Annotated in this window: 105 protein-coding genes (1 of these 105 cut by a window edge); 50 read left to right on the top strand and 55 right to left on the bottom strand. The window is 51.6% G+C overall.

What is annotated here, in order from left to right; all coding sequences use genetic code 11:
* Positions 1-111 carry the 3' portion of a hypothetical protein gene (locus VGN67_RS23150; RefSeq protein ID WP_327489674.1) on the top strand. Its footprint begins 669 nt before the window's first position, so only the last 111 of its 780 coding nucleotides appear in the window; the start codon falls outside the window, past its left edge; its stop codon occupies positions 109-111.
* Positions 112-261: 150 nt separating this feature from the next.
* On the opposite strand, the gene VGN67_RS23145 is transcribed toward VGN67_RS23150, so the two are convergent.
* The 6 genes from VGN67_RS23145 to VGN67_RS23120 all read right to left on the bottom strand — a co-directional run bounded on the left by VGN67_RS23145 (position 262) and on the right by VGN67_RS23120 (position 5189).
* Positions 262-621 carry a hypothetical protein gene (locus VGN67_RS23145; RefSeq protein WP_327489672.1) on the bottom strand — a complete coding sequence of 120 codons (360 nt, stop codon included), beginning with the start codon at positions 619-621 and terminating at the stop codon, positions 262-264.
* A gap of 80 nt (positions 622-701) precedes the next feature.
* Entirely contained in the window at positions 702-2234 is a 1533-nt protein-coding gene (locus VGN67_RS23140; protein ID WP_327489670.1) for a glycosyltransferase family 39 protein, read from the bottom strand.
* A 56-nt stretch (positions 2235-2290) separates the two neighbouring features.
* On the bottom strand, positions 2291-3049 hold the full coding sequence (locus tag VGN67_RS23135; RefSeq protein WP_327489668.1) for a glucose 1-dehydrogenase: 759 nt from the start codon (positions 3047-3049) through the stop codon (positions 2291-2293).
* Between the two features lie 98 nt (positions 3050-3147).
* Positions 3148-3798 carry a phosphatase PAP2 family protein gene (locus VGN67_RS23130; protein ID WP_327489666.1) on the bottom strand — a complete coding sequence of 217 codons (651 nt, stop codon included), beginning with the start codon at positions 3796-3798 and terminating at the stop codon, positions 3148-3150.
* A gap of 23 nt (positions 3799-3821) precedes the next feature.
* Positions 3822-4610, bottom strand: coding sequence for a nicotinamidase (locus VGN67_RS23125; protein ID WP_327489664.1), 789 nt, complete (start codon positions 4608-4610; stop codon positions 3822-3824).
* A 30-nt stretch (positions 4611-4640) separates the two neighbouring features.
* Complete coding sequence (locus VGN67_RS23120) at positions 4641-5189, bottom strand: hypothetical protein (protein WP_327489662.1); 549 nt, start codon at positions 5187-5189, stop codon at positions 4641-4643.
* Positions 5190-5401: 212 nt separating this feature from the next.
* On the opposite strand from VGN67_RS23120, the gene VGN67_RS23115 reads away from it, so the two are divergent.
* The 7 genes from VGN67_RS23115 (at position 5402) to VGN67_RS23085 (ending at position 16438) form a co-directional block, all read left to right on the top strand.
* Positions 5402-6379, top strand: a complete 978-nt coding sequence (locus VGN67_RS23115) for a glycosyltransferase family 2 protein (RefSeq protein WP_327489660.1) — start codon at positions 5402-5404, stop codon at positions 6377-6379.
* A gap of 47 nt (positions 6380-6426) precedes the next feature.
* The gene (locus tag VGN67_RS23110) at positions 6427-7182 is read left to right on the top strand and encodes a DUF5672 family protein (RefSeq protein WP_327489658.1); all 756 of its coding nucleotides are present in this window, start codon (positions 6427-6429) and stop codon (positions 7180-7182) included.
* A 107-nt stretch (positions 7183-7289) separates the two neighbouring features.
* Positions 7290-8498, top strand: coding sequence for an OmpA family protein (locus VGN67_RS23105; RefSeq protein WP_327489656.1), 1209 nt, complete (start codon positions 7290-7292; stop codon positions 8496-8498).
* Between the two features lie 140 nt (positions 8499-8638).
* On the top strand, positions 8639-9469 hold the full coding sequence (prmA, locus tag VGN67_RS23100; protein WP_327489654.1) for a 50S ribosomal protein L11 methyltransferase: 831 nt from the start codon (positions 8639-8641) through the stop codon (positions 9467-9469).
* A gap of 28 nt (positions 9470-9497) precedes the next feature.
* A complete protein-coding gene (locus tag VGN67_RS23095) occupies positions 9498-14159 on the top strand; it encodes a hypothetical protein (RefSeq protein WP_327489652.1) in 4662 nt (1553 codons plus the stop codon).
* Positions 14160-14311: 152 nt separating this feature from the next.
* Complete coding sequence (gene plsY / locus VGN67_RS23090) at positions 14312-14962, top strand: glycerol-3-phosphate 1-O-acyltransferase PlsY (protein WP_327489650.1); 651 nt, start codon at positions 14312-14314, stop codon at positions 14960-14962.
* Positions 14963-15076: 114 nt separating this feature from the next.
* A complete protein-coding gene (locus VGN67_RS23085; protein ID WP_327489648.1) occupies positions 15077-16438 on the top strand; it encodes a dipeptidase in 1362 nt (453 codons plus the stop codon).
* 141 nt (positions 16439-16579) lie between these two features.
* Here VGN67_RS23085 and VGN67_RS23080 read toward each other — a convergent pair whose 3' ends face one another.
* The 8 genes from VGN67_RS23080 to rsmH all read right to left on the bottom strand — a co-directional run bounded on the left by VGN67_RS23080 (position 16580) and on the right by rsmH (position 26062).
* On the bottom strand, positions 16580-17206 hold the full coding sequence (locus tag VGN67_RS23080; protein ID WP_327489646.1) for a hypothetical protein: 627 nt from the start codon (positions 17204-17206) through the stop codon (positions 16580-16582).
* A gap of 145 nt (positions 17207-17351) precedes the next feature.
* Entirely contained in the window at positions 17352-18320 is a 969-nt protein-coding gene (gene egtD / locus VGN67_RS23075; RefSeq protein WP_327489644.1) for an L-histidine N(alpha)-methyltransferase, read from the bottom strand.
* A 34-nt stretch (positions 18321-18354) separates the two neighbouring features.
* A complete protein-coding gene (gene egtB / locus VGN67_RS23070) occupies positions 18355-19572 on the bottom strand; it encodes an ergothioneine biosynthesis protein EgtB (protein WP_327489642.1) in 1218 nt (405 codons plus the stop codon).
* A 122-nt stretch (positions 19573-19694) separates the two neighbouring features.
* Positions 19695-20909: a phospho-N-acetylmuramoyl-pentapeptide-transferase gene (gene mraY / locus VGN67_RS23065; RefSeq protein WP_327489640.1), complete on the bottom strand. Its 1215-nt coding sequence runs from the start codon at positions 20907-20909 to the stop codon at positions 19695-19697.
* A 93-nt stretch (positions 20910-21002) separates the two neighbouring features.
* Positions 21003-22487, bottom strand: a complete 1485-nt coding sequence (locus VGN67_RS23060) for a UDP-N-acetylmuramoyl-L-alanyl-D-glutamate--2,6-diaminopimelate ligase (protein ID WP_327489638.1) — start codon at positions 22485-22487, stop codon at positions 21003-21005.
* Positions 22488-22493: 6 nt separating this feature from the next.
* The gene (locus VGN67_RS23055; protein WP_327489636.1) at positions 22494-24635 is read right to left on the bottom strand and encodes a penicillin-binding protein; all 2142 of its coding nucleotides are present in this window, start codon (positions 24633-24635) and stop codon (positions 22494-22496) included.
* 59 nt (positions 24636-24694) lie between these two features.
* Positions 24695-25105 carry an FtsL-like putative cell division protein gene (locus VGN67_RS23050; RefSeq protein WP_327489634.1) on the bottom strand — a complete coding sequence of 137 codons (411 nt, stop codon included), beginning with the start codon at positions 25103-25105 and terminating at the stop codon, positions 24695-24697.
* A gap of 27 nt (positions 25106-25132) precedes the next feature.
* The gene (rsmH, locus tag VGN67_RS23045; protein WP_327489631.1) at positions 25133-26062 is read right to left on the bottom strand and encodes a 16S rRNA (cytosine(1402)-N(4))-methyltransferase RsmH; all 930 of its coding nucleotides are present in this window, start codon (positions 26060-26062) and stop codon (positions 25133-25135) included.
* Positions 26063-26204: 142 nt separating this feature from the next.
* Here rsmH and VGN67_RS23040 point away from each other — a divergent pair, with 142 nt between their 5' ends.
* The 6 genes from VGN67_RS23040 (at position 26205) to VGN67_RS23015 (ending at position 34222) form a co-directional block, all read left to right on the top strand.
* Positions 26205-27452 carry a TlpA disulfide reductase family protein gene (locus VGN67_RS23040; protein WP_327489629.1) on the top strand — a complete coding sequence of 416 codons (1248 nt, stop codon included), beginning with the start codon at positions 26205-26207 and terminating at the stop codon, positions 27450-27452.
* A gap of 29 nt (positions 27453-27481) precedes the next feature.
* Positions 27482-28705 (top strand): MFS transporter, encoded by a 1224-nt coding sequence (locus VGN67_RS23035; protein ID WP_327489627.1) that lies wholly within the window; start codon positions 27482-27484, stop codon positions 28703-28705.
* 136 nt (positions 28706-28841) lie between these two features.
* The gene (locus tag VGN67_RS23030; RefSeq protein ID WP_327489625.1) at positions 28842-29306 is read left to right on the top strand and encodes a MarR family winged helix-turn-helix transcriptional regulator; all 465 of its coding nucleotides are present in this window, start codon (positions 28842-28844) and stop codon (positions 29304-29306) included.
* 52 nt (positions 29307-29358) lie between these two features.
* A complete protein-coding gene (locus VGN67_RS23025) occupies positions 29359-31764 on the top strand; it encodes a 3-hydroxyacyl-CoA dehydrogenase/enoyl-CoA hydratase family protein (protein ID WP_327489623.1) in 2406 nt (801 codons plus the stop codon).
* Between the two features lie 219 nt (positions 31765-31983).
* Positions 31984-33681 (top strand): response regulator, encoded by a 1698-nt coding sequence (locus VGN67_RS23020; protein WP_327489621.1) that lies wholly within the window; start codon positions 31984-31986, stop codon positions 33679-33681.
* A gap of 121 nt (positions 33682-33802) precedes the next feature.
* On the top strand, positions 33803-34222 hold the full coding sequence (locus VGN67_RS23015) for an Rrf2 family transcriptional regulator (RefSeq protein ID WP_327489619.1): 420 nt from the start codon (positions 33803-33805) through the stop codon (positions 34220-34222).
* Here the strand turns inward: VGN67_RS23015 and VGN67_RS23010 are convergent.
* The 8 genes from VGN67_RS23010 to VGN67_RS22975 form a co-directional block, all read right to left on the bottom strand.
* Entirely contained in the window at positions 34219-35853 is a 1635-nt protein-coding gene (locus VGN67_RS23010) for a hypothetical protein (RefSeq protein WP_327489617.1), read from the bottom strand. The two genes, VGN67_RS23015 and VGN67_RS23010, sit on opposite strands and share 4 nt — an antisense overlap.
* A gap of 5 nt (positions 35854-35858) precedes the next feature.
* On the bottom strand, positions 35859-36806 hold the full coding sequence (locus VGN67_RS23005) for a glycosyltransferase (protein ID WP_327489615.1): 948 nt from the start codon (positions 36804-36806) through the stop codon (positions 35859-35861).
* 15 nt (positions 36807-36821) lie between these two features.
* Positions 36822-37898: an NAD-dependent epimerase/dehydratase family protein gene (locus tag VGN67_RS23000; RefSeq protein WP_327489613.1), complete on the bottom strand. Its 1077-nt coding sequence runs from the start codon at positions 37896-37898 to the stop codon at positions 36822-36824.
* 224 nt (positions 37899-38122) lie between these two features.
* Complete coding sequence (locus tag VGN67_RS22995) at positions 38123-38425, bottom strand: hypothetical protein (RefSeq protein WP_327489611.1); 303 nt, start codon at positions 38423-38425, stop codon at positions 38123-38125.
* A gap of 77 nt (positions 38426-38502) precedes the next feature.
* Positions 38503-40236 carry a M3 family oligoendopeptidase gene (locus tag VGN67_RS22990; protein ID WP_327489609.1) on the bottom strand — a complete coding sequence of 578 codons (1734 nt, stop codon included), beginning with the start codon at positions 40234-40236 and terminating at the stop codon, positions 38503-38505.
* Positions 40237-40440: 204 nt separating this feature from the next.
* Complete coding sequence (locus tag VGN67_RS22985; protein ID WP_327489607.1) at positions 40441-40746, bottom strand: hypothetical protein; 306 nt, start codon at positions 40744-40746, stop codon at positions 40441-40443.
* A gap of 25 nt (positions 40747-40771) precedes the next feature.
* The gene (locus VGN67_RS22980; RefSeq protein WP_327489605.1) at positions 40772-41206 is read right to left on the bottom strand and encodes a hypothetical protein; all 435 of its coding nucleotides are present in this window, start codon (positions 41204-41206) and stop codon (positions 40772-40774) included.
* A 267-nt stretch (positions 41207-41473) separates the two neighbouring features.
* Entirely contained in the window at positions 41474-42499 is a 1026-nt protein-coding gene (locus VGN67_RS22975) for a sensor histidine kinase (RefSeq protein WP_327489603.1), read from the bottom strand.
* A 345-nt stretch (positions 42500-42844) separates the two neighbouring features.
* On the opposite strand from VGN67_RS22975, the gene VGN67_RS22970 reads away from it, so the two are divergent.
* Complete coding sequence (locus VGN67_RS22970) at positions 42845-44074, top strand: hypothetical protein (RefSeq protein WP_327489601.1); 1230 nt, start codon at positions 42845-42847, stop codon at positions 44072-44074.
* Positions 44075-44133: 59 nt separating this feature from the next.
* On the opposite strand, the gene VGN67_RS22965 is transcribed toward VGN67_RS22970, so the two are convergent.
* A complete protein-coding gene (locus VGN67_RS22965) occupies positions 44134-44373 on the bottom strand; it encodes a hypothetical protein (protein ID WP_327489599.1) in 240 nt (79 codons plus the stop codon).
* On the opposite strand from VGN67_RS22965, the gene VGN67_RS22960 reads away from it, so the two are divergent.
* The 5 genes from VGN67_RS22960 (at position 44372) to VGN67_RS22940 (ending at position 50581) form a co-directional block, all read left to right on the top strand.
* Positions 44372-45814: a right-handed parallel beta-helix repeat-containing protein gene (locus VGN67_RS22960; protein ID WP_327489597.1), complete on the top strand. Its 1443-nt coding sequence runs from the start codon at positions 44372-44374 to the stop codon at positions 45812-45814. The genes VGN67_RS22965 and VGN67_RS22960 overlap by 2 nt on opposite strands.
* Before the next feature lie 353 nt (positions 45815-46167).
* The gene (locus VGN67_RS22955) at positions 46168-47097 is read left to right on the top strand and encodes a hypothetical protein (RefSeq protein WP_327489594.1); all 930 of its coding nucleotides are present in this window, start codon (positions 46168-46170) and stop codon (positions 47095-47097) included.
* 223 nt (positions 47098-47320) lie between these two features.
* Positions 47321-48433 (top strand): sensor histidine kinase, encoded by a 1113-nt coding sequence (locus VGN67_RS22950; protein WP_327489592.1) that lies wholly within the window; start codon positions 47321-47323, stop codon positions 48431-48433.
* A gap of 49 nt (positions 48434-48482) precedes the next feature.
* Positions 48483-49532, top strand: coding sequence for a sensor histidine kinase (locus VGN67_RS22945; RefSeq protein WP_327489590.1), 1050 nt, complete (start codon positions 48483-48485; stop codon positions 49530-49532).
* Positions 49529-50581 carry a sensor histidine kinase gene (locus tag VGN67_RS22940; protein ID WP_327489588.1) on the top strand — a complete coding sequence of 351 codons (1053 nt, stop codon included), beginning with the start codon at positions 49529-49531 and terminating at the stop codon, positions 50579-50581. Before VGN67_RS22945 ends, VGN67_RS22940 begins: the two co-directional genes overlap by 4 nt.
* Here the strand turns inward: VGN67_RS22940 and VGN67_RS22935 are convergent, their stop codons facing one another.
* The 6 genes from VGN67_RS22935 to VGN67_RS22910 all read right to left on the bottom strand — a co-directional run bounded on the left by VGN67_RS22935 (position 50582) and on the right by VGN67_RS22910 (position 56768).
* Positions 50582-51367, bottom strand: a complete 786-nt coding sequence (locus VGN67_RS22935) for a LytTR family DNA-binding domain-containing protein (RefSeq protein WP_327489586.1) — start codon at positions 51365-51367, stop codon at positions 50582-50584.
* A gap of 212 nt (positions 51368-51579) precedes the next feature.
* The gene (locus tag VGN67_RS22930) at positions 51580-53172 is read right to left on the bottom strand and encodes an OmpA family protein (RefSeq protein WP_327489584.1); all 1593 of its coding nucleotides are present in this window, start codon (positions 53170-53172) and stop codon (positions 51580-51582) included.
* A gap of 22 nt (positions 53173-53194) precedes the next feature.
* Positions 53195-53797: a TIGR00730 family Rossman fold protein gene (locus tag VGN67_RS22925; RefSeq protein WP_327489582.1), complete on the bottom strand. Its 603-nt coding sequence runs from the start codon at positions 53795-53797 to the stop codon at positions 53195-53197.
* Positions 53798-53900: 103 nt separating this feature from the next.
* Positions 53901-54824 (bottom strand): IS3 family transposase, encoded by a 924-nt coding sequence (locus tag VGN67_RS22920; protein ID WP_327490214.1) that lies wholly within the window; start codon positions 54822-54824, stop codon positions 53901-53903.
* Positions 54825-54826: 2 nt separating this feature from the next.
* Positions 54827-55219 carry a transposase gene (locus tag VGN67_RS22915; RefSeq protein WP_327489580.1) on the bottom strand — a complete coding sequence of 131 codons (393 nt, stop codon included), beginning with the start codon at positions 55217-55219 and terminating at the stop codon, positions 54827-54829.
* A 166-nt stretch (positions 55220-55385) separates the two neighbouring features.
* Positions 55386-56768: a UDP-N-acetylmuramate--L-alanine ligase gene (locus VGN67_RS22910; RefSeq protein WP_327489578.1), complete on the bottom strand. Its 1383-nt coding sequence runs from the start codon at positions 56766-56768 to the stop codon at positions 55386-55388.
* Positions 56769-57002: 234 nt separating this feature from the next.
* Here VGN67_RS22910 and VGN67_RS22905 point away from each other — a divergent pair, with 234 nt between their 5' ends.
* From VGN67_RS22905 to VGN67_RS22855, 11 genes are all read left to right on the top strand, one after another.
* Positions 57003-58970 (top strand): sialate O-acetylesterase, encoded by a 1968-nt coding sequence (locus VGN67_RS22905; RefSeq protein ID WP_327489576.1) that lies wholly within the window; start codon positions 57003-57005, stop codon positions 58968-58970.
* Between the two features lie 181 nt (positions 58971-59151).
* Positions 59152-59619 (top strand): type II toxin-antitoxin system VapC family toxin, encoded by a 468-nt coding sequence (locus VGN67_RS22900; protein WP_327489574.1) that lies wholly within the window; start codon positions 59152-59154, stop codon positions 59617-59619.
* Positions 59603-59758, top strand: a complete 156-nt coding sequence (locus tag VGN67_RS22895) for a hypothetical protein (protein ID WP_327489572.1) — start codon at positions 59603-59605, stop codon at positions 59756-59758. The genes VGN67_RS22900 and VGN67_RS22895 overlap by 17 nt, the downstream gene beginning before the upstream one ends.
* Before the next feature lie 170 nt (positions 59759-59928).
* Positions 59929-60225 carry a nucleotidyltransferase family protein gene (locus tag VGN67_RS22890; protein WP_327489570.1) on the top strand — a complete coding sequence of 99 codons (297 nt, stop codon included), beginning with the start codon at positions 59929-59931 and terminating at the stop codon, positions 60223-60225.
* Positions 60218-60559 (top strand): DUF86 domain-containing protein, encoded by a 342-nt coding sequence (locus tag VGN67_RS22885; protein ID WP_327489568.1) that lies wholly within the window; start codon positions 60218-60220, stop codon positions 60557-60559. The genes VGN67_RS22890 and VGN67_RS22885 overlap by 8 nt, the downstream gene beginning before the upstream one ends.
* Before the next feature lie 379 nt (positions 60560-60938).
* On the top strand, positions 60939-62021 hold the full coding sequence (locus tag VGN67_RS22880; protein WP_327489566.1) for a hypothetical protein: 1083 nt from the start codon (positions 60939-60941) through the stop codon (positions 62019-62021).
* A gap of 226 nt (positions 62022-62247) precedes the next feature.
* The gene (locus VGN67_RS22875) at positions 62248-63153 is read left to right on the top strand and encodes an alpha/beta hydrolase (RefSeq protein WP_327489565.1); all 906 of its coding nucleotides are present in this window, start codon (positions 62248-62250) and stop codon (positions 63151-63153) included.
* Between the two features lie 5 nt (positions 63154-63158).
* Complete coding sequence (locus VGN67_RS22870; RefSeq protein ID WP_327489563.1) at positions 63159-64178, top strand: PDDEXK nuclease domain-containing protein; 1020 nt, start codon at positions 63159-63161, stop codon at positions 64176-64178.
* Positions 64179-64242: 64 nt separating this feature from the next.
* The gene (locus tag VGN67_RS22865) at positions 64243-64638 is read left to right on the top strand and encodes an iron chaperone (RefSeq protein ID WP_327489561.1); all 396 of its coding nucleotides are present in this window, start codon (positions 64243-64245) and stop codon (positions 64636-64638) included.
* Between the two features lie 2 nt (positions 64639-64640).
* On the top strand, positions 64641-65057 hold the full coding sequence (locus VGN67_RS22860; protein ID WP_327489559.1) for a DUF1801 domain-containing protein: 417 nt from the start codon (positions 64641-64643) through the stop codon (positions 65055-65057).
* Positions 65058-65189: 132 nt separating this feature from the next.
* Entirely contained in the window at positions 65190-65654 is a 465-nt protein-coding gene (locus tag VGN67_RS22855; protein WP_327489557.1) for a nuclear transport factor 2 family protein, read from the top strand.
* A 38-nt stretch (positions 65655-65692) separates the two neighbouring features.
* Here the strand turns inward: VGN67_RS22855 and VGN67_RS22850 are convergent, their stop codons facing one another.
* The 4 genes from VGN67_RS22850 to VGN67_RS22835 all read right to left on the bottom strand — a co-directional run bounded on the left by VGN67_RS22850 (position 65693) and on the right by VGN67_RS22835 (position 70598).
* On the bottom strand, positions 65693-66394 hold the full coding sequence (locus VGN67_RS22850; RefSeq protein WP_327489555.1) for a DUF1080 domain-containing protein: 702 nt from the start codon (positions 66392-66394) through the stop codon (positions 65693-65695).
* Between the two features lie 111 nt (positions 66395-66505).
* Positions 66506-68266: an SMP-30/gluconolactonase/LRE family protein gene (locus VGN67_RS22845; RefSeq protein WP_327489553.1), complete on the bottom strand. Its 1761-nt coding sequence runs from the start codon at positions 68264-68266 to the stop codon at positions 66506-66508.
* 182 nt (positions 68267-68448) lie between these two features.
* Positions 68449-69366, bottom strand: coding sequence for a PfkB family carbohydrate kinase (locus VGN67_RS22840; RefSeq protein WP_327489551.1), 918 nt, complete (start codon positions 69364-69366; stop codon positions 68449-68451).
* A gap of 47 nt (positions 69367-69413) precedes the next feature.
* Positions 69414-70598, bottom strand: coding sequence for a hypothetical protein (locus tag VGN67_RS22835; RefSeq protein ID WP_327489549.1), 1185 nt, complete (start codon positions 70596-70598; stop codon positions 69414-69416).
* A gap of 179 nt (positions 70599-70777) precedes the next feature.
* On the opposite strand from VGN67_RS22835, the gene cysS reads away from it, so the two are divergent.
* From cysS to VGN67_RS22815, 4 genes are read left to right on the top strand one after another with little or no spacing between them, the layout of a single operon-like run.
* Complete coding sequence (gene cysS / locus VGN67_RS22830; RefSeq protein ID WP_327489547.1) at positions 70778-72271, top strand: cysteine--tRNA ligase; 1494 nt, start codon at positions 70778-70780, stop codon at positions 72269-72271.
* A 6-nt stretch (positions 72272-72277) separates the two neighbouring features.
* Positions 72278-72811, top strand: coding sequence for a DUF192 domain-containing protein (locus tag VGN67_RS22825; protein ID WP_327489545.1), 534 nt, complete (start codon positions 72278-72280; stop codon positions 72809-72811).
* Positions 72812-72813: 2 nt separating this feature from the next.
* Positions 72814-73845, top strand: coding sequence for a M28 family peptidase (locus tag VGN67_RS22820; RefSeq protein WP_414717360.1), 1032 nt, complete (start codon positions 72814-72816; stop codon positions 73843-73845).
* Positions 73846-73849: 4 nt separating this feature from the next.
* Entirely contained in the window at positions 73850-74242 is a 393-nt protein-coding gene (locus VGN67_RS22815; protein WP_327489541.1) for a hypothetical protein, read from the top strand.
* Between the two features lie 2 nt (positions 74243-74244).
* Here the strand turns inward: VGN67_RS22815 and nadD are convergent, their stop codons facing one another.
* The 6 genes from nadD to VGN67_RS22785 form a co-directional block, all read right to left on the bottom strand.
* Positions 74245-74817, bottom strand: coding sequence for a nicotinate (nicotinamide) nucleotide adenylyltransferase (nadD, locus tag VGN67_RS22810; protein ID WP_327489539.1), 573 nt, complete (start codon positions 74815-74817; stop codon positions 74245-74247).
* Positions 74814-75401, bottom strand: a complete 588-nt coding sequence (gene gmk / locus VGN67_RS22805) for a guanylate kinase (RefSeq protein ID WP_327489537.1) — start codon at positions 75399-75401, stop codon at positions 74814-74816. The genes nadD and gmk overlap by 4 nt, the downstream gene beginning before the upstream one ends.
* A gap of 385 nt (positions 75402-75786) precedes the next feature.
* Positions 75787-76374, bottom strand: a complete 588-nt coding sequence (locus VGN67_RS22800; protein WP_327489535.1) for a sigma-70 family RNA polymerase sigma factor — start codon at positions 76372-76374, stop codon at positions 75787-75789.
* A 250-nt stretch (positions 76375-76624) separates the two neighbouring features.
* Complete coding sequence (locus VGN67_RS22795) at positions 76625-77125, bottom strand: hypothetical protein (RefSeq protein ID WP_327489533.1); 501 nt, start codon at positions 77123-77125, stop codon at positions 76625-76627.
* Positions 77122-77964, bottom strand: a complete 843-nt coding sequence (gene mreC / locus VGN67_RS22790; protein ID WP_327489531.1) for a rod shape-determining protein MreC — start codon at positions 77962-77964, stop codon at positions 77122-77124. The genes VGN67_RS22795 and mreC overlap by 4 nt, the downstream gene beginning before the upstream one ends.
* A 79-nt stretch (positions 77965-78043) precedes the next feature.
* A complete protein-coding gene (locus VGN67_RS22785) occupies positions 78044-79069 on the bottom strand; it encodes a rod shape-determining protein (protein ID WP_327489529.1) in 1026 nt (341 codons plus the stop codon).
* A gap of 207 nt (positions 79070-79276) precedes the next feature.
* On the opposite strand from VGN67_RS22785, the gene VGN67_RS22780 reads away from it, so the two are divergent.
* Genes VGN67_RS22780 through VGN67_RS22770 form a run of 3 tightly spaced genes read left to right on the top strand, consistent with a single transcriptional unit; the run spans position 79277 to position 82431 of the window.
* Positions 79277-80779, top strand: coding sequence for a GH3 auxin-responsive promoter family protein (locus VGN67_RS22780; RefSeq protein ID WP_327489527.1), 1503 nt, complete (start codon positions 79277-79279; stop codon positions 80777-80779).
* Between the two features lie 39 nt (positions 80780-80818).
* Positions 80819-81982: a 1-deoxy-D-xylulose-5-phosphate reductoisomerase gene (locus VGN67_RS22775; protein WP_327489525.1), complete on the top strand. Its 1164-nt coding sequence runs from the start codon at positions 80819-80821 to the stop codon at positions 81980-81982.
* Positions 81979-82431 (top strand): hypothetical protein, encoded by a 453-nt coding sequence (locus VGN67_RS22770; RefSeq protein WP_327489523.1) that lies wholly within the window; start codon positions 81979-81981, stop codon positions 82429-82431. Before VGN67_RS22775 ends, VGN67_RS22770 begins: the two co-directional genes overlap by 4 nt.
* A gap of 8 nt (positions 82432-82439) precedes the next feature.
* On the opposite strand, the gene VGN67_RS22765 is transcribed toward VGN67_RS22770, so the two are convergent.
* The 6 genes from VGN67_RS22765 to VGN67_RS22740 form a co-directional block, all read right to left on the bottom strand.
* The gene (locus tag VGN67_RS22765) at positions 82440-83204 is read right to left on the bottom strand and encodes a glycosyltransferase family 2 protein (RefSeq protein WP_327489521.1); all 765 of its coding nucleotides are present in this window, start codon (positions 83202-83204) and stop codon (positions 82440-82442) included.
* Positions 83205-83308: 104 nt separating this feature from the next.
* A complete protein-coding gene (locus tag VGN67_RS22760; RefSeq protein WP_327489519.1) occupies positions 83309-84124 on the bottom strand; it encodes a glycosyltransferase family 2 protein in 816 nt (271 codons plus the stop codon).
* Positions 84125-84193: 69 nt separating this feature from the next.
* The gene (locus VGN67_RS22755; protein WP_327489517.1) at positions 84194-85168 is read right to left on the bottom strand and encodes a glycosyltransferase family 2 protein; all 975 of its coding nucleotides are present in this window, start codon (positions 85166-85168) and stop codon (positions 84194-84196) included.
* Between the two features lie 68 nt (positions 85169-85236).
* On the bottom strand, positions 85237-86055 hold the full coding sequence (locus VGN67_RS22750; protein WP_327489515.1) for a phytanoyl-CoA dioxygenase family protein: 819 nt from the start codon (positions 86053-86055) through the stop codon (positions 85237-85239).
* Positions 86056-86169: 114 nt separating this feature from the next.
* Positions 86170-87108: a hypothetical protein gene (locus VGN67_RS22745; protein WP_327489513.1), complete on the bottom strand. Its 939-nt coding sequence runs from the start codon at positions 87106-87108 to the stop codon at positions 86170-86172.
* Positions 87109-87163: 55 nt separating this feature from the next.
* The gene (locus VGN67_RS22740) at positions 87164-88066 is read right to left on the bottom strand and encodes a class I SAM-dependent methyltransferase (protein ID WP_327489511.1); all 903 of its coding nucleotides are present in this window, start codon (positions 88064-88066) and stop codon (positions 87164-87166) included.
* Positions 88067-88230: 164 nt separating this feature from the next.
* On the opposite strand from VGN67_RS22740, the gene VGN67_RS22735 reads away from it, so the two are divergent.
* Positions 88231-88707 (top strand): flavin reductase family protein, encoded by a 477-nt coding sequence (locus VGN67_RS22735; RefSeq protein ID WP_327489509.1) that lies wholly within the window; start codon positions 88231-88233, stop codon positions 88705-88707.
* A gap of 14 nt (positions 88708-88721) precedes the next feature.
* Here the strand turns inward: VGN67_RS22735 and VGN67_RS22730 are convergent, their stop codons facing one another.
* From VGN67_RS22730 to VGN67_RS22715, 4 genes are all read right to left on the bottom strand, one after another.
* Entirely contained in the window at positions 88722-90239 is a 1518-nt protein-coding gene (locus VGN67_RS22730; RefSeq protein ID WP_327489507.1) for a GH3 auxin-responsive promoter family protein, read from the bottom strand.
* A 52-nt stretch (positions 90240-90291) separates the two neighbouring features.
* Positions 90292-91128, bottom strand: coding sequence for a glycerophosphodiester phosphodiesterase family protein (locus VGN67_RS22725; RefSeq protein ID WP_327489505.1), 837 nt, complete (start codon positions 91126-91128; stop codon positions 90292-90294).
* Positions 91129-91308: 180 nt separating this feature from the next.
* On the bottom strand, positions 91309-91566 hold the full coding sequence (locus VGN67_RS22720; protein ID WP_327489503.1) for a GlsB/YeaQ/YmgE family stress response membrane protein: 258 nt from the start codon (positions 91564-91566) through the stop codon (positions 91309-91311).
* Between the two features lie 123 nt (positions 91567-91689).
* Positions 91690-93105: a S41 family peptidase gene (locus VGN67_RS22715; protein WP_327489501.1), complete on the bottom strand. Its 1416-nt coding sequence runs from the start codon at positions 93103-93105 to the stop codon at positions 91690-91692.
* Positions 93106-93390: 285 nt separating this feature from the next.
* Here VGN67_RS22715 and VGN67_RS22710 point away from each other — a divergent pair, with 285 nt between their 5' ends.
* The gene (locus tag VGN67_RS22710; RefSeq protein ID WP_327489499.1) at positions 93391-94533 is read left to right on the top strand and encodes a hypothetical protein; all 1143 of its coding nucleotides are present in this window, start codon (positions 93391-93393) and stop codon (positions 94531-94533) included.
* 111 nt (positions 94534-94644) lie between these two features.
* On the opposite strand, the gene rocD is transcribed toward VGN67_RS22710, so the two are convergent.
* Entirely contained in the window at positions 94645-95922 is a 1278-nt protein-coding gene (rocD, locus tag VGN67_RS22705) for an ornithine--oxo-acid transaminase (protein ID WP_327489497.1), read from the bottom strand.
* Between the two features lie 99 nt (positions 95923-96021).
* Here rocD and VGN67_RS22700 point away from each other — a divergent pair, with 99 nt between their 5' ends.
* The 6 genes from VGN67_RS22700 (at position 96022) to VGN67_RS22675 (ending at position 102055) form a co-directional block, all read left to right on the top strand.
* Positions 96022-96237: a DUF5522 domain-containing protein gene (locus tag VGN67_RS22700; protein WP_327489495.1), complete on the top strand. Its 216-nt coding sequence runs from the start codon at positions 96022-96024 to the stop codon at positions 96235-96237.
* An 84-nt stretch (positions 96238-96321) separates the two neighbouring features.
* Complete coding sequence (gene rpmB, locus VGN67_RS22695) at positions 96322-96561, top strand: 50S ribosomal protein L28 (RefSeq protein WP_207503995.1); 240 nt, start codon at positions 96322-96324, stop codon at positions 96559-96561.
* Positions 96562-96780: 219 nt separating this feature from the next.
* Entirely contained in the window at positions 96781-99147 is a 2367-nt protein-coding gene (locus tag VGN67_RS22690) for a TonB-dependent receptor (RefSeq protein WP_327489489.1), read from the top strand.
* A gap of 3 nt (positions 99148-99150) precedes the next feature.
* The gene (locus VGN67_RS22685) at positions 99151-99819 is read left to right on the top strand and encodes an NAD(P)-dependent oxidoreductase (RefSeq protein WP_327489487.1); all 669 of its coding nucleotides are present in this window, start codon (positions 99151-99153) and stop codon (positions 99817-99819) included.
* Positions 99820-99913: 94 nt separating this feature from the next.
* A complete protein-coding gene (locus VGN67_RS22680; RefSeq protein ID WP_327489485.1) occupies positions 99914-100834 on the top strand; it encodes a DUF4249 domain-containing protein in 921 nt (306 codons plus the stop codon).
* A 150-nt stretch (positions 100835-100984) separates the two neighbouring features.
* Positions 100985-102055 carry a hypothetical protein gene (locus tag VGN67_RS22675; RefSeq protein WP_327489483.1) on the top strand — a complete coding sequence of 357 codons (1071 nt, stop codon included), beginning with the start codon at positions 100985-100987 and terminating at the stop codon, positions 102053-102055.
* Positions 102056-102147: 92 nt separating this feature from the next.
* On the opposite strand, the gene VGN67_RS22670 is transcribed toward VGN67_RS22675, so the two are convergent.
* Both VGN67_RS22670 and nadC read right to left on the bottom strand, forming a co-directional pair.
* Positions 102148-104256: a helix-hairpin-helix domain-containing protein gene (locus VGN67_RS22670; RefSeq protein WP_327489481.1), complete on the bottom strand. Its 2109-nt coding sequence runs from the start codon at positions 104254-104256 to the stop codon at positions 102148-102150.
* An 18-nt stretch (positions 104257-104274) separates the two neighbouring features.
* Complete coding sequence (nadC, locus tag VGN67_RS22665) at positions 104275-105123, bottom strand: carboxylating nicotinate-nucleotide diphosphorylase (protein ID WP_327489479.1); 849 nt, start codon at positions 105121-105123, stop codon at positions 104275-104277.
* Between the two features lie 283 nt (positions 105124-105406).
* Between nadC and VGN67_RS22660 the strand changes: the two genes are divergently transcribed.
* From VGN67_RS22660 to VGN67_RS22645, 4 genes are all read left to right on the top strand, one after another.
* Complete coding sequence (locus tag VGN67_RS22660) at positions 105407-105727, top strand: hypothetical protein (protein ID WP_327489477.1); 321 nt, start codon at positions 105407-105409, stop codon at positions 105725-105727.
* Positions 105728-105871: 144 nt separating this feature from the next.
* The gene (gene secDF / locus VGN67_RS22655; protein WP_327489475.1) at positions 105872-108856 is read left to right on the top strand and encodes a protein translocase subunit SecDF; all 2985 of its coding nucleotides are present in this window, start codon (positions 105872-105874) and stop codon (positions 108854-108856) included.
* A 129-nt stretch (positions 108857-108985) separates the two neighbouring features.
* On the top strand, positions 108986-110452 hold the full coding sequence (locus tag VGN67_RS22650) for an amino acid permease (protein ID WP_327489473.1): 1467 nt from the start codon (positions 108986-108988) through the stop codon (positions 110450-110452).
* A 155-nt stretch (positions 110453-110607) separates the two neighbouring features.
* Positions 110608-112125, top strand: a complete 1518-nt coding sequence (locus VGN67_RS22645; RefSeq protein WP_327489471.1) for an alanine/glycine:cation symporter family protein — start codon at positions 110608-110610, stop codon at positions 112123-112125.
* A 5-nt stretch (positions 112126-112130) separates the two neighbouring features.
* Here the strand turns inward: VGN67_RS22645 and VGN67_RS22640 are convergent, their stop codons facing one another.
* From VGN67_RS22640 to VGN67_RS22630, 3 genes are all read right to left on the bottom strand, one after another.
* Positions 112131-112466, bottom strand: coding sequence for a hypothetical protein (locus tag VGN67_RS22640; RefSeq protein ID WP_327489469.1), 336 nt, complete (start codon positions 112464-112466; stop codon positions 112131-112133).
* A 217-nt stretch (positions 112467-112683) separates the two neighbouring features.
* Positions 112684-114159, bottom strand: coding sequence for an ATP-binding cassette domain-containing protein (locus VGN67_RS22635; RefSeq protein WP_327489467.1), 1476 nt, complete (start codon positions 114157-114159; stop codon positions 112684-112686).
* 78 nt (positions 114160-114237) lie between these two features.
* Positions 114238-115218: a pyruvate dehydrogenase complex E1 component subunit beta gene (locus VGN67_RS22630; RefSeq protein WP_327489465.1), complete on the bottom strand. Its 981-nt coding sequence runs from the start codon at positions 115216-115218 to the stop codon at positions 114238-114240.
* Between the last annotated feature and the right edge of the window lie 125 nt (positions 115219-115343).

The raw sequence follows: 115343 nt of genomic DNA, 5'->3' as shown, positions 1-115343 counted from the left end.
AAAGAGAACATTCACCCGGAACTGAAACTGGTACTGGCGAGTGTATCGTCGGGCCTGATGCTCCGCCACAACGTAGAGGAAACCCACGAGCAGCTGACACTCAACCAATAATTCAGATAACATCCACACCTTCGGTAGGACCTATATACGCCAGCGGCCACTGCATGTGCAGTGGCCGCTGGCGTAAAGGATTACAGGTAGTTATAAAAGTAATGCTCCGCTCATGGCCATTAGCACATAGGTACATTGATCAGCCAGGCCTCAGTAAGTACCCTCAAGAAGTACCTTGAGCTTTTTAGCCTCATCATAGAAGTTGTTGTAATTAATGTTTCTCTGGGCGATGGAGGTACCTGAGCAGTCAAAAATATAGCTCATAGGCGAAGAAAGTATCGGGTTCACAAACGCCAGAAACTGTTCATTGCGGTAGGAGTAAACCACTACGCGCAAAGGTCCGCTTTTGGGTTGCTGGAAGCCAGCCAACTGGTCTTTAGCCCAGGGAATCGTTTCCAGGGGAGAACCGGCGAAGCAACCGTCACGCAGGCGATCGGGACCGATGCCACACTGCTGGGCCGTCGAAATCAGCGTAAGCAGGAACGCTGCCAAAAGTATCCGTTTTCTCATAGATTAATACATTTTTTCAGGTAAGACCTTACTGTGCTGTTATTGGTTGGAAATGGATAATTTATTTTTGCTTACACCCGTTAGGGTCCGGTGATTCTGGCCAATACGAGTCCGTGTTTTTCAAAAAGAATTTCCTTATTGGCTATACCATTGAGGCGGTACTTACGGGCCAGTACTACGTCGCCGGAGCGGGGTGTACGTTCTTCGGCAAAGAGGCCCGAGTAGAAATGAAAACTGGGGTAGTAATGGTCCAGTACTACCAGCGGCTGGTACTTCCGCTCCCTGGCCAGCCGGGCCGCTTCCTTAACGGGCTGCTGAAGCAGGGCACCCAGCCGGGGCATCCAAAGGCCATTAATGGTAATTAAAAGCACCAGTCCGACTACCACCAGCTGCAGGTCTTTCCCCCACCCTTTCCTGACTTCCACGACCAGCAGTACCAGCAACAGCCCGCCCATACTCAGGTAATATTCCTGGTCAAATTCAGCCGCCGCTCCGTTAGTGACGTCTACGGCGTAGGCGTCGTTGATCATCGGCAAAAACTGCGGAAGCATAAAAGGCGCCACCAGCAGGATAATCAGGAATACCAGCAGCGGCCAGATGAGCGGGACACTGTGGTTATTGGCCATGTACCAGGCACCCAGCACAAAAAGCGGTGTGTAGCCGTAGATAATATAGTGGTGCAGCTTGGTACCCGACAGCGAAAAGAACACAAAGACAAAAGCAAACCACAGCAGGTGAAAGGAAAAGTACTTGTCGTACCACAGGTACCTCAACCGGCCGAAGGCCGACAGTACTACGGCCGTATAGGGTACTATACCCAGCAGCAAAATGGGGACAAAGTACAGTATACTACCGTAGTGTCCTTCGAAGGCTGTCCGGAAACGGTTGACATTATGGTTAAAAAAGAAGCCGTCTATGAATGCCTGCCCCATTTGCTGGTACTGCAGCAGGTACCACGGCAGCGAAATTAGCAGGAACAGCAGAATACCCGACCCGCTCAATACCTTCCAGAGCGGCCGGATGCTTCGCCAGCGCAGCAGGTACAGCATGGTAACGGCCGCGGGAATAAGTACCGCTATGGGCCCTTTGGAAACAAAGCCCAGGGCCGAAAGGCCGTAAAAAAGAAAGGTGTACTTCCGGTGGCTTCCCTGTAGTACTTCGTACAGGCAAAACATAGCGCCGGCCATAGAGGCGTTGAGCAGGGCGTCGGCCAGGGCCGCTTTACCAATAATGGTGATCTGTAGGGAGCAGGTAGCCATAAAGGTGGCATAAAAGGCTTCCTTTTCGCTGAGCCTTTTGCGTACCAACAAGAAAATGGCCAGCATCCAGGCCAGGGCCGCCAGGGCGGAGGGCAACCGCATGGCCCACTCGTTCCAACCCAGTACCTGCGCCGCCCCGTACTGCAGCCAGTTGGTGAGGGGGGGCTTGTCGAAGCGTGGCTCCTGGTTTATATAGGTAGAGATAAAATCACCGCGCAGCGCCATTTCCCGCGTTCCTTCGGCAAAAAAGCCTTCGTCCTCATCAAAAAGAGGCGCATTGCCCAGGTTCCAGAAAAAACCAAAGGCTACCACCAGAAAAAGGAAAAAGTAACGGTACCGACCGGAAAAAATCATAACCATTGTATCTGTTTACGGCACAAAGAAACGGGCTCTCCATTCCTTTTGATTCCTCACACCGCCATCATCCCACCGTCAATAGGAAGCGCCATTCCTGTTACAAAGGTATTATGGGGATCACAAAGCCAGAGAATGGCCTGCGCTACATCGGCAGGCTGTCCGTAACGTCCCATGGGAATATTGCGCTTAAGTCTTTCTTCGTAGGAAGGGTCCAGCTCAAAAAGCTGATCAAAAAGAGGAGACCGGGTAAAAACCGGGCAAACGGCATTGATCCGAATATTTTTACGGGCGTATTCGACCGCGGAAGCTTTGGTAAGGCCTACCACGGCGTGCTTGGTAGCTGTATACACGGAGCTGTTGGGCAGACCGCGCAGCCCCGCCAGTGAGGCAACGTTCACAATGCGGCCCCCGCCCTGCCGAAGCATCTGACGAATCTGGTACTGCATTCCAAAAAATACCCCACTCATATTGATAGAAACCACGCGGTGGTACTCCTTGGCGGTCACATCGGCGGTTCGGGCGAATAGTCCACCCACGCCGGCATTATTAATGGCGACATCCAGTTTTCCGTATAGCTGTACCGTCTGGGTTACCAGCTGTTCCAGCTGTTCGGGTTGGGCAACGTCGCAGGCTATGAACATGGCTTCGCCGTTTTCCTGCCGGATGAGGGCCACCGTTTCCTGACCGCCTTCGGCGGCCACATCAGCCACTATTACCCGGGCGCCTTCGGCGGCAAAAGCCAGGGCCGTAGCCCGGCCGATTCCGGAGGCCGCGCCCGTAATGATTACTACCTGATCCTGGAATCGTGCCATGCGCTGGTGGGATAAATCGTGCAAACGCAGGATAGGCCTGCCTGCTGGCAAACTTATAAAAATCCTGCTGACAACTCAACGTTACACTAAAAAAGTACTCAGAAAATGAGCCCTTTCTGGTGCCAGGCCCTGGGATGCGACTCCCAGTAGCTCTGCAGGTAGTAGTACAGCAGCACACTGGTACCTACCCCCAGCAGGGAACCCGTGTGTACATCAATCAGAAAATGCTGCAGCAGGTACATCCGGGAGTAGGCTACCACCACCGCCGGAAGCAGCAGGAGTACCTTGGCCCAGGCCGGACGGCTAATAAAGGCCAGCATCGCAAACAGCGCAAAAGCCGAGGTAGTGTGTCCGGAAGGAAAACTGCTGTTATGGTATATCTGTACGCCTTCGACGGTATGCATAAGGGGGTAGGTGTCCGACAACGCGTACCAGGGCCGCATAATACCTACAAATACATACCGCTTAAGTACCTGTACAATAATGCCGGAAATGGCGTAGCTCAACACTACCAAAGCCGCCTTCCGGTACGAGTACAGCAGCAACAGCAAGGCAACTACTATTACAAACAGGTTGTCGCCCACAAAGGTAGCGTACCTGAAAGCCACGTCAGACCACGGGTTCCAGCGACCGTTAATGAAGAGAATGACCTCGCTTTGACCAATAAAAAGCTGGACAATGGCCACGATCAGCCAAAGGAGTACGTAAGGCCCCAGGAAAGGTACCTGCCGGATTAAAAACTGCTTCATGCCTGGTTCTGACTGGACCATTCCTAAAAATTAAGGGCGGTGGAGGTGGTAAAGGTAACGCCTTTCTCCTGGGCTTCGGCGTAAATAGGATCAGCCAGGTGCCCCAGCCCGGTCACGTCAGACATGCAGTCGGTCAGCACCACGACCTTAGGCACCAGGGCGGGCGCGTAGCGCAGGATTTGCTTCATACTGGTTGCCACACAGTGTGAGCGTGCCTCCCCTGCCACCAGTACCTGATCGTAGCGTTCCAGCAGGGTAATCAGGGAGGTATTCAGCTTGGTTTTGGGAGCCCCTGGCACGGGTACCTGCGCCCGGAATATGCCAAAATGCTCAGCAAACGGATGCACCCCTTTAATTACCGCCTCATAGTCGCGTCCGGTCTGGTGTACCCAATCCCTTACAGCCTCCACTATGGTGTCGTCGAGGGCCGCACCCCGCGTCCCGATCAGGCAGTGCTCCGGCCAGATAAAATGTTGGAACTCGCCCTGCGCTTCCAGAGTACGTACATATTCTTTAGCATAGTCAGCTTCGTAGCGGGGTACCCAGCGGCCGGCGTCTACATCGGCCGCTGTAATCAGGGTAAAGGGATCGGGCGAATGCCCCTCCCGATCTTCCCAAAAGCCCGGATGCGCGATATTCAGCACGTGGTGGGTATCGAGGGTTACGACTATCTGGTCTATTTGCCCGGTATGTCGCCGGATCAGGTCGGCAATACGTATTACATCCTGCTCAGCTCCCGGCACGTAGAGCGCCCCCTGGGGCTGGCAGAAGTCATACTGGGCATCAATTAGGAGTAAGGCGGTTGTTTTCATCGTGACAAATATAGGTTTTTTGCCGGGTCCCTACGGCCACTCTTTTGGCAGGCCCATTTGGCGGGCGTAGCTTTGGGTACAGAGGGAGTGCAGCCGCCGGAGTAGTTGGTTTACTTCCCGCTCAAAGTCCCCGTAGTAGTCGTCGTTTAGCTTGTTAAGACGGTTCATCAGGGTTTGGGCTTTCTTGGCCATGTACAGCGCGCACTTGTCGGTACGGGAGGTATGGTTACGCAGCACATCGGCCTGCTGCTCCAGAAAGGCGTTCAGCAGGTACAGGTTCAGGTCAATTTCCCCGTATTTATCTTTGGTAACCTTTACATGATAGGCAATATCACCACTCAGCGTACGCAGGTCCATTAAGATCCAGGCGGGGGTGTACTCCTGCATCCGGGCCATCTTCTGTATTTTATGCTTGATGGTTTCCCGCCTTTCTTCGGTCGTACTGCTGTCTTCAATCAACTCAAAGTACAACCGGTCCGCCAGGACTTTATCTTTACCAATAAGCCGCAGAAGCAGCTTGTCTTTTTCTTTGGGGGGCATTCCGGTAATAGCTTTTTTCAGGGAATCTGATAGGGCCATGGTTTATGCTGTTTTTTTGCAAAGTTACCAACTATCCGGAACGCAGGTAAAATTATACCCCGGCTATACAACCTGCATTAGCTGAACTTTCCTATATTTGATGCTCCGTACTAAAAACCCTCCACGCTATCTTCTGTTAAAACAGACACCATGTTTTCTTAGTTATTGTCTGTGTTTAGAAGCTTAATGTACCGAACCTAGCGTAAATTTTTATGATTTCAGTGGCTATGTGTACCTACAACGGGGCAACGTATTTGCCCGAACAGTTGGAAAGTATTGCCAGTCAGACTTTGCCCGTTGATGAACTAGTTGTATGTGACGACGGGTCCAGCGACGATACCTTAGCTATCCTGCAGGCCTTTGCCCAAAAGGTTTCATTCCCTGTTCAGGTGGTCCGGAATGAGACCAATCTGGGGTCAACCAAAAACTTTGAAAAGTGTATGCTGCTCTGCCGGGGTGATATTCTTGTTCTTTGTGACCAGGATGACATCTGGCGAAAAGACCGGGTTGAGAAACAGGTAGGGTACCTGCAGCAGCATCCTGACAAGGACGCGGTATTTTCGGATGGACTGATGATTGATGATAACTCCCAGCCAATAGGGACTACGCTGTGGAAGGAAATAGAATTTTTTGAAGAGCCACAACAGAGATGGCAGCAGGGCCTGGGCTATGAAATCCTGTTCAACGGCTACGTGGTTACCGGTGCTACCGTAGCGCTCCGCCGCTCCTGCCTGCCGCATTTGCTTCCATTTCCCACGCACATTCCTTTGCTAATCCACGATGGCTGGATCGCATTGGTATTATGCCTGCAGGATAAGATAGGCTTCATTAACGAGTGCCTGATCTCCTACCGGATGCACTCAAGCCAGCAGGTAGGTCTGGGCGGAAAACTGGAGCCGGTGAGTTTGCGCGACCGGCTAACCCGGGACCGGGAGATAAAACTGACCCCCCTTCGGGAAAAAGCCCAGGAACTGGAGATGATATACCTGCACCTGCACAATTATCCCAATATACCCGCCGAAAAACTTAATAAGCTCTATCTCCGCCAGCAACATTTTCAACGACGGTCCAGCCTGCCCCCCAATCGTTTACGGCGGATAAGGCCGGTATTGAGAGATGCGGCCTCAGGTCACTACCGTTTTAGCAGTAAGGACTGGTGGCTGCCGGCGCTGGGCGACTTGCTTGAATAAATCCGGAAGTTTATGTTAGTTTTCCCAAGTACGCATCTCCTTTACGAATGAAATCGTCAAGTACCCGGCCGGTTGCCGTTGTTATCCCCATTTACAAATCAGACCTATCCGCGGCCGAAAAGGCCTCCCTGCGTCAGTGCCTGCAGGTGCTGTCTGCTTATCCGCTTATTGTGGTTAAACCAGCTGGTCTGGTTCTGGATAGTTTACAGCAGGAGTACCCTGCTCTGCAGTTCCGGTCTTTTGAGGACCAGTTTTTCAGTAGTATTGTTGGTTATAATGAACTGCTGGTTTCCCTGACATTTTACAAAGCCTTTACTGATTTTGAGTATATACTTATCTACCAGCTGGACGCTTACGTATTCAGGGATGAGCTACCGCATTGGTGCGCCAAAGGATATGACAACATAGGTGCCCCTTCGCTGGAACCGGATGAGCTCAGTCAGCTACCCGCCGAAGCTCAGGAAACCTATGCGACAGTACTTACCGAAAGTCATCCTGTCCTGAACGGAGGTTTGTCGTTACGACGCATCCCGGCTATAATCCGTTACCTCCGGATTTATAACGCATTTTATACGCGGTGGCCGGGCAACGAGGACAAGCTTTTTTCGCTTGATGCCCGCCGCCTGGCCCCCATGAAGTTTTTTATAAAGCTCCCCTCCTGGCAGGAAGCCCTGGCGTTCTCTTTTGAGAAAAGTCCGGCGGCCAGCTATGCGCTGAACAACCGTCAGCTGCCCTTTGGCTGTCACGCCTGGGAACGCTACGACCCGGAGTTCTGGAAGCCGTTTATTCCGGTGGAGGAGTAGCTCCCGTCCCTAACTTTTAGCCTAATTTAACACACTAACTCTCTTATACTGGCGTTCTTGCAATGTTTCTTCTTTAGTTTTAAGTATACATAGCATCCACCATCGCCATGAATGTAAAAGTACTTTCTGTTCTGATTGGTATGGTCTGGCTGGGTTTAGGAACGGCCGCCGGACAAATTACCAACCGCCCCGTTGTTGAAGAGCAGTTTGCCCGCTACGTGCGCATAGTACGGGTAGAGCTGACCAGCCGCTACACGATCATTGACATGGAGTACAAAAGCACCATGCCCCAGGAGCTGTACCGGCTGTTTCCCAACCGTCGGCTGATAACCAATTACATCAGTATTGATCCGCAGAGCCGTTTGTACAAACCCGGTAATACTTCTAAAAAGTACAACTTTATCCGGGCCGAAGGGATTCCGGTTGAGCCTGAACACCTCAACGTATACCCGGGCGACGTCGTCAATTTCCGGCTTTACTACGAGCGACTGGACCCCGGTATTGAAATCTTTGATTTCTTTGAAGGCCGCAATCCCGGCCAGACTGAATACTGGAACTTCTACGGGGTACATATTAAGAACCCGCTGCGGCGCCCATCGGCCCCCAAAGAGCGCCCCACCGAAGTACCTCGGGAAGAACCACCACTGGCTAGCACGCCGCAGCCCCGCGAAACCGTACCGGATGCGGCCCCGCAGGCTGCCACTACCGCCCCGGTGGCTTTGAGGGGGACGGTGTACGATGCCAAGACCCGCCGCGCCATACCCGCCCAGATTTCCTACGCCGACGGCAGCGACACCCTGCAGATGGGTACTTCGTCGGGTAACTACCGCCTCAGCCTGCTGCCCGGCCAGCGCTACGCGCTCAGCGTAGCGGCCAAAGGGTACCTAAGTACCTCCGCGGCGGTGAGTCCGGCCGACTCGGTGGGCCGGGCCGCCCTCACCCGCGATTTCTATCTTACTCCGCTGGCCGCCGGTACCAGCTTTACCTTAGAGAATATTTACTTTGAAACCTCGAAGTTTGAACTGCTGCGGGAGTCGTACGAAGAGCTGGACCGGCTGGTGACTATGATTCAAGATAACCCCAGTCTGCAGGTACGGGTGGAGGGGCATACCGATAATCTGGGCGACTTCGACAAAAACCTTGAACTGTCGCGCCAGCGGGCCAGTGCCGTGCGCGACTACCTCATCAGCAAGGGTATTGCGGCCGACCGGATTGAAGCCAAAGGCTACGGCTCCACCCGGCCGGTGGCCAGGGGTACCTCCGAGCAGGAGCGCCAGCGAAACCGGCGGGTGGAGTTTGTAATCGTGAAGATGTAAGATAGTACTTAACCAGAGCCAGTAGCCAGGCTAAGCCCCGACGGGGAGTTCACGGTGGTGAGCTTCCCGTTTTTTATTTGGTTAACTTTGGAAAAAATCTCTGTTTTACTGTTTTACCACCGTTTGCTTCCTGCTTCTTTATGAATTACATAGAACTAACCCTTACCGTTTCCCCAGATTATGCTGATATACTAACCGCCGAGCTGGCCGAAATTGGCTTTGAGTCCTTTGTAGAAACCGACGAGGGGCTGAATGCGTATATTACCGAACCACTTTTTAATGAAGCCGCTCTTCAGGAAATTATAGCCAAATACCAGATCTTCACCGCAATAGCCTATTCGTGGAAAGCGTTAGAGAAAAAGAACTGGAACGAAGAATGGGAACGCAGCTATGAACCCATTGAAGTAGGTCGGGCGGTACGGGTACGGGCGCAGTTTCACGAGCCGGACGAGCGGTTTACGTACGACTTGCTGATAACCCCCAAAATGTCGTTCGGGACGGGGCACCACGCTACTACCTGGCTGGTCATGAATGAGCAGCTCAGCCTGCCCCACCAGGGCATCGACATCATGGATGTAGGCTGCGGTACGGGTATTCTGCCCATACTGGGCCGTAAGCTGGGTGCCAGGGGTATTGTGGCGTTTGATATTGATGAGTGGGCGGTTGAAAATACGCGCGAGAACTTTACGCTGAACGGGCTAGACGAAGCCGCGGAGGTGTTTCAGGGTACCATTGCGGATGTTCCGGCGGAGCGGCAGTTTGGTGGTATACTGGCCAACATTAACCGCAATATACTGCTGGCTGAGATACCGCGTTACGTACAACACCTGTTGCCCGGGGGATGGCTGGTGGTAAGTGGTTTTTACCAGATGGACGAGCCGGATATAGCCCAATGCGCGCTGGAAAACGGCCTGACTAAAGTACGTACCGATACCCGTAACGAGTGGGCAACGGTAGTTTTTGAAAAATGAGTTAAGAAAAAACTGTGTAACAAGCTATATGAAGTTATTTCGCCTTTGTCTCCTGGGATTGGTAGTACTGGCCGGTGAAGCCGCGTGGGCCCAGGGGGTGCGCCTGTCGGATGAGCCGGGACAGTTTATGGTGGATGCCAAAAAGCTGATGGAAAGCAGCCGGAATCCGGCTTATGCCAAAGCCGCTCAGGACCTGGAAAGTATCTGGATGAGCTCGCTCAATACGACGCAGCAGAAGGAGTTCGTGGGCCTGATGCGCAGCCTGGCCGCCAAAGGACAGAAGGCCGGTCCCATTTTTTATCTCCTGATGCGTAACCTGCATACCATCACCACGCAGCAGGGCGACATCAACGGCTTTATGATTATGGTGGATAAAGCCAGCGACACCTACGACGCCAAATCTCTCCAGAAGCTACTGGAAACGGCTCAGCTGGTTATTGAGAAAAAGCAACTCTATTCCTCCAATTACAGCAAGCTCTACCTGACCGAAGGCCAGTACCGCTTTCGGTTTGATGACACGGTACCTACCACCGACCCCAAAGCCACTATCCCCGCCAATGACGGCTGGGACCTTCCCGCCGACTCGGTACTTATTGACTCCAAGGCCAGGCCCGTACCTACACTTTCGGGGGCTTTGCTGGACCTGCAGGGCGCCACATTTGCGGTCGTAACCACCCACGACTCTATTAGCTTTGGCCCCAGTACCGGCAGTGTCTCCTTAAAGGAGGGTACCTTTGTGGGCAAGGGGGGCAAGTTTACCTGGGAAGGCGACCAGGGTATTTATGTTGATTTTGATGAGTACTTTTTTCAGCCGTCCAGTCCCGCGCTTACCATTGATAACGTCACGCTTCATTACGACAACAAACTAACCAGCCCCATTAAGGGTAAATTTGAGTTCAGGAGCGTGCGCCGACCGGCCGGCAAACCTTCCACCTACCCCCGCTTTGTGTCTTACCGCAACGACGCCGTCCTAAAGAATACCAGCAAAAGTATTCTTTATAAAGGTGGATTTTCACTGGCCGGTACTAACATATACAGTACTTCGCTGAGCAACGAGCCCTCAGCTATTTTGGTAACCTACAAAGACAAGCCGGTTTTTCGGGTCAGTAGCCAGCGCTTCGCCCTGAATGATTCCGTAGTTACGGCCCAACTGGCGGAGTTCTCCATGCCGCTGGGGGCAGACTCGCTCTACCACGCCGGGGTACGTTTTTATTACAGCGACGGTGCGGGTTTGCTTCGCCTCGAACGGGCCGACGGTACGCCTTACGAGGGAGTACCCTATGTGGACAGCTACCATAAAATGAATATCTGGGCCGAAGCCATGCGCTGGAACCTACCTAACGAGAAGGCGGAGTTTTATATGATAGCCGGCAAAAAGGTGGTACCCGTCCGGCTGGAATCTTTTGACTACTTCAGGCCGCAACGCTTTCAGGCCATGGCTGTCGATTTTGGCTTCCAGCCTCTGATTATGGCCGCTAACTACGTGCAAACGCAGAAGCGACAAACCTTTACCGCCTACGACCTCGCCAACCAGTACAAAAAGGACCCGGCTATTGTGCGGCAGGCCCTCGAACGGCTGACTTTACAGGATTACTTTCAAAGCAACCGGGCTACGGAAGAGTACAGCCTGAGTCGTAAGGGAATCATGTATATTATGGCCAATATGGACAAGAGTGATTACGACAATTTTCTGATCTCCTCCCAGTTTCAGGCCAACAGCGAGGTAGCCAACGCTACCATTTCCCTGACCGATACCCTGCTGACCGTACGCGGAGTGGAGCGGTTTGTGGTGAGTGATTCTCTCAAAATTGTCGCCACGCCCTCCGACAAGCAAGTAGTTATTGGGCGCAACCGGGACTTTACCGTGAATGGGCAGCTAAAATCTTCGAATTTTCGCTTTGCCGGTCAAAATCTTAAATTCAACTACGACCAGTTTTTTGTTACGCTCAATAAAGTTGACTCCATTACCTACACCCCCCAGGAACAGTACGCCAAAGGCCTGGCCAATGAGGTGGGAGGACACATTAAGTACGATAAGGACGGTACATTTTATCTGAACGACCCCAAGAACAAATCAGGACGGCAGAAAAACGCCAAATCACCGCGTATGGTGATACCCGAAGGTATTACGGTGTACTTTGACCAGACCACCCGGCTTGTTCCGTACCAGCGGGAGGTATTCTTCAAAATACCCAAACTGGATATTGACAGCCTCGACAAGCGCGACATTACTTTTGTGGGTACCTTTGAGTCGGACGGCATGCTCCCTCCCCTGAAGGCTACTCTCAAGACCATGCCCGACAACTCCATGGGCTTTGAATACAGGCCTCCCGCCGAACCCCTTAAGCTGTACGGAGGGAAGTCGACGGTAAAGCTGACCGATAAGCTGGTGATGAATAGCAAAGGACTGCGGGCGCCGGGGGTACTTACGCACCTGTCGGCCACTATCCCGACCGAAGAAATCCTCTTTACGACCGACTCGCTTCTGGCTTCCGGTGCCAGTGCCAGCATCAGGGAAGCTACCATTGGTAAAGCCTATTTCCCCAGTGTAGACCTGAAAAACTACTCGCTGCGCTGGCTCCCCAAAACCGACAGTATGTTTATAGTGACCAAGGGTAATTCCTTTAATTTCTATAAGGGAAGTACTCAGCTGGAAGGAGGTTTGCTACTACGCACGGCGGGCCTGTACGGCTACGGCAAGCTCAAACGCTCCGATGCTGAACTGACTTCTGATGACATAAAGTTTAATAAAGAAGGCTTTCTGGCCAATCAGGCGCAGTTTACTCTGAAAGAAGGCCAGCAGCAGTCATTCCGTCCCATTCTGGTGGGTAAGAATGTGGATGTTGATTTTAATGTAGCCAAAGGACAGGTAGAACTTACTACCAATGCCAATGGCTTCGAGGCGGACTCGTCCGGCCTGGTATTTCCCTACGCCGCCTACCGTACCTCTATCAACAAAGCCCGCTGGAACATCACCAACAAAACCGTAGCCATGAAGGGCGACGTTGATAACTCTACCTTCACGGCCATGGCACCCGAGCAGGAAGGCTTGTCGTTTAACGGGTCGGCGGCCCTGTACGAGGTAGAGAAAATGACCCTTAACATCAGCGGGGTACCTTATATCCAGACGGCTGACGTCAAGATTATTCCGGATAAAGGCCTGGTTGGCGTTCGCCGGAACGGCGAGATGCTTCCCTTCAAGAAAGCCCGCATTGAGATAGACACCCTCAATACCAATCACCGGCTGAAGGATGCCGATATACGTATTACCTCGCGCAATCATTTTGAAGGCTCCGCTACCTACCAGTACGTAACGACCCAGAAGGACACCTTCGCCATAAAAATGGAAAACTTTGAGCTGCGGGAAGTAAGCAACAGTCCGGAGCTGGCCAGCCGGAAAAGTCGCCCGGAAGCCAAAGCCCAGACATCGGAGAAGCTGTACTACACTACCGCCCGGGCCGAAGTAACCGAAAATCAGCGCCTGATGCTGTTCCCTAAGATACAGTTTAAGGGCGGTGTACGGCTTATTGCCTACGAATCTGCGCTGCAGCTCGATGGCTACATTCGTCCGTTCATAAAGCCCCGACCTGAACTCGCCAGTTCCTGGATTCCGCTCAAAGAAGCACCGGGTGAATCGCTTTCCATTAAGGTAGATAAAGACCTAAAAAACGAAGTAGAACAACCCCTGTTTGCCGGACTGCATTACCGCACCGGGGGAGGAATGTACATGACGTTCTTGTCTACTAAAGAATCCAGCCGCGACCAGGATATTTTCACGGCCAACGGTACCATGAGCTATGACCCCGAGAGCAAATCGTTCCTGATTATGCCTCCGGCTGGTGCCAATGACCTGGTCAACGAAGCTTTTGCCTATCGGTTCGATGACCAGAAAGGACTGGCTAACTTTGCGGGTCCGCTTAATCTGGTGGATGCTCCCTGGCTAAAAGCCGCCGGCACCGCCGAAGCCCAGGTTGACAGCCTCCGGTTCCAGTTCAATACTTTGCTGCTGCTGAATTTGCCGGTACTTAGCCCCGTGCTGCCTGCGCTGGCTACCAAAATTGTGCAGACTAACCTGGACGAGCAAAACAGCGACCCGGCCGAAGACGACCCTACCCGGTTGAATACCAAACTTTCTGCCCTGATCGGGCAGCCAGCGGCCGATGCCTATGCTACTAAAACAGCCGCCGAGTATAAGCCTCTTTTTGAAGCCTCGGCGGACCTGGATATACCGCTGGTACTGTCCAACGTTAACCTGCGGTGGTCGGAGAAACACGGTGCCTACTATTCGCTGGGGAAAATTGGGGTGTCGAATCTGGGCCGTAACGATGTCAACGCCCAGATGGAAGGCATGCTGGAAATAAGACGTACCGACCGGGGCGATGAATTCAGCCTGTACCTGGAAGCCTCCCCGGATGTGTGGTACTTCTTTGACTTTGCACAGCAGCAACTGGGGGTACTGTCGTCGGAGATAGAGTTTAACGACCAGGTACTGGCCAGGTCACGCAATTCCCGCACTAAAGATATGCAGCTGATTCCGCTGGGATTTGAAGACAAAGTCATGTTTACCGACCGCTTTTACGACTTTTACCAGCCTGCCCTCAAAAAAGCCAAAATGGCCAAGGCCGCCGAGAAAAAGGAGGTAAAGAAAAAAGAAGTTAAAAAGAAAGAAGAAGCCGCCGAAGGCTTCTGATGGTTAGTCACTTAGGGCCTTTAAGGAATTATTTGAAAAAAAATAATGTTTGCAATACTAAGCATGAGTACTTGTATTCTGTAACAATTACTGTTATTTTTGTTTACTTAGTGCAAAAAGAAGTACAATTTTTATTGACATAATCCAATTTGATGAGTATCTCCCTGCTAGTATTGACCATTTTGGGTGCCTATTTGTTGGGCTCTATTCCTACGTCGGTATGGTACGGCATTGGGTACTTTGGTATTGATGTCAGAAAGTACGGCAGCGGTAACGCAGGTGCTTCCAACACCTTTCGTACGCTTGGCAAACGGGCGGGTACCGTCGTAATGCTCATTGATGTACTGAAAGGCTGGACGGCCACTTCACTGGCTCCGTTGCTGTATTTCTTCGGTACTATAGGTGAGGGAGACATACTGGGTTACAAAATCCTTTTTGGAATTATTGCCATTGTAGGCCATATTTTCCCGGTTTTTGTTCGTTTTAAAGGAGGAAAAGGAGTGGCTACGTTGTTAGGAATGGTACTTGCCATTCATCCCGAGCTGGCACTGGTTTGCATTACCATCTTTATCCTGACGCTCATTGCCTCCCAATACATTTCGCTTAGCTCAATGCTGGCAACACTGGCCTTTCCGATACTATCGCTGATGGGCGTGTTCGGGCAAGCCGAAACCCTGCTGATTATTTTTGGATTTGCCATGTTTCTATTAGTAGTAGCCACACATCAAAAAAATATCGTACGTCTTTTAAATGGCAATGAAAGCCGCGTAAAGCTTTTCAAAAGCCAGAAAAATAATTCGTAAGCCTTACCATAAATCATCTGTGATCCCCTAAGACCGTATGGTCTTAGGGGTATTTTTTTTACCTTCGTGGCTCGCCCCAAGGGGTATTAGTACTTCATACCACTACTAAAAACTATGCAAAACTACATAGAGCAAAACCGCGATAAATTCCTCAACGAGCTCCTTGACCTGCTCCGCATCCCGTCGGTAAGCGCTGATTCCAAGTTTAAAGAAGATGTACGTAAGGCGGCGGAGTACGTCCGTGACCGCATCCGGGAAGCCGGTGCTGACCGGGCTGAAATTTACGAAACGCCCGGCCACCCGGTCGTATACGGAGAAAAACTGGTAGATCCTTCCGCCCCGACGGTACTTATTTACGGCCACTACGACGTACAGCCCGCCGATCCGTACGAGCTGTGGGATTCGCCGCCTTTTGAGCCGGTCATCAAAAACGACCGTATCTACGCCCGGGGCGCCTGCGACGACAAGGGGCAGTTTTATATGCACATAAAGGCGCTGGAAACCATGCTCGCTACCGGTACCCTGACCTGCAACGTAAAGATCATGATTGAGGGAGAGGAGGAAGTCGGCTCCGACCACCTGGGGCAGTTCGTGAAGGAGCACCGCGACATGCTCAAATGTGACACTATTCTGATTTCTGATACCAGTATCATTGCTAACGACGTACCTTCTATCGAGGTTGGTCTGCGTGGGCTCACCTACCTGGAAGTAGAAGTAACCGGAGCTAACCGTGACCTGCACTCGGGGGTATACGGTGGTGCCGTGGCTAACCCTATCAATGTACTGTGTGAGATGATTGCCTCCCTTAAAGATGAAAACGGCCACATTACCATTCCGGGCTTTTATGACAACGTGGAAGAGCTGACGGAAGAGGAGCGGAAGTCAATGAACGAAGCACCGTTCAGCCTGGAGGAGTACAAGAAAGACTTACATATTAACGACGTGGCCGGTGAAGCAGGCTATACCACCATTGAGCGTACTTCTATCCGTCCTACGCTGGATGTCAACGGCATCTGGGGCGGCTATACGGGCGAAGGCGCCAAGACGGTACTGCCTTCCAAAGCCCACGCCAAAATCTCCATGCGCCTGGTCCCCAACCAAACCGACAAGGAGATAGAGGCACTATTTACAAAACATTTTGAATCCATTGCGCCGGATTCGGTAAAGGTAAAAGTAAAGCCCCACCACGGCGGACTACCCTACGTCAACCCTACCGACTCGGTCGAATACGAAGCGGCTTCCATGGCTATGGAAGAGTCGTTTGGCAAGAAACCTATTCCTACGCGTGGCGGCGGGAGTATCCCTATAGTGGCACTGTTTGAGCAGGAACTGGGCGTGAAGAGCATCCTGATGGGCTTTGGCCTGGACATCGACGCCCTGCACTCACCCAACGAGAGCTACGGCCTGTTCAACTACTACAAAGGCATCGAAACCATCCCGCTGTTTTTTAAGCACTACGCTGAGTTGAAGAAGTAGTTTTTTCAGAGAGCTCAGGAGTAGACGATTCTATGGGTTCATAGGTACTGATGGCACGGACTGAAAGGTCCGTGCTTTTTTATAGGTACCTAAAAAAAGCGTAACCGATACGAAAAAAGGTAAAGTACTTCCCGGAACTCCTCAATAGTAGGCGGGCCTGCCAACCGGAATCATGCTGCTGATAGTGATGGAAGTTATATCAGGATTGAAAGGAGTAGTAACCAGATGCTCGACCTGAATTTTGAAATCCCGGAAAGCCACGCCCGCCCGGGGTACCAGCGTAAGGAACACGTCCCGTTCCTGGCGGCGCAGCAGGTACACCTGGTTGGTCTGGTTATGACGCGCTTCCAGTTCGCCAATATAGGTGGCGCCTACTCCCATTCCCAGAAAAAACTTTGCTGACTTGCTACCTGAACTACCCAGGTAGTAATCTGCAAAAGCTAATCCGTAAGGGGTAAATTTACCCTGCAGTACACTATTGGACTCAGGGTCGTCGAACTTTGGCCTGAATACGCCGCCCAGGCGCAGGCCCAGATTGATGCGGTCGGTTATCAGGTACTGGGGTGCCAGGTACACCTGCCAGCCCAGTCGCGTTTTGGGCAGGAACAAGGGATTTATGGAATAAGCCCGGCTGGCTTTTGAAAGTCCCGCTCCCACCCCCACCTCTACGTACAGACGTCGCTCGTCTTCGTAGGGCCTTTGGGACGACTGAGCGTAAACAGCAAAGGTACCTAGCAAGGCCGGAAGAAGCAGTAGTAGTCGGTGCATAGTGTGGAACGGTAGAAGAGGTGTTAATGGTTTGGATAAACAAATTTATAACTTTTCTCTGCCCGGGCAAGCCAGCCTGCTGATGGTACCGGTTGATAGCTACCGCTCAAAATTCACGCCAAATAAACTGTATGAGGGGGTCCAGTTATTCTTTTCGCCAGAGGCTGTCCGTAAAGTAGCGCTTTCCGTCAAAGAAATGCTGCTCTACTTTATAACCGCACACCTGCGCCAGATTCTCTATCTCGGAAAGAGTGTACTTCTTGGACAGCTCCGTCCGGATAAGCTCGTTGGCCTGAAAGCGAAATGTTTTCTGTAAAGCGCCTATGGTTACCTCCTGCCCGGTCAAGCTCACCAGCATACTCCGAACTTCGCCGTTGTAGGGGTTGTAGTAGGAATAAAAATCAAATTGGTCCTCCCGAAAATCAGCGTCCAGCTCGCGGTTCATCCGGCTGAGCAGGTTGAGATTAAAAGAGCGGGTTATACCGGAGGCATCATCGTAGGCGCTCTTGATAACGGCCGGATTCTTCTGCAGGTCAAACCCGATGAGGAGCTTGTCGCCCGGCTGCATGTAGCTATACAACATACCCAGAAGTACCTTGGCGTCGTCGGGTTCGTAGTTGCCAATGTTGCTGCCCAAAAACAAAAACAGGTTAGAGCGTCCGCTAAAATTGAGCTGTTTCAGGATGTCGAAATAGTCACCTACTTCGGGCTTTACCCGCAGGTCAGGGAGGCTGCTGCTCAGCTTGCTCTGCAGTTGCTGCATGGCCTCCTCCGAAATATCAATGGGAATATAGGTAAAATGGGTTCGCTGGGCATGCAGGTACTTGAGCAACTCCTGGGTCTTGAGAGCATCGCCCGCTCCCAGCTCCACAATATTAAAAGGCTCCTCAAACTGCAACGCACTAACAATACCGCCGGGTTGCCGCGACAGAATTTCCATTTCCGAGCGGGTCAGGTAGTACTCCGGCATCTGCATGATGTCCTGAAACAGACGACTGCCGGCATCGTCGTAGAAGTACTTGGAAGGGACAAATTTCTCCGGGGCCGAAAGGCCCTTGAGTACATCTTCGGCGAAGGGGCTAAGTTGAAGTGTTACGTTCGGGTGCGCTGGCATGGGTATTTTTTAGGATGTATGTGGATCTATTCTTTTATTGGACCAACCGGATACCGGTACACTGCCACTGCAGGGGCGGGTGGAAGAAATTACGGTAGGTAGCCCGGCTGTGGTTAGGCGAAGTAGCCGTGGAGGCCCCCCGCAGTACCATCTGATTACACATAAACTTGCCGTTGTACTCCCCGATGGCTCCGGGGGCTTTACTAAATCGCGGGTAGGGCAGGTAAGCACTGTTGGTCCACTCCCAGCGCTCTCCCCAGCGCAACCGGGACGACGCTACCTCCCACTCAAACTCCGTCGGCAACCGCATCTTTTTCCATTCGGCAAAGGCCGACGCTTCGTAAAAGTTAATATGGCACAGAATACTGTCGGGCGCTACTTTTTGTAAGCCACTCAAGGTATAGCAGTACCAGTCGTCCTCTATGTGGTGCCAGTACAAAGGCGCCCTGGCCTGGCTTTCGTTTACCCACTGCCAGCCTTCCTCCAGCCACAGCTCAAAGCGCCCGTAACCGCCATCATTCATAAACTCAAGGTACTCGCCGTTGGTGACCAGCGCTTTGCTGATGTCAAAGGCCTCCAGGTATACCTTGTGCCTCCCCAGTTCATTGTCATAGCAGAAGCCTTCGCCGGTAAAGCCAATATCGTACAAGCCTTCTTTTACCGATACAAAACCTGATTCCTGGTTAGCTACTTCCGTTAAAGAAAATCCCTCCCGGTACACCGGAAATACAGGATTGTGCCCCAGTATGTATTTCAGGTCGGTAATCAGGAGCTCCTGGTGCTGCTGCTCGTGGTTGAGTCCCAGTACTACTACCTCTTCCAGCTCAGCCGAAACCTCACGGCTAAGCAGCGCGTGCGCTGCCTCATCCACGTAGCGACGGTAGGCATAGATTTCCTCCACCCCGGGCCGGGTGATATTGCCCCGGTCCGTGCGCAGGACCCGGGTACCTACGTGGTTGTAATAACTGTTAAAAAGGTAGCTGAAATCGGCGTGGTACTTCTGGTAGCCAGGCTGGTATTTACAGAGGACAAACTCCTCAAAAAACCAGGTAGTATGCGCCAGGTGCCACTTGGGCGGACTGATAAATTCAACGGGCTGGGGAATATAGTCTTCGACCTGTAACGGCTTACAAAGGGCTTCGGTGTAGGCCCTGACGCTCTGGTACTGCCCCAGAAGGGAAGCGGGCGAAGTAAGATCAGGGGAGGGGTACGGCTCGGAGAGCGGATCGAGGATCGCTGTTTCTGCTTTCATACATGGAATGGATTGACAAAAAAATAGGTAGAAGCCATGCAAACGCATACAGCTTCTACCTACTACAACCCAATTATTAAAGCAGATGTTTCCTTAGTTTTATCCGGCTCCGGCTCAGCCCGTTAGCGCAGTTTAAGCGTTGCCAGCGTCATAATAGCCAGAATAATACCTACTACCCAGAAGCGGGTAACAATTTTAGATTCGTGGTATCCTTTCTTCTGGAAATGGTGGTGGAGCGGCGACATCAGGAAGATACGCCTACCCTCCCCGTATTTCTTTCGGGTGTACTTAAAATAGCTCACCTGCATAATTACCGACAGGTTTTCGGCCAGAAAAACCCCGCACAGCAGCGGAATCATCAGCTCCTTCCGCACCGCCAGCGACAGTACCGCTATCACTCCCCCCAGCATCAGACTACCCGTATCACCCATAAATACCTGCGCCGGGTAGGCATTGTACCACAGAAAACCCACGCAGGCCCCCACAAAAGCCGCACAAAATATTACCAGCTCACCGGAGTTGGGTATGTACATGATGTTGAGGTACTGCGAAAAGCGGGCGTTACCCGACAAATAAGCCAGCACGCCCAGCGTCAGGGCAATGATGATGGATATACCCGCCGCCAGGCCGTCAATGCCATCGGTGATATTGGCCCCGTTAGACACGGCGGTAATGATAAAAATCGCGAGGATGGTATAGACAATCCAGGTGTACTCGTCGGGCACCAGGCCAAAGAGCAGAGAGCTGTAGTCAAACTCGTTGTTCTTGATAAAAGGTACCGTGGTAATGGTAGGATTAATGATGTCGTGATAGCGCTGCACCTCCCCGATGGTAGAACTGACCACCGGCTTGTCGTACACCCTGATCTTGACGTTATCATTAAAGGACAGCGTCACGCCCACAATCAGGCCCAGCCCCACCTGGCCTACTACTTTGAATAGTCCATGGAGTCCTTCCTTATTATTCCTGAACTTCTTGATGTAGTCGTCAATGAAGCCGATAAAGCCCGTCCAGATGGCCGTAATTATCAGTAGTACTATATACACATTGGACAATTTGGCGAATAGCAGGACCGGTACCAGCAAGGCAGCCAGGATAATAAGCCCGCCCATGGTAGGGGTACCTGTTTTTTCCAGCTGCCCGGTCAGGCCCAAATCCCGGATGGTTTCGCCTACCTGCTGACGGCGGAGGTAGCTAATCAATCGCTGACCGAACACGGCGGCAATCAGCAGGGACAGCACCGTAGTACCCAGGGCACGAAAAGAAATATACTGAAACACGCCTGCGCCCGGAAAATTGTAATGGCGGTCGAGGTATTCAAACAGGTAGTAAAGCATGAATGGGAAATATATAACAAGTACTTACTATATGGTGCTGCTATTTAACTCTTTTAAAGTAAATCAGGGTGTTAATTTTTAACTTTTTCGGCTCTACTTTTCGGTCTGGAGGCTCGCGAAAGCCTCCCGCAGTACCTCCCGGTCATCAAAGTTATGCTTTACACCTTTTATTTCCTGATACGTTTCGTGGCCTTTCCCGGCTACCAGCACAATATCGTGCGGATTGGCCCCCGAGCAGGCCTTAAAGATAGCTTCGCGCCGGTTAGGAATGATAATTACCTTTTTAAAATCCAGCGGAGGTACCCCTTTCATCATTTGATCCAGGATAGCCTGGGGGTCTTCGTGGCGCGGATTGTCCGAAGTCAGAATAACCCGGTCGCTGAATTTACAGGCAATGGCCGCCATGTGGGGCCTTTTCTCAGCGTCCCTGTTGCCTCCACACCCAACTACGGTGTACACCTGTTCATTCCCCTGCCGTAGCTGTGAAATAGTCTCCAGCACGTTCTGGAGGGCATCCGGCGTATGGGCATAGTCTACAATGCCCACAATATCAGCCGACGAATGTATCTGTTCAAACCGCCCCGCCGGACTTTTCAGGCCGGATAGCTCTGTAAGTACCTCTTCGGGCGCTTCGCCCAGCAGCACCGCCGCCCCGTAGGCCGACAGCAGGTTGTAAGCATTGAAGCGTCCGATGATCTGGAACCAGATTTCCCGGGAGTTGATCTCCATGTGCATCCCCAGCAGCGTATCGGCCAGCATCTTGCCCCGGAAGGTCGCCATGGTCTGGAGGGAATAGGTCTCTACCCTGGCCCTGGTATTCTGCACCATAACCGCGCCCCGGCGGTCATCAATATTTACCAGCGCAAAGGCATCGGCGGGTAGCTGGTCAAAGAACCCTTTCTTGGCGGCAATGTAGTTGTCAAACGTTTTATGGAAATCGAGGTGGTCGTGGGTGATATTGGTAAAAATACCTCCGGCAAAGGTAAGCCCGGCAATGCGCTGCTGTACCACCGAGTGCGAACTTACCTCCATAAACACGTAGTTACAGCCTTTTCGGTGCATCTCTGTCAGCAGGCGGTTCAGATTTGGTGAGTCGGGGGTCGTGTGGGTGGATGGAATGACCTCATCCTCGATCTGGTTCTGTACCGTCGAAATCAGCCCGCAGCGGTAGCCCAACCCCCTGAACAACTGAAATAGAAAAGTAGCAACGGAGGTCTTGCCGTTGGTACCGGTTACGCCTATCAGTTTGAAACTACGGGACGGGTGGCCGTAAAACGCCGAGGCCATCAGCCCCATAGCCCGGGCCGAATCCAGAACCTGTACGTAGGTAACCTCCGCCCGGGTATCGGCGGGTAGCTCTTCGCAAAGTATGACCCGTGTACCCTGCTCAATGGCCTTTGCTATGTACTGGTGACCGTCCGCCTGGGTGCCCCGCACAGCCACGAACATACTATCCGGTCCGGCCCGGCGTGAATCCAGGGTAATATCGTTAACGGTCTGGTCGGTGCTTCCTACTATGGTAGCATCAGGTACTTCCCGCAATAATTCACTTAGTATTTTTTTATTTGAATGGTCCATTTGTGTTTACTGTAAAGTCAATAAAATGCTTTTCTGCCCCGATACCTTCGAGCCCGGCGGCAGTGACTGCTCCACTACTTTACCGGCTCCTTTGAAGGACACCCTGAATCCTTTGTTTTCCAGAATATACAAAGCGTCGCGCAGGGCCATACCGCGCAAATCCGGTACATCGGGCCGCTCTACCGGCCGGGCCTGCCAGGTTACTTTTCCGGCCGAAGCCACTGCGCCCTGTACCCATTCCTCCCCTTCGGGAAGCGGCGTTAGGTTCAGCGCTTTACTAATGGCCGACAGTTCATTGCTTTTCCCCACCCATTTTACGGTTTTAGCTATTTCGGCGGGCTTTTCCCGGGTAGGCTTATGCATGCTGATGTCGTAGGCGTAAATCCGGTCCGCTACTTCCTTGAATACCGGGGCGGCTACGCTGCCCGCATACAGCTGCTCTTTACTGAACCCGCGCGGACTGTCTATCACCACAATACAACTGTACTTGGGCTTGTCGGCCGGGAAGTACCCGGCAAAGGAGGTCGAGTACCTCCCGACCATGTAGCGACCATTTACCAGTTTCTGGGCGGTACCTGTTTTGCCGGCTATGCGGTAGTGACTGGCGCTGATGTTACGGGCGGTACCCCGCTCTACTACGCCTTCGAGCATTTGCTGTACCTTCCGGATGGTTTGGGGTGAACAAAGCGGGGTTTCCTCCACGTAGGGTTCCAGCTGGTCTACTACTTCTTCGGCATTCCGGATCTGGCGCACCATCATGGGACGTACCCAGTAGCCGCCGTTGGCCACGGCGTTGTAAAGGGTAAGGGTTTGCAGGGGGGTCATCTGCAGCTCGTAGCCGTACGACATAAAAGTGAGCGAGGTACGGCTCCACTGTTTTGAAGTCCGGTCGCGGATCAGGGGCGGTTTTTCGCCCTTCATATGAATGCCCGTAGGGGTAGTCAGGTGAAATTGCTTCAGGTACTGAAGGTACTTGTCGGGCTTGTGATAGAAGTACTTCTCCATCAGGAGGTGTACCCCCACGTTGGACGATTTTTCCATAACCTCCCGCGCGGTAATGTTGCCGTGGCCGCCCCGCTTGGTATCTTCAATCTTGACGGACCGGTAGTGAACCAGGCCGTCGCCCGTGTTGACCCATTCGCGGTTGGGGTCTAAGCCGGTTTCTTCCAGGATCGCCATCATGGTAGGCAACTTAAAGGTAGAGCCCGGATCGGTACTGCCCGCCAGGGCGTAGTTAAATACCTCGCGGTAGTCCTGGTCGCCCCGCCGGGTGAGGTTGGCCATTGCCCGTATTTCGCCCGTAGCTACTTCCATCACCACCACACAGCCGTAGTCGGCCTGGTACTGGCGCAGCGTACGCCGCAGGGCCGACTCGGCCATATCCTGGAAGTTCATGTCCAGCGTAGTATATACATCGAGGCCGGGCTCGGGCCGGATATTCAACGCGTCGCCCACGGGTATCCTCACGCCTCCCTCCACGCGCTCAACCAGTTCCACGCCGTTGCGGCCCGACAGCTTTTTGTCAAAACTGGCTTCAACACCCACCCATCCTTTACCGGTGCGCGGGTTCAGCCCCCCGATGGTACGGTCGGCCATGGGCATAAATGGTTCATACCGCCGGTACACGGTTTCGAACTTACCGCCCCCTCCTCCCTTTTCACGCCTGAAGAAAGGCCAGTCCAGTACTTTCTCCCGCTCCAGGTAGCTAATTTCCCGGCTCTTCAGGCGCAGGTAGCGGGAGCGCTTGCTCCGGCGTATAGCTACAATCCGCTGCTTATACCGCTCCGCCGAGTACTCCCCGAAGTGCCTCACCAGCTTGTTTACCAGGGCATCAATGTTTTTATCAAAATAAGCCTCCGAGGAAGCCTTTACGTCCAGACCTACGTAGTAGTAGGGCAAAGAAGTAGCCAGCAGGCTACCGTCGCTGGAGTAGATATTGCCCCGCATGGCCGGAATGGTATCCAGCTTGAGGTCGTTCTGCTCCGCGTAGGCCGACCATTTTTTGCCTTTGAACGTTTCGTAAAACTGCACCCGGATAAGCTTGACAAACACCACAACCGCCAGCAGCAGCAAGAAACCTGACACTGTGCGTGCCCGGTATATCAGCGCCTGCTTGTTGTTCTGGCCTCCCTCTCTACTGCTTCTCATGCTGTACTGGTTCTACTGCTGTTTTATCTTTATGTTCAATGGGGAAATAAGTCAGGGCGTTATCTCTTTTGGGCTGGTGGCCCGGCCACTATTTTATGCGGGGGAATCAGGTTTTCCTCCAGACCCGACGCTTTCATTTTCTCAATGATTTCGGACTGCTTTCCGCTTTTCATGTACTCGGCCTTAATGGAAGTATACTCCGCCCGCAGGTCTTCTACCTCGCTTTTCAGCTTCAGGCTGGTGCGCACGTACTGCTCCGACATGTACCCGATCCGCTCATAGATTACCAGCAGCAGTACCAGCCAGGCCAGGTAGTAGAAGTACTTGACCGGCACGCGCTCTTCCTTACCGGGTTCTTTTTCTCCGAATACCCGGTCCAGCGGAAGGAAACGGTTCAGCCAGTTGAATAGCTTGTACTGCCGCCGGGGGCGCGGCGGTTTGGGAAGTACTTTATGCTTGTTGATGGTCATCCGAATATTTTCGTTTTTAGCTGGTTATCAGGCTTTACTATCAATCTTTTCAGCAATACGCAGCTTAGCGCTGCGGGCGCGCGGGTTCCGGGCTACTTCTTCGGCCGTGGCCTCCAGGGGTTTACGGGTAACGCCGTGCAGGGGCTTGATCTCATTACCGAAAAAATCTTTCTCCACCTCTCCTTCAAACTTGCCTTTGTTGATAAAGTTCTTGACCAGGCGGTCTTCCAGCGAATGGTACGACATCACCACCAGCCGTCCGCCGGGCTTGAGTACCTCGGGTACCTGCTCAAGAAACTCTTCCAATACCGCCATTTCGTCATTTACCTCAATTCGCAGCGCCTGAAACACCTGCGCGAAGTACTTGTTTTCGCGGTGGCGCGGAGCGTAGCGTTGTAATATACCTTTCAGGTCGTTGACCGTTTCGATGGGGGTGTTGTGGCGGGCGGCAAAAATAGCCTCCGCGGCCGTGCGGGCATTCTGGACTTCACCGTATCGCCCCAGTACCCGCTGCAGGTCCGCCACCGTATAGTCATTCAGGATTTGCCGGGCGGTTTTGTCGCCCTGCTGGTTCATGCGCATATCCAGTTCGGCCTCAAAGCGGGTGGAAAAGCCCCGCTCCGGCGTATCGAACTGGTGCGACGAAACCCCCAGGTCGGCTAGGATACCGTCTACGGGCTCCGCTTTGTACAAACGCAGGTACCTACGCAGGTGCCGGAAGTTGGCCGGTATAAACATAAAGCGGGGGTTTTCGCGCAGAGCCGCCGCATTGGCCGCCGCATCGGCATCCTGGTCGAAGGCCAGCAGGCGCCCCGTGGTTAGTTGTTCGAGAATGGCTTTTGAATGACCTCCTCCCCCGAACGTCACGTCCATGTAAGTACCTTCGGGGGTAATATTCAGCCCCTTCAGGCATTCCTGAAGCATGACCGGATCGTGATAGCTATTCTCTGTTTCCATTCTCTTAAAAAGCAACGTAGTAAGGAACTTATTCTTGCCGGGGGGCCGTTACAAACTTAGCAATTTTCAATGGTACGCATGGCTGCTTGCTGCTGATTTAATTTTCCATAAAAATCCCCGCTGAATTGCCAATTAACTGATTATGATACGAATTCTGCTCTGGTTTGCCCTCTTTGGAGTCTTTATTTCAGCCGCCTGCACTTCTGCTTCCGGTCCTTCGGTTAAAAACGGCACCTGGCGCGCTACCCTCACCCGCGACGGACAGACACTCCCTTTTCTGCTGGACATTCAGGCCAATCCTGACCAGAAAACCTACACGGTTTACTCCATTAACGGTACTGAGCGACTCCGGCTGGATACGGCCTACGTCGAAAATGACTCGTTACATATTCCCATGCAGCTTTTTGAGTCGGACCTGGTAGCCAAAGTTGAAGGCGATCGCCTGTCGGGCGTGTGGAAGCGCAGCCGCTTGGGCCAGGTGGTAGGTACCCTCCCGTTTGCAGCCACCCACGGCGACACGTACCGCTTTTTTAAGGAGGAGAACCAAACATCTGATAAATCGGCCGGGGGAAAATGGGCTACGCTTTTCCGCAGTTCCGAAACCCAGGACTCTACGGTTGCCGTAGGCGTATTCGAACAAAAAGGCCCGGCTGTACAAGGTACCTTCCTGACCCCAACCGGCGACTACCGCTACCTGGCGGGTAGTGTCAGGGGCGACAGCCTGTACCTGTCGTGCTTTGACGGTAACCATGCCTTTCTGTTCAAAGCGGCTTTTCAGCCCGACGGCTCGCTGAAAGGCGGTTTCTGGTCGGGCGTGACGGACTACGAAAGCTGGACGGCCCGTCGGGATGCAAACGCCCAACTACCCGATGCTACCAAACTTACGTACCTGAAGCCCGGCTACGAAACCATATCTTTCAGCTTCCCCAACGCCGAAGGAGAAAAAGTATCGCTCAGCGATGCCCGCTTTAAAAACAAAGTCGTGATCCTGCAGATTATGGGCTCGTGGTGTCCCAATTGCATGGACGAAACCAATTTTCTGTCGCCCTGGTACAAGCAGAACCGCGACCGGGGCGTCGAAATTGCAGGTCTTTCTTTTGAGCGTTCGACCCGGCTGGAAGATTCCGCCCCCAAGCTCCGGCGCATGGTAGACCGCTACGATATTGAGTACCCGGTACTGCTGGCCGGACAGAGCGAAAAGGATTCGGCTGCTTTGGCGCTTCCCATGCTGAACCACATCATGTCGTTCCCGACCACGATTTTTATTGATAAAAAAGGAAAGGTCCGGGAAATACATACCGGCTTTTCCGGACCCGGCACCGGCCACTACTACGATGAATTTGTGGAGGATTTCAACCGGCTGGTAGATAAGCTGGTCAGTGAAAAATAAGACCTATGACTTTCAAACTTGAATAACGAATGACCCGAGGCGAACGACTGCTGCTGCTTGTACTGGCCTGTATCAACTTTACCCATATCGTTGATTTCATGATTATGATGCCGTTGGGTCCGCAGCTCATGCGGTACTTTGGCATTGGCCCGCAGGAGTTCGCCCTGATTGTGTCTTCGTACAGTCTCAGTGCCGGTATCTCCGGCTTTGTGGCCGCTTTCTTTGTTGACCGCTTTCCCCGTAAGTACGTGGTAATGCTGGCCTACAGTGGTTTTGTGGTGGGTACGCTGGCCTGTGCCATAGCGCCAACCTACTGGCTGCTCATTGCCGCCCGCGCCCTGGCGGGTATCTTTGGCGGGGTACTGGGGTCGCAGGTACTTTCCATTGTGGGCGACGTGTTTTCTTACGAACGCCGCGCCCAGGCCATGTCCATTGTCATGACGGCCTTTTCGGCGGCCTCGGTGGCGGGGGTACCTTTCGGGTTGTACATTGCCACGCGGTTCAGCTGGCACGCTCCGTTTGTGTTTGTGGGGGTGCTGGGAATAGGGGTACTTTTCCTGATCTGGCGCTTTGTTCCTATCATGAACGCCCACGTTCAAAGCCGGCAGCAGCGCACCAACCCGTTTGCGGTCCTGACCAACATTGCCAGCAACCCCAATCAGCTCCGCGCACTGTTTCTGACTACTACTATTATGCTGGGGCATTTCAGTATTATTCCTTTTATAACCCCCTACCTGGTTTCTAATGTCGGGTTTAGTGAATCCAATGTGTACCTGATTTACCTGGTGGGCGGGGCGCTTACTATATTCACGGCGCCGCTGGTAGGCAGAATTGCTGATCAGAAGGGCAAGTACCCCGTCTTTGTGGTATTTGCGCTGTTGTCCCTGCTGCCGATTTACCTCATTACCCACATGCCCCCTTCACCACTGGCGTATGTACTGTTCGTATCGGGCTTGTTCTTTATTTTCTCCAACGGCCGTCTGGTACCTACGCAGGCCATGGTTACTTCCGTGGTCAGTCCGGTTCAGCGCGGCGGTTTTATGGCGATCAATTCTTCCGTTCAGCTGCTGGCCCAGTCGTTGGCCGCTTACAGTGCCGGTCTTATTGTGGGCAAAACACCCGAAGGACAGGTAACCAACTACGGGCTGGTGGGCTTCTTTGCCATAACGGCCATCTTTCTCAGTATCTTCATAGCCCGGCAGGTAAAACCCATCGACGCGGCTCCCCAACCCCTTGAAGCTACCGCTCCGTAGCTTCGCCCTGCCTTATACCTACCTCTTTATTGAGATAAAGTAGCAGGTTTCTAAAAATAGTATGCTTGCATAATATCATCCTATTTTAGTACATTTGTAGAAGGACTATTCTGACGCCACATAAGAACTGACAGGTATGCGCAAGGAAAAAACAGTGGACTTTCATATAAAATGGGCCTGGCATTCGATATCCCGGATGTACAACGCCTACGCTGCCCGCTTCGACATGACCATGGCAACCGGCTATGTGTTGCTGAATATTGACAGCGAAAATGGTACTCCGGCCACCAAAATAGCCCCGTTGCTGGGTATGGAACCACGAAGTCTGGTCAGGATGCTCAAGAACCTCGAAGAAAGAGGCCTGATCCGGCGCGAAGTACACGAAACAGACAAACGTTTTGTCCATATCATGCTTACCGAAGAAGGCCGCCGCAAGCGCGAGATGGCGCGGGAGGGGGTACTTACCTTCAACAACATGATTCGTGAAAAGATACCGCTGGAAAAACTTGTCGTGTTTCTGGATGTGATTAAAGAAATAAACCACATGGTGGAAGAAGAAAATCAAAAACTTAAAGCGGGAGACGGGCCTGAAGATCTGTAGTCCCATGTTCTGCCTCCTGTAATACTAAAACCACTCTATAATTAGTCAACGTATGAATCGTTCAATTCGTAAAGTAGCCGTACTGGGTTCCGGAATCATGGGCTCGCGCATCGCGTGTCATTTTGCCAATATCGGTGTACAGGTACTGCTGCTGGACATAGTACCCCGTGAGCTTACCGAGGCCGAAACCGCCAAAGGACTCACGCTGGAACACCCGGCCGTACGCAATCGTATTGTCAATGAATCCTTCCAAAGTACTCTCAAAGGCTCCCCGGCGGCTCTGTACAGCCCTAAGTTTGCGGACCGGATTAAGCTGGGCAATTTTGACGATAATCTTAAAGATATAAAGGGCTACGACTGGATCATTGAGGTAGTAGTAGAGCGCCTGGACATTAAGAAAAGTCTCTTTGAAAAAGTAGACCAAGTACGCAAGCCGGGTACGCTCATTACCTCCAACACCTCGGGTATTCCTATCCATCTCATGTCGGAAGGCCGTAGTGACGACTTTCAGCAGCATTTTTGCGGTACACACTTCTTCAATCCGCCCCGCTACCTGCGCCTGCTGGAGATTATCCCCGGCCCCCAGACCGACCCGGCCATCGTTGACTTCCTGATGCACTACGGTGACCTCTTCCTGGGTAAGACTACGGTACTGGGTAAAGACACTCCCGGCTTTATTGCCAACCGGCTGGGTATCTTTGCCATGGTACAGACCATCCGTACCGCCGAAGAACTGGGGCTAACCGTCGAGGAGGTAGACAAGCTCACCGGACCGGTGGTCGGCCGCCCCAAGTCAGGTACCTTCCGCCTGTCGGACCTGGTGGGGCTGGATACTACCGTACACGTTGCCAATAACCTGTACACGTCGGGCGAAGGTACCGACGAGTCGCGGGAGGCTTTTATGCTGCCCCCCATTATGCAGCGACTATTTGAAGCCAAACGCCTGGGCGATAAATCGGGACAGGGCTTTTATAAAAAGACTAAAGATGAAAAAGGCAAGACGGTCATTATGGCGCTGGCCTTTGATACCATGGAGTACCGCCCCAGCGAAAAAGTGAAGTTCGCTACGCTGGAAGGTACCAAAGCCATCGATAACCTTTCAAAGCGTTTTGGGGTACTGCTGGATGGCAAGGACAAAGCCGGGGAGTTTTACCGCCGCACCTTCACCGATGCCTTCCGCTATGCTACCTACCGCATACCCGAAATCTCTGACGAACTCTACCGCATTGACCAGGCTATTACAGCCGGTTTTGGCTGGCAGATGGGCCTTTTCGAAACCTGGGATGCCATTGGGTTAAAGAAAATGCTGGGTATCATGGAAGGACTCGACAAAAAACCAGCCAACTGGGTGTATGAAATGGTTGAAGCCGGTCAGGAGTCGTTCTACAAAGTAGAAAAAGGCAAACGCCTGTACTATGATATTCCGACGAAGAGCTATCAGCCGGTACCGGGGCAGGAGAGCTTTGTCATCCTGAGCAACTACTCCGACAACATAGTCTGGAAAAACGCGGGCGCTACCCTCTACGACATTGGTGACGGCATCGTCAACCTGGAATTCCACTCCAAAATGAACACGTTCGGTGCTGAGGTAGTGGAAGGTGTACAGAAGGGTATCAGCCTGGCCGAAAAAGATTTCCGCGGGCTGGTCATTGGGAATGAGTCTACCGAGGCGTTTTCGGCGGGAGCCAACCTGGCTATGCTGTTCATGTTTGCCCTTGAGCAGGACTTTGATGAGATCAACCTCATGATCGCGCAGTTCCAGCAAACCATCATGCGCGCCCGCTACTCGTCCATCCCGGTCGTGACGGCGCCGCACACGCTGGCGCTGGGCGGCGGCTGCGAACTTAACCTGCACGCCGATAAAGTGGTAGCCCACGCCGAAACCTACATGGGGCTGGTAGAGTTGGGCGTAGGGCTCATACCCGCCGGAGGAGGTACCAAGGAAATGGCCGTTCGCTGCTCTGACCTCTATCGCACAGGCGACCCCGAACTGAACGTACTACAGAATGCCTTCATGAATATTGCGCAGGCCAAGGTATCTACCTCGGCGCAGGAAGCCTACGAAATGAACTACCTGCAGGATAAGGACCAGATAGTACTGAACCGCAGCCGCCTCCTCGCAGAAGCCAAACAGGCGGCTCTGGAGCTGGCCGACAACGGCTACACCCAGCCTACCCAGCGTACCGACATTAAAGTGCAGGGGAAAACGGGTATCGCGTTGTTTCAGGCGGGTATTGCTCAGATGCGCATGGCTAACTACATCAGCGACCACGACGTCAAAATTGCCAACAAGCTGGCCCATGTGATTTGCGGGGGCGATCTTAGTTACCCACAAAACGTAACGGAACAGTATTTGCTTGACCTGGAGCGGGAAGCCTTTCTGTCGCTCTGCGGGGAAAAGAAGACACTGGAACGCATGCAGGGATTACTGACTGGCGGCAAGCCATCTCGGAATTAAGACTATTCAGCTGTTTTATTTTCAAAAATTCCGTCAGAAAATCTATTTTGGCGGGATTTTTGCTTGTAAAGCTCCTTATTATTCTGTTATTAGAAAAACTGTATTTTTGTACATCCGCTACAAAATCCCACTATTTACTTGGACAAAGCTGACTATTCATATCAGTATAACAATCTCTGGAAGAGAGAGCTTGAAGTTCGATCGCGTTCGAGCCACCGGATGCTTACCCTATCTTTTATTCTTGGCTACCCGATCACAAGTCTCCTTTTTCTGATTAGTAACAGCCCCTACGTTTCAGAGGTACTTACCATCCAGTTATTGACCAGCGCTATCCTTACGGTGCTCCTGCTATTGAATTTCAAAAACAAGATCAGCAATGTCAATCTGGCGTTGTACTGCATTCTGGTCGCTTCTGTTTTTCATGCTTATTTGCTCTGGTCCATTCCCCACAAAACCTACGAACGCGAAACATTTAACATCATTCTGGTTCTGCTGTTCACGCTACTGATAGTCCGCTGGAATTTCAGATATGCCCTGATAGCGGCCATAGTACCTCTTATTTTATTTCCAACGGCAGTCTACCTACACAACCCCGCCTCCTTCCCCAAGTTTTTGGGTGAAGGAGGCCTTTTTATGCTGGGGGCTTATCTGGTCTATCCTTACCTGAGCCGGATGCGTTTTGAAAAAGACAAGAAAGAGTTTTACCTCCGGCACACGCTTCAAAAGCAAAACGAAGCCCTCGAAAAGCAGAAGACCATTGCCGAACAAGCTACCCGGGCCAAGTCGGAGTTTCTTTCCATGATGAGCCACGAAATCCGTACGCCGCTCAATGGCATAGTAGGCGTGGTGCATCTGATGCTGCAGGATGGTAAGAAAAATGATTTCCAGGCTGACCTGGTACAAACGCTTAAGTTCTCAGCGGATCACCTGATGGCCGTTGTAAATGATATCCTGGACTTTAATAAAATTAACTCCAACCACGTACAGCTTGACCCAATTCCCTTTGAAGTCAGGACTTTGCTAAAAAACCTGGAAAAAACCTTTATTCCCAAAGCCGCCGAGAAAAAGCTCGACTTGCTGTTCAAAATAGATACTGATATTCCGACTCAGATTGTGGGTGACAAGGTAAGGCTCAACCAGATTCTTAACAACCTGATTCACAACGCCATAAAGTTTACCGAAAAAGGGTCGGTGAAGCTGGTAGTAAAGGTAATAAACAAGGATGAACGTAAAGTGCGGCTGCATTTTATGATCATTGATACCGGTATTGGTATCCCGTATGAGCAACAACCTGCTATTTTTGAGAGCTTTACCCAGGCCAGCGTAGCTACGCACCGGCAGTACGGGGGCACGGGCCTGGGACTGGCTATTTCCAAGGAATTACTGCAACTGTTTGGTAGTGAAATACAGTTGTTCAGCGAAGTGGGAAGAGGTTCCAGCTTTACGTTTTCCATTGATTTTCCTTACCTCGAGGAGCAACCCGTTCAGGAAACACTCGCTCAGGTAGAGGCTACGGATACCTTTTCGCACGCCCGCGTGCTGGTCGTGGATGACAACCCTATTAACCTGCTGGTTGCTACGAACTTCCTTAAGCGCCGGGGAATCCAGTTTGAAACGGCGGTAAACGGTCTGGACGCTATCGAAAAATTCAAGGCTACCTCCTATGACTTAATTTTGATGGATTTACGGATGCCGGAAATGGATGGTTTTGACGCTACCCGGACTATCCGTACCCTGGATCGCAGCATTCCGGTTATTGCCCTTACCGCGTCGGCGTTTTCCAACGAAAAGGAGCGCGCCATGGCCAGCGGATTTACCGCCTACCTCACCAAGCCTTTCCTGCCCAAAGACTTCTACGATACCATTCTCCCCCGCCTTTCCAGGGAAACGTCCGATTCGTCCAGTCGTGTAGAGTAGCCGTTTGGTCCACTTCTGCTTTTCGTGGCTGGTAATGACCCGGGTACCGCAGCCGTCGTGCGTCTCATTTGAAAAGTTTTTCTATATTTGATATATAGATTTTATAAGTAGTTCCACTTCCATGATCTCCAGGAAAGCCAAATACGCCCTGAAAGCCTTAAAAGTACTGGCCCAGCAGTACGGAAAAGGCCCGGTGCTGATATCCCATATTGCCGAAAAAGAAAAAATACCCAAGAAGTTTCTGGAAGCTATCCTGCTTGACCTGCGCAACAACGGTATCCTGCAAAGTCAAAAAGGAAAAGGAGGCGGTTACCTGCTGCGTATGCCTCCCGAAGAGGTAAAGTTCTCGAAGGTACTTCGTATTATTGACGGTCCCATTGCCCCTACCCTGTGCGTATCATTATACTTTTATGGAAAGTGCGAAGACTGCGTTGACGAAGGAACGTGCAGCTTGCGGCTGGTGATGGAGAAATGGCGCGACGCCAACCTGGCGGTACTGGATCAGACCACCCTTACTGACTTACTAAATGCCCAGGATTAACGTCCGGCCGGGTACCTGTCCTTACGGATATAGAGTAAATTCTTTTCAAAGGTACCTACAAAGTGGTAGTTTTGTTTGACTAACCGGGCCAGTTCCGGAAAACTTTCGAAGCCTTCGGTGGCCCGGTCACCCAGCCAGAGGCTGTTATCCACGGCATCTACAAATACCACCGGCTGGTTTCTTCTCATGTCGCTGATGTAGCGGGCACGGTAGGTTTCACGCAAAGGATGCGCATAGATACTCCGCTCCGAGTGGTTTTCGGCCGTCCCGTGGGGTAGTTGTGCTTCTACATAGTACTTATTCTGCCACCCCCACACCACCATGTAGTCGTCCGGCTGTGTGTACTTGTTCAGCTCCTGCACCAGCGCGCTCACCGGTAGTGAAGTAGCCCCCACCGACATGTACTCGTTGACACGCCGGTGCCGCAGAAAAGACAGCGCATCGGTCCCCGCAAACCACCCTATCCACAGTCCCGCCAGTACCAAAGCTCCTACTGCTTTTTGCTTTCGTAGCCAGTGCAGCCCGCACACCGCCACCAGGGCCAGCGGCTGAATACAGAGGGTCAGGTAGTGTACGAAAGGATTGCCTGACTTGGTAGCGGCATAAAAGGCTGCCAACAGATATCCGATAAAAAGTACCGGCAGGAAAGCTTCCCGGGGTTTGCCCGGCCCTGCTCCGGAGCGAAGCCAGGTTAGTATACCCATACCAATAGGGGCCACAAGTACCAGGGTGTACGTCAGGAAGTCGGGGCTGAGCGTCAGTAGCCTGGCCAGGTAGGCCGGAATGTCCGTGAAGCTACTATTGCCCGCGTAAATAGCGTTTCCCAGCAGATAAAAGTCAATCATGTCGTCAAATACCTCATGGTAGAGGGCCCAGGCCGTAGTCAGTAACGGAAAAGAAAGACCACCCAACAAAATAGCGAGCAGGGGCCTGAACTGTCCGGCCGACCGGAAGTACCGGTACGTGATCCAGATGCCCGCTAAGGCCAGCACCACCGCCTGAGGCACGGCCTGAATCTTGGAAAAGGGTACCATGCCGGCTACAAACCCCAGCAGGTACGCCTGCCGGGCGGCCGGCACCGTGCCGCTTGACAATCCGGCTAATAACCAGAGGCAAAGACCCAATAACAAAACCGGTAGCTGCTCACTGGAATAATGGATATAGTCGGCCTCCTGGGTAAACGATAAAAAGAGCAGCGGAAACAGGAACGACAGCCGCGCGGTACTGGTCCCGAACCAGCGGCGAACAGCCCCAAAGAAGAAGAGCAAAGCCCCCACCGCGCAGAGCAGCCCCATGACACGAGCCGATGTATAGTCAATCTGAAAACCCAGCAGGCGCGGCAGTACCAGCCAGTAATTATCCAGCGGCCCAATGGTAGTACCATCCACCGATTGCCAGTAAACCGGGCTGAAATAAAGGGTAATGCCGTGGCTGATCATCTGGCTTTCATCGGGATTCAGTTCCCGGTTCATGACCACGGCAGGGAGCCGCATCATAACCAGCAACACCATGCTCAGGCAAAGAAAGAGCAGATTGGAAAACCGACGAAATACCCCCGCCCACACTACTGCTCCGGCTAGTGCGTAGCCTGCGGCCCAGTACACAACGGGAGAATAATCAAAGGTAAGCATCTATATCAGGCTACAGTTTCGACCCCTTCAATGAAGTCACGGTAGTGGATGGCAGGGATGAAGTGCTGCTGGGTACGGTACTGCAGTACCATAAATACCAGAAACAATGAGATCAGAAACGACTGCAGCATGACAATCAGGAGGGTAGTACCCAGCGTAGAGGCCCAGCCCGGCGTAGCGTTTCCAATAACTTTAAGAAAAATAATGATAAAGATAAAAGCCATGACCAGCCCCGACATCCAGAGGGAGAATATCAGAATACGGACCGCCGTAGTATCTATAAGTACCGAGATAGCACTCAGGCCGTGCAGGACCAGCGACACAAAATTCATTTTACTCTCACCGGCGAGTCTTTTGGCCCGCTCAATGGGTACATCATCGTATGGAATGCGCGACCGGATTACCCCCCCCGGGTAGTTGTTCCAAATCTCCGACACCCGCACCAGATTCTGCAGGCGCCGCCGGGGTACCAGGCTAAAATTACCGAAGGTAATAACCTTACCCGTCAGCAATTTAAAGATAGACTTATAGATAATATAGAAAACGCGGAACAGCGTATTTTCCTGTCTCTTGGTACGCCGGGCAAAGATGATTTTCCCCGGCTGCTCAAGGGACTTCCGAACCAGATGGTTGATGTCGCGTGGGGCGTCTTCTCCGTCGGCGTCCATTACAATGACCTTGTCGCAGTCCATTTCGCGGGCTACGTAGGATAACCCGATGGCAATGGCCCGCTGATGGCCCAGGTTTCTAAAGAGCCTCAGTACCTGAATACCCGTACCGTTAAACTTCACAAAGGGCTCCGTCCGGTCCCGGGAGGAGCAATCATCCACCACCAATAAAGACGTGTTAGCCAACGTAGTGGCCTCCACGTCTTCATTGAGCTTTTCAATCAGTAAATTCAGGGCTTCCCAGTCGTTAAACTGGGGAATGATAATAACGTACTTTTCGGGCATTTGCTACTTTATGAATTAAACAACCTGTCCGGCCAGTCGGGCGGCGATACCGTCGTGGATCTGGGAAAGGGTTTCTTCCAGGCCGTACTCCCAGTTCCAGCCCGGGTAGTGCGACTTGAACTTGGAGAGGTCACTGACGTACCAGATATGGTCGCCGATGCGGTTGGTATCCGAGTAGGAGTAGCTTATCTTCTTGCCCGATATCTGCTCACAAAGCGCAATGGCTTCTAGCATGGAGCAGTTGGCAAAACGTCCGCCGCCGGCATTGTACACCTCACCCGGACGGGGGTCCTGGTAGAAGTGCCAGAACATGTTCACCAGGTCGTGGCTGTGAATGTTGTCGCGCACCTGCTTGCCTTTATAGCCAAAAATGGTGTAGTGATTGCCGGTGATGGCGCACTTCATCAGGTAAGCCAGGAAGCCGTGCAGCTGAGCGCCCGAGTGGTTGGGGCCCGTCAGGCAGCCGCCCCGGAAGACGCCCGTCTTCATGCCGAAGTACCGACCATACTCCTGCACCATAATATCAGCCGCTACCTTGGAAGCGCCGAATATGGAGTGCTTGGTGTGGTCAATGCTGTGCTGCTCGTCAATGCCGTTTTTGTAGTAGGGGTGGCTTTCGTCAATCTCCCAGCGGGTTTCCAGCTCGACCAGCGGCAGGTAGTTGGGGTTATCGCCGTAGACTTTATTGGTAGAGGTAAAGATAAAGACCGCATCGGGGCAGTTCAGGCGGGTCATCTCCAGCATGTTCAGTGTACCGGTAGCATTCACGCTAAAGTCGGTAAAGGGCTCGCGGGCGGCCCAGTCATGACTAGGCTGGGCGGCGGTGTGAACAATGAGTTTGATATCGGCTCCATATTCTTTGAAGATCGGTTCCAGCTGGCTTACCTCCCGGATGTCGGCCGAATAGTGCTTGTAGTTAGAAAAAGCTTCGGAGATGCGGTTGCGGTTCCACTCGGTATTGCCGTCGGCGCCGAAGAAGTACTGCCGCAGGTTGTTGTCAACCCCTACTACCACATCAAATTTTTCGGCCAGAAAAGCCACCGATTCACTTCCTATCAAGCCGGCTGAACCGGTAACCAATGCTACGTTCATAGTAAATAGTACTTTATGTTTAGATGGATATGTTTTGTTCTAATGACGCCTCTTCAGAAAGTAGAGGGTAAAATAAAGCAAATTTTTTAAATGTAGGAGCATTACTCGTATACCCCTCCCGTTCAACTATTATTTCCGGATTTTGTTTTGAACACAACCCCAAATAAAAGAAGAAGGCAGTACTTTTTAGGAAGCACTGCCTTATTATATCCACTAGTTGTTGCTTACTGTGCCTGCTGATTAGCCTGTTGTCCTGCGGCGGAATCCAGCCGGGAAGTGGTAGCACTTGCTGCGCCGGGCGTTTCTGCAAACAGCTTTTCACGGATAGCAGTGGCACGCTTGTCCATATCCGGATTATCTTCGTATCGGCTAGTCAACTGACTGGCCGCCGAATCGGGGTGAGCACCGTATATATGATTGCTTCCCTCACGTACATCGTCCTGCTCAATCCGATTATATTTTTGGTAGTCGCAGGATGACAGTAAAGCTACACCTGCCACCAGGGCGGCTATCTTTCTGAGTTTCATTTGTGTACTTGTCTATAGATTTTGTGCAAAAGTAACGGCCTTTTCTAAAACCACCAAATGGCTCCGGCGCGTTTTTATTAAATTTTTAACTGTTCCAATTCCTTCTTCACAAAATCCATCAGCTCGGTAATGTGCTCTTTTGAGAAATCAAAGGGTACCCGGGCCGCCGCGTATATTTCACCAATCGGGGCGGTATAGCCCAGCTTGAGGGCGTCGAGGTAGCCCTGTAGTCCGGCCTGGGGGTCTTCGCGGTAGTTTTTCCAGACACCAATAGCTCCCAGCTGTGCAATACCGTATTCGATGTAGTAGAAAGGTACCTCGTAAATGTGCAACTGCCGCTGCCACAGGTACTCCCGGAACCGTTCTAACCCGGACCAGTCTGTGACATCATCGCTGAATTGCTGGTAAATCTGTACCCAGGCTTCGGTACGCTGCTGCGGCCTGTGTTCCGGATGCTCGTACATCCAGTGCTGAAACTTATCAACAGTAGCTACCCAGGGGAGGGTCTCGATGATAGACTCCAGGTGCTGGATCTTGGCCCGGCGCAGATCCTCTTCGTTGGTAAAAAACTCGTCCCAAAAGTCCATAGTCAGTAGCTCCATGGACATGGAAGCCAGCTCAGCCACCTCCGAAGGCGGATGCTTGAACGCATTGATCGTCAGGTCGCGGGTAAGCAGCGAGTGTACCGCGTGGCCACCTTCGTGCAGCAGCGTAATCATGTCGCGCAGGTTGGAGGTGGCATTCATAAATATGAACGGTACGCCGCTCTCGTCCAGCGGGTAGTTGTAGCCGCCCGGTGCCTTTCCCTTTCTTGACTCCAGATCCAGATGCCCCATGGCTTTCATGATACGCAGACAATTGGCCAGGAAAGGGTCCAGGCGCTGAAAACAGCGGATGGTTTTGTCCAGCAACTCCTGTCCGCTCCGGAAGGGCTTCAGCGGCGGACGGCCCTGTATATCTACTTTGGTATCCCACGGGCGGAGCGACTCCAGCTGCAGGGTTTCTTTACGCTCAAGAGCCGTGTCGTTCAGTAAAGGTACTACCGCTTCGGTAACGGCCTCATGAAAATCAAAGCAGTCCTGCGGACTGTAATCAAAACGCCCGAGGGCCGCAAACATATAGTCGCGGAAGTTGTCGAAACCGGCGTTGCGGGCTACCTGATGGCGCAGCTCCACCAGCTTATTCAGCAGCCCGTCCAGCTCGTCGTGCGCCTCGTACCGGCGCTCGCTGATGGCCCGCCAGGCTTCTTCCCGCACGGCCCGGTCGGTAGACTGCAGTCGATCGGCCGCTTTTTGCAGGGTCATCTCCTCCTCATCCAGCGTGACGGTCATAGCACCGGCTATAGCGCCGTATTTTCGTTCCTCGGTCTGCATCTGGGTCTGCAGCGGGATGTTCTCCTCCCGGAATATTTCAATGGCTTTTTTCATGCCCCGCACGGCCACCTCAAAGCCCTGGTCCCGGAGCTCGGGCAGGTAGGGGCTTTCGGTCGCTTTTTTATCCAGCTCGTTGCTGTAAGCCGCCAGGTGGGGTTGTATGTCGGTAATAAAGAACTGCAGAGCCTGTACCAGCTCGTTGTTGGCGGTATCGCAGGTTTGGCGGATGTAGCGCCAGGCAAAGTTTTCGGACAGGTACGAATCCAGCTCGCTGCGGTCACGGAACCACTGCCGCAGGTCATCAGTACTTTTCAGCTTCCGGTTTTTTAGATTCTCATAAAAAGGCCGGAGATCTTCCCAGCTTTTTAGCTCAAATTCCTCGCCAATAAAGGCCCGTGCGGGCCGCTGAGGTATATCTACGGTGTCTTCGGTTGTCATTGGTGGAAATTTACTGCAATTATGATGGTACTTTACATAACGCCTTTCGGAGGTCAAAGTTAGGCGAAGCCGTAAAATTTGCAAGCCTCTCCCATAAATGTGAACTACGGCGGTCATACAGGCCCCAGCATATACCCCTACAATAAAAAAAATCCGGCACAATATGCCGGATTTTTTTGACCAATCAACCTATACTAATGCGTGCTAATTTTTCCTTGCCTCGCTGGCGGCAGTCTCCGCTGTTTTTATCTGCTGGGCAGTAGTTGGGGCGGTCCGGGGCTTGTACATAGCTCCCGTAGCCAGATCCACGGGGATACTGATCAGCGGAAACAACAGGATATCAGCTACCAGAGCCCCGATCCTCATCTCACGGCGTGGCTCTCCCGGGGCAGGTCGGCGTTTTTGACTTTCGGTAACTTTTCCACCAAAAACGGTGGCACAGCTCGTCATAGACCCGGCCAGCATAAGCGCTACCATTGCCGGCAGGAATAATTTTTTGAATGATTTCATGGCTATAAAAGGTAAAAGCTATGGGTTATTTTGTAGCAGCGATTGAGAAGGACACTCCACCAGTATCCACTCCTTTAATGGTCAGCTTTTTATCCTTTATCTGCGCAAACTCCTGCCCTTCCAATCGCAGGCTGTACAGTCCGCTGCCCAGATCCACTACTTCGGTTTCATCCAGATTATCAACCAGGAACTCGCTGTTGTCGCTCTTCATCCGGATGTTAAGTACCATTGTTACACTGGTTGCTGTTTCGCGGGTCAGGCTTACGGTACCTTTCAGGTCGGTCTGGCTGGCGGGCAGTGTCTTTCCATTGAGGTTCAGTTCCGAGTAGGTGTACTGTCCGGCTACGGTAGTAGCGGCGTCAGGGGCAACGATTTCTTTGTTCTTTTCGCAGGCCGAAAGAGAGGCGACCAGCAGGAGCATCAACACGGGGATGCAACGGAAGTAATTAAAGTTTTTCATGGCTAATAGATTTAAAGTTTTTCAGAATACCCGGTGGTTTTGACGTCCGGTGATGCAAAGGTGCAGCCCGAAACCAAATTCAGAAATAGACCGCTGCCTCAACTGGAAAAATGGGCTCGTGAACTGTTGATTTGGGTACTTGAATGGACTCGAGGTTACCTGAAAAGAAAGCCGGGTTTTAACCGGATACTGCTGGGAAGCAATGAAAATAAGAAGGAGCAAAAAGAGTATTGGCAGAAAAATGACAGCAGGATAACGGACTAAATATCAGACCAAAGGAAGGGTCACCCGGAACTCCTGCCCATCTTCTTCAAAGGTCGGAACGGGCTGTCCCAATATCTGGTACTTACTCAGGATATTATTCAGTCCTACCCCGTTAGAAAGAACCTGACCGGACTTGCGCTGCAAATTATTACTCACCATCAGTTTTTGCTCATTGGCTGTCAGTACAATGGTGAGTGGCTGGTCGGGCAGGATGATATTGTGCTTTACTGCATTTTCAATTAATAACTGCAGCGTCAGAGGAGGAATCTGGCGGGCTTCCGCACTGGGCGGTATGAGCGTGACCAGCGTCAGAGAATCGCCGTGGCGGGTTTTCAGTAGGTTGTAGTACGACTGAACGAATTCAAGTTCGTTGGTTAAAGGTACCAAAGGATTTTCATTGCTCCGTAAAAGATATCTATATACGGTACTGAGTTCTTCAGCAAATACCCCGGCCTGACGGGGATCTTCGTCGATAAGAGATATGAGTGAATTGAGGCTGTTAAACAAAAAATGAGGATTGACCTGCTGGCGGAGCGAGTCAAGCTGAACCTGTAACTGGGCCTTGCTGAGTTGATCAGCCTTCCGACGCGAATGTCGCCAATATTCAAAGTTATGGATGCCTTCATATATAGCAGTAAGAATGGCCACGGCAATAATAGCGGACAGCAATGCCAGCCCCAATCGGAAGGGATCAGGTACAAAGCCAGGCAAATTGTTCCACTGATAAAGCAGAAACGGTATGCTGTAATGCAGGCACGAACTAACCGAAGCAATAATAAACCCCAGAACAGCCCGCTTCGTATAGTGCTGAAGATTAATGTACCGATTCCGGATCTGTATGTTGATGAAGCTATTGCAATACCAGTTGCTGATCGAAATCAGCAACGTAATACCCGTCGCTAGTCCAAATGTTGTCCAACTTTGCCAGTAATTATTTCCTATGAGCAGCCAGTTATATATAATGATATAAATAGGCAGCACAATAAGCTGTAGTAGCCAGTCATAGCGGGAAAAAGCGGGTAGTTTCATCTATGGATACCGTCGTTCTCAATCCGGGAATCAAAAATACACAATTGTAAAGACAAGACGCTCACTATTAAATAAAAAGGAACAGCCAAAGTTATTGAACAATAGGTACCCCACTTTATCAGCACATTCAAAGCTACCGGTTCACTTATACGGACTATGACATCAATAGCCCTTACGGTTAGTTTAAGACCCCCTGGCAATGTTGGCCTGGTACATGTCACTTCACTCTCAAACTTCTCTTTTGCGCATTTCAAACATGAAATATGCTGGTTCAAAGCATCTGCTGCTGGCTAACCGGTAACAGAATTAGAATTTTGTTTCGTCAAAATAAATACATAATTAGCCATGAAAAATTTGTTCTCACCGCTTCTGGGCATCATGCTCAGCCTATTGCTTTTCTCCTGCAACACCGATCCGGGAACTGTCGATCCTACTCCCAAGCCCCCCACCGGTGCCGTTACGCCTATCGGACAGCCCGAAGGAAACGCCCTCACCGCCACAATCGGTCCGGCCGGTGGTACCATCAAATCGGCCGACAACCGGATTCAGATCGCCATTCCGGCCGGAGCCTTATCTACTAACCAGACTATATCGGTGCAGCCCATTGGTAACAACTGTCCCGGTGGCAAGGGGCAGGCCTTCCGGCTGGAGCCCCACGGAATTACCTTTGCCAAGCCGGCCTTTATTACCTTTCAGTACAGCGAAGCTGATGCCAATGGCTCATCCCCTGCATTGCTGCGTGTAGCCTACCAGAACGATAAAGGTACCTGGCAAATGCCAGCTGTAAAAAGTATAGATACTACCGCACATACCGTAACTGTACAAACCTCACACTTCAGTGACTGGGGCTTGTTTCAGAAATTGTTCATCTATCCGGCTAACTCCTTCCTCAACCCCGGCGATAACCTTCACCTTAGAGTGTTCCAGACTGTGAAGTCCGAAGATGACGATTTGTTTGTACCACTCCCTACACTTGTCTCTACCAAGTACATTGAAAAATGGTCCTTAGCCGGGGAAGGTACCCTCGCGCATCAGCATAACCAAGGCGATTACTATGCCCCTGCACGCATTCCGGCCCTTAATCCCGCCGCTATTACTGTATTTCTGAATATATCTACTACCATTGAGGGAAAGGTATATAAAGACCTGCGGCTAGTGACCAATGTCTTTGTTGCCCCCGAGGGAATTTCAGTCCAGATTAACGGTGGAGAGTGGAAAACCTATCCGGGAGGTGCTAATATCAACACCACCCATAATGTGGTTCTTGGTCAAAACGGGACTGAATACGCCTCCGTAGGCTGGAAAGGTACCCCAACCGGTACTTTCCGCTGGACTAAAAGTGCCGACGTAGCTTTCAATATCGTAAAAGGCCCCCTAATATATCAGCATCTGTATGGATCAGAACCTTCGGTAAGTGGCGGCTTTCTAAAAGTTGATAATTCGGACGAAACCTGGGCGGTAGGTACCTTCACCGTAGAACCTGCCGGCTGGATCAACACAAGCCCACCGGCCAAAATGGGTACAGCATCCATAAAAGGGGTGTTCCGTATGAAGCGGGTCAGTCAGGTTCAATAACATCTTTCTTTGTAAACGATACAAGTTCCCGGCAGGTCAATCAAATCTGCAATCAAAACCTATATCGATGGTCTTTGAAGGCCACCGACATCTCCAGGCACAACCATTCCACTGATCATACAGCAGACTGCTCTGGCTGCCCCACCGGCCATACAGATACATAATGTCAATAAACCTTTAAAAATCATTTCTAAAACCATGAAAACTATTTCCAAAATTATGAAAACTGAAAAAATTATTTCCTCCAGAAAGTATCGTTTTTCTCTACTGGTATCTGCCGTTTCAGGAAGGTGGATCATGCTTATGCTCGCCGGCCTTTTTTTAATGACCAGCTGTGAGAAGCAACTCGAGCTAGACCTCAATAAGTCTATCACCGCCAATGCCGGTCCGGATCAGGCAGTCCAGGTCGGACAGGTAGTCACGCTCGACGGCTCGGGCTCGTCCGACAGCCAGGGCAAACCCCTAACCTACGGGTGGAGCTTAGTCCGCCAGCCAGCTACCAGCGCAGCGAAAATCACTGATGCATCAACTGCTAACCCAACCTTTAAGCCCGACGAAACAGGTGAGTACGAACTGGAGCTGACGGTAACCAGCTCCAATGGAAAAGCCACTGACAAGGTTCTGATCAAGGCCTCTATGTCAGAACCACTGGTCATTAGTGAAAACATTACTGAAAAAACTACCCTGGTGGATCGCCTGGCTAACCCTGACCTGCCAGACTACATTGTGACAAAATCCATTGATGTTAACTCTGAACTCACTATCAAACCGGGGGTGGTAATTGCCTTTGAGCGCGATGTATATATGAATATACAAGATAGTGGGTACCTGATTGCCAAAGGGCAGTCCGACAAAAAGATAAAGTTTGTGGGTGTACAGAAAACCAAAGGCTACTGGGCGGGTATCGCCCTCTATTCGGGCAGCAACCTCAATATAATGGAACATGTGGAAATCATGCACACCGGCAGCCGCCCCGTGCACAGTGATATCAAAGCGGCGTTGCTCGTATATGGGGGTAGTGAGTCCCAGATTACCATTAAAAACAGCCAGTTTTCTCAAAACGACGGCTACGGAATGTATGTATATGAGGGAGCCATCCTTCTGGAATTCTCTCAAAACTCTTTCACTAATAACACCGAGGCAGGTATCATGGTGGACGCCATGAACGTTTCCCGGCTTGACGCTGCTTCCAAATTTACCGGGGGTAACGGGCGCAATGTGGTGGAGATCCTGGAATCGAGCCTTGAAGGCAATAAGGAAATAGAGTGGAAGGCCTTCGCCGATAAAACTCCCTACCGGCTCAACGGTGAACTTACAGTCAACTCGGGCTGGAAGCTAAACCCTGGTGTAACACTGGAAATGAACCGTGATGCATTAATTGAGATAAGCAATGACGGCTATATGTCGGCCCAGGGTACGGCCACAGAAAAGGTAGTATTTACCAGTGCCAATCGCACGGCAGCCTACTGGCGGGGTATTGCCTGCTACTCACAGGTAAACAAGAATATCCTGCAACACGCAGAAGTAAAAAATGCCGGTAGCAAAACACTCGTATCTGACAAAAAATCCAACATTGCTATCTATGGAGACGGAACCTCTATGACCATCAAGAATACCCTCATCAGCGGCAGCGGTGGCTACGGTGTGTTTGTGGGCTTAGGTGCCTCCGCCAATACTGACCTTTCATCTGCCAATACCTTTGAGGCCAACGCCCAGACCAACGTATTGATCGAAGAGTAGTTTGCCAGGCGATACGGGATAGTATTCGATTCCTACCATCAAGACCTGCGGAGGTTGAGCCGGTCGCTAGAGGCCCTCAACGCCAATGAACAGGCAATGTACTACATCGAGTCGCTGGTAGACGAAGAACTCCTCATCGCTTAATCCGAAATTAACTTATGGATAAGTACCTCCCCCGACAGCAATAAAAAAGGCTCGTTGGCGGAGGTACTTACCTATTCTCCATTAAACCACCTAACCGGCTGATTCACTACGCATTTTTACCGTTTCGTACGCTTTCAGGTTGGATACCCCTCCGACTTTCCGCAAGTTTGCCTCCGAAATTCGTAAATACACAGCAACTAACAAAAGCCATGAAAAAAACATCCTTAAAAATTCTTCTGATAGCCATTGTTGCCAGTGCAATAGCTACCCGTCCGGCTGATGTACTCACGGATCTGAAACTTTCCTCTGAGCAGGTAAGTAATCAGGTATTTGAGCACCTAACCGACGACTACCCGTCTCTATACCTGTCTTACGAAAGTCGCCAGGCCGCCCGGCAACTATCAGCCCAGGCGCGGGCAACGGCCGTACGAGCCTTGTTTCCGATAGTACGGGCCTATGTACAATCTGATGATTTCAAGAGTCGTCACGACAGCTGGCTGCGGGGCAAGTATCACATCATCGATTCGCCCAATCCAGCAGAAAATATGACCTCCGCCGACCTGAAAGCAGTAATGGATGAGCAGTTGAACCAAACCATGGAGGCATTTAACACAATGCCCCCCCAATTCCTTGCCCTCATGCTGCCTGATCAGCTAGCCCAGATCCAGGAGCAACTAAGCCATGCCGATGCAGCCAGTAAGGCCGCTCTGAATCGTGAAATGACGGAACTGAGGCAGATACAGCCACTTGCGACTACAAAACCTGAGGAGTTTAAGACCCGGTACCTGGCCTTCATGAAAGGGTCAATGGCCCGTCAGTTGGCACATGGTATGGAAGACGAGGAAGAACGACTAGCTAAGGCCAAAGCACAAGCCGAGGAACAGCGGGCTAATAAGGCCAAATACCAGGCCGAGAAGAATCCGAATGCTGTACTTCGTAAAAAGCTTCGCGAATTTATCGCACTAGCCGAATCAGTTGATTTTGACGCTAAAACTGAGAAACAAGGCTACCGGGTTGAATTTGACAGGGACGACTACCGCGCTAAGCCCCGGGAATGGAAACAGCTATACCGCATTGGGCGCGAGCCCGTAATGGCAGCCCGTGACCTGGCTAGTACGTGGTTGAAGGAGCTGAAATAAATTACAGGATAAGAATAATGCTCTGGCCCGGACCAAAACCACGGGAGGCTTACAATTAGACCGGGAGGCTTACAATTAGACCGGGAGGTAACTAAAAAATGACGGATCATAGGAGGAAAAAGCCGCTTCATCAGCGGCTTTTTCCGTTTCATAGCAGGGCAGGGGTTAAAAAATGAAAATTTGTGTTAATCTTTATATAGATTTCCCATACTTTATTGATTTAATGACTCCTCATACGTTAAATAAACTGGACGACAAGTGGTTACGCATTACAGGAATAAGCCTGCTGACGGTAATAGGCTACTTCGCTAACTACTATAACCAGCAACCACTGACGGGGAAACTAGTGGCTAGCTTCTTAGTCTCCTTTTTGTCCATCGTTTTAATATGGCATGTTAACCGGTTTCTGATCCTCCACTTCCGAAACAGATATCCGCAAAAACAACTCCTCCCGAAACGGCTGTTCCTGACATTCCTGACCGGCAGTATTGCTTCTAACATCATTATCCGGTTTATGGGGGCGATACGTTTCTGGATACTTTTTGGAGATTTTACCAGCTATGAGACCTCCCATCAAACGGCCAGAATTACGCTCAACAAGATGACCATATCGCTGAGCTTGTTCGGGTTTGACTTTGTGATGGCTTTTACGAACTTCCTTTTTTTTCAGGCCATCTACGAAATACTGTTTTTTATCCGGGAATCGTCGCTCAAAGAAAAACAACTTCGGCAGGCCGAGCAGGAGCGGGAAATGCTGAGGGCAGCCAATCTACAAAGCCAGCTCGATGCCCTGAAACAGCAGGTCAATCCGCATTTTCTGTTCAATAGCCTGAATGTACTGGATTCACTCATTGAGGATGATCCGCCGCAGGCCCGGGTGTTTCTGGAAGAACTCAGTACGGTATACCGCTATCTGCTCCGCTCCAACGAGCAAGACCTGATCAAGCTGGAGAGCGAACTGGACTTTATAAACTCCTACTACCACTTATTAAAAACCCGCCTCGGAAATGGAATACAGTTAAATATCAATATCAGCAAGCAGTACCAGACGTATAAGATCCCTCCCCTAACGCTGCAGCTACTGGTGGAGAACGCCTTCAAGCATAACATAGTACTACCCGACCAGCCTCTGGTCATTGATATCGTAACGGATAATGAAGGACACTTGATGGTTCAGAATAACGTACAGCGTAAGAAGGTTCGGGTAGCTTCCAACGGGGTAGGCCTTACCAATATTCTGAGTAAATATAAGGTGTTGAACCAGGTAAGTCCGTCTATACGGGAAGACAACGGACAGTTTGTGGTGACGCTGCCTTTAATTGAAGCGAGCGTATAAGATTTTACGGAAAAATCAGTACCCACTAATACTAACTCATGTTCTACGGATGAAACCAGCCGACGACAGAAAACTTCGACTTATCGGTCCGATTATCCTGTTCCTGATAGGTGCACTGTTCTTTCGGCTGAACTGGTACTTTAATTTTTCTGCAGATAAACTTCTTAGAACGGACCTGATTGCGCTGAGTGCGGGCTACTTATGCTGGAACCTGACGCGTTGGATAGTACTACTTCTGCAAAAAAAGTATCCGGGCATAGACAACCTTTATCGGCGTCTGGTCTGGATGGCCCTGCTTTTGCCAGTACTGGTTCACTTCGCCTGGCTGATCCGGCAGATGGCCCATATTGCTTTTAACAATGCTGCCTTTGTTAATGAAACACTTCCTGAATATACTTATTCACTGGGGATCCAGATTTTTTATCATTGCATTTACTATGCTATCTATGAGGGTAGTTATGGCTTGCAAGCCTGGCAGCAAGCCTATGAGCAGAATGAGCGACTTAAAAAAAATAAGCTCCAGAGCCAGCTTGACGCGCTGAAAAGCCAGATTAACCCGCACTTCCTGTTTAATAGCCTTAATTCTCTTTCCATGCTGATTCACGAAAATCCCCGGCAGGCCGAAGACTTTGTGGACGAAATCAGTAACGTATACCGCTACCTGTTGCGATCCAACGACCAGGAGCTGACCACCCTGGGCCGCGAATTACAGTTTATCAATTCGTACTTCCAACTGCTCAAAACCCGTTACGGGGCGGGTATTGACCTGCGTATTTCGGTAGAAGACTGGCAACTGGACCTCCGCATGCCCTCGCTGACCCTGCAACTACTGGTAGAAAACGCGGTGAAGCACAATGTCATTCTGCCTGAGCAGCCGCTGGTAGTCGGCATTGAGACGCAGGGACAAACGCTGGTGGTGCGCAACAACCTGCAGCGGAAAAACATGGCCGCCCACTCCCATAAGGTGGGGCTGGCCAATATTGCCGCCAAGTACCGGTTGCTGAGCGGCCATTCCATCTCGATGCATGAACAGGACGGTTTTTTTACAGTTACCCTCCCGCTGCTGAGTAACAAGCCCCAAACCAGGTCAGTCTCATGAAGCCACTCAACGATACCCGACTCCGACTGCTGGGCCCGGTGTGCCTGTTTGCGTTTGTAGCTATATTTTTTCGGCTCAACCGGTATTTCTTCAGCTGGCCCTGGACCACCATTCTGCTCAACGACTCCGTAGAACTGGCAGCCGGTATCTTTAGCTGGCAGGTAGCGCGCTGGGCCGTTCTGCGTATTCAGCGGTATTGTCCCGGCCTGAGCAACACGCGCCGGCGGTTGCTTTGGCTGCTAACTTTCATGCCCCTGCTGGTGGCAGTCTCCTGGTTTGTCCGCCACTCAGTCCGTTATTTTATTGAAGGCCAGTTTCTATATTTCACCGATACCGCCGAGATAAGCCGCAGCATTGGTATTCAGTTTTTTCACAATTTTATTTATTTAATCATTTACGAAGGCTGGTATGTACTCCGGAAGTGGCATCGCGAAACGGTAGAAACCAACACCCTGGAAAAGGTGTCGCTGCAGAGTCAGCTCAGGTCACTGCAGCACCAGGTCAATCCGCATTTTCTGTTCAACAGCCTCAACTCGCTGTCGTCGCTTATCAGTGAATGTCCCAACCGGGCCGACGCTTTTCTGGACGAACTAACGTCGGTTTTCAGGTACTTGTTACAGGCCAGTGAGCGCCACCTGGTACCACTGGCCGAAGAGGTGGAATTTATTCGTTCGTTTGGCCACTTGCTGCAGGTACGATACCCCGCCGGACTCGTTCTTGACCTGTCCATTGACCCGGCGCAGGAGTCTTTGCTCATCCCGCCGCTGACGCTTCAAATGCTGGTCGAAAACGCCGTGCGGTACAACATCATTCTGCCCGAACAGCCCCTGCATATCCGTATTTATACCACCGCCGACCGGCGCCTGTACGTAGCCAATACCCTCCAGCGAAAGCCACTCCGCGTGGAAACCACCGGAGCCGGGCTTACTAACCTGACGGTTCGCTACGGATTGTTGAATGAAGGAGAATTAACCATTGAAGAACAACCCCAATGGTTTGTAGTAAGTATGCCGCTGGTTAGCACCGAAAGAATAGCCGAACTAAGCTAACTATTTTCCCATCCATTTTTTGAAGTCCGTGGCCCGTTCACGGCTCACCAGTACCTCATCGTCGGTATCGGGTTTCAGGGACAGTTTCAGTTTGTTGTTGAAGTACGGGTGTATTTGCTGCACCGAGTTGATATTGACAATGTACTGGCGGTTAGCCCGAAAAAACTGCTCGGGATCAAGCATGGCTTCCAGGTCGTCCAGCGCATAATCCAGGGAAAATTTCTGGTTCGTACGTGTACGGAACAGACTGACTCCCGCTTCGGAATAAAAAAAGGCAATGTCGTTTACTTCCACGGGTACCCACTGCGACAAATGCCGCACCAGGAACCGACGCCGGTAGTCGGCGGGAGTTACCTGCTGCCGGAGTTGCTGCACCAGAGCGTCAATAGACACGCGGGAAGAGATTTCGGTCCCGGAAGTGAGTCGTTTGTGTTTTTCCAGGCTGGCTTCCAGTTCGTGCCGCTTGATGGGCTTCAGCAGGTAGTCGATACTGTTTACCTTAAAGGCCCGAAGGGCGTATTCATCATAAGAGGTGGTAAAGATTACCGGGGCCGAAACGGTAGTCTGCTCAAAGATCTCAAAGCTTTGCCCGTCGGCCAGTTCAATATCCATCAGAATAAGATCCGGAGCCAGGGCCTGATCAGACATGTTACTTTCCAGCCATTTTACCGAGGCCCGTACGCTCGGAGCCGTTCCTACTACGTTCAACGTAGGATCAACTTCCTGCAATAATCTTGTCAGTTTGCGTACAGCTAATTCTTCGTCTTCTATTATGAAAACATTCATAGGTAAACAGTCTTAGTGGTAGAATGTAAAACTATTTACTTTCACCATTGGTACCAATGCTATACTTTACAAAACAGGCAAAAAAAAGGCTGAACTCGCATTTAGCAAAGATGAATTGTATAGACCAGCAACCAACGGGGCCGGGATTGAATCAACCAGCCTTCTCAACGCTCCGCCCTACTTAGCAATGTACTAAGTACTTAAGTACTTCATTACTTTTTCAGGATAGTGAACTCCACCCGGCGGTTGGCAGCCTGCCCCTCGGGCGTTTCGTTGGTGACCAGGGGGCGGCTTTCGCCGTAGCCTTTGCTGGCTACCCGGTCGGGCTCAATACCCTTGCCGATCAGGTACTCCCGAACGGCATCGGCGCGGTCTTGCGAGAGCTTGAGGTTAGCGGCGTCACTACCTACGTTGTCGGTATGGCCGCCCAGCTCAATAAACAGTTTGTTGTTCTGATTCATGGTCAGGGCAATGCGGTCCAGTTCCGAGAACGATTCGGTACGCAGGGTAGATTTTCCAAATTCAAAGGAAATATTGTTCAACCGTACTATTTGTCCTTCCTCAATGGGTACCAGCTTCAGCGATTTGTTGTTGATCTCGCGGTAGCCTTTGCCCTGCAGAGCCGTGGTAGAGTCGGTTAGGTCTACGTTTTCCCCTTCGGCAATGAAGTTGGGTGCCACCGCCCGCATGCTGTACTTCTTGCCGTAGGGCAGTACCAGTTTGTACTCGCCGGTAAGCGGATTAGTGGTAGCGGTACCAGCCTCTTCGCCGGTGGCCATGTCTTCGTAAATAATCTGGGCTTCTACGGGTTTGCCGGTTTTTGAGTCAATTACCTTTCCGCTGAGCAGTACCACCGGATCGGGGGCTGGTGCCACGGGTTCGGTGGGTTGGGTTTCGCCCGGCTGTACTTTGGGGCGCAGGTCTATGCGTACTACGTCGCCTTTGCCGAGGGTTTCTTTAAAGGACGTCATGTAGGCGTAGTCGCCCGCCGCTGATACCGTGTAGTAGGCGTCGTAGCCGTCGGTATTGATACCGGCCCCCAGGTTTACCGGCTTGCTCCACCGCTTCCAGGTTCGGTCGATGCGCTTGGTGTAGTACACGTCGTTGCTACCCTGCCCGCCGGGGCGGTTGCTCGAGAAGTACAGCGTAACGCCATCAGGAGCCAGAAAGGGGGTAGTTTCGGTAAAGTCATCCGTATTGATCTCCGGCCCCAGATTGAGGGGTTTGGTCCACTTACCGCTTTTCTCCTTAAAGCTTACGTAAATATCGTCATCCTTGCTGTTTTTCTTCTCGCTGAAAGCCATCACCAGTACTTTGCCGTCGTTTGACAGGTACCCGCAGTCAAACTGCCCCTTGCTCATTTTTTCGTAGCCGGGTATGTCCAGCTTTTGCGGAGCCGACCAGCCTTTTGCCGTACGCTGACTAATGGAGAAGCCCCGGGTTTCGTAGCGGCCAGCCACGTAGGCGCCTTTCAGCAGGGCGGTATTGCCGTCGGGTGAAATGCTGTAGAGGCTGTTGTATGTTTCCTTATTGAGCGGCGCGGGCAGGCGCCGCGCCGGTGACCACTGTCCGTTCTGGTTTTCGGAGTACCAGATATCCTGACTTCCTTTGTCCCCGAAGGTATTCTGCGGGTGGCTGATGCGGGCGTAGTACAGGGTTTTTCCGTCGGGCGAAATAACCGGACCAATCTCATTGAACTCAGAATTAATCCCCTGCCCCAGATTCTCGAATCTGGGAGCGGGGGTTTGAGCTCCGCAGAGGGACACTAAAAGAAAAGTGGCGAGGAAGAGGGATACGGTACGCATTATTTTTTGGACTCAGCTATAACTACTTAGGCGGATCTGTAAGATACAACGATGTATCCAGCGTCTTATTTTCCTCCCGGTTGGCCAGAAAGGCCTCCATCTTTTCCAGCAGTTGGTCGGCGGTGTCGGCTATCAGCAGCAGGTCACGGTTTTCCGGCCGCAGGAAACCCTCCTCAACCATCTTGTCCAGATGTATCAGCAGGTGGTCATAGAAACCGTTGACGTTTAGCAAGCCTACGGGTCCGTGGAAAATCCGCAGCTGCGACCAGGCCAGTATCTCAAACAGTTCGTCGAGGGTACCGTAGCCACCCGGCAGCGCTATCACCCCGTCCGAGAGGGATACCATTTTGGCTTTGCGCTCGTGCATAGTATCGACAAAGTGGATTTCTGATAACGTCTTGTGCGCCACTTCCAGCTTCGCCAGAAAGTTGGGGATAATACCCGTTACGGCCCCGCCGTTTTCCAGCACTCCGTCGGCGATGGTACCCATCAGTCCCAGATTACCACCGCCATAAATCACTTTAGTATTTCTCGCGGCCAGCTGCTTTCCCAGCTTGTGCGCTACTTCTTTATAAACCGGCTTATTTCCCGGATTAGACCCACAATATACTACTACTGAGTTCATTATTAGCTGTTAGCTTTTAGTTATTAGGTGTTAGTTTTTAGCTTTTAGGTAAATTGTCATTGCCTAAAATAGGTTGACCGTTATAGAACAAGAATAAAACGACTTAAAATTGAATAAAACATTGATTTGGATTTAAATAATTGAGTTGATTGCAGGTCCAGATAGTTAAGCGAGGCCTTTTAGAGGCTTGCAGTTCTTTGATATGCTGTTCAAACGCGCAAGGCGTCAAATTCCCCAGGGCTGAATGAGGCCTGAGCGTGTTGTAAGTGCTTACGGCCCTATTGAGTTCCTTCACCAACTGGTCAAAGTTGGTGATTTGGCGGTGAATCAGGTACTGGTTCTTGATGGTTCCATTGGCTCTTTCAATATGGGCGTTTTCGTAGACCTGGTCGCACATACTGATGCGGATGTTGGCTGCCCCTAGCAAGCCCACATAATCACCACTGACGTACTGCCCCCCTCGATCTGAGTGGTGGATGAGTCCGTTTCGAAAATCAGTTTTCTTCCGGGTCAGCAAGCCCATGCGCAAGGCCTGCAGGTTGTTGGTGGCTCTCATGTGATCGGCCACCGAATGCCCAATGATGCGCCGGGAGTACACATCCATCATCAGGACGATGTAGAAGAACTGGCCGTTGAGATCAAAGTAAGTGATGTCGCTGGTCCAAACCTGGTCGATGCCGTTGATAATCTTGTCGGTCAACAGGTTGCGGTAGCGGCTGTAAGGGCTGGAAAAGGTAGTGCGGGTCTTATTTCTGACTAATTTGGTCCGTAGTCCATATTTGAGGCCCATGCTGATGAAGGCATCACGCCCTACCGATTCGGGTTGGTAGAGCTCGTACATCGTCCGCAGGCCCATCCCCGGGTGGATCTGCCGGATATCCAACATCAGCCCTACGATCACGCGCTCTTGCTGTTGGCAGGCCTGTAGGCGCTGCAACGACTGGTGGTGGGCTTGCTTGCTGATGCCACAATGTGAGTAAATCCGGTTCATCGAATAGGGGTGTTTGGCCGGGTTCTGCCGGTAAATCTCTATGACTTGGGACTGAAATTTTTTTTTAGGTCCATCGACAATTCTTTCGAGGCGATCTCGATGAGCTTGTCCTGGAAGTCAATCGCGAGTTGTTTCTGGCCCACAATCCGTTCCAGTTCCGCGATGCGGGCCAGCAAGTCTTTGACCTTGTCGGCTTGGCTGTCTTTCTGTACGACCATCGTTGTGCCTTTTTGGTGATTGGGTGAGTATTTGTATATCCACAAATATATGGCCCAGGGACGTACATCCCACAGCCGACTCAGTTCCAGCACCGTGATCTTGCCTGATGTGATCTCGGCCACTTTTTCGCGTTTGAAAGCTTCACTGAACACCCGGCGTTTACGGAATTCGAACTTGGTACTTTTTCCGCTTTTTACTTTTAAATTTCCCATAGTCATAAGTTGATTTGTGGTCAACCTATTTTAGGCAAGGACAAATAGCCCTTAGCTGGTTAGGTTTGGTTAAGGCGTACCAATCATCAAGATGCGTAAGTACCTCTTCGTCAGGCGTTAGCTTTTTCATTGATGAATAAATATCCATAAAGCTAATACCTACCAGCTATCCCACTATCGCCGCCGCCAGGGCTTTGAGGTCCAGACCGCCAAAGGTACCTGAGCTCATCATCAGCAGGTTGGCACCTTCCCAGGACTGGTTCATCAGAAAATCCCGTAGTGCTTGCTGGTCCGTAAATACGTTGAGGTCGTTGCGCTTGAAGGCGGTACGAATATCCTGCTCGGTGATAGGTTCCAGACGCTTGTGCTCGAGGGTCTGGGGATTGTAAAATACAACCGCTACATCGGCGGCATCAAACTTTTCGCGGTATTGGCTCAGGAAAGTCTTGTTGAGGCTACTGAAGGTGTGCAGCTCCGCGCAGGCCACCAGCTTCCGCTTCGGAAACTGCTCCTTCACGGCCTTCGTAGTGGCTTCTACCTTGGAGGGCGCGTGAGCGAAGTCCTTGTATACTATGGTCTGCCCATTTTTGCCCAGTAGCTCCAGCCGGTTCGAAGCGCCCTTGAAGGTCTGGATAGCCCGGTAAAACTCCTCATCGGTAATACCCAGCCGCTCACACACATGCCGCGCTCCGCTGATGTTCTTCATGTTGTGCTCGCCGAATACCAGCAAAGGTACTTCGCCCTGGCTGCTGGTTTTGAGGAAGGTCTGCCCGTTTGCTACCTTGTACGGATGCGCTTCGTAGGGTATTTTGGTAACGTCGGGGCGTTCCTTCTGCCCGATTACATCCAGTAGGTCATCCGTTTCGTCAAATACAATGACCCCCGCTTTGGGCAGGCTGTCGGCCAGGAGTTCAAACTGCTTCACGTAGGCCTCCCAGGTCGGGAAGACATTGAAATGGTCCCAGGCAATACCGCTCACCAGTACAATGTGCGCCTGGTAGTGCAGAAATTTGGGGGTAGGGTCGAGCGGAGAAGTAAGGTACTCGTCGCCTTCCACTACAATCACGGGAGCTTCCTCATCCAGCCGCACCATGTTGTCAAAGCCTTCCAGCTGCGCCCCCACCAGGAAGTTAAAGTTACGCTGGTTGTACCGCAGCACGTGCAGGATCATGGACGTAATGCTGGTCTTGCCGTGGCTGCCGGCTACTACTACGCGTTGTTTATCGCGGCTTTGCTCAAATATGAACTCCGGGTACGAATACACTTTCAGCCCCAGTTCCTGGGCTTTGAGCAACTCGGGGTTGTCCTGCCGGGCGTGCATACCCAATATTACCGCTTCCAGATCTGTCGTCACTTTCTCGGGAAACCAGCCGGTTTCGGCCGGTAGCAGGTTGTGGTTGCCCAGGCGGGTACGCGAAGGTTCGTAGATTTCATCGTCGGAGCCGGTAATAACAAAACCCTTGCGTTGTAGCTCTATGGCGAGGTTGTGCATGATGCTCCCCCCAATGGAAATGAAGTGTATTTTACGAGACGAGGTTGATTGACTCATACTAGCGGTTGGTATTGACTGATTTGGAGCGAAGTTAGTAAGTTTTTTCTGATGATGCAGTCCCGGGCGTTGTGGCCGGACGGTAAATAGTTGTCGCTGCGGTGGCCCGCCCAGGTACTTTTTTCGTAGATAAAGTACCTCCTGCCTACTTCTATGAGTAAATCTGGCCGGGAAACGGGTTATAAGTACCTGTATATTGTCACACCTATCCCAGGCCTGAACCGGTTTATACTTATGCTAGCAAGACGCCTTCTTCCCCTTATTGTTGTTCTTCTTTCTTCCAGCCTGACCTTCGCGCAGCTTAAAGTAGCGCGAGTCTTTGGTGACCACATGGTGCTGCAGCGCGATAAACTCATCATGGTATGGGGTTGGGCCGATAAAGGTGAAAAAGTAACTGTTACCCTAAATGGCCGTACCGTCACCGCCAAAGCCGGTAGCGACGGCAAGTGGATGACCGATTTACCCACCATGCCCGCGGGCGGTCCCTACCAGCTCATAATAAAAGGCAAAAAAGACCAGATTACCCTGAACGATATACTGGTAGGCGAGGTGTGGCTGCTGTCGGGGCAGTCGAATATGGAGTGGCGGGTAAAAAACTCCGACAACGCCAAAGCTGAGATAGCGGCGGCCAACTACCCCACCATCCGGCACTTTGAAGTAGCGCACGAGCTGGCATTCGAGCCGGAACAGGACCTGAAATCGGGTGAGTGGAAAGTAGCTTCCCCGGCTACTGTGGGCGATTTTTCGGCGGTAGGGTACTTCTTTGCCCGTGATATTTCGCAGAAACTGGGCGTACCCGTGGGGCTGGTGCATTCGTCGTGGGGTGGCTCGCAGGTAGAAGGCTGGATCAGCGAGAAGGCTATGAAGGAATCGGACGTACTGAACTACTACCCCCGGACCATGGCCCGCAGCTGGGAAGAAGACGCCAAAATTCAGGAGAAAAAGCTCATCAGGCAGGTGTACGGTACCGACACCTACAACATCAGCGCCGTAGACGAAAGCGCCTACCTCAAGCCCGGCTACGATTACAGCCAATGGAAACTGAAAGTAAATCCGATGGGCCAGTGGGTGTGGCAGGGCGTTGGGGGCTACCGGGGCACAGCTTACGTGCAGCGTACGGTGGATGTACCGGCCGAACTGACCTCCACTGAAACCACCCTGAACTTTGGCCGCAATACCGGCGATCTGACCTTCTACATTAACGGCAAGAAGGTATACGAAGGTACTACTAAAGAGCCTATTGAGCTCAAGCTCCCCGCCGGTACCTGGCAGCCGGGCGGGAACTCACTGCTTATCAAAATGAGCCCTATGCGCGAACCGCAGTACTTCGGTATGGGCTTTATGGGTGCACCCGCCAACTTTTCTGTCAAAGGAGCCGGTACCAGTATTCCGCTGGTAGATACCCGCTGGAATATGGTACCTTCCTGGAAGGGCACACGTACCTACGACCACTTCATGAACAACGTAGGTACCACTATTTACAATGCTATGATCGCCCCGCTGGTACCCTACACCATTGCGGGCGCGCTCTGGTACCAGGGCGAGAGCAACGCGGGCCGGGCCGCCCAATACCGTCAGTCTTTCCCGCTCCTGATCAACAACTGGCGACAGGACTGGGGCTACGAATTTCCGTTCCTGTTTGTGCAGCTGGCCAATTACGGCCGCAACCAGAGCAGCAACGACGGCAGCGACTGGGCTGAACTCCGCGAAGCCCAGGCCATGACCCTTCAGATGCCCAAAACCGGCATGGCTGTGACGACTGACATCGGCAACCCCAACGATATTCACCCCACCAACAAGCAGGATGTAGGCAAGCGGCTGGCGCTGGCGGCCCTAAAGGTAGCCTACGACATGGATGTAGTATACAGCGGCCCCACCTATAAAAATGTGCGCTTTACAAATGGCCAGGCCATCCTGAACTTCGATAACATAGGTGGTGGCCTTACTACCATAGACAAATACGGGTACCTTAAAGGCTTTGAAATAGCCGGGGCCGACGGGAAGTTTTACTACGCCTCCGCTCAAATAGAAGGTACTACAGTAGTGGTGTCGCACCCGCAGGTACCTACCCCCGCGGCGGTACGCTACGGCTGGTCCAACTCCCCCACCGACGCCAACCTCTACAACGCCGAAGGCCTGCCCGCCCCGCCTTTCCGGACCGATAAGTGGAAGGGCGTGACGGAGGGGAGGCGATTTGAGTAGGGGGAGGTACTTACCAGGCTAGTAAAAGAATGGTGGCTATTTGCTATATTTGAGTAATAGGCACATCTTAGTAATCAAACAATGCCTTTGTAGCAGTTACAGAGCTTCCTGGTGTAAGCATGGCTAAACACGCAAAAGAGTCACTTAAAATGCAAAAGCTACTATTTGCAACTTAAAAAAAATGACACAAAGGTTATATATTGATACCTCCGTGTTTGGCGGATATTTTGATGTTGAATTTGCTGAATTTACCATTCCACTATTTGAAAGACTGAATAATGGGGAATTCATTTTGCTTTTTTCGATGGTAACCCAGGAGGAACTTGAAAATGCACCCCAAAACGTTCAGAAGTTGGTAATAGACATAAAGTCTGACTATACAGAGCTTTTAGAAATTAATAAAGAAGCGGTTGATTTAGCCAACGAATATTTGATCGAAAAAGTAGTTGGACCTACAAGCTACGCCGACTGTTTACATATTGCGCTTGCAACAATTAATAGAGCTGACTACTTGCTAAGCTGGAACTTCAAACATATCGTGAACGTCCAGAGAATCCGCGGATATAATGCCATTAATATTAAAAACGGGTATAGACTCCTAGAAATCCGTTCACCCAGAGATTTTGTAAACTATGAAGACGACAACTGAAAAACAATTTGACGCTGTAAAATATATGCGTCAACAAAGAGAAGAATTAAGTAAGAAGTTATCAAAGATGACTAAGGAAGAAATTATAGACTATTTCAATGAAAAGAAAATGAAGGCCAAAATAAAGCCCAGCGCCTAAGATCTACCTGACAAGATAGTAGAGAGTACTGTTTTTATAAGCCGTGGTTGGTGCTTCTCTCACCAGCAACTTCTCAACAAGTACCTGATTCGCCGGTGAGAACATCGGAAAAGGCGAACCTACAAAGGGTAATCTAAGGACTTGTATATTTGAATACAGACGTCCCTTATATGACAACCAGAGAATATATACTAGCCACCATAAAATCGAACAAGCCACAACTTGAAAAACTGGGCGTTAAGCAGGTAGGTTTATTTGGTTCGTACGTTCGAAATGAGCAGTCATCCAGCAGCGACATTGATCTACTCCTGGACTTTGAACCCGGGCAGGAGAAGTTTGATAACTTTATGCAGGTATGTGACCTATTTGAGGAGCTATTCCAGGACCAGAAAGTGGAAGTCGTAACAAAAAATGGCTTAAGTCCCCACATTGGCCCAAGAATACTAAAGGAGGTAGTATATGTCTAAGGAAGCCATTGAGTACCTGAAACATATCAGAGATGAGTGTAAGTACATCTTGTCTGTAACCGGTGAGGAGGTAACAGTGGAGGCATTTCTGCAAGATGAAACCTTAAAAAGAGCTATCGTCAGGAGCCTAGAAATTATTGGCGAAGCCACCAAGAAGGTACCTGCTGATTTTAAAGCAGAACGGTCATCTATACAATGGAGAAGCATGGCTGGTATGCGCGACAGACTTATTCACGACTATATGGGCGTCAACTACCTGCTAGTTTGGGACGTAGTGAAGAACAAAATACCTGAACTACACGAGCAGATTACGGAGGTAATAGAGAAGGGATAAAACTACTGCTGTTGCTCACCAGCCACTTATCCGAAAGTACTTCATTCGCCGGTAATAACATTGGCAAAGGGCTTAATAGCCATAGTTTAGAAATTATCCAAAAGATGCTCTAATCCCTGTGAAAGGGCGTTAACATTTTTTAACGTGCTTATTAACAGTATATAAGGTTGTATTACCAATCTTTGTAGAAATACCCTATTGATTACATTTTTCAAATCCCATTCAGTCATGCACAGGTCTCATTATCTGGAAGAGTACCAGATAGATTGATGTGTCAAGTAGTATCATAAGCTATCATCATCTAGCTGGTCTATACCTGAATCGGTAGGACCGTAGATTTACCACTTTCTACCCTTACAAAAATCTGTTGATACTCCCTATGAAACTTCTGATTATTGGCCTGTTACTAATTATTTCAACAGAGTCTTTTTCACAAAGACGTATTTATGAAGAAAATTCTCTCCGGCGTCGTAATCAAATATATGTTCCCCTATCTGATACTAACAGCTTATTCATTGCCTTCAATCATTGGCAGGAGTTAAATGCGCAGGCGGATATTGATTCGCTGGTACAGCTGTTCAAAAAAGACTGGGCCATTTTCAAAGCGGCTAATTCTTCACCTGAAGAATACCATAAACTACTATATGTTTTAGATAAGAATGGTCAGCGTTCTTTTAAGCCTGTTCCTTATCCGGGTCAAAGCTTAGATTTCAGGGTAGAACAGGATTTAGTCATACCAGCCTATTCGGGACCTGATACTCTTATCATCGAAAAGCAGATTAGCTCTGCTAATACGCTGCAGTTACCTCAGAATATTCGCTACTACTTTATTTTGAACCGCTTTGAAGAGATAGACCACTATCAAAACATCAATAATTATATTCAACAGGCTAATGCCCTGGCGGCGGCGCATCCCAGAAAGAAGGTACTGGAACCTCGTTATATGAGCTTTGTTTCTTTGGACTCTACATCTACTTTTCCAGTTACGGCCCGAGGGTATTCATCTATGCCTAGTAAAGTTATAAAGCTAGGAATGGGAGCTGGCTTGGCACGCAATCAGTGGTATACTAGCCTTTCTGGTGAAATAACTGTTTTACCAGAGTTAAAACGTACTGGGCTTAGGGTTGGCTGGGATGAATATTTCTTTTTTAGGAACGAGGATAACGCACCCACACGCATTATACGGAATTCTTTTCTTAATGTCGGCTTAGTACTTTTCCATCCTTATCCCAGAACTAGTAAGACCAATTATAATCCGGCTCCTCCCGAAAGAGGTGCTTTGACGTTAGGCTACTTAGTTAATAGAAATGGAGATTACTTTACAAAGAATACTTGGCGCCTGGCCAGTAGAGTCAATGTCGCCAGGCGTATTAACATTGAGCCCGAACTATACTGGAATGGGCTATTCAGAAACGTCTACCCAGGTTTAAGGTTGAACGTTGCCTTCTTTACTAACGAATAGTGTTTGCTTAGAAATAAAGAATCAGCTCTCTGGGTATGTAAATGGAAGTAGCAAGTCTAGGCTGCTTTACAATGAGTAAAGAAAGTGTAAATTCGCTATACAAAGCTTTTTCTGTCGCAACTGCTGTTGCTCACCAGCCACTTATTCGTAAATACCTCATTCACTGGTAATATCACCAGCAAAGGCATAAAACGAGTACTCTTTTTAATAACTAACCATCAACCAAATGAAACCTGTACTTGTAGCATTACTTATGTGGTGGGGGTACCCGATGTATGCCCAGACAGCTAACTCCGGAACAGCCTATACCGAAATCAGCGCTATACCCTACTACCAGGGTGCCGACCAGGACACGGCCAACCATAAACTAAACCTGATACTACCCAAAAACGTAACGAAGCCGCCGCTGCTGATCTGGATTGGGGGCGGAGCCTGGTCGTACGTTAATCGGAACATGGAGATGGATGTAGCCCGAAAGATGGCCGCGAAAGGCTTTGCGGTGGCTTCGGTCAGTCACCGGCTCAGCGCCGCCACCTGGAAGGACCCGGCCCTGAACACCGGCATCAAGCATCCTGAACACATCAAAGACATTGCCCGGGCCATTAAGTACCTGCACGCCAATGCCGCCACCTACGGCTACTCCGACCGCAATATATTTGTGGGAGGGTACTCGTCGGGTGGGCACCTGGCGGCCCTGATCGTAATGGATGGGCAGTATCTGGCCAGCGAGGGCTTGTCCAAAAGCTTGATCAGGGGCGTTATCCCCATGGCAGGTACTTACGACATCGGGCATTACCACCAGGTACTGACCAGCGGCAACGGACTGGCCTTTGCGGACAATCATATAGGCAGCGTGTTTGGATTAACCCCCAAAGAGTTTGAACTGGGCTCCCCCTCCAGTTATATCGACGGCCTGGCTACCCCCATGCTGCTCGTTTCGGAGACTAATACCTTTAAGTACACGCGGTTATTTGAAGACAAGCTGCGGGAAGCTAACTACTCCGCGCTGGAGGTTGTGCATGTACACCGGCTCAACCACGGAGAGCTGTGGAAGAACCTTTCTTACGCACCGGAGAGCATCTACCGGGATCTGATGGCTGATTTCATAAAGAGAAATTCAGAAACCTTGTAATTTTCATGGAGCTGTCCGCTTTACAACATTCATTTATCGCCGAAATCAAAGCAAAAGTTCGGCAGGCGCAGTACGAGGCCTTGCAGGCGGTAAACGTGCAGTTGATTAACCTGTACTGGGAAATAGGCCGGTCTATCGCCGACAGGCAGGCCGAAAGCTGGGGCAAAACCCTGGTACCTACTCTATCCCGCGAGCTTCAAAAAGAATTTCCGGGTGTAGGCGGCTTTTCGGAAGGGAATCTATGGTTAATGGCTCAGTTTTACTCTGAATATCAAGGTGTTATAAATCTCGTACCATTGGTACGAGAAATAAGCTGGAGTAAGCACATAAGTATTTTGAAAAAGTGCAAAGACAACCTGGAGCGGGAGTTTTATATCAGGGCAACGCGGAAATTTGGCTGGACGAAAAATGTTCTCATCCACCAAATCGAAAATAAAGCGTACGAAAAATATCTGCTTAACCAGACCAATTTTGAAAAAACGCTACCCGATGCTATAAAGAATCAGGCCCATCTGGCAGTCAAAGACGAATATACCTTTGATTTTCTAGATCTGGCCGGGGAGCATTCCACAAGTCAGTTAGAAGGTGCTTTGGTACAGAACATCCGGAATTTTTCACTGGAAATAGGGCATCAGTTTACCTTTGTGGGCAATCAGTTTAAGATTCAGGCCGGGAGCAGGGAGTACTTTATTGACCTGTTGCTTTACCACCGCCAATTGCAATGTCTGGTAGCGATTGAACTGAAAATAGGGGAGTTTATGCCGGAGTACAAGGGAAAAATGGAGTTTTACCTGTCGGTCCTGAACGATAAAGTAAAATTGCCGCACGAAAACGATGCCATCGGGATAATTATCTGCAAAGAGAAAGACCGGACCGTTGTGGAGTACTCACTCAAAACAAGTACTATGCCCATTGGTGTAGCCACCTACACCACCACCGCAAAACTACCCCGGCAGTACCAGGACTTACTGCCCGACAAACAGGAAATCACGGATAAAATCAACGAGTATTTTGGAGAGAAATAATGATTACCTTGGTAGCCGGTAATATCACCAGCTACGGCAGAAACACTATTACCTCTCAAACCCGATGAACACAGCAACAGCCGATGTAGACCAGTACATAGGAGGTTTCCCGGAAGAGGTTCAAACGCTCCTGGAACAGATTCGGGCGCTTATCAGACAGGCAGCCCCTGACGCCACGGAAAGCATCAGCTACGGCATACCCGCCTACTACCTCAACGGCCGACAATTTATATACTTCGCCGGCTACAAGAAGCACGTAAGCCTGTACCCGGTGCCCCGCCAGCACAAAGCCTTCGAACAGGTGCTTATGGAGTACAAAGGCAGCAAAGGTACCGCGCAGTTTCCTCTCAACCAGCCCCTGCCGGTGGACCTGATTACGGACGTTATAAAGTTCAGGCTTCAAGAGAATCAGGAGAAAGCCTCCCAAAAGAAGGCCGCTCCAAAGCCGCAGGAAAGGTAAGTATGGCAAAGACCGGCAAACCTACCACCGAAGCGCAGGTACTTAAGTACTTCCAGCAGCTGGACCACCCGCTGGCCGAGGTAGCCGAAGCGCTACGAAAAGTTATCCTGGCGGCAGACCCCACCATTGGCGAGCACATCAAGTGGAACTCACCCGCTTTTTACTATACCGGCCCGATGAAAGCCTTTGACCCTAAAGAATACAAGCGGGACCTGGTGGTATTTAACCTGCACAAAAAGGACGCGGTACTGCTGGTATTCCCGACCGGCGCAAAGGTGAATGACCCAAGCGGCATACTGGAAGGTACCTTTCCCGACGGCCGGAAAACGGCAAAATTTACCCATATGGACGAGGTAAAGAAGCAGGAAAAAGACCTGCAGACCGTCGTAAAAGCGTGGCTGGCGCTGGTGGAAAAATGAAGTACCTATGAACCTGTGCCTGGTGGCTCCGTTTTATACTGCATAGACTAGTGTTGAACATCACCTGGTATAGCAAGCAGCAAGTACCCAAACAGACCTGTAACAAGGTACCTACCTAATTCTTTACAAGCTATGAAACCTCTGCTTCGGTTGCTGATTTTAACTTTTCTGTACGGGCTGTCTTTATCTGGCTCCGCCTACGCCCAGGACGCCAGAAAAGAAGCGCTGCAGGTAGCGCACGATCTCTTTGCCGCGATGGAGAAAAGCGATACTACGGCATTTCGGAAGCTGTTTCTGCCCGATGCTATGGTATATACCGTTAGGGAAAAAGAAGGGCAACCTATCCTGGCCAGCCGCTCACCTTTTACGGATAAATTCCGGCCCGGCACCGTGATCAAGGAGCGGATGAAAGCTACCGGCGTGGAGGTACAGGTACAGGGGCGCATGGCCGTGGTATGGGCTCCGTACGATTTGTGGGTCAATGACGTCTTTTCGCACTGCGGGGTAGATGTATTTACGCTGATCAAAACCAGCGAGGGCTGGCGCATAGCTTCTCTGTCGTACACCCTGGAACAGAAGGGCTGCGAGGTACCCTAAATTCCTTCCCGTACTTTGGTTACTTTTCCGTAAGTCTCCTACTCGCTCAGCTTCTTAATGGGCGTGAGCTGTACTTTCCGGAACTCTACCTCCGAGCCTTCGGCCTGCAGGGCTATTTGTCCCTGGCTGGCGGTGGCGTCGTAGCCGTAGTTGACGAAGTCGCCGTTGACCCACACCTTAATGGAGTTGCCCAGGCACTCGATGGTCATCTTGTTCCACTCGCCCACGGGCTTTTCGGAGCCGTCGGTCAGGTTGGGGATGCGGCGGAGCTTGTCACCATTGACACCCCACTTCTCGCGCGGACCGCGGCGCTTTTCCATATCAGGTACCACAATATCTTCCTGAATACACCAGAAGTCGCCGGCGTTGGTGTGCATCATCTGTACCTCGACGGACTTCGGAAACATATCGTACAGCGCCCGCGGTGTGGACACAAACACCAACGCGCCGCAGTTGCCGGGCTTACCCGCAAAACGGTACTCCAGCTCGAAGCGGAAATTCTGGTAGGAGGCGTCGGTAATCAGGTGGCCGCCGGGGGTACCCAGGCTCACCAGCATTCCGTCCCGGACAATGAACGGCATCCGGGCCTGGGGGTTCTTATCCATCTCGGGTACGTCGGCATGCCAGCCGGTCAGGTCTTTGCCGTTAAAAAGGCTGCGGGTCTTCTGCGCCTGGGCGGGTAGGAGCGTGGCTGTATAGCTGGCGACGAGGAGGCACAGCAGGAAGAAAGTCTGTTTCATTGGGAGCATGAATTATTCAACAAAAAACCAAAGGTACCAAAATATTTACTCACCGTGTCCCCCGCGCTGGTGATAACAGCGGCAATGGCACAACCAGCGGACTGGCGGGCCTCAAAGCTTCGGCGTAGCGGGTTTGTTGGGGCTTTCGAAGCCGTTGGCGCCGCGTACGTTCAGCTTGCGGCGGTACACTTTGTCCACGCAGCTGATGTACAGCGTGTCGAAGTTGGGCCCGCCCAGGCACAGGTTCGACACCTGGCCTTTGGTAACAGGTACCGGCAGGATGGCATTCACCCGCCCCAGCTGATCCATGATCTGCACGCCCGTCAGCGTTGTTACGTACACGCGCCCGTCGCGGTCGCATTTAAGGCCGTCCGACCAGGCGTTTTCGTCGGTGTCCCGCACGTGCAGCCAGCCGTAGCGCTGCTTGTGAGCCAGGGTACCGTCGGGCTGCACCCGGTACACCCACACCCAGTGCGAGGTTGATTCGGTGACGTACAGCTGCGTCTGGTCCGGCGAAAGCGCGACTCCATTGGGGTACTTAAGGCCTTCGTCCACAATTACCCTCACCCCGTTCGGGCGGATCAGGTACAGCTTACCGGGGCGCTCCCTGCCGTCGGGGGAGGTCACGTAAATATTGCCCTGATGAGACACCACCACGTCATTACCCGGCAGACTGTCCGCTACTACCCTTTCCTTCCCCTTCGCATCGTAGCTCAGGATTTGTTTCGTTCCACCCGCTACTACGTACCGCTGGCCATCGGGCCCGAAGGCGGTACCGCTGCCTCTTTTGGAATTCAGCGGTAGGGTAGTTAGCTTACCATCCAGCCCCACCTTGTAGGTTTTGGAATTAGGAATATCCTGATAAAATACTTCTCCCGCCGCGTTGACCGCGGTACCTTCGGTAAAGGCATAGCCCTCGCCCACCAGCTCCCAGCCTTCCTTGTCCGGCAAAATATCGCTCAGGAACTGGTTTTTGGAAACGCCCGCTGTGATGGATGCGGGGTAGTCCCGCCAGAGCCACCGCATGGCTTCGGGAAATACGGCCATGCCGTGTTTGTTGCTGTGCCCGCCTTCGCCCCAGGTATGTTTTACATCGTAGCCCGCAAACCTGAGCGAGCGCTCCATGCTCTCATTGGCTTTCCACCAGTCGCCCGCGTAAATATTGAGGTCATTGGTACCATCCTGCAAAAAGACCCGGATGGGCTTGGGCTCGTACTTACGGAGCAGCGTGGTATAGCGGTCGGCGCCGCGCAGGCCCACGTAGGTACCTATGGCGCTGAATACCCGCGTAAAAGCGTCGGGACGCTCCCAGGCGGCGGTGAAGGCGCACACGGCCCCACTGCTGGACCCGCCAATGGCCCGGTCGTTGCCGTTTTTGGAGAGGCGGATGGCGCGGCCGTCGCTGGTTTTCTGCTTTTCAACCTCGGGCAGGATTTCTTCCAGAATAAAACGCGCGTAGGCGTCGCCGAGGCCGTCGTACTCAAAACTACGGTTATAGCGGTCGAGGGCGGCATCGGTCCGGGTTGCCCGCACCCGTCCTGGCGTCACGAATACGCCGATGGTAACGGGCATTTCGCGGCGGTGAATGAGGTTGTCAAATACCGTCGGGGCTTTCCACTGGATACCGTCCTGATTCACGTACACGCAGGCGGGTTGGTCGGGGCGGTACTGGGCCGGTACGTACACCCAGTATTCCCGCCAGGTACCGGGGAATATTTTAGAGTCTTCGAAGGAAAATTTAAGTACTTCGCCCTTAGGTACCCCGGCCTGTTCCACCGAGGCGGGGTCTTCGGGGTAATTTTCGACAGGAGCCTGGGCATAAAGCAGGAACGCAGGCAGGAAAAATCCGGCCAGAAGAAGCCATTTCTTCATAGTAAGGTAGATTTAGGAGAAGCTTTGTAACGGACACAGGACGAAAAGCCATCCCTCTCACAAAGCCTCCCTAGTACTTCTTCTACCTCCTCCTGCACAGTTTGGCGTAAAGTTCTTCCGCTGGTCGTGTGCCTCCCGGCCGGGTACTTAGTTACGGGCTAGTATAGTTGAGTAAGATAATCTTAGTGAATCTCAAAGCTGGCCAGCTTTACAAACTCAAGCACACGGTTATTGACATCCTGCTCGGTTAGGTTAACGATACGCTCGGTACCGAATTTCTCCACGCAGAACGACGCCATGGCGGACCCGTAAATAATGGCCCGCTTCATATTTTCAAAAGAAGTATCGTCGGTGCTAGCCAGGTACCCGATAAATCCACCGGCAAAGGTGTCGCCCGCTCCGGTCGGGTCAAATACTTCTTCCAGCGGCAGAGCCGGCGCAAAGAAAATCCGATCGCCCTGGAAAAGTAACGCGCCGTGCTCGCCTTTCTTGATGATCAGCGTTTTGGGGCCCATTTTCATGATTTTGGCGGCGGCTTTGCGCAGGGAGTACTCCTTGGACAGCAGGCGGGCTTCCTCATCGTTGATGGTCAGGACATCGACCATACCCAGTACCTGAATGAGGTCATCCCAGGCTACATCCATCCAGAAGTTCATGGTATCCAGCATGATGAGCTTGGGACGCTTGTGCAGGCGCTCTATCACCATGCGCTGAATAGCCGGGGCGGTATTTCCCAGCATCAGGTACTCACAGTTCTGGTAAGCTTCCGGAATGACCGGATCAAAGTGTTCCATTACGTTCAGCTGAATATCCATGGTGTCGCGGGTATTCATGTCGGTATGGTACTTACCCGACCAGAAGAACGTCTTTTCATCCTGCTTTATCTGTAGCCCGTCCGTATTGACCCCGTGGGTCTGCAGCAGGTTTATCATGTCCTGGGGGAAATCGCCCCCTACTACGGCGACCAGGTTATTTTTCTGGGTAAAGTAAGAGGCAGCTAAGGTAATGTATGTAGCAGCACCTCCGATAATCTTGTCGGTTTTTCCAAATGGTGTTTCAAGGGCGTCAAACGCTACAGATCCTATGGTAAGAAGACTCATTTTGTATTGTTAAAATTAAAAAGTAGCTAAAGTAGTTGATGTAGTCATTATATAATCGGATGGCGCTTAAACTCTTTGGTGCGGTCAAAAAGGTAGCGGTAGGTAATATGGGTCTTGTGAGGAACGCCCCCGAGCATCTTGGCGAAGTTCATCATTTTGGGGTTAAAATCTCCAATCCAGTTTAGCTCCAGGTGTTTGTACTGGTAGTTGGTGGCCCAGGCTATTTTAGAGTAAGCCAGAGCTATGGCCGACTCGATACCCTTTTTCTGGAATTCGGGGGTTACCCCAAAAATCACCCCAAAGGCCTTGTTGTTGGTCTTCATTAACTTATGGTAAAGAAACTTCAGCTTGCCGATCCAGTCCAGCTTTCCGTTGACATACTTAAAAATCTGATTGAGTTCGGGAAGCATGATAAAGAAAGCCACGGGTTGTCCTTCGTAGTAGCCAAACCACATCAGCTCTTCATCCAGGATGGGCTTCATGCGGTTCATGAGCGCTTTTGCCTTATCAGAGGTCATATCCGCTACCCCCAGGTGGCTCGCCCAGGCTTTGTTATAAATGGTCCGGAAGTCTTCGGCAAACTTGTCCAGGGTCTCTTTCTTTACGTGTGTGAACTCATAGCCGGGAGTATTGAATATTTTTTCGGCCCGGGCAAATACCGCCGGGTGCAGCAGCGGGCGCACCCGCTTTTCTTCCATGGGTAAATAGTAGGTATACTGCTCAAAGTACGTCTGAAAACCGTACGCGTCAAAATAAGGGCGGTAGTAGGGCATGTGGTACCCCATACCGTAGGTAGGTTCTTTTTCGTAGCCATCTATGAGTAAGCCCCAGTGGCGGTCGCGGTCGCCGAAGTTGATGGGGCCGTCCATGGCTTCCATACCACGGGCTTCCAGCCAGTCGCGGCAGGTATTGAACAGCAGAAAGGCCACGTCCTGGTTATTGACACACTCAAAAAAACCCATTCCCCCCGTGGGCTGGTCGTTGCCTTTTTCGGCCAGCTTCTGATTATAAAAAGCCGCTATGCGCCCTATAGTCTGCCCGGTTCCGTCCAGCGCCAGCCAGCGTATGCACTCGCCGTCGCTGAAAAGCTTATTTTTCTTTTCGTCAAATACCTCCTCAATATCTTTGTCCAGCGGACGAATCCAGTAAGGATTATTGCGGTAAATCCGGACGGGGAGCTGCAGAAACTCAGAGCGCAAATAAGCATCGTTTCCTACTTCTACTATTTCCATAGCATTACTAATACAGGTACGGACGGACGGTCCGGTAGCGATTCGTTTTCAGAATAATAGCTGCGAATATAGCGAAATCCACCGAATAGGGCGGCAGCACGTTGGGTTAGCCACTATTTTTAGAGGTCAATCCTTAACAAATGCTTAGTTTTGCAAAATAGAACCAGTTAGAAATAAGCATGAGTGACCAGCCTCTGAAGCTATATAATACGCTTAACCGCCAAAAGGAAATATTTACACCTCTTTCTCCCCCCTACGTAGGGATGTACGTGTGCGGCCCCACGGTTTATAACAATGTACACCTGGGCAATGTACGTACCTTCCTGACCTTCGACACGTTGTTCAGGTACCTGACCCATATCGGCTATAAAGTACGGTATGTACGGAATATTACGGATGTGGGCCACCTGGTAGGTGATGGCGACGAGGGAGAAGACAAAATAGGCCGGATGGCCAAGCTGGAAAAGGTGGAGCCCATGGAAATAGTGCAACGCTATACCAACGATTTCCACCAGGTAACGGCTACTTTCAACTTACTGCCGCCAAGTATAGAACCCACCGCCACGGGTCACCTGATTGAGCAGATTGAAGCCGTGCAGAAGCTGATAGCGGAGGGCCTGGCCTATGAGTCCAACGGTTCGGTTTATTTTGATATTATTAAGTACAACGAAGGCGGGCATAACTACGGAAAGCTGTCGGGCCGGGTACTGGACGACCTCCTGAACGAAACCCGTGAGCTGGACGGACAAGCCGAAAAGCGGAATCCGCTGGACTTCGCCATCTGGAAAAATGCTTCCCCCGAACACATCATGCAGTGGAACTCGCCCTGGGGCAAGGGCTTTCCGGGCTGGCACCTGGAGTGTACCTGTATGAGTACTAAGTACCTGGGCAAGCAGTTTGATATCCACGGCGGCGGTATGGATCTGAAATTCCCCCACCACGAATGCGAGATTGCACAGGGTACCGGCCTGACGGGCGTAGACCCCGTGCGCTACTGGATGCACTCCAATATGCTGACGGTGAACGGTCAGAAAATGTCCAAGTCGCTGGGCAACTCCTTCCTGCCACACGAGCTCTTTACGGGAAGCCACCCGCTGCTGGACCAGGCGTTCAGCCCCATGACGGTACGCTTCTTTATGCTACAGAGCCAGTACCGCAGTACCCTCGACTTTTCAAACGATGCCCTGAAAGCGGCACAAAAAGGCTACAAACGGCTGGTAAACGGGTACCGGGTACTCAAGCTGCAGGAGTTTATGGAGGAAGAGGACGTAGCCATTGACGAAAAGAAAAAGGCGGATATCGAGAATTCGGTGCGGGGTTTTTACGAAGCCATGAACGACGATCTTAATACGGCCGTTGCCATTGCGCAGCTGTTCAACCTGGTTAAGTACGCCAATATGCTGTACCTCAATCAGCTCAAGTCCGCCGCTTTGGGCAGAGAAACCTTTGAGTTGCTAAAAGAAAAATTTGTTCTCTTCTTTGAAGATGTACTGGGCCTGCAGGAGGAGAAAACGGCCGGCGATGCCGTGCTGGGTGGTATGCTTAGCCTGTACCGCGAGTACAAGGCCGCTCAGGAGTACGAAAAAGTAGATGAGATTCGTCTTTATTTCAAAAATCAGGGCCTGGTGATTCGTGACATGAAGCACCGCATCGACTGGGCCTACGAAGAATAAAAAGTTATGGCTCGTAATCGTCAATCTGGATTCGCGCTGATTCTGCTGGCCGTTTTTGTGCTCGTCGGCATCGGCTATGTAGTAGTACCTTTTCTGAACGACCGCAAGGCCAACACGGAGGCTACCACCGAAGAAGGTAGTACCAGTACCGGTAGTAGTGCGCCCGTTTACACCAAAGAAGGAGAAGTGACTTTTTTGAGAGGCGGTACGCCCATTAAGAGGATTGACGTTGAAATAGCGGAGAATGAGGCGGCACGAAACCAGGGACTGATGTACCGCCCTTACATGCCCGATTCGGTAGGGATGCTGTTTATATTTGAGCAGTCGGAGCCGCAGTCATTCTGGATGAAAAACACGGCTATCCCGCTGGATATTATCTATGTGAACGAAAACAAAACGGTTGTTTCTATCCAGAAAAACACCACGCCCTACTCGGAGCAAGGCCTGCCTTCGTACGAAAGCGCACAGTTTGTGGTAGAAGTAAACGGAGGGTTCACCGACCGCTACGGCATCAGGGTAGGTGATACTATTTCTTTCTAAGAATGTATATGAACTTAAAAAAAACAGCCAGTTTGCTGCTGGTACTAACAGTTGGGCTTACGCTGGGTTGTAACACCAAAGATTCTTCCGAACAGACCACCGGACAACCAACCGACGCTCTTGTGCAGGCTCCCACTTTCAGTGCTGATTCCGCCTATGCTTTCGTGGAGAAGCAGGTTCAGTTCGGGCCCCGCGTTCCGAATACGGCCCCGCACAAGCAAACCGGCGACTACCTGGTAGCTACCCTCAAGCAGTACGGCCTGCAGGTGACGGAGCAGCCCTTTACAGCTACTACCTACGATGGCAAAAAACTCGCCGCCCGCAATATTATCGGGAGCTACAACCCACAGGCCGCCAAGCGGCTTATGCTGGCAGCCCACTGGGACTCACGCCCTTTTGCCGACGAAGACTCTACCACCCGTACCAGACCGGTACCGGCCGCCAACGACGGGGCCAGTGGCGTAGGGGTACTGCTGGAAATAGCGCGGGTACTCAGCCAGGTCAGCCAGAAGCCGGATATCGGGGTAGATATCGTATTTTTTGACGCCGAAGACTGGGGGAACTCGCAGAAAGCGCAGGATAAATTCAGTGGGTTTTGCCTGGGCTCGCAGTACTGGGTGGCCAACCGGCACGTCCCCAACTACACTGCTTACTTCGGCATATTGCTGGATATGGTCGGTGCCAAAGGAGCTACGTTTCCCAAGGAAGGGTATTCCATGCAATACGGAGCCGACATAGTTAACCAGGTGTGGCGCATCGCCAGCCAGCTTGGCTATAACCAGTACTTCATTGAGCAGCGCGGACCGGCCATTACCGACGACCACGTACCCGTGAACGAAACCGCCCGCTTCCCCATGATTGATATCATAGACCTGCGGATTAATAACCTAAGCCGGACGTTCTTTGAAGACTGGCACACCACCGAAGACGACATGGACAACATTGACCGGAGTACCCTGAAGGCCGTCGGACAAACGCTCCTGCAGGTGATTTACCAGGAAGCACCACCCGTTGAGGCCCAACCTATCCAGTAACACCATGAGACTTTTTTCAACCGTAGCTTCTGCCGCTCTTATTGTACTACTGCTTGCCTGTTCGTCGGCTCCTGAGAAACTGGGCCGACTTGACCTTGAAAAGTGGCGACAGGACCGGGGCGGGTGCAAAGGAGACCGCGCCACTCAGGTTGATGACTTCAAAGCCGAACAGAAAGCCCTGGTCGGGAAGTTTGCCAACGAAGTAGGTGAGTTACTGGGGCGGCCGGATATCCATCAACTGGGCGGTCGTAATCAAAAGATGTACGTTTATTTTCTGGATAAAGGTACTCACTGCGAAGACATCACTAAAAAATCGTATGCTCCCAAGGTAATTCTTCGTTTCAACGCCATTGGGCTCCTCAACGAGATTACCTACCAAAGCCAGCCCCTGGAGTAAGCTCAGACGTAAAATTTTTTGCGGATAATCATTTCCTCTACTACCTCGGGTACCATGTACCGGATGGAGCGCCCCTGGCGGATACACTCACGGATATACGTTGCCGAAATATCCAGCAAAGGGGCCGGAACAAACCGAACCGCCGGGTGCGCAGCAAAAGCGTGGGGAGTGGCCTGGGGGCGCGGGTAAACGTACAGCCCTACGTACTCGAGTATTCTGTCGTGGTTTTTCCAGTTGGTAAACTGCGCCAGATTATCCTCTCCCATGATAAGCCTGAACGTATGCTGGGGGAATTTCTCCTGCAGGCGCACCAGCGTATCAATCGTGTAGCTGGGCCGGGGCATGTGGAATTCGGCATCGGTCGCTTTCAGCAGCGCATTGTCAGCAATGGCCCGCTCTACCATATCAAAGCGGTCAAACTCGTGCAGTAAACTTCGGGTTTTCTTGAAAGGATTCTGTGGACTTACCACAAACCATACCTGTTCCAGGTCAGTAGCGGTAGCCATGGTGTTAGCAATAATAAGGTGGCCAACGTGAATAGGATTGAAGGAACCAAAAAATAACCCTACTTTCATAGTAAGGGCGGGGTCTGGGTAGCGGTAAAGTCTTGTACGATTTGCTCGGCCTTGCGCAGGGTTTCTTCCAGGTCGTCATTGACAAGTACCTTGTCAAATTCATGTTCAAAACTCAGCTCATAGCGGACTTTAGCCAGCCGCGTGTTCAGGGTAGCTTCCGTTTCGGTTCCACGGCTGTTAAGGCGCCGACGGATTTCGTCTTCGGAACTTACTTTCACAAAAATCGCCATGGCCCGATCGCCGTAGGCTTCTTTGAGCTTAAGTCCCCCTTTAACGTCCACGTCAAAGAGTACGTGTTTGCCTTCGCTCCACAGGCGCTCAATCTCAGATTTGAGCGTGCCGTAGTAGTTGCCGGCGTACACTTCCTCCCATTCCGCAAAATCCTGATTCGCGATATGCTTCCTGAACTCCTGAACCGACAGGAAATAGTAGTCCCGTCCGTGTACTTCGTAGTCGCGACGCGACCGGGTACAGGCTGATACAGAAAAAGCAAGTTTTGAAGAATATTTGGTCAGCAGATGCCTGACTATCGTAGTTTTACCTGAGCCGGAGGGGGCAGAAAATATGATTAGTTTTCCTTCCAACTTTGCCTGATCAACTATTTACCTTAGTCTTAATAGTCGCAATCAGATTCTCGGGGCAAGGCTTACGTAGTACTTTGCTATTCAGTGCCTCCTTGATGCATTTTTCAAGGTGGTAAGTCTGGATACATGGCATGCACTTATCCATGTTTAACCTGAAATGTTCTTTCTCACTCTCAGTAGCTTCGCCATCAAGAATAGCCTGAATCTTTTTGATGCATTCAGCATGATGCTCACAGTGGTGCTTCATTGGCTGTTCTTGCTTTTCTCCCTCAGCAGAAGGCCTGTTAGATGGTGCATTCATCACAAATTCGGTATCGTAAAATTAATTACAAGTGGTATGGTTGTACCCTGATAACCACAATGGTCCCTGAAAAAGTTTCATGACTCAGGCATCATACCCCATTGAACCTGCATAATTTTTTAATTTTTCTTTCAATAAGTTACGGGCACGGTGCAGGCGGGAACGTACCGTACCAATGGGAATGTCCAGAATTTTGGCCATTTCCTCGTAAGTAAACCCTTCAATATCGCAAAGAATAATAACTGTTCTGAAATCAACGGGCAGAGAATTAAGCGCAGTGGCTACTTCATCACCAATCAGATCCTGTACGGCATCGGCCCGCAAATCTACGGTATAGGTAGCATCGGCGGCTTCTTCCGAGTTGTAGGTTGTTTCTACCTCCTGGTAATCAACTTTGGACGGCTCCTTGCTTTTTTTGCGGTAGTCGTTGATAAAGCTGTTTTTCAGGATTCGGAACAACCAGGCCTTGGCATTAGTACCCTGCTCAAACGAGGTGATAAAACGAAAGGCCTTCAGGTAGGTGTCTTGCACCAGGTCATTCGCATCGTCCTCATCGGTAGTAAGGCGAAAGGCAAAATTGTACATCGAATCTATATGCGGCATGAACTCACGATTGAAAACTTCATATCGTTTATCATCCGAGTATCCTTCTTTTATAGGTGCTTCTGACATGGCAACTGACATAGGTATGCTGAAATACAAATTTTAGCACAGTCCCGAACACCAGCAACGGATATTTGATGAACGGAAGACGGATAAAATCAGCGATGATTTACCGTAGACTGCATTTAGAGGGTTTTTTATAACTAACCAATTACCCGGCAAATGGTTTACCGCGAATTGGGGACTATAATACAGGTAGCTACATCAAATTTCGCGCCAGCACTTTTGAAAGCGGCCAAATTGTCAGATGACCACCGGTTTAGCGCCGGGAGAAAAACTGAAAAAGTAAAATCACTACCGTAGTAAAGATACTGCTGGCCACGATCCGTAACAACGTATAAAGTACCATGCCGAAATGGCTCATTTCTATCAGAAACAAGGCGCTGTGGTGCACCAGCACCAGGGAAAAAAGGAAGGTTATGTACGACCCTATTCCCAAAGCCTGGATACTTATGGTACGATCGGCTCCCTTGGCCTCGAACTGCAGCCGGATCAGGGCCGGACGAAGATAAGCCACCAGCAAGGTCGCGGCGGCGTGCATACCCAGTGTATTATAGAATACATCCACCGCTATGCCCGTAACAAAACCAATGAGAAGCAGGGCGGTCCGGTTAGTTTCAGCGGGAAGTAGCAGTACACCGGCAATGTATACAAAGCAAAAAGCATAGTCAAAGAGTACCAGGTTGCGCATGACCAGTATCTGTAAGGCCAGGTACAGCAGGAACCACAACGAATACTGTACTATTTCTCGTAAACTCATCGGCGCTCGTCTTCTATGCGTTTTTGAAGTTGTTCCTGCTCAGGACGCAGGCGGTTTTGCACCACATACACGTAGGACAGATTTCGGAAATCAGTAGCTAACTGAAGGTCAATATCGTAAAAGGTCTGGTCCTGCCGGACCCCAATGTTCTTTACGGTACCTACCATAATACCCGGCGGAAATACCGAGTTAAGGTTAGAGGTAACAGCCGAGTCGCCTTTCTGGACCGGCATATAACGTGATACATCCACCAGCTCAATAACTTCCGGATTTTTACCATCCCACTTGGCAGTACCAATTTCATTGCTTCGTACCAGACGGGTTGACACCATAAACTGCGAATGCAGAATGGACGTGATTACGGAGTAATGTTCCGAGCAGAACCGTACCTTGCCTACAACCCCCGTTGCCGAAATCACCCCCATACCAGGTCTGATCCCCTCGGCGGTACCCTTATCAATGGTGATGTAGTTGTTGGCCCGGTTGGTTTCGTTATTGACTACCTTGGCCACCCGGAAAGCAAAGCGGCTGGCAAACAACGAGTCGGGCTGATAGCCGGCGGGAGCGTCGGTCGGCTGCTGTTGCTGAAGCCGGGCGACCATCTGGTTCAGGCGTACGTTTTCTTCGGCCAGGTGGGCATTTACATCTTTCAGGTTGGCAAAGTCACGGGCTGAATTGGAAAACGCCAGTACCTGGGCCACATAATGGTTTGAGGTATTGAAGTAGGTAGCTCCCCAATACGAGTTATTCTGGACAATCAGCCAAAAACTGAAAGCCTCCAGTAACACGAATAGAATAAAGTTTCGGTTCCGGGAAAGGAACTCAACGAGTTGAAGCATGGGCCAAGTAGCTCACAGAAAGCAGCTTACCAGGCAGGAGTATACTGGTCCTGCCTGGTAAGCTGTGAACAATCCATCACTAAGTAATCAAGACTGGCTTGTATAATTCAAGATTTTTCAAGACCTCGCCGGTACCGCGCACTACCGCTTTCAGCGGCTCGTCGGCCACGTGGATCGGGAGCTTGGTTTTGGCCGCCAGGCGCTTGTCCAGACCATGTATCATGGCGCCACCGCCCGTCAGATGGATACCGTTTTTATAAATATCGGCGGAGAGCTCCGGGGGAGATATTTCCAGTGCTTTCATGACGGCCTCTTCGATCTTGGAAATAGATTTATCGAGCGCGTAAGCAATTTCACTGTAGGTTACCTTAATTTCTTTGGGAATACCGGTCATCAGGTCACGACCCCGGATTTCGTAGTCATCCGGTGGTGAATCCAGTTCGGGCAGTGAGGACCCAATGGCGATTTTGATCATTTCAGCCGACCGCTCTCCGATTAGCAGGTTGTGCTCGCGACGCATGTAGTCAACAATGTCGCGGGTAAAGACGTCACCGGCAATACGAACCGACTGCTCACACACGATACCCGAGAGCGCGATTACGGCGATCTCGGTGGTACCTCCTCCGATGTCCACGATCATTACCCCGTTGGGCTGCGTAATGTCAATACCAATACCGATAGCCGCGGCTATGGGCTCATGTACCATGTACACTTCTTTGGCACCAGCGTGCTCGGCCGAGTCCTTGACGGCCCGCTTTTCCACCTCCGTAATACCCGAAGGAATACAAATTACCATCCGGTGGGAGGCCGAAAAAAAACGACTTCCCGAGTCGATCATCTTGATCATACCCCGGATCATCATTTCGGCGGCGGTAAAGTCGGCAATTACACCGTCTTTAAGGGGACGAATGGTCTTTATATTTTCATTGGTCTTCTCATGCATCTGCATCGCCGTGTGGCCAATCGCCAGTACCTTCCCACTTGTCTTGTCAATAGCGATGATGGAGGGTTCATCTACCACCACGGTGTCTTTGTGAATGATAAGGGTATTGGCAGTACCCAGATCAATAGCGATGTCGCTCGTCAAAAAATCAAACAATCCCATGTTTACGCTGATAAAAAATACACTTGCTTGGATTTCAGGATTGCAAAATTAAAGATTATTACCCACAAACAAAGGTATTTCAATAATTTCCCTAAACAGATGTAAATCAGGTACTAATCCAAAAGAGTAAATAGAGGAATAACCGATATTCTCTACCGGATATTCCATACCGGATATTTTCTAAATACTATTTACCTTTGCCTAACTATGGGAATAAGATCGCTCCTGAGCCGGCCATTGGCTCAATATATCGTACAGCAGCAACAGGAATGGATTGTCCGCAGCGAGGAAGTACAGAAGATATGGCGCCGGACACTGGTGAAAAAGGCCGCCGGTACGCGCTTTGGAAAAGATCATTACTTCAAAGATATACATACCTACGAAGATTTTAAACAGGCCGTACCCGTCCGGGACTACGAAGACCTGAAACCTTACGTGGAATATATACTGGCGGAGGAGTCGGATGTCCTGTGGCCGGGTAAGCCCCTCTACTTCGCCAAAACTTCCGGTACTACCTCAGGTACCAAGTACATTCCCATTACGCACGATTCTATCTCCAATCATATCGATTCGGCCCGTAACGCGCTGCTTACCTATATTCATGAAACGGGCAAGTCGGAGTTTCTGGACAAGAAACTGATCTTTCTGTCGGGGAGTCCGGTGCTGGACAAAAAGGCGGGAATTCATACCGGAAGGTTATCGGGTATTTCCAACCACCACGTACCGGGGTACCTGCGCACCAACCAGATGCCCAGCTACGAAACCAACTGCATTGAAGACTGGGAAACCAAGCTGGACCGCATCATTGACGAAACCATTGACCAGCCCATGTCGCTCATTTCGGGTATTCCGCCCTGGGTGCAGATGTACTTCGACCGGATTATGGAGCGCACCGGCAAAAAGATAAAAGACGTTTTTCCGGATTTTTCGTTGTTTGTGTACGGAGGGGTCAATTTTGAACCTTACCGCGCCAAGCTCTTTGACTCTATCGGAAAAAAGATTGACTCCATTGAGCTGTATCCGGCTTCGGAGGGCTTTCTGGCTTACCAGGACTCCCAGGATGAAGAAGGACTGCTGCTCCTGCTGGATACGGGTATTTTCTTTGAATTTATTCCTGTCGAAAATTATTTTGACCAGAACCCGAAGCGCCTGTCAATCGGGGAGGTGGAAACAGGGAAAAACTACGCCGTGGTCATTAACAGCAACGCCGGACTATGGGGCTATTCCATTGGCGATACCGTTAAGTTTGTATCAACCCAGCCGTACCGGGTTATCGTGTCGGGCCGCATCAAGCATTTTATCTCCGCTTTTGGCGAACATGTCATTGGGGAAGAGGTTGAGAAGGCCCTGCAGTATGCCATGGAACGGCACCCCGAAACCGGAGTTGTGGAGTTTACCGTAGCGCCCATGGTAACACCGCCCGAAGGTGGGCTGCCCTACCACGAGTGGCTCATTGAGTTTGCTACGCCCCCCCAGAATCCGGAAGCCTTTGCGCAGGATTTGGACCGTCGGCTCACCGAGCTGAACGTGTACTACGACGACCTGATTACGGGAAGTATACTGCGGCGGCTGGTCATTACCCCGCTTCCAAAGAATGCCTTTATTGACCATATGCGTTCGCAGGGAAAGCTGGGCGGCCAGAACAAAGTACCCCGCCTTTCCAATGACCGCCAGATTGCCGATAGCCTGCGTTCCCTACCTAAAAAATAAAGCCGCCGCAAAAGCCGCTTGAAGAAGAATAAAAGTACAATGACCCCAAAAAGAATAGCCCTGCTTGGCTCGACCGGCTCTATAGGCACCCAGGCCCTGGAAGTAGTAGAGGCCCATCCGGACGCCTTCTCCGTAGAGGTACTTACGGCGCAGAATAACGCTGATTTGCTGATTGAACAGGCCATCCGGTTCTGTCCGCGAGCAGTAGTTATCTGTAACGAAGACCTATACCAGCGGGTAGCTTCGGCGCTGGTACCGCTGGGGATTGAGGTACAGGCCGGAATGGCGGCGCTGGCCTCGGTAGTCGAAGCAGACTACCTTGATACGGTACTTACGGCGCTGGTAGGGTATTCGGGCCTGCTGCCAACGATTCAGGCCATCAAGGCCGGGAAGCACATTGCCCTGGCCAACAAAGAAACCCTGGTTGTAGCCGGCGAAATGATTACCACCCTGGCCCGCGAGCACGGGGTAGCTATTTACCCCGTTGACTCCGAGCACTCCGCTATTTTTCAGTGCCTGACGGGGGAGGAGCAAAACCCCATTGAGAAAATAATCCTGACGGCTTCGGGCGGACCCTTCCGGGGCAAAACGCGGGAATTTCTGGCTACGGTAACCAAAGCGCAGGCTCTGAAGCACCCCAACTGGAGCATGGGAGCCAAGATTACCATTGACTCGGCTACGCTGATGAATAAAGGTCTGGAGGTGATTGAAGCCAGGTGGCTATTTGACCTGCGGCCGGAGCAGATTGAGGTAGTGGTACATCCCCAGAGCATTATTCACTCTATGGTGCAGTTTGAGGATGGTAGTATCAAAGCCCAGATGGGCCTTCCTGACATGCGGCTTCCGATCCAGTACGCCCTCAGCTGCCCCAACCGGCTGAAAGCCGATTTCCCGCGTTTTGATTTTACCAGGTACCCCTCCCTTACTTTTGAACAACCCGACCGGACTACGTTCCGTAATCTGGGACTGGCCTACGAAGCACTGGAGCGCGGAGGTAATACCGCCTGTATCATTAATGCCGCCAACGAGGTAGCGGTAGCGGCCTTCCTGAACGATGAAATCGGATTCCTGGAAATATCGGAGATTATTGAGGCCTGCGCCGATAAGGTTTCCTTTGTAGCCAGCCCAACTTATGATGACTACGTACTGACCAACGAAGAAACCCGCCGGATTGCTACGGAGCTGGTACGGGAGAAGGTATGAGCACTAATGACTTGTTGAAATACCTATCCGTAGCGCTGGCCAGTGCGCTCAAATTTGTAGGCGGACCGCTTACGGGGGTAGCTTTGGGCCTTCACTGGCTCGAAACCGCCCTCTGTACCCTCATCGGCATGATGTTCAGTGTGGTGGTAGTTACCTATGTGGGCAAAGCCGTACAGGTGCTGATAGCACGCTGGCGCAAAAAACCAGGCCGCCGGTTTAGTGCCGCAAGCCGTCGGGCGGTACGCATCTGGAAACGGTTCGGGATTATTGGCATTGCCATCATGACACCCCTGCTGTTCACGCCCATTGGCGGTACCATCATAGCCGTAGCCTTTCGGGTACCCCGGCCCAGCATCTTTTTATGGATGCTTCTCAGTGGTTCGGTCTGGGCAGTATTCTTTTCCTACCTGACCTACCGGCTCGTATTTTTTCAAATCTGGTTTAAGTAAGGGCTACCCTACCGGCTTACTACCTGCTGGGGTGCCTTGGACTTTTTCATGAAATCACCCCGCGAGAAGTACTTCTCAATCAGGCAGTACATCAGGATAAAGAAGTACCGGCTGCCCATTTCCTTGATTTTTAACTTCGACTCGCCGTACTTCCGGTTGGTCCAGCTGTTGGGTACTACGGCGTAGTTGTAGCCCCGCACCATTGCCTTAAGGGGTAGCTCAATGGTAAGGTTGAAGTGGGGAGAAAGAAAGGGCTTTATTCCCTCTACGGTTTCGCGTTTGTAGAGTTTGAAGGCGTTGGTAGTATCGTTGTAGCTGATACCCATGAGCATTCGCACGATAAAGTTGGCTACGCGGTTAATCAGCTTTTTCGTTTTGGGGTAATCAATCACTTTCCCGCCCGGCTCCCACCGGCTTCCGAAAACACAGTCGTAGTCGCCATCCAGCATTTTAAAGTAAAACTTCACCAGATCCTCGGGGTCATCGGACATATCGGCCATGAATACTGCCACACAGTCGCCAGTAAAACGCTCCAGGCCGTAGCGAACCGCATAGCCAAAACCATTGGGCCCCAGATTAGTGTAGTACACCAAAGTAGGAATCTCAATGGTCAGTTCGTCGAGTACCCGCAGGGTACCATCCTTGGAGTTATCGTTGGTGACGCATATTTCGTGCGGTATGTTGTACTTTCTTAAGGTACTATACAGAGTCCGAAGGGTATCTGGTATCGACTCCTCTTCATTATAGGCCGGAATTACAACGCTGAGTTTCATAGTCTTCAAAAAGGTGACGGTACAGGAATCAGGAATATGGATATAGGTTAAAGCGGATTTGTCAATATACGCAACTTATTTTCAGAGAAACCAGCCAAAGCTGCTTATTGTTTCAACTCCCGTAGTTGCTGCTCGTAGCGGCCAACAGTAGCCGTTACGGTTTTCTCATAACGACCACCGAGCCATCGATTTACGTTCAGAAACATCTGCTTCCTGTTTTGGAGAAAATAAGGATTCGTAGCGGCATGTATGTTACTCAGCCCGCCCCGGTGCTTTCGGTAAACCCCCATGTCGTCCGGCAGGTACCCGATGTTACCGCGGGCGGCCAGTTGTATCACCAGCGCCCAGTCGCCGGCGGCAGCCTGGTGGTGCCAGTCGGCGAAGGGATCGGTCCGGAAATAGTTACGGTACAGAAGGCTGGCCGTCGCCACAAACCAGCGGTCTTCCAGCAGGTCTTCCACCGTAGACGTCAGCTTCTGGTCAGGCGGATTGAAAAAGTGTTCCGGCGAGCCGTCTTCGTAGATAACGCGCACGTTATGATGACAAAGGGCGTAGTCGGGATGGGTATCCATAAACTCCACCTGCTTCTGCAGCTTATGCGGGTCGGTCCAGTAGTCGTCGCCTTCGCACAGCGCCACGTACTCACCCCGGCAGGCTTTCAAAAGGAACAGTACGTTATTTCGCCCCCCAAACTCGCGGGGTTCCTGCGGCCCCAGGTTGTGGGGGTGCAGGTAAGCCCGGATTCGCTCAGGATACCGGCGAGCATACTCCTGTATAATTCCGGGCGCTTTATCCGTAGAGCCGTCGTCGCCGATGACTATTTCATACGAAAAAGTAGTCTGTTGCATCAAGGCACCGTCCAGCATCCGGGCGATGTACTTCTCGTGGTTATAGGTAGGTACACAAACAGATACCTTCATAAGAAAGCGACCGGACCGGTGGTTAATAAATCGTGCAACTTTTTCTTTCGGGCAGAGAGCAACGGGTACTTAACGGGTACTCTCACGCATACGGTGTGGCAGCAAAGCAAAAAAACTATAGGTACTTACCATCCATTTGGGCAGGATGTAGTCCCGGCATAGCTCCCGCAGTTCGGTAGGTGCCGGATTTTTCAAATACATATAGCGCAGCGCCAGCCCGGCCCGGCGGAAATAGGTTTTGCTGTACTGCCGCGCGTCGAGCAGCATCCGGTAGTAGCGGGCTATGTTGCGCCGGAGCGTCCGGTCAAACTCGTAGTTGGTTTCTTTGTTGATACCGCTGTACATCATAATGCGGTTTTGCAGAAAACGGGCGTCGCGGTAGTGATCCTTGAAGCTGGCTCCGGCTTTGTTTTTACGATAGACCGACATATTTTCGGGCAGGTACCCAATGGGGCCCTGCTTTGCCAGTATTACATAGCGGGGTATATCGCCACTCGTCGACTTCAGAAACCAGTCGGGATAGTACATGAGGCCATTCCGGAACATCACGGCCGAGGTGGCCATGAACCAGATCTCATCTTCCCCAATCAGGTCGGCTACGCCAATTACCGCTTTTTGGTCGGCCCGGTTCACTTCTTCGGTGGGGGAGCCGTCTTCGTAGGTAATAAAGGCGTTGTGAAAGCAGGCGGAGTAGTCAGGATGGGCCTCCATAAAATCTACCTGCTTCTGTAGCTTATGCGGATTGGTCCAGTAGTCGTCGCCATCCAGGGCGGCTATGTACTTTCCTTTGGCTAGTTTAAGCGTTTCAATGGTATTAAAAAGCCCGTTCTGGCCCAGGTTACGGGGATGCAGCACGGCTTTGACCTTATCGGGGTACTGGCGCTGGTAGTCCAGGATAATATCACGGGCTCCGTCGGTAGAAAAATCGTCTCCTACCAGAATTTCGTAGTCGAAATCTGTTATTTGATTCAGCGCGCTCTCAATGGTTCTTCCAATAAAAGCAGCCTGATTGTAGGTCAATATGGTTACGCTGACTTTCGTCATGTACTGGTATAAGGTGTGGTACCACCCGCTGCCTGGTACCTGACACTGGCGGCGGGTGGTATGGGTTATTAAGCGTATAAATCTTTTAACTGGCTAGCCGTCGGAAAGTTGGGCGTTACCAGTTCGGCTTCGGGCTTATAAATATAAGCCATCGGGTACCCCCGCTCAATGAAAGTAGGCTCAGCCAGGTTGTTGTACCGCAGCTGCACCGACCACCGGATATTACGGGTTACGTTGTTGCCGGAGCGGTGAACCAGGAAAGCCGAGAAAATCAGCAGGTCGCCCACTTCAAAGTCCGTCTGTACAAAATCTTCTTCGCGAAGCGTGGTTGTAATTCCTCCCTGGTACCCGGAGGTACTTGCTTCCAGCAGCCCCGTGGTGTGGCTACCCGGAATAACCTGCAGCGCGCCTATCTCTTCACCGGCGGTCACCATCGGAAACCATACCACGGTACTATCGAGCGAACCCTGACCGGTACGCCAGTCCTGATGGGCGTCGAGCTTCCAGTGTTTGCTGCCGTCCTTGGCCAAAAAACGACTGTTGAACTGCATCGCCGGACGTGCTCCAATGACGGGCAGCGCAACGCCTACCTCTTTCAGCAGGCTGATTATTTTTTCATCTACGCCCAGCCGGTGTAATGAAACAGAATGCTGGACGGTTTTGCCGGTATTGACAAAAGCATCGAAGTCTTTTTCAAAAAATTCAAACATGGCACTCTCGAAAGCATCCCGGTCTTCGATGTCCACTTCACGGCCGGTTACCCGCTTGATCTGCATGGCGAATATTGCGCGGGCTTCGCGATAAATAGAATTAACTACCTCTTTGTCAAGAGCGTTGCGTAGGAGGAGATACCCGTCCTTTTTAAATTGTTCCAGAAGCGTTGCCATACTTTATATGTAATTGTGTGTTTGAAAAACACCGCTATTTATTACTCTTTGTATTCCTAACCAATGACTTTCGTTAGGGTTATCAGTATTTAGTATACGGTATTTTTATTTCTGTTAATCTTCCCAAACGGCGTAAGCGAAGCCGGAGGCGCCAAAGCCATTCCCATTGTAGAGCAGGTATTTTTTACCTCCGTGCTCGTAGTGGTGGGCATAGTTGATCATCTGGTAATCAAAATCCTCCGGGTTATCGGACTTGCCTATTCCTACCAGATGGTCCTTGCGCTCCCAGTGTTTGCCGTCTGCCGACTCGGCGTAGCCCAGGCGATAGCTCTGGTTACGGTCGGTGCGGTAGTCGCGGGTGTGGCGGTAGGAGTAGTACATTTTATAAATTCCCCCCTCTTTAAACACACTCGGACGGCCCACTGCGTGCAGAAAATCATCAAAATCCAGCGTAGGTACTTCACTGATGTTCCAGTGAATACCGTCCTGCGAGGTAGCTGACTGTCCGCGGTAGAAGGGCTCCGGGTACCCATTTATGTACTCACACTTATGCCCCGAAATATACCACATACGCCAGGTACCGTCCTCTTCCTGCATTACCGAAGGCTGCGCCGCCCAAATCGGATTCTGGATGCTCCGGTCCATAATGGGGCCGGTAAACATTTTTTTGAACGTCAGGCCTCCGTCGTGGCTCACCGACAGCCCCATCGAAAGGCGGTAGGAGTTCCAGCTGCGGTTCCAGCCGGTATAGTACAGCCAGATGTCGCCGTTGGGCCGATCCACAAACCAGGCGGGCATAGCACCGGTTTCGTCGTACTCGCCGGGACCGCCCAGTTCCAGTACCGGCCGGTCATGGATGTACAGGATCTTAGTCGGGTCCTCATAATCTACGTCAATAAAGGTAGGTCTGGATTGCCCCTGGTCGTCACGCGACGAAAAATATACGCGTAAAAAATCTTTATGTTTATAGGCGAAGGGTACCTGCGCGTGGGAGCGGCTGTGCGCCAGGCTTCCATCGGGTTTATATACTACTCCTTTTTTTATCCAGGGCATTCGTAAATTGTTAGCTGGTAGTAATTAGAAATGAGTCAGGAAATGTAGTACCTGGTTATTGAGCCGAAGAGGTCTGCTCCGCCTCGGCTTTCTCGGCCCGTAGCCGCCAGTTGTCCACGAAGTCTTTTCCCGGAATGGGCAGCTCAATGTCGATCTGCGGTGCCTGGGCGCTTACCACGTACTCCATCACATAAAAAGCATTCCCAAATATCCAGTGTAGTTTAAACTGCTCGATATTGGCCGGAATATCTTCCAGAGGTACTTCGGCGCGGAAGAGCGGATTGGCCTTCAGAAGCGTCTGGTAGGTTGGCTGGTTGCGCATCCAGGGTGCTATGCTTTCGTCGCCTACTACTACTTTTCCGCCCGGACGAACCACGCGGGTCAGCTCGTCAAATGCTCTTTTGCGCTCCGAAAAAGTATTGATTCCACCAAAGTGAAACACGGCATCAAAGGTATCGTCGGCGAAGGGCAGGTACGAGCCGTTGCCGAGGAAGTAGTGTACGTTTACGTCGTCGTTGGGCAGCTTGTCCTGGGCCAGCCTGAGCATATTAGGCGACAGGTCCGACAGCACGGCGGTACCTCCGGGCTTGATCTGGTCAATAATGAGGGCGGAGTCCTTACCGGTTCCGGCTCCTACTTCCAGCACGGTCATTCCCGGCTTCAGGCCCATCAGGCTAATCATAAACTCCCGCGTAGCGGCCTCATCTGAATGGTTCAGCGTTTGGAATACCCACGAAACTCCCCGGTCATAGCGCTGAAACGCCTGGTCGTACAGGTATTGCTCGCGGGCATCTTCTTCGAGTAGTTCTTTTGGATAAAGCATATTGACAATACCCGTATCCCCTACTTCATAAACCGTTCCGTCCTGGCTGCTGAGCCTTTTGCCATCAGCCGAGACTTCGAGGGGAGTAGTAGTTAAGGGACAAACCAGGGCGTGCAGAAATTCTTGATGAGTCATTCCTCGGTAGTAGTTAGTATTTGATGTGCCAAAATTAAACTTTTTATTTTAAGCTACCCGCACCGCAAGCTGTTCTTCGCAGCGGCAGACAGACTTTATCCTAAACCAATAACTGTTGTTTTGGTTTTTAGTACGCTTACTTATCCTGATTAAAAGCCTCCCCTATGCCTCCCCGACTCCTAAAATTTAAAAATTACGACGTCCATTCCGTTACGACGGCTACTCCCGACGGACGACGCAACGCCAACATTGTTATCTGGGCTATGCCGGTAGCTATGGGTGGAAAAATGCTTTGCGTAGCACTATACAAGGTAGACTATACGCTGGAGTTGGTACGTAGCAGCGGTTTGCTGAACCTGAATCTGCTGGCTCAGGAGCAAACTTCTCTTATCACTAAACTGGGCCGGAAGAGCGGCCGGGAGGTAGATAAATTTAAAAAATTAGCCTTTGCCCTGGATGAACGCGGCTGCCCCTATCTCACCGACGCCGTTGGCTATGTACAGTGCCGGGTAGTCAGCTACGCCGACGGCGGTGACCACGAGCTGGTTATTTGCGAAGTAATCAGGCAGGTAGTACTTCATCCCGACAAAAAAGTACTGACCCACCACTTCCTGCGGGAGAAGGGGCTGGTAAGGGGGTAACAACGGCTGCTCGCTCAGCTTACCATTTCCAGAATATTGTCCAGGTAGGTACGGTCGTTGCTGAGGCGGGGTACTTTGTTCTGGCCACCCAGCTTGTTACGCTGGCGCATCCAGGTATAAAAAGTACCGGGAGCCACAAAGTGAATAAGCGGTGGCAGCAGGGCCATATCCTGGTAGCGTTTGGCGTCGTAGTCGGAGTTGACCTGGCGGAGGGTGTCGTCGAGGGTCTGGGAGAAAAGGTCCCGGCTGTCGGGTTCTCTGGAAAACTCAATGACCCACTCGTGGCGGCCGCGTGAGCCGTCGCCCATGTACACCGGCCCGGCGGTATAGTCGCTCACCACAGCTCCCGTACGGTTGCAGGCCGCGGTAATAGCCGCATCGGCGTTTTCCACGATTACCTCTTCCCCAAAGGCATTGATAAAGTGCTTGGTGCGCCCGCTCACCTTGACCCGGAAGGGGTACTTAGAGGTAAACTTAACGGTATCGCCGATGATGTAGCGCCAGAGGCCCGCGTTGGTCGAAATAACCAGCGCGTAGTTTTTGTCGAGTTCTATCTCGTCCAAGGTGAGGGTCCGGGGGTATTTATTTCCCAGCTCCTCCATGGGCATAAACTCATAGTATATCCCGTAGTCCAGCATCAGCAGCATTTCCCCGATGCGGTTCAGGTCGTCCTGAATAGCGATGAATCCTTCGGAGGCATTGTAGGTTTCGAGATAGGTTACCTGCTCGGCTGGGAAATATTTCTTCATAAAGAGCTCGCGGTAGGGATGAAAAGCCACGGCCCCGTGTACAAATACCTCAAAGTCCGGCCAAACATCAAGCATGGAACTTGCTCCTTTGCGTTCCATGATGCGGTCCAGCAGTACTATGGTCCAGGTAGGTACCCCCAGAATACTGGTCACGTTTTCTTCGGAGCAAATCTCCGCCATTTTTTCCAGTTTCTCCTCCCACTTGTCCATGAGGGCTACTTCCAGCGGGGGAGTCCGGATAAATTCCGCCCAGGTGGGCAGGTTTTGCATAATTACCGCCGAAACGTCACCGGCCTGCGTATCCGGATTATACGGATTGGGGTGCAAAGTACCCCCTATCGACAACCCTTTCCCCTCATACACCCGGGTGTCGGGGCGGTTATGAATCAACAGCGTCATCATGTCCTTTCCTCCCATGTAGTGGCAGTCTTCCAGCGCCTCGGGCGTAACGGGTAAGTACTTGCTGCGGGCGTTGGTAGTACCCGACGACTTGGAAAACCAGTCGGCCTGCGTGGGCCACAGTACATTAGGCTCGCCTTTCAACACGCGCTCAATGTAAGGAAACAGGTCTTCGTAGGTCGAAACAGGTACCTGCTCACGGTACTCCTGAATGGTCTTTATCTGGGCGTACTGGTACTGCCGCCCCCACTCGGTATAGCGGGCGGTGTGGAGTAATTCAGAAAAAATCGTCTGCTGCGTTTCGATTGGGTTGGCCATGAAATGCTCAATGCGTTCCATACGGCGCTTTAAAAACCAAACCATTACGTCATTTACCAGTTTCATAGCTAAAGATTGATGGGGCTCAGGGTAATTGTTAGCACAAAACTACTAATTTCTAGCGGAGGGTAGCATAGCGATTGGGATAGTCGGTAATGAGGCCATCTACACCCATGCCTACTACGGCTTTCATATCCTTCAGCTCATTAACGGTCCAGGGTATAACCTTCATGCCTTTTGTGTGCAAACGCGCTACCTTTTTCGTAGTAAGGAGCCGGAAGTAAGGGCTATAAATATCCGGAGTAAACCCCAGCGCTTCCAGGTTAGTATCAATTCCTTTCAGGTTGGCCACCAGGGCCGCCAGGCTCACCGGGGCGTAGGTACCGGCGGTTATCTGCTGCTTCCAGTGCTTAAGTACCGCAAAATCAAAACTCTGGAGCGTTACCCGTTCGGCGGGCAGGTACTTGGCAATTACCTCATGTACCAAATCCGAGAATTCGGCGGGCTGGGGTTGAGAATGGTCATATTCCCCGGCATCGCTCTTGATTTCTATGTTGTAGCAAACAGCCGGTACACCTTTCTGGCGGCAGTAAGCCTCGATCGTGGCCAGTACTTCGCTGAGCAGCGGTTTATAGACCCTCATTTTTTGCTGCTCCGGAAAAGCCACATTCCCTTTTGAGCCGCAGTCATAGCGCTTAATCTCTTCGTAAGGGAGGGTGTACAGGATTGTTTTTTCGTTTTTGGGGAATGGAGAGCCATCCGGACGGAGGCAGTAATCGGGATGAAAGTAGGGTTCATGCGAAACAACTACCTGCCGGTCTTTGGAAATAACTACGTCCATTTCAAGGGTACTAACTCCCAGGTCAATCGCTTTCAGAAAAGCCGGTAGGGAGTTTTCGGGCATCAGGCCCCGGCTGCCGCGGTGCCCCTGAAGGGTAAAGGTAGGTTGAGACATGGCAAGAGCTGAGATCAAACTACCCAGTATAACAAAAAAAACCTTTGAGCAAAAAGACATAGATAGTTGAATTTTGGAAAAAGGAGGCTGTTGCCCGAGCAACTACCCTACCTGTGTGTATTCCAAATATACTTCTATTCCTTTCTTTTGCTCAAAGGTCAATGATTTGATTTTAATTATCTAGGTTCTTCTGGTACTGAACTGACGATATAGGAACAGCAGCAATACCGCACCCAGAATAGCCACGACAAGGCTACCAAAGTTGAAACCGTCTACGGTACCAAAACCAAACAGAGACGAAATAAACCCTCCGATGATAGCACCACCGATACCAATCAGAATGGTAACAATAAATCCTCCCGGATCTTTACCGGGGTGTATGGCCTTTGCTATAAAACCAGCCACCAAGCCTACTATTATCCACGTCAGAATACCCATGATTTAATGTGTTTTTAGTGTTTGAACTAATTTTTAATATCTTAATAGGTGGGCATAAAAAAAGCATGCCATTCAAAAGCTGAATGGCATGCCAGATAAATACACTGGTGAAGCAGCAGCAGACTACCGCCGGGGCAATTCGTAAAACATGTTTCCGCCCCCTGCTTTCTCATCAATGGACGAGTATACATCAGCTCCTGCTTTAACGGTAGGTGTTTCTTCGCCTACTGCCTGACGGGCTGCCCGGGTACCCAGAATCTGGAAGAGCGCCTCACCCAGCAGCGGGTCGCGGGCATCGCCGTAGGGGTACAGTACCACCCCCTCCGACTTTTCAAAATTGGGCGTAAAGCCGTTGGTGTACTCCGACTTGCGCTGACTGTTGAAAGATTTGGATACAATGGGCTGAATTCCCCACTTGATTTTCTTTTTATCGTCACTGAGCGTAATGGAACCTACGTTTTTACCCGTAGTACGCAAGCCTACTACCACTACGTCCATGTAGGGTTTAAGACCGTTGATGAGGAGTTCGCTGGCCGAAGCAGTACTGCCCGAAGTAAGCACAAACACGCGGCTCAGGTTACCCCCAACGTTTTGGGTCTTGGTCAGGAACTTGTCCGAAAAGAAGTCTTTCCCGTACTGTTTTTCCAGCTCGGGGGTAATCACTTTGTTATACTCTTTAATAGAAAATACATCGCTGGAAGTAACGCCGCGGCCAATGAGGCTCGCCAGATTAGTCGCCGAACTTACGTAGCCCCCGCGGTTGTACCGGAAGTCAATTACCAACTCGTTGATACCCTGCCCCTTAAACTTGGCAAAAATATTGTCCAGCTGCTGGTCGTAGGTTTTGGTTGAAGAGCCATTAGGACCTGGTATAAACTGATGGTACACTACGTAGCCAATGCGTTTGGCTCCTTTGGTAATAAGGGTATCAAAGTGTACCGGATTGGCTTGTAATACGGTGGGAGTCATCTCACGCGTTACGTTGCTATCCACTACCCGACCTGAGCCATCGAGGGTACCTCCCGTGAATGTTTTTTTACTGTCGCCGGTATAAAGCAGGTTGTAGTAGTTAGAAACCGTCAGGGCCTGACCATTTACTTTGGTAAAATAATCACCCCGCTTGAAACCCGCAGCGGCAGCCGGGGAATTAGGTAACACATAGGTAACTATCCCGAACAAATCATTACCTCCGCTACTATAACGAACCACGCGAAACTCCAGACCCGTAGTTTTTGACTCACCGCTCAGCGAGGCCTTCAGCTCATCGGCGCTTTCCTGAATCCAGGAAAAACGATCGCCGTCGGGGCGCAGGGTAGCATCAAAGCGGTACAGCAGCGACTCAAAGAACTGACTGGTGCCCTGCCCATAGTTGGGAGCAGCGGGTAGCTTGTCGTTCCAATAGTACCAGGTCTTCATATTATCATATACCCACTCGTTCACTTCCTGATCGGCAGTGACTACCGGCTCAATGGTCTTCTCCCGGCAGGAAGCCAGCAGGCTGACCACGGCCAGCAATAGTACTAAGTTCTTTACTTTCATTATAGTTACGGTTGTAGAGTACGATTAGATGCGGGTGCTTTCAGCTAACGAAGTAAACCCATTTTTAGTACAATTCGTTCCGACCCCGAATGGCCGCCGGAGCTTCTGAGGGCAAAGGCAGTACTTGTATTATACAATATGCCAAAGCCTCGGGTAATATACGAAATTTCCGATTTTACGGATGAGTGAATTTTTCCTTTTCCTCAACACAAGACAAGCCCTGCTCCCACCGTTGTAATTACGAATATAAGCATTTTCCGGTTCACTAAAAGCATGGTGTTTGTGATGAAAAGATTTGTTTGGCTTGGAAGTCTGTGCCTGATCGGTAGCTCTGTGTCGCTACAGGTAGCCGCGCAGCAAAACAACTCCCCTCAGGAAACTTTTGTGTGTAACTACGTAGACGGAGGAAGGCTTCGCAGCCCGCAGGACATCTGCAACTACCTGGCGTTTACTTCTAACCGCCATGCCGAGCGCGTTGTTGAACGGATTCTGCAACCCGTGGGCCTGACCCGCAACTTTGTGGTGGTCGAATGCCCCGAGAGCGATAACTGCTTTGCTACCGTAGTGGACGGAAAGCGCTTTATTATTTACGACGGCAAGTTCATGAAGCAAATCGAGAACCTGACCAATACCGACTGGTCTGCCATCAGTATCGTAGCCCACGAAATAGGTCACCACCTGCAGGGACATACCATTGACGGCATGGGCAGCCGCCCGAGCAAAGAACTCGAGGCCGACCGTTTTTCCGGCTTTGTACTGCACCAGCTGGGCGCTTCGCTGGACGAATCCCTGATTGCTATCCGGACGCTGGCCAGCCACGAAAACACCGATTCGCACCCCGGGCGCCAGATACGGGTAGACGCCATCCATAAAGGCTGGGCGGAAGCCGAAAAAATGTACCCCCGCTGGATTAAGTCCAATGCAGGGGTAGCCAGTTCTACTCCGGCTACGCGTCCGGCTCCTGTTTATAAACCTTCTCCTGCTCCAACACGCGAAAGAGAAATAGAAACCGACATTACAGTCCGGGCACCGGTAGCGCGGGTTAAAGGCTGCGCCTCGGGCGACTGCACCAACGGCATGGGTATTCTGGTCCGGGAAAACCAGGAGCGTTACGAAGGCGAATTCCTGAACGGTAAAAAGCACGGTGTGGGCGTACAGTACTACCCCGACGGCATGGTCAGGTACAAAGGCCAGTTCAGCAGTGACTTTCGCTCCGGGCGAGGTACCTACTATTTTTCCAACGGAGACAAATACGTGGGGTACTTTGCGGACAATGTCCCCCACGGTAAAGGAAGCTACTTCTATAAAGACGGGGAGCGATTCTCGGGTACCTTTCAAAAGGGCGTCAGGGAAGGCTATGGTGTTCTGTACAAAACCAACGGTACCCGCGTAGCCGGCCACTATCAGGACGACGAACGGGTCAGGTAGTAAAGGAGAGAAGGAGAAAGGAAGGAAAGGATAAAAGTAAAGGAGCGGAGGGTGAAGGTTAGCTTTCTCCCTCCGCTCTCGTTTTAACTATCCGGTAATAAAGCTTATTGCTTAAAGCCTATTGCTTACAGCCTGCTGGCTATAGGCCCGAAAAGCTTCTTCAATAATTGTGCAGGCCTGATTCATCTGGGCTTCGTTGATAACCAGCGGCGGCGCAAAGCGAATTTTGTTGCCGTGGGTAGGCTTACAGAGCAGCCCCTGCTCCATCATGGTGAGGCAAAGCTGCATGGCCGTAGGGCTCTCTTCGGTATCGTTGATCACAATGGCATTGAGCAGTCCTTTGCCCCGCACCTGTTCGATCAGCTCACACTTCTGCCGCAGGGCCTCCATCCGGTTGCGGAAGAGTTCTCCCATCCGTTGCGCGTTATCGGCCAGGTGCTCGTCTTCTACTACCCGCAGGGCTTCCACGGTCACGGCGCAGGCCAGCGGGTTACCGCCGTAGGTAGAGCCGTGCTCGCCGGGCCGGATGGTCAGCATGATTTCGTCGTCGGCCAGGGCCGCCGATACAGGCATGGTACCTCCCGACAGCGCTTTACCCAGCACCAGTATATCCGGCTTCACACCTTCCCAGTCGCAGGCCAGGCGCTTACCGGTACGCCCGATACCCGTCTGTACCTCATCGGCAATAAACAAAACCCGGTACCTGGTACATAGCTCCCGTACGCCTTTCAGGTACCCTTCCTGAGGTACCCGTACGCCGGCCTCGCCCTGAATGGGCTCCACCATAAAACCGGCGATGTGGGGATCTTTCCGGAAAAGGTCTTCCAGCGCGTTCAAATCATCGTAAGGTACTATTTCGTAGCCCGGCAGGAAGGGGCCGTAGTCGTTGGTGCTGGCAGGGTCCGTAGAGGACGAAATAGCCGCCAGCGTACGGCCCCAGAAGTTGCCGGTGGCGTACACTGTTTTGGCCTGATTGTGGGGGATGCCTTTCACTTTGTAGCCCCACTTGCGGGTTAGTTTCAGGGCGGTTTCGCCGCCTTCCACGCCCGAGTTCATCAGCAGTACCTTATCGTAGCCAAAGTACTCGCACAGGTACTTTTCACATTCGCCCAGTCGATCGTTGTAAAAAGCGCGGGAGGTAAGGGTCAGCCGCTGGGCCTGCGCTATCATAGCCTGCACGATACGCGGGTGGCAGTGCCCCTGACTCACGGCGCTGTAAGCCGACAGGAAGTCCAGGTATTGTTTTCCTTCCACATCCCACACGTACACCCCTTCTCCCTTACTCAGTACTACGGGCATGGGCTTGTAGTTGTGGGCGCCGTATCTGGATTCGATATCAATAACCCGTTGGGTAGCGGAGACAGGTGTAGTTTCGGTGGAATGAAGCATAGGTAGTAAGTAGTAATTATATCAACTGAGTGAACTAAACAATGCTAATAGACAAGCTGTTGGAGGGGTAAAAGTACAAAAAACCCTCATTTTGACCTAATGTCTAAGAACCAGACCAGATTACGAAAGGCGTTAAAGCCTAAACTCACAGGGCTTACCGAGGATGACTACTACCTGAACGACAAGGGGTTTGTGGTATTTACGGAAAAGTACCACCTCAGGAGAGGCTATTGCTGTAAAAGTGGTTGCCTGCACTGTCCGTATGGATTTAATCCCAAGCAAACCAGGGAGGTACCCAAGCCAGAAAGTAAATAATAATCAGGTTTTTTTGGAAATGAGCTTGTGGGTTCCTCAAATTTTGTTGATATTTGCACCCTCATTTGCAAAAATTGAAAGATCATGGCTAAGGTTTGTCAAATTACCGGAAAAAGAACACGTGTAGGTAACAACGTATCGCACGCTAATAATAAGACGAAGCGTAAGTTTTATCCTAACCTACAGAAGAAGCGCTTTTTCATTCCTTCTACGGGTGAATGGGTAACGCTTAAAGTATCTACTTCAGCTCTGCGTACCATTAATAAGAATGGTGTTGAGGCTGTTATCAAGAAAGCCTACGAAAAAGGTACGCTTACTTTCTAAGACATTGTAGTTCGCTACGACGAATTTGTTAACGAATTACTGAAGGCTTCTCCTGCTCGGAGAGGCCTTTTCGTTTTGTCCTGCACTGCTGTTTGCGCGGTTCTCCTCTCCGGGCTTCCCGTTCAGCAAGCCTTTTGAGCGATTCATCATTTTTTTGTACAAACACATTGCTTATTTATGTTGTTTTGCGTTAAATAAAATGAGAAAAATTCAATTTTCATGAAGTACTTTCTGCGTATATATATCCCGATTTTTCTCTGCTTTTTGGTACCCACAGCTGGTAAAGCGCAGGACCGGCCTACCGTTAGCGGTTACGTAAAAGATGCTTCCAACGGCGAAGGGCTTATTGGCGTGTCGGTGTATGTACGGGAGGCGGGTACCGGCGTTATTACCAATCCCTACGGCTTTTATTCTTTAACGCTGCCCAGCGGTACTTATACGCTGGTATACACCTACATAGGGTACAACAAACTCGAAAAATCCGTAACCCTTACGGCCGACCAGCGCCTTGATGTGGAGATGACCGAGGAAAGCCGACAGCTGCAGGAAGTGGTGGTGTCGACCCGGAAGGAGGACGAAAACGTACGGAGCATCGAAATGTCGGTGAACCGGGTGGAAATGAAGACCATCCGGCAAATGCCCGCCCTGCTGGGCGAGGTAGACCTCATCCGGAGCATTCAGCTGCTGCCGGGCGTAACCACCGTGGGCGAAGGGGCCTCGGGCTTTAATGTACGCGGGGGCGATATTTCGCAGAACCTGGTGCTGCTCGACGAAGCGCCCGTCTACAATTCGTCCCATTTGTTTGGTTTCTTTTCGGTCTTTAATCCCGACGCGGTAAAAGACGTAAAACTAATCAAAGGTGGCATACCCGCACAGTACGGGGGACGCATTTCCTCGATCCTGGACGTCAGGATGAAGGAAGGCAACTCCAAAAAGCGTGAAATCAACGGCGGTATAGGTACTATCTTTTCGCGGCTTACCTACGAGCAGCCGTTTATGCAGGGGCGCGGGTCGTTTATTGTGGCGGCGCGGCGGTCCTACATTGATGTGCTGGCCAAGCCTTTCCTGAACAAAGATTTGAAAGGTGCCCGCTTCAATTTCTACGACCTCACCGCCAAGGCCAACTACCGCCTCAACGACAAGAATACCTTCTACGCGTCCGGTTACTTCGGCCGCGATGTCTTCGGGGCCGACTTTGGCTTTGGCTGGGGCAACGGGACCGCCACCGCCCGTTGGAACCATGTTTTTTCCAACAAGCTATTCCTGAACCTGACCGGCTACTACAGCAACTACGACTACGCCCTCGAGTCAGACAGCAAGGAAGAAAACCCCGATCGCTTTGTGTGGAACTCCAAAATCATCAGCAAGAGCGTTAAGCCGGACTTTACCTACTACCTCACCCCCAACAACCAGATCTCCTTTGGCGGGCAGTACATCCACTACGACTCCCGGCCGGGCGCGGCCATAGCCATCTCGGCCGGAGAGCGGCGCGACATTAGTCTGCAACCCCGCTACGGCGACGAGTCAGCTCTGTACATCGGTAACGAGCAGAAGGTATCGGAGCGGCTGTCGCTGCAGTACGGTATTCGCTACTCCCACTACCGCTACCTGGGACCCGGGCAGGTCTATGAGTTCCGGGAGGTAGTACCCGGCGAGCGGAAGTTCCCGGTCTTGCCGGGCGAGCAGTACCGGCAGGGGGAAACGATTCAGCAGTACGGCAACTGGGAGCCACGGTTCTCTATGAACATAGGTTTATCGTCTACCGCCTCTATCAAAGCCAGCTACAACCGCACGGCGCAGTACCTGCACCTGCTGTCCAATACCGCTGCCAGTTCGCCGCTGGACGTCTGGACGCTGAGTACCCGCACCATTCGACCCGAACTGGCCGATCAGGTAGCGTTGGGCTGGTTTCAGAACTTCCGGGACAATACCTACGAGGCTTCGGTGGAAGTGTACTACAAGACCCTGCAAAACCAGATTGACTACGTTCGTAACTCTGACCTGCTCCTGAACCGCTACGTGGAAGGCGACCTGCTCTTTGGCGAAGGCCGCGCCTACGGGGCGGAGTTTTATCTTAAGAAAAACAAAGGACGCCTCACCGGCTGGCTCAGCTACACCCTGGCGCGTACCGAGCGGCTGGTGGAAGGCGTCAGCAATAACAACTGGTTTCCGGCCCGCTTTGACAAACCCCATAACTTCACCGCCGTAGGCATTTTTGGGCTAAACGACCGCTGGACGCTCTCCTCGAACTTTACATTTACCTCGGGAACGCCCGCTACCTTCCCCACCAACCGCTTTGTATGGAAAAATTGGGCACTGCCTTACAACGTGTACAATGCCCGCAACAACAACCGCATACCGGCCTACCACCGCCTTGACCTGGCCGCTACGCTGAAGTCGCGGAAGAAACTCTTCGGCCGGGGCGAAGGGGAATGGGTGTTTTCGGTATACAATGTGTATAATCGGCGCAATCCTTTTTCAGTGTACGTACGGCAAAACGAGGATAATCCGCAGATTACCGAAGCCGTGCGGTACTCAGTAATTGGTACCGTAGTACCCGCCGTAACCTATAATTTCAGGTTTTAACTCATGCCTACTCCTCCTACTATTGCTGTAATAGGTGCAACCGGCCGCACCGGCCAGTGGGTTGTAAAAGAAGCCCTGGCGCGGGGCTATCAGGTTCGCGCTATTGTTCGCAACCCCTCGGCCTGGAAGCTGCGGCACGAAAACCTTGACCTGGTGGAAGGTACTCCTGCCGACGAACAGGTACTTCGTAAAGCTTTTACGGGCTGCGACGCGGTACTAAGTACGCTTAATATTTCCCGGACTACGGACTTTCCCTGGTCGGCGCTGCGCTCACCGTCGGACCTGCTTTCTTCTACCGCTCATAAAGTAGTAGCTCTCTGTCAGGAGCTATCCGTTAAGCGGTTGCTGGTCACAACGGCCTGGGGGGTGCTCGAAACCAAAAAAGATATACCCGGCTGGTTCAGGTTTATGATCGACAACAGCAACATAGGGGTAGCCTACCGGGACCACGAGCGGCAGGAGGAAATAATTGAGAAGTCAAACCTGGACTGGACCATAGTCCGGCCCGTTGGTCTGACCAACGGCTCGGGAGATCAAGGGGTAAAAGTGGTACTGGACTCCTCGGCCCAACCCAAACTGATGGTAAGCCGCCGGGCGGTAGCCCGGTTTATGCTGGACAGCCTCGCCGAAGCGCGCTACGTGAAGCAAAAGCCAATTATTTCGTCAGAGTGAGCTGGAAGTACCTGACCCGTTCGGGTTTGGTTCTTTTTGCTGTAGAATAAATCAGTAACTGTATTTGATTGGGTACCTAGTGCCCTACCCAACTATGAAAAAAAGACGTAACTATATTGTAGTACTTGCCCTGCTACTGGGCATGAGCCCTTGGCTGGTAAGCTGCGAAGATGTCATTGATTTGTCCGTTGAAAATGGCCCCCAGCAGCTGGTCGTAGACGGCTGGCTTACCAACCAGCCCGGCCCCCAGCGCATCAGGCTGACCTTGTCGTCGGGGTACTTCAATAACAACGAGCCGCAGCCGGCGCTGGGCGCGGAGGTAACGGTTACCGATGGACAAGGGCAGGTTTTCCCGTTTAAAGATAGTACGGGTACTGGTGTCTACTACTGGGTACCCCGGCCGGGCGATACGCTGGGGCGCATCGGCCGCACCTACACGCTACGGGTGAACTATGGCGGCGAAGCGTATACCGCTACCTCCTCCATCCGGCCCGTACCCGTTATTGACTCGCTGGTGTACCAGGCCGAATCATTGCCTTTTAATCCGCCCGACGGTCCCAGAGAAGGGTTCTTTGCCGAATTTTACGCGCGTGATTTTGGGGGCGTGGGCGATACCTACTGGATTAAAGCCCTTAAAGGAGGGGGTTTGTACGCCGACGACCCCGAAAACATCACGCTGGCGTTTGACGCGGCTTTTTCACCCGGTTCGGTCTCGGACGGGCTCGTGTTTATTTTACCCCTCCGGCGCTCCATCAACGTCAATCGTCTTTTTTCGGCGGGCGACACGGTAGGCGTCGAACTGCACAGCATTACGCCCGAAGCCTACTATTTTCTGCAGCAGGTACGGCAGGAGTCTACGAACGGCGGAATTTTTGCCACGCCTCCCGCCAATATTTTTACCAACGTCCGCAACCGGAATCCGGCTGGCAAACAAGCGCTGGGTTTCTTCGGCGCCTCCGCCATCAGCCGCGCCGAAACCATTATTGACCCGGCCAAAGCCAAACCGGAGGATTGAGCCGATAGAGGTCTATTGTTTCCGGAATTTGTTTATCTTTATCCTGAAACACTATTTCGAATATATAGGATGCTAAAAAAGACTTTAGTTTACAGCGCGTTCGTAGTACTGTTAAGCAGTGCCTTTCAATGTGGTCACTCGCCGGAGCCTATGCCCGACGGACTTACAGAAGTAGCGCTACGCTCTGTCAATCATCAGTCTTATGTTGAGCTACAGCTATCGGGAAAGGTCTTTGCTTCCCACAACGGACCCGTACCTGCTAAATTTGATAAAGCCGAAATATGGCTTGGCGAGCGCCCCGATCAGCTAACCTATGCCTTCACCACCGACTCAACTACGGTGCGGTTGAACAACCTAAAGCCCAACACCCTCTACTTCATAGCCTCCAAAGGTACCAGGGGGTCGGTCACAACGCCGCTCAGTGAGCCCATTGTAGCAATCCGGCACGAGTATTCGTCAACAAACACAATAGCCGAAACAGCGGCAGGGGCTTCAACCCGCTATTTTTCGCCGGACGGAAAGAAAGTAGCCTACCTGGAAGGCAAGGACGTACTGGTGAAAGACCTGACGCAGAATACCCTCCTGGCCACCATCGGCTCCGGCTTTGTGCGTGGGTGGAGCAGCAACTCGGACCGGCTTTTTCTGGAACAAACCAGCGGAAAAGACCGCAAAGCCGCTTACTATGATGTAGGGGGCAAGGCGGTTGTTTCTTACCAACTACCCTCCCAGGTACGACTGTGGGATTTTAAAATTTCTCCCGACGGAAAATCTGTTGCCTACAAAGATTACAACCGCAGCGGACTATTTTTATTCAATGAAAAAGAAGCAGCCGAGAAGCGGTTCTACCCTTCTCAGCTGTTTAGTAGTGTGCGCTGGACATGGCACAGCGACGGTACCCGACTGCTTTATTATGTCGACGGGGTGTCGGGGAAAGGCTTGCAGCAGTTTGATATTTCCAGCGGACAGTCCGGAGCTTTTCCCATAGCCCTGCACTATGCCGTTGATTTTCCGGAAATGTCGCCCAGCGGGAGGTATTTACTTTTCTCGTCCAACCTGGCCGGAGCGCCTGACGTATGGCTGCTGGATATCGAAAACCAGGTATTCCGGCAGTACCCCCAGGGGTTTGGATTTAGCTGGCAAGCCGACGATTCTTTTATAGTAGCTACTAAAAGCACTGGCAACTCCTCCCCTCTGAAGTACATCCAGTACCGGGTTGAGTAGCCCCTAACGGGAGAAGCCGGAAGAACAGATAAGTACTACCAGACCTCTTTGACCTTCACGGCCACCGACATTCTCTAACCCAAAATCGACCATTAAAACTGGTACATGACCTGCGCCTTTACTTCGCTGCGGGTGCTGCCCTGTATCTCGTTGAGACCCGAGCTGATTGATTCCAGGCTGGAGTAAAGGGTCTGGGACCAGCGGAGCCATACCCGCAGGTGTTTGCTAAGTACATAGCGGGCCATGAGGTAGTGCCGGGTACCCTGGTCGTAGTAGGCCGGTAACGAAAACGCGTACAGCACATCCTTCTCGTACACGTACTGGCGGCTGTCGTAGTTGTCAGTGGAGAAAAAGGCGACCCGTCCGCTCAGCTCCAGTTGCCGCCACCGCCAGGTAGCATCCTGCAGTACGGCAAAACCCCGCGAGCGGGAGGTACCTACATAGGTAAAGTCACCCCCCTGTACCCGCGTCCGGACACTGAACTGCATGGGTACTTCGTATTCAAAATTAATCAGGGCGGTACGGCGAATGGTCGTGGCGAGTGGGTTCATGGGCTGCTCACTGCTTCCGGGCAGGTTGCGCTGCTTGTGCTCTTCGTGCAGGAGCGCGTAGGTACGCAGCCGTTTGTTGGGCATCCACTGCGCGTGCAGGAAGTAGTCGTGCCCCACGGAGGGAGCATTGACCAGGTACTTGAGCCAGGGAAACCGGAAGCGGTCGTAGAACCCGCTGAACTGCCAGCGACGACTGGGCGCGTACCGAAGGCCCCAGTAGGTACCTGTTTCGTTAATGGGCCGCGTGGCTTCGCCGAATGAATTCCCGTAAAATGTATGGAAATGGCGGTCGTAGTGGCGGAGCAGCAGCGTAAAGTCCAGGGTTTTGCCCAGGGCTGCAATCAGTCCGCCGATGCCACCTACCCCGCCACTGGCCGAGCGGGCGCCTTCGCCGAAGAAGTGGATATTCTGCCAGCGGTAGTCGCCGTGCAGGCCTATGACCAGATTTTCTTTTCCTGTAAATTCAAACCGGTTGTACGGTACACTGCGCCGCTGCAAATCGGCACCAAAGGAGGTACTTAGCGCCGTAATACCGAGCTGCCCTCGTTGCGAAGGAGTGCGGTACAGGGCATGAAAGCCCAGATTCTGCTCCGGGATAATACCCTGCCGCGCCTGCTCGGCGGGCGTCCGGTGCAGTCCGGCCGTTTGCAGCGACGACACCAGCAACTGCCCCGTGGCCACGTTCTCGGGATTTATACTGGCGTCGCGGCGCACGCCCGAGTAGAAAGCCGTGACGTCAATGCTGCGGGTGAGGGCGTAGGTAGCGGCTATTCCCCGGAAAAAGCCCGCCTCGAGCACCGAGGTATAGGGGCGCAGGCCGAGGGTACTTCGGTAGGTGGTACGTATTACTTCGGCCCCCTTCCCCAGCGAAAAACCAGCCGCCATGACCATCCCCTGCCCGGCCTGCATCTGAAAATCACCCAAAATCAGGTTTTTGAGCCGCCCCCGGTTCATGATCTGGGCGTGAAAGGAGGTGAAGTCGGGACCAAATACCTGTTGGCCGGGTTGCCAGCGTACTACTTCACCGGCGTCTTTTTCCATAGTAAAGCCCAGGCTGTAAGCGCCGGTGCGAGCGTAGCGGTAGCGGGCGTACCACTGCAGGGGGCCACCGGCGTAGCGGGTCAGGGAGCGCGAGCTGGTATCGATGGCCGAAAAGCCTCGCTGGGTTTCCAGGAGACGCTCGGTGCGCAGCAGCAGGAAGTGCTGGGTTGGGTTCTGAAAGCTCTGGGCCAGGGGTAGTCCCGTTTGCTGTACGACGACAAACGGCAGCAGACGCCGGATGGTAGGCAGGTCAAAGCCCGGTATGGCCTGTAGTTCATACAACGACAGCAGCGGGCCCAGCTTAATGCGGTAGTCAAAAAAAGCATTTAACTGCTCCTGCGAAAGCAGGTAGGTAGCGGCCAGTTCATCGCGGGTGACGGTGTTGAGGTTGCGCGGATTGGTATAGAGCTGGTATAATGCTTCGTACAGGTCTTCGTAGTTGGCCTCGTCGGTAGGTACCGGAAATAGCTCCTGGATAAACGCGTTGATGTCAATGTCGGGACGGGGGGGCTCCTGCGCCAAGGCAGGGCCAGTCAGCAACCAAAAGAGCCATGCCGTCGTCGGGAGGAGTACTACTTGCGCGGACGGTATGGCTCTTGCTTTACCCAATATAAGGTCAGTTTAAGTTCAGAAGGCCTTTAGGCTCAGGTCCAGGCTCTTGATCTGGTGCGTCAGGGCCCCGCTCGATATACCGTCCACGCCGGTTTCGGCCACGGCCCGCAGGGTAGTTTCTTTGATATTACCCGAAGCTTCGGTCTCGTACCGGCCACCAATGCGCCGTACGGCTTCGCGCAAGTCATCCAGCGAGAAGTTATCCAGCATCACAATGTCCACGCCACCTAGGCGGAGGATCTCGTCTACCTCGGCCAGGTTACGTGCCTCTATTTCTATTTTCAGGTTTTTGCCCGTTTCGTGCAGGTACTTTCGGGCGCTTTGGATAGCGGCTTCAATGCCTCCGGCGTAGTCAACGTGGTTATCCTTAATCATAATAAGGTCGTAGAGGCCCATGCGGTGGTTGACCGCCCCGCCAATACGCGTGGCCATTTTCTCAAATACGCGGAAGTTAGGGGTAGTCTTGCGGGTATCCAGGAGCTTCACGGGCAGGTCGGCGATGAGGTCGACCATGTGCCGGGTGTAAGTAGCTATCCCGCTCATGCGCTGCATGCTATTCAGTACCAATCGCTCGGCCCGCAAAATGGAGCGGGCGCTGCCTTCTACCGTCAGTACTACATCCCCTACTTTTATCGAAGCGCCGTCCTGCAGCTGTACATCTATCTTAAGGGTAACATCTACTTCTTTAAAAATAGCTAGGGCTACCTCTACGCCCGCCAGGATACCGTCCTGTTTTACCAGCAGACGGGCCCGCTTGGCGGCTTCAGCGGGTACACAGGATAAAGAGGTGTGGTCGCCGTCGCCGATGTCTTCCAGCAACGCCAGCTTAATAAGATCGTGTAAGTTATGCGGATTTGTTTCCATATCGCCGAAAATACTGTCTACTTATGAAACGACCAAACCTACTTTTTCGTTACAGGGTACAGAGCGATGCTCCCTTAAGTAAAAGAACCAGCCCTGGCTTTTAATAATTATGGGGCCATTTTTTACCATTTTATCTTCTGAAAGTACTACGAATGTCTGGCAAACATTTGGTTATCTGACTTTTTGGAATAACCTTTGCGCCCTCAATTGAAAACTCAGCTGTCTGACAGTGCACAAGAAGCAACGACATAGCACCCAATTGGTAAGCTGGCTCTTGGCCACTATGCTGCTTCTGGTAGCGGTAGGGGGTAAGTCGTGGTCGGTCACGCAGGAAGGCAAGCAGAAGGTAGCTACTGAGCAGAAGGCCACCGCTGCGGATGAGCGTCAGCCTGACGCGGCCCGGATGAGTGAACTGTCGCTGGATGCGGTGGTAATACCGGCGTCTTCCTTTGATTTTGCCCAAACGTTTTATTTGCTTCCCCCGCCTACCTGGCGCTTCGTGGAAGTAGCTTCGGCCCTACCGGCTTCTTTCAGTGAGCCGTTCCATTTTTTCTCTTACTTTCGAAAAGTCTTTGGGCACCATATTGCTATAAACGCCCCCTAGACTCCCTGCGCTTTCGGCTTCCCTTTGCGGAATTTCTTTTCCTGATAGGTCTCCTTTACTGTATCCTGTGCCCGTGGCACAGCGGTAAAGACGTGGCTGTTCCTTATTTATCTCTTGTAATTATTTCAATCTATCTGTATAACAATGCAAAACAAAACCGGAATAATCGGATTGACGATAGTGCTGGCTCTTATCAGCCTGTACTACCTGTCGTTTACCTTTGTAGCTCGGAACTACAAGCAGAACGCGGAAGCGTATGCGACCGACGCGCAGGGTAAGGTGGATTTCACCAAAAAACAAAGGTACATTGACTCGCTCTGGCGGGAGGATGTCTACCTGGGTCATACGCTGCAGGAAGTAATGGAGCGAGAGCTCGGACTGGGCCTTGACCTGCAGGGCGGTATGCACGTAGTGATGGAAGTATCACCTACGGACATCGTACGGGGACTGGCCGGTGGTAACGCCCGCAGTACCCAGTTTCAGCAGGCTCTGAAAAGAGCTGCCGAAGCCCAGAAGACCAGCCAGCGCAGCTTCGTGGACCTTTTTGTAGATGCTTATAAAGAAATAGCCCCCAACACCCGTCTGGCCAGTGTATTTGCCAACAGCGCCAACCGGGGCAAGATCAGCAGCAGCTCTTCTGACTCAGAAGTTGTCAATATGCTCAATACCGAAGTAGAAGGAGCTATTGACCGCGCTTTCGAAATTATTCAGGCCCGTGTTGATAAATTTGGGGTGGCCAATCCGAACCTGCAGCGCCTGCCGGGTACCAACCGCATCATGGTAGAGCTACCGGGAGTAGAAAACCCCGAGCGCGTTCGCCGGCTGCTGTCAGGAGCGGCCAAGCTTGAATTTGCCGAAGTATATACCATCCAGGAAATTGCCCCGGCCATTGACCAGCTGGCGGTATACCTGGCCCGTGAAGACGCTACTAAGAAAGTATCGCCTAACCCTGCCGCTGCCGCAACTACGGATACTACCCGCCAAACCGGTACCAGCAGCCTTGAAGCGCAGCTGGCGCAGAAAAGCGACACAACAGCTCAGGCTGATACCTCTGCCCTGGCCAGCCAGTCGGCCGCACTGACCAACCTGTTTGTTCCGCTTCCGCAGGGGTTGGGTGTATACCTGAAAGACACCGCCCGCGCGAGTGAAATCCTGAATCGCCCCGAAGTACGCTCACTTTTCCCCAGCGACCTGGTGTTTTCCTGGGAGCGTAAGGGTATTGAAGCTACCAACGGACAGGAGATCCTGCCACTTTATTTCATCAAGAAGCCAAACGGCCAGGTGCCGATGGAAGGCGATGTGATTGTAGATGCTACCAGCGACTACGACGAGCGTGGCCGGCCCGAGGTTACTATGCGCATGAATGGCGAAGGAGCCCGCAAGTGGCGCACGCTGACGGCGAACAACGTAGGCCGTCCGGTCGCTATTATCCTGGATAATCTGGTGTATACCGCACCTACCGTACAGGGCGAAATCCCTAATGGTAACTCCAGCATCACGGGTAGCTTCACCGTGGAAGAAACCAAGGATATGGCTAACGTACTGAAAGCCGGTAAACTGCCCGCGCCGACCAACATCGTAGAGGAAGCCATCGTAGGTTCTACGCTGGGCTCCGAAGCGGTAACAGCTGGTATTCTTTCTTCGGTAGTTGGTTTGATAATCGTACTGGTGTTCATGGTGGCCTACTACGGCCGCGCCGGCTGGATCGCCGACATTGCCCTGTTCGTGAACCTGTTCTTCCTGATGGGCGTAATGGCCTCTTTGGGTGCCGTACTTACGCTGTCGGGTATTGCCGGTATTGTGTTGACCATTGGTATGTCGGTTGACGCCAACGTACTTATTTACGAAGGTATCAAGGCTGAGATGGAAGCCGGGAAGCCTTTCCGCCAGGCCGTTACGGATGGTTTTAAAGGCGCTCTTTCGGCTATTATTGACTCTAACGTTACTACCCTGCTGACGGGGGTAATTCTGTTCATATTCGGTACCGGTCTGGTACTGGGCTTTGCGACTACGCTGGTGATTGGTTTGATTACGTCGCTGTTTGCGGCCATATTCATTACCCGCCTGTTGCTGGAGTACTATGTCAGAAAAGGCAAAACGTTTACTTTTAGTACTTCCCTGACTAAAAACTGGTTTAAGGATACCAAGTTTGATTTTGTATCGCAGCGCCGTAAGTTTTATATAGTATCATCGGCTATTCTGGCCATTGGTATTGGCTCGTTCATCTTCAAAGGCTTCGGTCTGGGTATTGACTTTAAAGGTGGCCGCTCCTATGTAGTTCGGTTTGACCAGAACGTAAGTACCGACGAGGTACGTCAGAGCATGACCACGGCCCTGGGTGATGCGCCGGAAGTAAAAACCTTCGGTGGTTTTAACCAGGTAAAGGTTACTACCGACTACCTGATTGACGAAACTACCCCCGAAGCAGACGAGCAGGCCAAAGCCAAGATTATGCAGGGTGTAGCGGGTATTCAGGGTAACAGCGGCGAGATTGTCAGCTCCGCGAAGGTAGGACCTACCATTGCGTACGACACCATGATTTCGGCTATCTGGGCGGTACTGCTGGCCGTAGCGGTAAACTTCGGGTATATATTCCTGCGTTTCCGCCGGTTGGCGTTCAGCTACGGAGCTGTAGCCGCGCTTTTTCACGACGTAATTGTGCTGCTGGCTATCTTCTCGTTGTTTAACGGCTGGTTGCCTTTCTCGCTGGATATCGACCAGGCTTTCATTGGTTCTATCCTGACTATCATGGGTTACTCCATGAACGATACGGTGGTAATCTTTGACCGTATCCGTGAGTACCTCAACGACAAAGGGGCGAAAAAAGAAAGTATCCCGACCATCATCAACAATGCCCTCAACAGTACCCTAAGCCGTACGGCCGTAACGGGTATCTCGACCATGCTCGTGCTGGTGGTGCTGCTGATTTTTGGCGGAGAAGTAATTCGCGGGTTTACATTCTCCATGCTGATCGGGGTAATTGTAGGTACCTACTCTTCTCTGTTTATTGCGGCGCCCATCGTGGTTGATGCCCTGCAGCGTGAGCAACTAAGGGAAGCCGCTTCGGCCCCGGTAGTTCCCGTAGAGGCACCTGTAGCCGGTAAAAAAACCAAGACGATTAAAGCTTAATCACTCATTATTGGAAAAAGGGAAAAGTACAGACTTTTCCCTTTTTCTATTTATAGCCATCCACTATTCCTGAATTTTGCATTAGTTTTAAGGTTCATTGACACTAAAAATCTCCTATCACTCTTCGTTATGGCAAATCAACTTTGGATCAGAAAGCCCCTGGCACGATTACTGGCAGAGTCTTCTGACGAAGGAAATCAATTAAAACGTTCACTGGGGGCTTCCAGTCTGGTGGCACTGGGTATTGGTGCTATCATTGGGGCCGGTCTTTTTTCACTCACCGGTATTGCCGCCGCCGAACACGCCGGCCCGGCAGTAACCATCTCTTTTGTGCTGGCGGCCGTTGGCTGCGCCTTTGCCGGCCTTTGCTACGCCGAGTTTGCCTCTATGATACCCATAGCAGGTAGCGCCTACACCTATTCCTACACCACCATGGGCGAGTTTGTCGCCTGGATCATCGGCTGGGACCTGGTACTTGAGTACGCCCTGGGAGCGGCCACCGTGGCTGTGAGCTGGTCGAGGTATCTGCTTGAGTTTCTTAATTCCTTTGGAATACATCTGCCGGTTGAGCTGGTATGTTCGCCTTTTGAAGTAGTAAAGCTCAGTGACGGTACTGTTATCGAAGGCGGCATGATCAACGTACCAGCCATCCTTATTGTAGCGCTGCTTTCGCTACTGCTCATAAGAGGTACCCAGGGGTCGGCCCTGATGAACAACCTGCTGGTCATTTTGAAATTAGCCGTGGTAATTATTTTTATTGCCCTGGGCTGGAGCCACATTGACCCTACTAACTATACCCCCTACATCCCCGAAAACACCGGCGACTATGAGCACTTTGGCTGGTCGGGTATCGCTACCGGAGCGGCGGTCGTGTTTTTTGCCTTCATTGGATTTGATGCCGTATCTACGGCGGCGCAGGAAGCCAAAAATCCCCAGCGCGACATGCCCATCGGTATCCTGGGTTCACTGGTTGTCTGTACCATTCTGTACGTGTTATTTGCGCACGTAATGACCGGCCTGGTCAACTACAAGCTGTTTGCTAATGACGCCAAGCCCGCGGCCACCGCTTTTGCCCAGACCGGCTACGACTTCCTTCAGACCGGACTGATTGTCGCCATTCTGGCGGGCTACACCTCCGTCATGCTGGTGATGCTGATGGGGCAGAGCCGCGTATTTTATACCATGAGTAAGGATGGTCTGCTGCCGAAATTTTTCAGCGAAGTTCATTACAAGTTCAGTACCCCCTGGAAAACAAACCTGTTCTTCATGGGCTTCGTTAGTATTTTTGCGGGCTTCGTACCGGTCAGTGACCTGGGGCACATGGTGAGTATAGGTACCTTGTTCGCGTTTTGTCTGGTGTGCGCGGGAGTCTGGATGATGCGCCGCAAAATGCCCGACGCGCCGCGTTCCTTTAAAGCGCCGCTGGTACCCTTCGTGCCGATAATGGGTATTCTGATATGTTTATACCTGATGTACTCGCTGCCTACCGAAAGCTGGTACCGGCTGGCTATCTGGCTGGCTCTGGGCCTGGCTATCTATTTTGGCTACGGCAAAAAGCACAGCCTGATGGGTAAAGAGTATCATCCGGAGAAATAAATCGTAGTTAAATAGGAGTAATAGCAACCGCAGGTAGCGCTACCTGCGGTTTTTTTGTTGCTTATATCTGAAATTTTATATTAGTTTAAGCCCTTTATAGCCAAATATTATTTTTTACTTTAAATAAAACTCTCTACTTCTGCCTAAAGTCCTCTATGAGCAAGAAATTTCTGTTACTCTCTGCACTGGGTTATTTTACTACCCTGGCACCCCTCTTCGCCCAAGCACCCAGTGGAGGTCTCGACAAACAAATTAATGATGTAGTACAGCCCGCTACCGACTTTGTGAGTGGTATCGTATTCTACTCGATTCAACTCGGTGACAGCGCTGCTACCAATATGCCCCTGGTGATCATATTCCTGCTGCTGTCGGCTATCCTTTTTACGGTTTATTTCAAATTTATCAATATCCGTGGTTTTGGTACCTCTATACAAACCGTACAGGGCAAGTACAGCGATCCGACCAATGCCGGAGAAGTATCCCATTTTCAGGCCCTGACGGCCGCTGTGTCGGGTACCGTAGGACTGGGTAACATAGCCGGGGTAGCCATTGCCATATCACTGGGAGGGCCGGGTGCTACGTTCTGGATGATCGTGGCGGGATTTCTGGGTATGTCGTCCAAGTTTGTCGAATGTACCCTGGGGGTAAGGTACCGCGAAATAGGCCCGGACGGAAAAGTATACGGTGGCCCTATGTACTACCTCACCAAGGGATTAGCCGACCGCGGCCTGGGGGGAGTAGGTAAGGTACTGGCCGTATTTTTTGCCATTATGTGCGTAGGCGGCTCTTTTGGCGGAGGAAATATGTTTCAGGCCAATCAGGCGGCCAGTCAGTTTCTGACTATGATAGGAAGTACTTCCTCGTCGGCCGGTACAGTGTTTGGAGTTGTGATGGCTGCAGTAGTAGCCATGGTCATTATTGGTGGTATCAAGCGTATTGGAGCGGTTACGGAGAAAATAGTACCCTTCATGTGCGGCATTTATATTCTGGCGGCGCTGGTCGTGATTGGGGTCAATATTGCCAACCTGCCCGAGACGCTGGCCTTGATATTTACGGAGGCATTCAGTCCGGTGGCCGTATCGGGTGGCCTGGTGGGGGTACTGGTGCAGGGTTTCCGCCGGGCGGCTTTCTCCAACGAAGCGGGCGTAGGTTCAGCGGCTATTGCGCACTCGGCCGTAAAAACCGAGTACCCGGCCAGTGAGGGACTGGTTTCCCTGCTGGAACCCTTTATCGATACCGTCATTATCTGTACCATGACCGCCATCGTCGTTATTATTACCGGCGACTACGACAATGCCGGCAACATGGGTGGCGTAGAAATGACGTCCGAATCCTTTGCTACGGTACTTCCCTGGTTTCCGTATGTACTCACCTTCACCGTGGTTCTTTTCGCTTTTTCTACCATGATCTCCTGGTCCTACTACGGCCTGCAGGCCTGGTTGTTCCTGTTTGGCAAAAACCGCTTCAACGACATCCTGTATAAAGTACTTTTCTGCTTTTTCGTAGTGATCGGAGCCGCGGCCAGTTTGAGTGCCGTTACCGATTTCTCGGATGCCATGATCTTTGCCATGTCGGTACCTAACCTCATCGGCTTGTTCTTTTTGCTGCCGGTCGTAAAGGCCGAGGTAACCCGGTACATGGCCTTTATCAAAGGAGGTACCTGGAAGAAATAAAAACCCTACTTTTTTGATTTCCGGGGGCGGGGCATTTCGTCAATACCCAGCGTGGTCAGGTGCGGATTAATGATGCGCCTGGTAATGGTAAGCTGAAAGTACTTGACCCCTTCGGCGCTGAAGGTCTGAAAGTACAGGTTACGTAGTTTCAGGTCGCGGTATACGGAGGAGTAGCTGATCGGGATGGGCCAGCCCTGCGCCCCCAGAACAATCCGGATGGTATCGACGGCTCTTTTAAGATTGGAAAAATAGGTATAGGTGGGCTCGGCGGAGCTGAACGGATTGGCCAAAACAGTAGTTTCGACCTTTACTTCGTATATAGGTTGCTGACGGGCGGCCATGGGTTATTTGAATAGTTCTATGAAAACATAGGACATTTCGGTAATTGCCTGTTTTTCTTACTAGTTATGAATTTATTTTGGAAAATTACGCAACTATTTTTTTGACGCATAACTTTTCGGGCAGCAGCTGCGTTATGTAGTTGTTATGTTTTTAACGGAAAAGTCCGGCTTTTGTCTAAGAGCCGGACTTTATTTTTTCTCCCGTTTTCCCAATTCTTTACGCTTCTACTTTTCCCTCCTTCAGCTGTAGCTTTCGGGTCACGCAATCAGGAATTTCGTGCGGATAGTGTGATACATAAATCAAGGTTCGGTCGGGAGTACCCGCTACGGCATCCACCACGGCTTTAAATTGTTCAATAGCGGCTATGTCAAGTCCCTGACAGGGCTCATCCAGTATGAGCAGGGGAGGATTTTTGACCAGTGCCCGCGCCAGCAGGGTCAGCCGCTGCTCGCCTTTGGAAAGCTTGCTAAACGTGCGATCCAGGAGATGCTCTACCCCCAAGAGCCGGGCCTTTTGAATCACCTGCTGGACCTGCCCGGGCGAAAGCTGCCGGAAGTATACCCCCGTGGCGTCAAAAAAGCCCGATGCAATGGTTTTGAACACCGGGGCATCGGTCGGAAAATACAGGTGCAGTTCCGGCGATACGTGCCCTATCTGTCGCTTAATATCCCAGATAGATACCCCCCGGCCACCCCGTTTCTGGTCAAACAGATCGTAGTCATTGGCGAAGCGTTGCGGATGGTCGGCCGTCAGTATGCTCAGCAAGGTAGACTTCCCCGAACCATTGGGTCCACTGAGCGCCCACTTCTCCCCTTTCTTCACGTCCCAGCTTACGCCGTCCAGTACGGCTTTACCATCGTACACTACCCGCAGGTTCCGGAGCCGGAACGCATACTCGTACGCACCGAAGGGAGGAGGACCCAGGTCGGCCGTTAGGGTAGGTACAGGAGCCACCGAAGGGGCAGCCTGCCGGGTAGCCAGCCAGTCCGGTAACGGCAGGGCGTGGGTGATGCGGCCGCCGTCCAGCTCGAGCAGGTGCGTAATGTACGGGGGCAGCTCCGTTGGGGCGGTAACCAGGATAATGGTAACACCTTGCCGGGCCAGCGCGGCCAGAGCTTCCCGCAGTACTTCCCGCGAGTGTACATCAAGACCAACGAAAGGGTGGTCCAGCAGGAGAATATCCGGGGTTTTCAGCAGTGAGCGCGCGAGAAGCATCCGGCGGGTTTCGCCGTTGGAAAGGGTAATAAAAGGATGGTCCAGCAGAGGCGTCAGTTGCAGCAGCCGGGTTACCTGCTCAAAGCGTTCGGCGTCAAGGGCAAGGTTGGGTAGTTGCACCGACTGCTCGTTGACAGTACCTACGGGCTTTAGTTGTCCGGTAAGTACCTCGCGCACCGTAGGGGCTACCTCAGCCTCATAGGCCTGAAACCGCTGCTGGTAGTACTGGGCCGCCGCCCTTACGATACGGTTAAAGGAGTAGTCGTTGGCGACAAACTCGACGGTACCCTGCCGGCGGAGCGTGCCCCGGGCGGTAGCCCAGCGCCCGGCGAGGGTTTCGAGCAGGGTAGTTTTGCCGGAGCCATTGCTGCCAACTATCGCCCACTGCTGTCCTGAAAGTACCTCCCACTGCAGCTCGTGCAGGACGGGAGTGTCGTACTTACGGACGCTTACGTTAGTTAAGGAAATTATAGCCATAAGGAGCTATTAACAAATAAGGCCGCTCTTTGAAAAAGAGACGGCCTCACTGATATACAGGAATAGTAGTAGCTAAAATTAACGGTACATGACCGCATTCACCGCCTCAATGGTGCGCTTTACATTGGGAAGTATTTCTTCGATAAGCGTAGTGGCGTATGGAAGCGGCACATCCCGGTTGGTTACTCTGATTACCGGAGCATCAAGGTAGTCAAACGCGTAACGCTGAATCCAGTACGAAAGCTCCGACGAAATCGAAGCCAAAGGCCATGCCTCTTCTACGATTACGCAGCGGTTGGTTTTCTTAATGGACTCAATAACGGTTTCATAGTCAATGGGACGAACGGTACGCAGGTCTACTACTTCCGCTTCTATACCCTGCTTGGCCAGCTCCTGAACGGCGGGCATTACTACCCGGGGTACCATTTTACCAAACGAAATAATTGTTACGTCTTTACCGGCACTTTTAATATCGGCTTTTCCGATGGGGATCAGGTACTCCTCGTCGGGTATGACCATTTTGTCCCCGTACATCAGCTCCGATTCCATAAAAATAACCGGATCATTATCACGAATAGATGATTTCAGCAGTCCTTTGGCGTCGTACGGGTTAGAAGGTACCACTACTTTCAGACCGGGGGTGTTGGCGTACCAGTTCTCGAAGTTCTGTGAGTGCTGAGCGCCCAGCTGTCCGGCGTTACCGGTGGGTCCTCTGAACACCATAGGTACTGAGTACTGACCCGCCGACATAGAAAGCATTTTCGCGGCGCTGTTGATGATTTGATCAATAGCTACCAGCGAAAAGTTAAAAGTCATAAACTCAATAATCGGGCGCAGGCCGTTGGCGGCAGCTCCTACCCCAATACCAGCAAAACCAAGCTCGGCGATGGGGGTATCAATCACGCGTTCCGGCCCAAACTCATCAAGCATGCCCTGGCTGGCTTTATAAGCGCCATTGTACTCGGCTACTTCTTCGCCCATCAGGAATACCCGCTCATCGCGGCGCATTTCCTCCGTCATGGCGTCCCGAATGGCGTCTCTGAATGCTATTTCTTTCATCAGAATTGGTTTCTGTGTAATGATTACGTGAAAAACAGGGTAAAATTAGAGAAACACGACCAATTCTCAAATTGTAAACCGACCATTCTGTACGAAAGACAGGTTTTAGTAGCACTAAGGCAGCA

Source organism: Telluribacter sp., assembly GCF_035998675.1.
In the GTDB taxonomy this organism is placed as follows: Bacteria; Bacteroidota; Bacteroidia; order Cytophagales; family Spirosomataceae; genus Telluribacter.
This window is presented reverse-complemented; position numbering and strand designations above follow the sequence as displayed.

Excerpts from the sequence above, each read along its gene's own strand:
- VGN67_RS23145 (WP_327489672.1), bottom strand. The coding sequence starts at position 621 with ATGAGAAAACGGATACTTTTGGCAGCGTTCCTGCTTACGCTGATTTCG.
- VGN67_RS23140 (WP_327489670.1), bottom strand. The coding sequence starts at position 2,234 with ATGATTTTTTCCGGTCGGTACCGTTACTTTTTCCTTTTTCTGGTGGTA.
- VGN67_RS23135 (WP_327489668.1), bottom strand. The coding sequence starts at position 3,049 with ATGGCACGATTCCAGGATCAGGTAGTAATCATTACGGGCGCGGCCTCC.
- VGN67_RS23130 (WP_327489666.1), bottom strand. The coding sequence starts at position 3,798 with ATGAAGCAGTTTTTAATCCGGCAGGTACCTTTCCTGGGGCCTTACGTA.
- VGN67_RS23125 (WP_327489664.1), bottom strand. The coding sequence starts at position 4,610 with ATGAAAACAACCGCCTTACTCCTAATTGATGCCCAGTATGACTTCTGC.
- VGN67_RS23120 (WP_327489662.1), bottom strand. The coding sequence starts at position 5,189 with ATGGCCCTATCAGATTCCCTGAAAAAAGCTATTACCGGAATGCCCCCC.
- VGN67_RS23115 (WP_327489660.1), top strand. The coding sequence starts at position 5,402 with ATGATTTCAGTGGCTATGTGTACCTACAACGGGGCAACGTATTTGCCC.
- VGN67_RS23110 (WP_327489658.1), top strand. The coding sequence starts at position 6,427 with ATGAAATCGTCAAGTACCCGGCCGGTTGCCGTTGTTATCCCCATTTAC.
- VGN67_RS23105 (WP_327489656.1), top strand. The coding sequence starts at position 7,290 with ATGAATGTAAAAGTACTTTCTGTTCTGATTGGTATGGTCTGGCTGGGT.
- prmA (WP_327489654.1), top strand. The coding sequence starts at position 8,639 with ATGAATTACATAGAACTAACCCTTACCGTTTCCCCAGATTATGCTGAT.
- VGN67_RS23095 (WP_327489652.1), top strand. The coding sequence starts at position 9,498 with ATGAAGTTATTTCGCCTTTGTCTCCTGGGATTGGTAGTACTGGCCGGT.
- plsY (WP_327489650.1), top strand. The coding sequence starts at position 14,312 with ATGAGTATCTCCCTGCTAGTATTGACCATTTTGGGTGCCTATTTGTTG.
- VGN67_RS23085 (WP_327489648.1), top strand. The coding sequence starts at position 15,077 with ATGCAAAACTACATAGAGCAAAACCGCGATAAATTCCTCAACGAGCTC.
- VGN67_RS23080 (WP_327489646.1), bottom strand. The coding sequence starts at position 17,206 with ATGCACCGACTACTACTGCTTCTTCCGGCCTTGCTAGGTACCTTTGCT.
- egtD (WP_327489644.1), bottom strand. The coding sequence starts at position 18,320 with ATGCCAGCGCACCCGAACGTAACACTTCAACTTAGCCCCTTCGCCGAA.
- egtB (WP_327489642.1), bottom strand. The coding sequence starts at position 19,572 with ATGAAAGCAGAAACAGCGATCCTCGATCCGCTCTCCGAGCCGTACCCC.
- mraY (WP_327489640.1), bottom strand. The coding sequence starts at position 20,909 with ATGCTTTACTACCTGTTTGAATACCTCGACCGCCATTACAATTTTCCG.
- VGN67_RS23060 (WP_327489638.1), bottom strand. The coding sequence starts at position 22,487 with ATGGACCATTCAAATAAAAAAATACTAAGTGAATTATTGCGGGAAGTA.
- VGN67_RS23055 (WP_327489636.1), bottom strand. The coding sequence starts at position 24,635 with ATGAGAAGCAGTAGAGAGGGAGGCCAGAACAACAAGCAGGCGCTGATA.
- VGN67_RS23050 (WP_327489634.1), bottom strand. The coding sequence starts at position 25,105 with ATGACCATCAACAAGCATAAAGTACTTCCCAAACCGCCGCGCCCCCGG.
- rsmH (WP_327489631.1), bottom strand. The coding sequence starts at position 26,062 with ATGGAAACAGAGAATAGCTATCACGATCCGGTCATGCTTCAGGAATGC.
- VGN67_RS23040 (WP_327489629.1), top strand. The coding sequence starts at position 26,205 with ATGATACGAATTCTGCTCTGGTTTGCCCTCTTTGGAGTCTTTATTTCA.
- VGN67_RS23035 (WP_327489627.1), top strand. The coding sequence starts at position 27,482 with ATGACCCGAGGCGAACGACTGCTGCTGCTTGTACTGGCCTGTATCAAC.
- VGN67_RS23030 (WP_327489625.1), top strand. The coding sequence starts at position 28,842 with ATGCGCAAGGAAAAAACAGTGGACTTTCATATAAAATGGGCCTGGCAT.
- VGN67_RS23025 (WP_327489623.1), top strand. The coding sequence starts at position 29,359 with ATGAATCGTTCAATTCGTAAAGTAGCCGTACTGGGTTCCGGAATCATG.
- VGN67_RS23020 (WP_327489621.1), top strand. The coding sequence starts at position 31,984 with ATGCTTACCCTATCTTTTATTCTTGGCTACCCGATCACAAGTCTCCTT.
- VGN67_RS23015 (WP_327489619.1), top strand. The coding sequence starts at position 33,803 with ATGATCTCCAGGAAAGCCAAATACGCCCTGAAAGCCTTAAAAGTACTG.
- VGN67_RS23010 (WP_327489617.1), bottom strand. The coding sequence starts at position 35,853 with ATGCTTACCTTTGATTATTCTCCCGTTGTGTACTGGGCCGCAGGCTAC.
- VGN67_RS23005 (WP_327489615.1), bottom strand. The coding sequence starts at position 36,806 with ATGCCCGAAAAGTACGTTATTATCATTCCCCAGTTTAACGACTGGGAA.
- VGN67_RS23000 (WP_327489613.1), bottom strand. The coding sequence starts at position 37,898 with ATGAACGTAGCATTGGTTACCGGTTCAGCCGGCTTGATAGGAAGTGAA.
- VGN67_RS22995 (WP_327489611.1), bottom strand. The coding sequence starts at position 38,425 with ATGAAACTCAGAAAGATAGCCGCCCTGGTGGCAGGTGTAGCTTTACTG.
- VGN67_RS22990 (WP_327489609.1), bottom strand. The coding sequence starts at position 40,236 with ATGACAACCGAAGACACCGTAGATATACCTCAGCGGCCCGCACGGGCC.
- VGN67_RS22985 (WP_327489607.1), bottom strand. The coding sequence starts at position 40,746 with ATGAAATCATTCAAAAAATTATTCCTGCCGGCAATGGTAGCGCTTATG.
- VGN67_RS22980 (WP_327489605.1), bottom strand. The coding sequence starts at position 41,206 with ATGAAAAACTTTAATTACTTCCGTTGCATCCCCGTGTTGATGCTCCTG.
- VGN67_RS22975 (WP_327489603.1), bottom strand. The coding sequence starts at position 42,499 with ATGAAACTACCCGCTTTTTCCCGCTATGACTGGCTACTACAGCTTATT.
- VGN67_RS22970 (WP_327489601.1), top strand. The coding sequence starts at position 42,845 with ATGAAAAATTTGTTCTCACCGCTTCTGGGCATCATGCTCAGCCTATTG.
- VGN67_RS22960 (WP_327489597.1), top strand. The coding sequence starts at position 44,372 with ATGCTTATGCTCGCCGGCCTTTTTTTAATGACCAGCTGTGAGAAGCAA.
- VGN67_RS22965 (WP_327489599.1), bottom strand. The coding sequence starts at position 44,373 with ATGATCCACCTTCCTGAAACGGCAGATACCAGTAGAGAAAAACGATAC.
- VGN67_RS22955 (WP_327489594.1), top strand. The coding sequence starts at position 46,168 with ATGAAAAAAACATCCTTAAAAATTCTTCTGATAGCCATTGTTGCCAGT.
- VGN67_RS22950 (WP_327489592.1), top strand. The coding sequence starts at position 47,321 with ATGACTCCTCATACGTTAAATAAACTGGACGACAAGTGGTTACGCATT.
- VGN67_RS22945 (WP_327489590.1), top strand. The coding sequence starts at position 48,483 with ATGAAACCAGCCGACGACAGAAAACTTCGACTTATCGGTCCGATTATC.
- VGN67_RS22940 (WP_327489588.1), top strand. The coding sequence starts at position 49,529 with ATGAAGCCACTCAACGATACCCGACTCCGACTGCTGGGCCCGGTGTGC.
- VGN67_RS22935 (WP_327489586.1), bottom strand. The coding sequence starts at position 51,367 with ATGAATGTTTTCATAATAGAAGACGAAGAATTAGCTGTACGCAAACTG.
- VGN67_RS22930 (WP_327489584.1), bottom strand. The coding sequence starts at position 53,172 with ATGCGTACCGTATCCCTCTTCCTCGCCACTTTTCTTTTAGTGTCCCTC.
- VGN67_RS22925 (WP_327489582.1), bottom strand. The coding sequence starts at position 53,797 with ATGAACTCAGTAGTAGTATATTGTGGGTCTAATCCGGGAAATAAGCCG.
- VGN67_RS22915 (WP_327489580.1), bottom strand. The coding sequence starts at position 55,219 with ATGGGAAATTTAAAAGTAAAAAGCGGAAAAAGTACCAAGTTCGAATTC.
- VGN67_RS22910 (WP_327489578.1), bottom strand. The coding sequence starts at position 56,768 with ATGAGTCAATCAACCTCGTCTCGTAAAATACACTTCATTTCCATTGGG.
- VGN67_RS22905 (WP_327489576.1), top strand. The coding sequence starts at position 57,003 with ATGCTAGCAAGACGCCTTCTTCCCCTTATTGTTGTTCTTCTTTCTTCC.
- VGN67_RS22900 (WP_327489574.1), top strand. The coding sequence starts at position 59,152 with ATGACACAAAGGTTATATATTGATACCTCCGTGTTTGGCGGATATTTT.
- VGN67_RS22895 (WP_327489572.1), top strand. The coding sequence starts at position 59,603 with ATGAAGACGACAACTGAAAAACAATTTGACGCTGTAAAATATATGCGT.
- VGN67_RS22890 (WP_327489570.1), top strand. The coding sequence starts at position 59,929 with ATGACAACCAGAGAATATATACTAGCCACCATAAAATCGAACAAGCCA.
- VGN67_RS22885 (WP_327489568.1), top strand. The coding sequence starts at position 60,218 with ATGTCTAAGGAAGCCATTGAGTACCTGAAACATATCAGAGATGAGTGT.
- VGN67_RS22880 (WP_327489566.1), top strand. The coding sequence starts at position 60,939 with ATGAAACTTCTGATTATTGGCCTGTTACTAATTATTTCAACAGAGTCT.
- VGN67_RS22875 (WP_327489565.1), top strand. The coding sequence starts at position 62,248 with ATGAAACCTGTACTTGTAGCATTACTTATGTGGTGGGGGTACCCGATG.
- VGN67_RS22870 (WP_327489563.1), top strand. The coding sequence starts at position 63,159 with ATGGAGCTGTCCGCTTTACAACATTCATTTATCGCCGAAATCAAAGCA.
- VGN67_RS22865 (WP_327489561.1), top strand. The coding sequence starts at position 64,243 with ATGAACACAGCAACAGCCGATGTAGACCAGTACATAGGAGGTTTCCCG.
- VGN67_RS22860 (WP_327489559.1), top strand. The coding sequence starts at position 64,641 with ATGGCAAAGACCGGCAAACCTACCACCGAAGCGCAGGTACTTAAGTAC.
- VGN67_RS22855 (WP_327489557.1), top strand. The coding sequence starts at position 65,190 with ATGAAACCTCTGCTTCGGTTGCTGATTTTAACTTTTCTGTACGGGCTG.
- VGN67_RS22850 (WP_327489555.1), bottom strand. The coding sequence starts at position 66,394 with ATGAAACAGACTTTCTTCCTGCTGTGCCTCCTCGTCGCCAGCTATACA.
- VGN67_RS22845 (WP_327489553.1), bottom strand. The coding sequence starts at position 68,266 with ATGAAGAAATGGCTTCTTCTGGCCGGATTTTTCCTGCCTGCGTTCCTG.
- VGN67_RS22840 (WP_327489551.1), bottom strand. The coding sequence starts at position 69,366 with ATGAGTCTTCTTACCATAGGATCTGTAGCGTTTGACGCCCTTGAAACA.
- VGN67_RS22835 (WP_327489549.1), bottom strand. The coding sequence starts at position 70,598 with ATGGAAATAGTAGAAGTAGGAAACGATGCTTATTTGCGCTCTGAGTTT.
- cysS (WP_327489547.1), top strand. The coding sequence starts at position 70,778 with ATGAGTGACCAGCCTCTGAAGCTATATAATACGCTTAACCGCCAAAAG.
- VGN67_RS22825 (WP_327489545.1), top strand. The coding sequence starts at position 72,278 with ATGGCTCGTAATCGTCAATCTGGATTCGCGCTGATTCTGCTGGCCGTT.
- VGN67_RS22820 (WP_414717360.1), top strand. The coding sequence starts at position 72,814 with ATGTATATGAACTTAAAAAAAACAGCCAGTTTGCTGCTGGTACTAACA.
- VGN67_RS22815 (WP_327489541.1), top strand. The coding sequence starts at position 73,850 with ATGAGACTTTTTTCAACCGTAGCTTCTGCCGCTCTTATTGTACTACTG.
- nadD (WP_327489539.1), bottom strand. The coding sequence starts at position 74,817 with ATGAAAGTAGGGTTATTTTTTGGTTCCTTCAATCCTATTCACGTTGGC.
- VGN67_RS22800 (WP_327489535.1), bottom strand. The coding sequence starts at position 76,374 with ATGTCAGAAGCACCTATAAAAGAAGGATACTCGGATGATAAACGATAT.
- VGN67_RS22795 (WP_327489533.1), bottom strand. The coding sequence starts at position 77,125 with ATGAGTTTACGAGAAATAGTACAGTATTCGTTGTGGTTCCTGCTGTAC.
- mreC (WP_327489531.1), bottom strand. The coding sequence starts at position 77,964 with ATGCTTCAACTCGTTGAGTTCCTTTCCCGGAACCGAAACTTTATTCTA.
- VGN67_RS22785 (WP_327489529.1), bottom strand. The coding sequence starts at position 79,069 with ATGGGATTGTTTGATTTTTTGACGAGCGACATCGCTATTGATCTGGGT.
- VGN67_RS22780 (WP_327489527.1), top strand. The coding sequence starts at position 79,277 with ATGGGAATAAGATCGCTCCTGAGCCGGCCATTGGCTCAATATATCGTA.
- VGN67_RS22775 (WP_327489525.1), top strand. The coding sequence starts at position 80,819 with ATGACCCCAAAAAGAATAGCCCTGCTTGGCTCGACCGGCTCTATAGGC.
- VGN67_RS22770 (WP_327489523.1), top strand. The coding sequence starts at position 81,979 with ATGAGCACTAATGACTTGTTGAAATACCTATCCGTAGCGCTGGCCAGT.
- VGN67_RS22765 (WP_327489521.1), bottom strand. The coding sequence starts at position 83,204 with ATGAAACTCAGCGTTGTAATTCCGGCCTATAATGAAGAGGAGTCGATA.
- VGN67_RS22760 (WP_327489519.1), bottom strand. The coding sequence starts at position 84,124 with ATGAAGGTATCTGTTTGTGTACCTACCTATAACCACGAGAAGTACATC.
- VGN67_RS22755 (WP_327489517.1), bottom strand. The coding sequence starts at position 85,168 with ATGACGAAAGTCAGCGTAACCATATTGACCTACAATCAGGCTGCTTTT.
- VGN67_RS22750 (WP_327489515.1), bottom strand. The coding sequence starts at position 86,055 with ATGGCAACGCTTCTGGAACAATTTAAAAAGGACGGGTATCTCCTCCTA.
- VGN67_RS22745 (WP_327489513.1), bottom strand. The coding sequence starts at position 87,108 with ATGCCCTGGATAAAAAAAGGAGTAGTATATAAACCCGATGGAAGCCTG.
- VGN67_RS22740 (WP_327489511.1), bottom strand. The coding sequence starts at position 88,066 with ATGACTCATCAAGAATTTCTGCACGCCCTGGTTTGTCCCTTAACTACT.
- VGN67_RS22735 (WP_327489509.1), top strand. The coding sequence starts at position 88,231 with ATGCCTCCCCGACTCCTAAAATTTAAAAATTACGACGTCCATTCCGTT.
- VGN67_RS22730 (WP_327489507.1), bottom strand. The coding sequence starts at position 90,239 with ATGAAACTGGTAAATGACGTAATGGTTTGGTTTTTAAAGCGCCGTATG.
- VGN67_RS22725 (WP_327489505.1), bottom strand. The coding sequence starts at position 91,128 with ATGTCTCAACCTACCTTTACCCTTCAGGGGCACCGCGGCAGCCGGGGC.
- VGN67_RS22720 (WP_327489503.1), bottom strand. The coding sequence starts at position 91,566 with ATGGGTATTCTGACGTGGATAATAGTAGGCTTGGTGGCTGGTTTTATA.
- VGN67_RS22715 (WP_327489501.1), bottom strand. The coding sequence starts at position 93,105 with ATGAAAGTAAAGAACTTAGTACTATTGCTGGCCGTGGTCAGCCTGCTG.
- VGN67_RS22710 (WP_327489499.1), top strand. The coding sequence starts at position 93,391 with ATGAAAAGATTTGTTTGGCTTGGAAGTCTGTGCCTGATCGGTAGCTCT.
- rocD (WP_327489497.1), bottom strand. The coding sequence starts at position 95,922 with ATGCTTCATTCCACCGAAACTACACCTGTCTCCGCTACCCAACGGGTT.
- VGN67_RS22700 (WP_327489495.1), top strand. The coding sequence starts at position 96,022 with ATGTCTAAGAACCAGACCAGATTACGAAAGGCGTTAAAGCCTAAACTC.
- rpmB (WP_207503995.1), top strand. The coding sequence starts at position 96,322 with ATGGCTAAGGTTTGTCAAATTACCGGAAAAAGAACACGTGTAGGTAAC.
- VGN67_RS22690 (WP_327489489.1), top strand. The coding sequence starts at position 96,781 with ATGAAGTACTTTCTGCGTATATATATCCCGATTTTTCTCTGCTTTTTG.
- VGN67_RS22685 (WP_327489487.1), top strand. The coding sequence starts at position 99,151 with ATGCCTACTCCTCCTACTATTGCTGTAATAGGTGCAACCGGCCGCACC.
- VGN67_RS22680 (WP_327489485.1), top strand. The coding sequence starts at position 99,914 with ATGAAAAAAAGACGTAACTATATTGTAGTACTTGCCCTGCTACTGGGC.
- VGN67_RS22675 (WP_327489483.1), top strand. The coding sequence starts at position 100,985 with ATGCCCGACGGACTTACAGAAGTAGCGCTACGCTCTGTCAATCATCAG.
- nadC (WP_327489479.1), bottom strand. The coding sequence starts at position 105,123 with ATGGAAACAAATCCGCATAACTTACACGATCTTATTAAGCTGGCGTTG.
- VGN67_RS22660 (WP_327489477.1), top strand. The coding sequence starts at position 105,407 with ATGCTGCTTCTGGTAGCGGTAGGGGGTAAGTCGTGGTCGGTCACGCAG.
- secDF (WP_327489475.1), top strand. The coding sequence starts at position 105,872 with ATGCAAAACAAAACCGGAATAATCGGATTGACGATAGTGCTGGCTCTT.
- VGN67_RS22650 (WP_327489473.1), top strand. The coding sequence starts at position 108,986 with ATGGCAAATCAACTTTGGATCAGAAAGCCCCTGGCACGATTACTGGCA.
- VGN67_RS22645 (WP_327489471.1), top strand. The coding sequence starts at position 110,608 with ATGAGCAAGAAATTTCTGTTACTCTCTGCACTGGGTTATTTTACTACC.
- VGN67_RS22640 (WP_327489469.1), bottom strand. The coding sequence starts at position 112,466 with ATGGCCGCCCGTCAGCAACCTATATACGAAGTAAAGGTCGAAACTACT.
- VGN67_RS22635 (WP_327489467.1), bottom strand. The coding sequence starts at position 114,159 with ATGGCTATAATTTCCTTAACTAACGTAAGCGTCCGTAAGTACGACACT.
- VGN67_RS22630 (WP_327489465.1), bottom strand. The coding sequence starts at position 115,218 with ATGAAAGAAATAGCATTCAGAGACGCCATTCGGGACGCCATGACGGAG.